Annotated in this window: 107 protein-coding genes, 5 tRNA genes and 1 riboswitch; of the genes, 54 read left to right on the forward strand and 58 right to left on the reverse strand. The window is 59.9% G+C overall.

Annotated elements, in window-relative coordinates:
• Window positions 1–216 precede the first annotated feature (216 nt).
• Window positions 217–1455 (forward strand): multifunctional CCA addition/repair protein, encoded by a 1239-nt coding sequence (locus G5332_RS14990; protein WP_279498752.1) that lies wholly within the window; start codon window positions 217–219, stop codon window positions 1453–1455.
• A gap of 118 nt (window positions 1456–1573) precedes the next feature.
• Here the strand turns inward: G5332_RS14990 and G5332_RS14995 are convergent, their stop codons facing one another.
• Together G5332_RS14995 and G5332_RS15000 are read right to left on the reverse strand one after the other, a co-directional pair.
• The gene (locus tag G5332_RS14995; protein WP_005335834.1) at window positions 1574–3172 is read right to left on the reverse strand and encodes a BCCT family transporter; all 1599 of its coding nucleotides are present in this window, start codon (window positions 3170–3172) and stop codon (window positions 1574–1576) included.
• 9 nt (window positions 3173–3181) lie between these two features.
• On the reverse strand, window positions 3182–3709 hold the full coding sequence (locus G5332_RS15000) for a hypothetical protein (RefSeq protein WP_069526903.1): 528 nt from the start codon (window positions 3707–3709) through the stop codon (window positions 3182–3184).
• Window positions 3710–3872: 163 nt separating this feature from the next.
• Between G5332_RS15000 and G5332_RS15005 the strand changes: the two genes are divergently transcribed.
• Window positions 3873–4352 (forward strand): MarR family winged helix-turn-helix transcriptional regulator, encoded by a 480-nt coding sequence (locus tag G5332_RS15005; protein ID WP_421311315.1) that lies wholly within the window; start codon window positions 3873–3875, stop codon window positions 4350–4352.
• 71 nt (window positions 4353–4423) lie between these two features.
• On the opposite strand, the gene G5332_RS15010 is transcribed toward G5332_RS15005, so the two are convergent.
• Complete coding sequence (locus G5332_RS15010) at window positions 4424–5005, reverse strand: YjaG family protein (RefSeq protein ID WP_421249632.1); 582 nt, start codon at window positions 5003–5005, stop codon at window positions 4424–4426.
• Between the two features lie 162 nt (window positions 5006–5167).
• Between G5332_RS15010 and G5332_RS15015 the strand changes: the two genes are divergently transcribed.
• Window positions 5168–6112 carry a D-2-hydroxyacid dehydrogenase gene (locus tag G5332_RS15015; RefSeq protein ID WP_266135387.1) on the forward strand — a complete coding sequence of 315 codons (945 nt, stop codon included), beginning with the start codon at window positions 5168–5170 and terminating at the stop codon, window positions 6110–6112.
• A 72-nt stretch (window positions 6113–6184) separates the two neighbouring features.
• Here the strand turns inward: G5332_RS15015 and mepM are convergent, their stop codons facing one another.
• Window positions 6185–7522: a murein DD-endopeptidase MepM gene (mepM, locus tag G5332_RS15020; RefSeq protein WP_421249634.1), complete on the reverse strand. Its 1338-nt coding sequence runs from the start codon at window positions 7520–7522 to the stop codon at window positions 6185–6187.
• 260 nt (window positions 7523–7782) lie between these two features.
• Here mepM and G5332_RS15025 point away from each other — a divergent pair, with 260 nt between their 5' ends.
• The gene (locus tag G5332_RS15025) at window positions 7783–9081 is read left to right on the forward strand and encodes a LapD/MoxY N-terminal periplasmic domain-containing protein (RefSeq protein ID WP_421236111.1); all 1299 of its coding nucleotides are present in this window, start codon (window positions 7783–7785) and stop codon (window positions 9079–9081) included.
• Complete coding sequence (locus G5332_RS15030) at window positions 9078–10019, forward strand: TAXI family TRAP transporter solute-binding subunit (RefSeq protein WP_421206171.1); 942 nt, start codon at window positions 9078–9080, stop codon at window positions 10017–10019. The genes G5332_RS15025 and G5332_RS15030 overlap by 4 nt, the downstream gene beginning before the upstream one ends.
• On the opposite strand, the gene G5332_RS15035 is transcribed toward G5332_RS15030, so the two are convergent.
• Together G5332_RS15035 and znuA are read right to left on the reverse strand one after the other, a co-directional pair.
• Window positions 10014–10688, reverse strand: coding sequence for a transglutaminase-like cysteine peptidase (locus G5332_RS15035; protein ID WP_042052461.1), 675 nt, complete (start codon window positions 10686–10688; stop codon window positions 10014–10016). The genes G5332_RS15030 and G5332_RS15035 overlap by 6 nt on opposite strands.
• Window positions 10689–10755: 67 nt before the next feature.
• The gene (gene znuA / locus G5332_RS15040) at window positions 10756–11694 is read right to left on the reverse strand and encodes a zinc ABC transporter substrate-binding protein ZnuA (RefSeq protein ID WP_323896567.1); all 939 of its coding nucleotides are present in this window, start codon (window positions 11692–11694) and stop codon (window positions 10756–10758) included.
• Window positions 11695–11787: 93 nt separating this feature from the next.
• Between znuA and znuC the strand changes: the two genes are divergently transcribed.
• Window positions 11788–12564, forward strand: coding sequence for a zinc ABC transporter ATP-binding protein ZnuC (gene znuC / locus G5332_RS15045; protein WP_005354861.1), 777 nt, complete (start codon window positions 11788–11790; stop codon window positions 12562–12564).
• Window positions 12565–12585: 21 nt separating this feature from the next.
• A complete protein-coding gene (znuB, locus tag G5332_RS15050) occupies window positions 12586–13365 on the forward strand; it encodes a zinc ABC transporter permease subunit ZnuB (protein ID WP_033115078.1) in 780 nt (259 codons plus the stop codon).
• A gap of 7 nt (window positions 13366–13372) precedes the next feature.
• Here the strand turns inward: znuB and G5332_RS15055 are convergent, their stop codons facing one another.
• Complete coding sequence (locus tag G5332_RS15055; protein WP_040067029.1) at window positions 13373–14263, reverse strand: LysR substrate-binding domain-containing protein; 891 nt, start codon at window positions 14261–14263, stop codon at window positions 13373–13375.
• Between the two features lie 91 nt (window positions 14264–14354).
• Between G5332_RS15055 and G5332_RS15060 the strand changes: the two genes are divergently transcribed.
• Window positions 14355–15212 (forward strand): DMT family transporter, encoded by an 858-nt coding sequence (locus G5332_RS15060; RefSeq protein ID WP_040067030.1) that lies wholly within the window; start codon window positions 14355–14357, stop codon window positions 15210–15212.
• Window positions 15213–15215: 3 nt separating this feature from the next.
• Here the strand turns inward: G5332_RS15060 and G5332_RS15065 are convergent, their stop codons facing one another.
• Window positions 15216–15803, reverse strand: coding sequence for a uracil-DNA glycosylase family protein (locus G5332_RS15065; protein ID WP_043826081.1), 588 nt, complete (start codon window positions 15801–15803; stop codon window positions 15216–15218).
• 99 nt (window positions 15804–15902) lie between these two features.
• Here G5332_RS15065 and rarD point away from each other — a divergent pair, with 99 nt between their 5' ends.
• Window positions 15903–16793, forward strand: a complete 891-nt coding sequence (gene rarD / locus G5332_RS15070; protein WP_421311317.1) for an EamA family transporter RarD — start codon at window positions 15903–15905, stop codon at window positions 16791–16793.
• On the opposite strand, the gene G5332_RS15075 is transcribed toward rarD, so the two are convergent.
• Window positions 16775–17509, reverse strand: coding sequence for a substrate-binding periplasmic protein (locus tag G5332_RS15075; protein ID WP_216952096.1), 735 nt, complete (start codon window positions 17507–17509; stop codon window positions 16775–16777). The two genes, rarD and G5332_RS15075, sit on opposite strands and share 19 nt — an antisense overlap.
• Before the next feature lie 45 nt (window positions 17510–17554).
• On the opposite strand from G5332_RS15075, the gene G5332_RS15080 reads away from it, so the two are divergent.
• Window positions 17555–17899, forward strand: a complete 345-nt coding sequence (locus G5332_RS15080; protein ID WP_216952097.1) for a GIY-YIG nuclease family protein — start codon at window positions 17555–17557, stop codon at window positions 17897–17899.
• A 79-nt stretch (window positions 17900–17978) separates the two neighbouring features.
• On the opposite strand, the gene pspG is transcribed toward G5332_RS15080, so the two are convergent.
• From pspG to G5332_RS15100, 4 genes are all read right to left on the reverse strand, one after another.
• Window positions 17979–18197 (reverse strand): envelope stress response protein PspG, encoded by a 219-nt coding sequence (gene pspG / locus G5332_RS15085; RefSeq protein ID WP_216952098.1) that lies wholly within the window; start codon window positions 18195–18197, stop codon window positions 17979–17981.
• A 45-nt stretch (window positions 18198–18242) separates the two neighbouring features.
• A complete protein-coding gene (locus G5332_RS15090; protein WP_124241612.1) occupies window positions 18243–18449 on the reverse strand; it encodes a PspC domain-containing protein in 207 nt (68 codons plus the stop codon).
• Window positions 18450–18451: 2 nt separating this feature from the next.
• Window positions 18452–19114 (reverse strand): phage shock protein PspA, encoded by a 663-nt coding sequence (gene pspA / locus G5332_RS15095; RefSeq protein WP_421263375.1) that lies wholly within the window; start codon window positions 19112–19114, stop codon window positions 18452–18454.
• Between the two features lie 211 nt (window positions 19115–19325).
• Entirely contained in the window at window positions 19326–20054 is a 729-nt protein-coding gene (locus G5332_RS15100; RefSeq protein ID WP_421172394.1) for a 1-acylglycerol-3-phosphate O-acyltransferase, read from the reverse strand.
• Between the two features lie 185 nt (window positions 20055–20239).
• Here G5332_RS15100 and G5332_RS15105 point away from each other — a divergent pair, with 185 nt between their 5' ends.
• The gene (locus G5332_RS15105; protein ID WP_421263374.1) at window positions 20240–20617 is read left to right on the forward strand and encodes a hypothetical protein; all 378 of its coding nucleotides are present in this window, start codon (window positions 20240–20242) and stop codon (window positions 20615–20617) included.
• Window positions 20618–20835: 218 nt separating this feature from the next.
• A complete protein-coding gene (locus G5332_RS15110; protein ID WP_421263373.1) occupies window positions 20836–21579 on the forward strand; it encodes a DsbA family protein in 744 nt (247 codons plus the stop codon).
• Window positions 21580–21715: 136 nt separating this feature from the next.
• On the opposite strand, the gene G5332_RS15115 is transcribed toward G5332_RS15110, so the two are convergent.
• Window positions 21716–22144 carry an EF-hand domain-containing protein gene (locus tag G5332_RS15115; RefSeq protein WP_216952102.1) on the reverse strand — a complete coding sequence of 143 codons (429 nt, stop codon included), beginning with the start codon at window positions 22142–22144 and terminating at the stop codon, window positions 21716–21718.
• 286 nt (window positions 22145–22430) lie between these two features.
• Here G5332_RS15115 and G5332_RS15120 point away from each other — a divergent pair, with 286 nt between their 5' ends.
• The 5 genes from G5332_RS15120 (at window position 22431) to G5332_RS15140 (ending at window position 26986) form a co-directional block, all read left to right on the forward strand.
• Window positions 22431–22715, forward strand: a complete 285-nt coding sequence (locus G5332_RS15120; RefSeq protein ID WP_005343121.1) for a DnaJ domain-containing protein — start codon at window positions 22431–22433, stop codon at window positions 22713–22715.
• A 23-nt stretch (window positions 22716–22738) separates the two neighbouring features.
• Window positions 22739–23281, forward strand: a complete 543-nt coding sequence (gene atcA / locus G5332_RS15125) for a cold adaptation protein AtcA (protein WP_421249639.1) — start codon at window positions 22739–22741, stop codon at window positions 23279–23281.
• A 12-nt stretch (window positions 23282–23293) separates the two neighbouring features.
• Window positions 23294–24061, forward strand: coding sequence for a cold adaptation protein AtcB (gene atcB / locus G5332_RS15130; RefSeq protein WP_005335887.1), 768 nt, complete (start codon window positions 23294–23296; stop codon window positions 24059–24061).
• An 11-nt stretch (window positions 24062–24072) separates the two neighbouring features.
• Window positions 24073–24975, forward strand: a complete 903-nt coding sequence (atcC, locus tag G5332_RS15135; RefSeq protein WP_421311319.1) for a cold adaptation protein AtcC — start codon at window positions 24073–24075, stop codon at window positions 24973–24975.
• 523 nt (window positions 24976–25498) lie between these two features.
• Window positions 25499–26986, forward strand: a complete 1488-nt coding sequence (locus G5332_RS15140; RefSeq protein ID WP_421311320.1) for a peptide MFS transporter — start codon at window positions 25499–25501, stop codon at window positions 26984–26986.
• 197 nt (window positions 26987–27183) lie between these two features.
• Here G5332_RS15140 and G5332_RS15145 read toward each other — a convergent pair whose 3' ends face one another.
• Window positions 27184–28422, reverse strand: coding sequence for an MFS transporter (locus tag G5332_RS15145; RefSeq protein ID WP_421311321.1), 1239 nt, complete (start codon window positions 28420–28422; stop codon window positions 27184–27186).
• Window positions 28423–28527: 105 nt separating this feature from the next.
• On the opposite strand from G5332_RS15145, the gene G5332_RS15150 reads away from it, so the two are divergent.
• Window positions 28528–29436 carry a LysR family transcriptional regulator gene (locus G5332_RS15150; RefSeq protein WP_421311323.1) on the forward strand — a complete coding sequence of 303 codons (909 nt, stop codon included), beginning with the start codon at window positions 28528–28530 and terminating at the stop codon, window positions 29434–29436.
• A gap of 103 nt (window positions 29437–29539) precedes the next feature.
• Here the strand turns inward: G5332_RS15150 and G5332_RS15155 are convergent, their stop codons facing one another.
• From G5332_RS15155 to nudF, 12 genes are all read right to left on the reverse strand, one after another.
• Window positions 29540–30178, reverse strand: coding sequence for a hypothetical protein (locus G5332_RS15155; protein ID WP_219265047.1), 639 nt, complete (start codon window positions 30176–30178; stop codon window positions 29540–29542).
• Window positions 30179–30235: 57 nt separating this feature from the next.
• Window positions 30236–32530, reverse strand: a complete 2295-nt coding sequence (gene parC, locus G5332_RS15160) for a DNA topoisomerase IV subunit A (RefSeq protein WP_421311324.1) — start codon at window positions 32528–32530, stop codon at window positions 30236–30238.
• A gap of 83 nt (window positions 32531–32613) precedes the next feature.
• Window positions 32614–34524 (reverse strand): DNA topoisomerase IV subunit B, encoded by a 1911-nt coding sequence (gene parE / locus G5332_RS15165; RefSeq protein WP_421311325.1) that lies wholly within the window; start codon window positions 34522–34524, stop codon window positions 32614–32616.
• Window positions 34525–34639: 115 nt separating this feature from the next.
• Entirely contained in the window at window positions 34640–36649 is a 2010-nt protein-coding gene (locus tag G5332_RS15170; protein ID WP_421311326.1) for an FUSC family protein, read from the reverse strand.
• A gap of 1 nt (window position 36650) precedes the next feature.
• The gene (locus G5332_RS15175) at window positions 36651–37517 is read right to left on the reverse strand and encodes an HlyD family secretion protein (protein WP_215802040.1); all 867 of its coding nucleotides are present in this window, start codon (window positions 37515–37517) and stop codon (window positions 36651–36653) included.
• Window positions 37510–37752, reverse strand: a complete 243-nt coding sequence (locus G5332_RS15180) for a DUF1656 domain-containing protein (RefSeq protein WP_033113020.1) — start codon at window positions 37750–37752, stop codon at window positions 37510–37512. The genes G5332_RS15175 and G5332_RS15180 overlap by 8 nt, the downstream gene beginning before the upstream one ends.
• A 113-nt stretch (window positions 37753–37865) precedes the next feature.
• The gene (locus G5332_RS15185) at window positions 37866–38267 is read right to left on the reverse strand and encodes a GFA family protein (RefSeq protein WP_421209320.1); all 402 of its coding nucleotides are present in this window, start codon (window positions 38265–38267) and stop codon (window positions 37866–37868) included.
• A gap of 36 nt (window positions 38268–38303) precedes the next feature.
• Window positions 38304–38927 carry an NUDIX hydrolase gene (locus tag G5332_RS15190; RefSeq protein ID WP_421209318.1) on the reverse strand — a complete coding sequence of 208 codons (624 nt, stop codon included), beginning with the start codon at window positions 38925–38927 and terminating at the stop codon, window positions 38304–38306.
• Window positions 38928–38929: 2 nt separating this feature from the next.
• Window positions 38930–39517, reverse strand: a complete 588-nt coding sequence (locus G5332_RS15195) for a YqiA/YcfP family alpha/beta fold hydrolase (RefSeq protein WP_421209317.1) — start codon at window positions 39515–39517, stop codon at window positions 38930–38932.
• Between the two features lie 12 nt (window positions 39518–39529).
• Window positions 39530–40348: a 3',5'-cyclic-AMP phosphodiesterase gene (gene cpdA / locus G5332_RS15200; protein ID WP_041202814.1), complete on the reverse strand. Its 819-nt coding sequence runs from the start codon at window positions 40346–40348 to the stop codon at window positions 39530–39532.
• Window positions 40349–40370: 22 nt separating this feature from the next.
• Entirely contained in the window at window positions 40371–40859 is a 489-nt protein-coding gene (locus tag G5332_RS15205; RefSeq protein ID WP_196783449.1) for a DUF1249 domain-containing protein, read from the reverse strand.
• A complete protein-coding gene (nudF, locus tag G5332_RS15210; protein ID WP_421311329.1) occupies window positions 40822–41463 on the reverse strand; it encodes an ADP-ribose diphosphatase in 642 nt (213 codons plus the stop codon). The genes G5332_RS15205 and nudF overlap by 38 nt, the downstream gene beginning before the upstream one ends.
• A gap of 304 nt (window positions 41464–41767) precedes the next feature.
• Between nudF and tolC the strand changes: the two genes are divergently transcribed.
• Window positions 41768–43090, forward strand: a complete 1323-nt coding sequence (tolC, locus tag G5332_RS15215; RefSeq protein WP_216952108.1) for an outer membrane channel protein TolC — start codon at window positions 41768–41770, stop codon at window positions 43088–43090.
• Between the two features lie 116 nt (window positions 43091–43206).
• Here the strand turns inward: tolC and hldE are convergent, their stop codons facing one another.
• Window positions 43207–44634, reverse strand: coding sequence for a bifunctional D-glycero-beta-D-manno-heptose-7-phosphate kinase/D-glycero-beta-D-manno-heptose 1-phosphate adenylyltransferase HldE (gene hldE, locus G5332_RS15220; protein ID WP_421311331.1), 1428 nt, complete (start codon window positions 44632–44634; stop codon window positions 43207–43209).
• Between the two features lie 204 nt (window positions 44635–44838).
• On the opposite strand from hldE, the gene lpxL reads away from it, so the two are divergent.
• From lpxL to G5332_RS15255, 7 genes are all read left to right on the forward strand, one after another.
• Window positions 44839–45762: an LpxL/LpxP family Kdo(2)-lipid IV(A) lauroyl/palmitoleoyl acyltransferase gene (gene lpxL / locus G5332_RS15225; protein WP_021231687.1), complete on the forward strand. Its 924-nt coding sequence runs from the start codon at window positions 44839–44841 to the stop codon at window positions 45760–45762.
• Between the two features lie 627 nt (window positions 45763–46389).
• On the forward strand, window positions 46390–48312 hold the full coding sequence (locus G5332_RS15230) for a PTS mannitol transporter subunit IICBA (protein WP_421259395.1): 1923 nt from the start codon (window positions 46390–46392) through the stop codon (window positions 48310–48312).
• A 37-nt stretch (window positions 48313–48349) separates the two neighbouring features.
• The gene (locus tag G5332_RS15235) at window positions 48350–49495 is read left to right on the forward strand and encodes a mannitol-1-phosphate 5-dehydrogenase (protein ID WP_421259396.1); all 1146 of its coding nucleotides are present in this window, start codon (window positions 48350–48352) and stop codon (window positions 49493–49495) included.
• 133 nt (window positions 49496–49628) lie between these two features.
• Window positions 49629–50150 (forward strand): MltR family transcriptional regulator, encoded by a 522-nt coding sequence (locus tag G5332_RS15240; protein WP_005335907.1) that lies wholly within the window; start codon window positions 49629–49631, stop codon window positions 50148–50150.
• 190 nt (window positions 50151–50340) lie between these two features.
• Complete coding sequence (locus G5332_RS15245) at window positions 50341–52128, forward strand: cation:proton antiporter (RefSeq protein WP_204420232.1); 1788 nt, start codon at window positions 50341–50343, stop codon at window positions 52126–52128.
• Window positions 52125–52697 carry a DNA-J related domain-containing protein gene (locus G5332_RS15250; RefSeq protein ID WP_204420230.1) on the forward strand — a complete coding sequence of 191 codons (573 nt, stop codon included), beginning with the start codon at window positions 52125–52127 and terminating at the stop codon, window positions 52695–52697. Before G5332_RS15245 ends, G5332_RS15250 begins: the two co-directional genes overlap by 4 nt.
• Window positions 52698–52763: 66 nt before the next feature.
• A complete protein-coding gene (locus G5332_RS15255) occupies window positions 52764–53012 on the forward strand; it encodes a hypothetical protein (protein ID WP_005343091.1) in 249 nt (82 codons plus the stop codon).
• A 160-nt stretch (window positions 53013–53172) separates the two neighbouring features.
• Here the strand turns inward: G5332_RS15255 and dmeF are convergent, their stop codons facing one another.
• Window positions 53173–54132: a CDF family Co(II)/Ni(II) efflux transporter DmeF gene (gene dmeF, locus G5332_RS15260; protein ID WP_227341451.1), complete on the reverse strand. Its 960-nt coding sequence runs from the start codon at window positions 54130–54132 to the stop codon at window positions 53173–53175.
• A gap of 71 nt (window positions 54133–54203) precedes the next feature.
• Between dmeF and G5332_RS15265 the strand changes: the two genes are divergently transcribed.
• The 3 genes from G5332_RS15265 (at window position 54204) to G5332_RS15275 (ending at window position 56845) form a co-directional block, all read left to right on the forward strand.
• A complete protein-coding gene (locus G5332_RS15265; RefSeq protein WP_421311332.1) occupies window positions 54204–54479 on the forward strand; it encodes a metal/formaldehyde-sensitive transcriptional repressor in 276 nt (91 codons plus the stop codon).
• A 170-nt stretch (window positions 54480–54649) separates the two neighbouring features.
• On the forward strand, window positions 54650–55846 hold the full coding sequence (locus G5332_RS15270) for an aromatic amino acid transaminase (RefSeq protein WP_421311334.1): 1197 nt from the start codon (window positions 54650–54652) through the stop codon (window positions 55844–55846).
• 66 nt (window positions 55847–55912) lie between these two features.
• Window positions 55913–56845 carry a LysR family transcriptional regulator gene (locus G5332_RS15275; RefSeq protein ID WP_216952117.1) on the forward strand — a complete coding sequence of 311 codons (933 nt, stop codon included), beginning with the start codon at window positions 55913–55915 and terminating at the stop codon, window positions 56843–56845.
• Between the two features lie 63 nt (window positions 56846–56908).
• Here the strand turns inward: G5332_RS15275 and G5332_RS15280 are convergent, their stop codons facing one another.
• The 4 genes from G5332_RS15280 to G5332_RS15295 form a co-directional block, all read right to left on the reverse strand.
• Window positions 56909–57232 (reverse strand): DUF1820 family protein, encoded by a 324-nt coding sequence (locus G5332_RS15280; RefSeq protein WP_376889282.1) that lies wholly within the window; start codon window positions 57230–57232, stop codon window positions 56909–56911.
• Window positions 57233–57356: 124 nt separating this feature from the next.
• Window positions 57357–58256: a YjjW family glycine radical enzyme activase gene (locus G5332_RS15285; RefSeq protein WP_376889284.1), complete on the reverse strand. Its 900-nt coding sequence runs from the start codon at window positions 58254–58256 to the stop codon at window positions 57357–57359.
• Window positions 58257–58266: 10 nt separating this feature from the next.
• Window positions 58267–59793, reverse strand: coding sequence for a YjjI family glycine radical enzyme (locus G5332_RS15290; protein WP_421311335.1), 1527 nt, complete (start codon window positions 59791–59793; stop codon window positions 58267–58269).
• Between the two features lie 164 nt (window positions 59794–59957).
• A complete protein-coding gene (locus G5332_RS15295; protein ID WP_227341454.1) occupies window positions 59958–60437 on the reverse strand; it encodes a L,D-transpeptidase family protein in 480 nt (159 codons plus the stop codon).
• A 281-nt stretch (window positions 60438–60718) separates the two neighbouring features.
• Here G5332_RS15295 and G5332_RS15300 point away from each other — a divergent pair, with 281 nt between their 5' ends.
• A complete protein-coding gene (locus G5332_RS15300; protein WP_421311336.1) occupies window positions 60719–63898 on the forward strand; it encodes a S41 family peptidase in 3180 nt (1059 codons plus the stop codon).
• A gap of 6 nt (window positions 63899–63904) precedes the next feature.
• Here G5332_RS15300 and G5332_RS15305 read toward each other — a convergent pair whose 3' ends face one another.
• On the reverse strand, window positions 63905–65203 hold the full coding sequence (locus G5332_RS15305) for a ferric reductase-like transmembrane domain-containing protein (RefSeq protein WP_421311337.1): 1299 nt from the start codon (window positions 65201–65203) through the stop codon (window positions 63905–63907).
• Between the two features lie 149 nt (window positions 65204–65352).
• Between G5332_RS15305 and G5332_RS15310 the strand changes: the two genes are divergently transcribed.
• Window positions 65353–65742 (forward strand): hypothetical protein, encoded by a 390-nt coding sequence (locus G5332_RS15310; RefSeq protein ID WP_421311338.1) that lies wholly within the window; start codon window positions 65353–65355, stop codon window positions 65740–65742.
• Between the two features lie 99 nt (window positions 65743–65841).
• On the opposite strand, the gene G5332_RS15315 is transcribed toward G5332_RS15310, so the two are convergent.
• The 4 genes from G5332_RS15315 to G5332_RS15330 form a co-directional block, all read right to left on the reverse strand.
• Window positions 65842–66891: an HlyD family secretion protein gene (locus G5332_RS15315; RefSeq protein ID WP_421249660.1), complete on the reverse strand. Its 1050-nt coding sequence runs from the start codon at window positions 66889–66891 to the stop codon at window positions 65842–65844.
• On the reverse strand, window positions 66891–68231 hold the full coding sequence (locus G5332_RS15320) for a glycosyltransferase family 2 protein (RefSeq protein WP_421311339.1): 1341 nt from the start codon (window positions 68229–68231) through the stop codon (window positions 66891–66893). Before G5332_RS15320 ends, G5332_RS15315 begins: the two co-directional genes overlap by 1 nt.
• Window positions 68224–69567 (reverse strand): diguanylate cyclase domain-containing protein, encoded by a 1344-nt coding sequence (locus G5332_RS15325; RefSeq protein WP_227341458.1) that lies wholly within the window; start codon window positions 69565–69567, stop codon window positions 68224–68226. Before G5332_RS15325 ends, G5332_RS15320 begins: the two co-directional genes overlap by 8 nt.
• Window positions 69568–70187: 620 nt before the next feature.
• Complete coding sequence (locus G5332_RS15330; protein ID WP_227341459.1) at window positions 70188–72032, reverse strand: M3 family metallopeptidase; 1845 nt, start codon at window positions 72030–72032, stop codon at window positions 70188–70190.
• Window positions 72033–72305: 273 nt separating this feature from the next.
• Here G5332_RS15330 and G5332_RS15335 point away from each other — a divergent pair, with 273 nt between their 5' ends.
• Together G5332_RS15335 and gbpA are read left to right on the forward strand one after the other, a co-directional pair.
• The gene (locus G5332_RS15335; protein WP_421249663.1) at window positions 72306–73988 is read left to right on the forward strand and encodes a methyl-accepting chemotaxis protein; all 1683 of its coding nucleotides are present in this window, start codon (window positions 72306–72308) and stop codon (window positions 73986–73988) included.
• Between the two features lie 264 nt (window positions 73989–74252).
• Window positions 74253–74338: riboswitch (cyclic di-GMP riboswitch) on the forward strand.
• 65 nt (window positions 74339–74403) lie between these two features.
• Entirely contained in the window at window positions 74404–75825 is a 1422-nt protein-coding gene (gene gbpA / locus G5332_RS15340; protein WP_421249664.1) for an N-acetylglucosamine-binding protein GbpA, read from the forward strand.
• A gap of 150 nt (window positions 75826–75975) precedes the next feature.
• On the opposite strand, the gene G5332_RS15345 is transcribed toward gbpA, so the two are convergent.
• The 11 genes from G5332_RS15345 to G5332_RS15395 form a co-directional block, all read right to left on the reverse strand.
• Entirely contained in the window at window positions 75976–76812 is an 837-nt protein-coding gene (locus G5332_RS15345) for a transporter substrate-binding domain-containing protein (protein WP_040067363.1), read from the reverse strand.
• Window positions 76809–77570: an amino acid ABC transporter ATP-binding protein gene (locus G5332_RS15350; RefSeq protein ID WP_421304273.1), complete on the reverse strand. Its 762-nt coding sequence runs from the start codon at window positions 77568–77570 to the stop codon at window positions 76809–76811. Before G5332_RS15350 ends, G5332_RS15345 begins: the two co-directional genes overlap by 4 nt.
• Complete coding sequence (locus G5332_RS15355; protein ID WP_159142968.1) at window positions 77567–78229, reverse strand: amino acid ABC transporter permease; 663 nt, start codon at window positions 78227–78229, stop codon at window positions 77567–77569. The genes G5332_RS15350 and G5332_RS15355 overlap by 4 nt, the downstream gene beginning before the upstream one ends.
• 92 nt (window positions 78230–78321) lie before the next feature.
• On the reverse strand, window positions 78322–78987 hold the full coding sequence (locus G5332_RS15360; RefSeq protein WP_043850026.1) for an amino acid ABC transporter permease: 666 nt from the start codon (window positions 78985–78987) through the stop codon (window positions 78322–78324).
• Window positions 78984–80195 (reverse strand): threonine synthase, encoded by a 1212-nt coding sequence (locus G5332_RS15365; protein ID WP_421311341.1) that lies wholly within the window; start codon window positions 80193–80195, stop codon window positions 78984–78986. The genes G5332_RS15360 and G5332_RS15365 overlap by 4 nt, the downstream gene beginning before the upstream one ends.
• Window positions 80196–80390: 195 nt before the next feature.
• Window positions 80391–81338: an HTH-type transcriptional regulator Cbl gene (cbl, locus tag G5332_RS15370; RefSeq protein WP_040067353.1), complete on the reverse strand. Its 948-nt coding sequence runs from the start codon at window positions 81336–81338 to the stop codon at window positions 80391–80393.
• 123 nt (window positions 81339–81461) lie between these two features.
• Window positions 81462–82529 (reverse strand): sulfate/molybdate ABC transporter ATP-binding protein, encoded by a 1068-nt coding sequence (locus G5332_RS15375; RefSeq protein WP_421255264.1) that lies wholly within the window; start codon window positions 82527–82529, stop codon window positions 81462–81464.
• A 22-nt stretch (window positions 82530–82551) separates the two neighbouring features.
• Entirely contained in the window at window positions 82552–83442 is an 891-nt protein-coding gene (cysW, locus tag G5332_RS15380) for a sulfate ABC transporter permease subunit CysW (protein WP_040067350.1), read from the reverse strand.
• Complete coding sequence (gene cysT, locus G5332_RS15385; RefSeq protein WP_040067348.1) at window positions 83439–84278, reverse strand: sulfate ABC transporter permease subunit CysT; 840 nt, start codon at window positions 84276–84278, stop codon at window positions 83439–83441. Before cysT ends, cysW begins: the two co-directional genes overlap by 4 nt.
• 271 nt (window positions 84279–84549) lie before the next feature.
• The gene (locus tag G5332_RS15390; protein WP_040067346.1) at window positions 84550–85125 is read right to left on the reverse strand and encodes an RBBP9/YdeN family alpha/beta hydrolase; all 576 of its coding nucleotides are present in this window, start codon (window positions 85123–85125) and stop codon (window positions 84550–84552) included.
• A gap of 56 nt (window positions 85126–85181) precedes the next feature.
• Window positions 85182–86183, reverse strand: a complete 1002-nt coding sequence (locus G5332_RS15395; RefSeq protein WP_040067344.1) for a sulfate ABC transporter substrate-binding protein — start codon at window positions 86181–86183, stop codon at window positions 85182–85184.
• Window positions 86184–86400: 217 nt separating this feature from the next.
• Here G5332_RS15395 and G5332_RS15400 point away from each other — a divergent pair, with 217 nt between their 5' ends.
• The 4 genes from G5332_RS15400 (at window position 86401) to G5332_RS15415 (ending at window position 89002) form a co-directional block, all read left to right on the forward strand.
• Window positions 86401–87663: an MgtC/SapB family protein gene (locus G5332_RS15400; protein WP_421311345.1), complete on the forward strand. Its 1263-nt coding sequence runs from the start codon at window positions 86401–86403 to the stop codon at window positions 87661–87663.
• A gap of 86 nt (window positions 87664–87749) precedes the next feature.
• Window positions 87750–88340 carry a sugar O-acetyltransferase gene (locus tag G5332_RS15405; protein ID WP_421311346.1) on the forward strand — a complete coding sequence of 197 codons (591 nt, stop codon included), beginning with the start codon at window positions 87750–87752 and terminating at the stop codon, window positions 88338–88340.
• The gene (locus tag G5332_RS15410; protein ID WP_202002874.1) at window positions 88337–88675 is read left to right on the forward strand and encodes a DUF1294 domain-containing protein; all 339 of its coding nucleotides are present in this window, start codon (window positions 88337–88339) and stop codon (window positions 88673–88675) included. Before G5332_RS15405 ends, G5332_RS15410 begins: the two co-directional genes overlap by 4 nt.
• A 114-nt stretch (window positions 88676–88789) precedes the next feature.
• Window positions 88790–89002: a hypothetical protein gene (locus tag G5332_RS15415; protein WP_005340264.1), complete on the forward strand. Its 213-nt coding sequence runs from the start codon at window positions 88790–88792 to the stop codon at window positions 89000–89002.
• An 85-nt stretch (window positions 89003–89087) separates the two neighbouring features.
• Here the strand turns inward: G5332_RS15415 and yrfG are convergent, their stop codons facing one another.
• On the reverse strand, window positions 89088–89768 hold the full coding sequence (gene yrfG / locus G5332_RS15420; protein WP_421311348.1) for a GMP/IMP nucleotidase: 681 nt from the start codon (window positions 89766–89768) through the stop codon (window positions 89088–89090).
• Between the two features lie 147 nt (window positions 89769–89915).
• Here yrfG and nudE point away from each other — a divergent pair, with 147 nt between their 5' ends.
• From nudE to G5332_RS15435, 3 genes are all read left to right on the forward strand, one after another.
• Window positions 89916–90524 carry an ADP compounds hydrolase NudE gene (gene nudE, locus G5332_RS15425; protein ID WP_257696371.1) on the forward strand — a complete coding sequence of 203 codons (609 nt, stop codon included), beginning with the start codon at window positions 89916–89918 and terminating at the stop codon, window positions 90522–90524.
• A 37-nt stretch (window positions 90525–90561) separates the two neighbouring features.
• Entirely contained in the window at window positions 90562–91374 is an 813-nt protein-coding gene (gene cysQ / locus G5332_RS15430; protein ID WP_042053272.1) for a 3'(2'),5'-bisphosphate nucleotidase CysQ, read from the forward strand.
• Window positions 91375–91811: 437 nt separating this feature from the next.
• On the forward strand, window positions 91812–93083 hold the full coding sequence (locus tag G5332_RS15435; protein ID WP_139478336.1) for an aromatic amino acid transport family protein: 1272 nt from the start codon (window positions 91812–91814) through the stop codon (window positions 93081–93083).
• A gap of 75 nt (window positions 93084–93158) precedes the next feature.
• Here G5332_RS15435 and metJ read toward each other — a convergent pair whose 3' ends face one another.
• Window positions 93159–93482 carry a met regulon transcriptional regulator MetJ gene (metJ, locus tag G5332_RS15440; RefSeq protein WP_005340251.1) on the reverse strand — a complete coding sequence of 108 codons (324 nt, stop codon included), beginning with the start codon at window positions 93480–93482 and terminating at the stop codon, window positions 93159–93161.
• A 205-nt stretch (window positions 93483–93687) separates the two neighbouring features.
• Between metJ and metB the strand changes: the two genes are divergently transcribed.
• Window positions 93688–94860: a cystathionine gamma-synthase gene (gene metB, locus G5332_RS15445; protein ID WP_421311351.1), complete on the forward strand. Its 1173-nt coding sequence runs from the start codon at window positions 93688–93690 to the stop codon at window positions 94858–94860.
• Complete coding sequence (locus G5332_RS15450) at window positions 94860–97316, forward strand: bifunctional aspartate kinase/homoserine dehydrogenase II (protein WP_421311353.1); 2457 nt, start codon at window positions 94860–94862, stop codon at window positions 97314–97316. Before metB ends, G5332_RS15450 begins: the two co-directional genes overlap by 1 nt.
• Window positions 97317–97409: 93 nt before the next feature.
• Here the strand turns inward: G5332_RS15450 and G5332_RS15455 are convergent, their stop codons facing one another.
• Both G5332_RS15455 and G5332_RS15460 read right to left on the reverse strand, forming a co-directional pair.
• Window positions 97410–98675 (reverse strand): inorganic phosphate transporter, encoded by a 1266-nt coding sequence (locus G5332_RS15455; RefSeq protein WP_005343043.1) that lies wholly within the window; start codon window positions 98673–98675, stop codon window positions 97410–97412.
• Between the two features lie 25 nt (window positions 98676–98700).
• Complete coding sequence (locus G5332_RS15460) at window positions 98701–99381, reverse strand: TIGR00153 family protein (RefSeq protein ID WP_005340244.1); 681 nt, start codon at window positions 99379–99381, stop codon at window positions 98701–98703.
• 169 nt (window positions 99382–99550) lie between these two features.
• Between G5332_RS15460 and G5332_RS15465 the strand changes: the two genes are divergently transcribed.
• Complete coding sequence (locus G5332_RS15465; protein WP_421230947.1) at window positions 99551–100519, forward strand: inorganic triphosphatase; 969 nt, start codon at window positions 99551–99553, stop codon at window positions 100517–100519.
• A gap of 78 nt (window positions 100520–100597) precedes the next feature.
• On the opposite strand, the gene dapA is transcribed toward G5332_RS15465, so the two are convergent.
• Window positions 100598–101470 carry a 4-hydroxy-tetrahydrodipicolinate synthase gene (gene dapA / locus G5332_RS15470; RefSeq protein ID WP_421249675.1) on the reverse strand — a complete coding sequence of 291 codons (873 nt, stop codon included), beginning with the start codon at window positions 101468–101470 and terminating at the stop codon, window positions 100598–100600.
• Between the two features lie 280 nt (window positions 101471–101750).
• Between dapA and rsmC the strand changes: the two genes are divergently transcribed.
• From rsmC to G5332_RS15515, 9 genes are all read left to right on the forward strand, one after another.
• On the forward strand, window positions 101751–102779 hold the full coding sequence (gene rsmC, locus G5332_RS15475; RefSeq protein ID WP_421249676.1) for a 16S rRNA (guanine(1207)-N(2))-methyltransferase RsmC: 1029 nt from the start codon (window positions 101751–101753) through the stop codon (window positions 102777–102779).
• A gap of 151 nt (window positions 102780–102930) precedes the next feature.
• Entirely contained in the window at window positions 102931–104148 is a 1218-nt protein-coding gene (glgC, locus tag G5332_RS15480; protein ID WP_421230944.1) for a glucose-1-phosphate adenylyltransferase, read from the forward strand.
• Window positions 104138–105598 (forward strand): glycogen synthase GlgA, encoded by a 1461-nt coding sequence (gene glgA, locus G5332_RS15485; RefSeq protein WP_005343039.1) that lies wholly within the window; start codon window positions 104138–104140, stop codon window positions 105596–105598. Before glgC ends, glgA begins: the two co-directional genes overlap by 11 nt.
• Window positions 105599–105726: 128 nt before the next feature.
• Window positions 105727–105812: transfer RNA gene (locus G5332_RS15490), tRNA-Leu, on the forward strand.
• A gap of 53 nt (window positions 105813–105865) precedes the next feature.
• A tRNA-Leu gene (locus G5332_RS15495) sits at window positions 105866–105951 on the forward strand.
• Window positions 105952–105995: 44 nt separating this feature from the next.
• A tRNA-Leu gene (locus tag G5332_RS15500) sits at window positions 105996–106081 on the forward strand.
• A gap of 46 nt (window positions 106082–106127) precedes the next feature.
• Window positions 106128–106213: transfer RNA gene (locus G5332_RS15505), tRNA-Leu, on the forward strand.
• A 71-nt stretch (window positions 106214–106284) separates the two neighbouring features.
• Window positions 106285–106370, forward strand: a tRNA-Leu gene (locus tag G5332_RS15510).
• Between the two features lie 109 nt (window positions 106371–106479).
• Window positions 106480–106752 carry a late competence development ComFB family protein gene (locus G5332_RS15515; protein WP_005343036.1) on the forward strand — a complete coding sequence of 91 codons (273 nt, stop codon included), beginning with the start codon at window positions 106480–106482 and terminating at the stop codon, window positions 106750–106752.
• On the opposite strand, the gene G5332_RS15520 is transcribed toward G5332_RS15515, so the two are convergent.
• Window positions 106747–106956 carry a hypothetical protein gene (locus tag G5332_RS15520; RefSeq protein ID WP_005357820.1) on the reverse strand — a complete coding sequence of 70 codons (210 nt, stop codon included), beginning with the start codon at window positions 106954–106956 and terminating at the stop codon, window positions 106747–106749. The two genes, G5332_RS15515 and G5332_RS15520, sit on opposite strands and share 6 nt — an antisense overlap.
• 301 nt (window positions 106957–107257) lie before the next feature.
• Between G5332_RS15520 and nhaC the strand changes: the two genes are divergently transcribed.
• Window positions 107258–108667, forward strand: a complete 1410-nt coding sequence (nhaC, locus tag G5332_RS15525) for a Na+/H+ antiporter NhaC (RefSeq protein ID WP_421250037.1) — start codon at window positions 107258–107260, stop codon at window positions 108665–108667.
• A 138-nt stretch (window positions 108668–108805) separates the two neighbouring features.
• On the opposite strand, the gene erpA is transcribed toward nhaC, so the two are convergent.
• The 3 genes from erpA to clcA form a co-directional block, all read right to left on the reverse strand.
• Window positions 108806–109156, reverse strand: coding sequence for an iron-sulfur cluster insertion protein ErpA (gene erpA / locus G5332_RS15530; RefSeq protein WP_005340225.1), 351 nt, complete (start codon window positions 109154–109156; stop codon window positions 108806–108808).
• Between the two features lie 87 nt (window positions 109157–109243).
• A complete protein-coding gene (locus G5332_RS15535; protein ID WP_005343032.1) occupies window positions 109244–109939 on the reverse strand; it encodes a DUF6776 family protein in 696 nt (231 codons plus the stop codon).
• A 91-nt stretch (window positions 109940–110030) separates the two neighbouring features.
• Window positions 110031–111419 carry a H(+)/Cl(-) exchange transporter ClcA gene (clcA, locus tag G5332_RS15540; protein WP_040067313.1) on the reverse strand — a complete coding sequence of 463 codons (1389 nt, stop codon included), beginning with the start codon at window positions 111417–111419 and terminating at the stop codon, window positions 110031–110033.
• A gap of 244 nt (window positions 111420–111663) precedes the next feature.
• Here clcA and hemL point away from each other — a divergent pair, with 244 nt between their 5' ends.
• Window positions 111664–112950 (forward strand): glutamate-1-semialdehyde 2,1-aminomutase, encoded by a 1287-nt coding sequence (gene hemL, locus G5332_RS15545; protein ID WP_227341475.1) that lies wholly within the window; start codon window positions 111664–111666, stop codon window positions 112948–112950.
• Window positions 112951–113131 lie beyond the last annotated feature (181 nt).

A 113131-nucleotide genomic window follows, 5' to 3' on the forward strand; every position in this document is an offset into this window, starting at 1 on the left:
TCTGGTGTCTGGTGTCTGGTGTCTGGTGTCTGGTGTCTGGTGTCTGGTGTCTGGTGTCTGGTGTCTGGTGTCTGGTGTCTGGTGCGGCAGCGTAAGGCCTCGTCACGCCCAAGTCAAAGCCGCGCTGACTGGCGCTGCGGGCAGGTGGTGCTCAGGCAGCAAAGCGGTAACAAAGACGATATACTCGGCCCCACGATTGATGACGGGAGAGACGGTTTGCAGACTTATCTGGTTGGGGGCGCAGTGCGGGATCGCCTGCTGGGATTGCCGCAGGGCGACAGGGATCATCTGGTGGTCGGCGCCACCGTGGAGCAGATGCTGGCGCTGGGTTTTACCCAGGTCGGTCGCGACTTTCCCGTGTTTCTTCACCCCAAAACCCAGCAGGAATATGCCCTCGCCCGTACCGAACGCAAACAGGGTCAGGGTTACACCGGCTTTGTCTGCCACGCCGCCCCCGATGTGACCCTGGAGCAGGATCTGCTGCGCCGGGACCTCACCATCAACGCCATCGCCGAGGATGATCAGGGCCAGCTCCACGATCCCTACGGAGGCATCAAGGATTTGGAAAAACGGCTGCTGCGCCACGTCTCTCCCGCCTTTGCCGAAGATCCGCTGCGCATCTTGCGGGTCGCCCGCTTCGCCGCCCGCTTCCACGCTCAGGGCTTTACCATAGCGCCGGAGACCCTCACCCTGATGAGCGAGATGACGGCCGCTGGCGAGCTGGCCCACCTCACGCCGGAGCGAGTCTGGAAGGAGCTGGAAAAAGTGCTGCTGGGGCCAACCCCGCAGATCTTTATCGAGGTGCTGCGCCAGTGCGGCGCCCTGAAGGCGCTGTTCCCAGAGATTGATGCGCTGTTTGGCGTCCCCGCCCCGGCCAAGTGGCACCCGGAGATCGACACCGGCATCCACACCCTGATGGTGCTGGAGCAGGCGTGCCGGATCTCCCCGGAATTGACCGTCCGCTTTGCTGCCCTCTGCCACGACCTTGGCAAGGGAGTAACCCCCAAGGAGTTCTGGCCCAGCCATCATGGTCACGGCCAGAAAGGGCTGCCGCTTATTCGCGCTCTGTGCGAGCGGTTCCGGGTACCCAATGAGTGCCGGGATCTGGCGCTGCTGGTGAGCGATCTGCACACCCACATCCATATTGCCTTTGAGCTCAAGCCCGCCACCCTGCTCAAAGTGTTCGACAAGGCTGATGCCTGGCGTCGCCCCGAGCGCTTTGCCCAGTTGCTGGATGCCTGCCGCGCCGACTTCCACGGCCGCACCGGTTTCGAGGAGCGGGTCTACGCCGAGCCGGACTATGTGGCCGAAGCGCTGGCTGCCGCCCAGGCAGTGCCGGTGAAAGAGATAGTGGCGGCCGGTTACAAGGGAGAAGAGATCAAGGAGCAGCTCGCCAAAAAGCGCACTGATGCCATTAGCCGCATCAAGGATGAGTGGACCTTTATCGAGGAGTAACCTCGGCCCCATAACAGACGGCCGCCCTGATGATGAGCTCCGCAAGGAGAGCATCGCCAGGGCGGCCGTTTTGCATCCAAGTTTATATGTAAGGGGGCGCTAACCCCTGCTGGTGCTGTTATGCCGGACCAATTCGCTCCATCAGGCTCATATGGGATGAGCCATCGTGGCGCTTGAGATTCTGGCGATACTCGAACTGGCGCTGGCTCTCCTGCTTGAGCCCCAGCATCAGCGAATAGCACATCGCCAGCATGATCACCGAGAAGGGCAGCGCCGCTATGATGCTGGCCGCCTGCAAGGCTGCCAGGCCGCCAGAGACCAGCAGGATAGCAGCAACCAGCCCCTGCCCCAGACCCCATACGGCGCGGTGCAGTACCGGCGGCTCCTGATCACCGATGGAGAGCAGAGTGGTGATGACCAGCGTGCCCGAGTCACTGGAGGTGATGAAGTAGGTGCAGATGAGCAGGGTCAGCACGGCCTTGGCGATCCAGCCGAAGGTATCCCAGTGCAGCAGTTCGACCGTCTTGTAGAGCGCCAGCGTCACATCCTGATTGACCGCAGCGACCACGCCGCCACCGCCAAACAGCTCCAGATTCATCGCCGTACCGCCAAACACGGTGAGCCAGAACATGCCGAGCAGCGAGGGTACCAGCAGCACACCGAGCACAAACTCGCGAATGGTACGCCCCTTGGAAATACGGGCGATAAACATGCCGACAAACGGCGCCCAGGCAATCCACCAGCCCCAGTAAAACGCCGTCCAGCTCGACTGCCAGGCCGAGGTGCCGTTGGCCTCGGTGTTGGTCCAGAAGCTCAGTTTGACGATGTTCTGCAGGTAATCACCGATGTTCTGTACATAGGCGTTGAGGATATAGGTGGTCGGCCCCAGCACCAGAAAGAGTGCGAGTACGAAGACGCTCAGCCAGATATTGAGCTCGGAGAGGATCTTCACTCCGCGCCCGACCCCGGAGACCGCCGAGAGGGTGGCGATCAGGCTGATGCCACCAATCAGCCAGAGCTGGTTGGACTGCGACACCGCCATACCAAACATCTGGTTGAGGCCGGTATTCATCTGGGAGACCCCCAGACCAAGGGAGGTCGCCACCCCGAAGACGGTGCCGAACACGGCCAGCACATCGGCCGCATGGCCCCAAAAACCGTAAATCCGCTCGCCAAGGATGGGGTAGAGCACGGAGCGGATCGCCAGCGGCAACTTGCGCCGGTAGCTGAAAAAGGCAAGTGACAGGCCGACGATCACATAGATGGCCCAGGGGTGCAGGCCCCAATGGAAAAAGGTGAGGCGCATGGCGATCTGGGCCGCTTCCGGGGTCATCCCTTCGGTAATGAATGGATTGCCCTGCAGATGGTTCATCGGCTCGGCGATGCTCCAGAACACCAGACCGATCCCCATGCCTGCGCTAAAGAGCATGGAGAACCAGGCGAAGTAGCCGAACTCCGGTACCTGGTCGTCGTCACCCAGCCGGATGCTGCCAAAACGGCTGAACATCAGGTAGACAGCGAAGAACAGGAACAGGGCGACCACCAGAATGTAGTACCACTTGAACCCGGCAATAATCTGATCCTTGGCACCGACAAACCAGGCGGCCGCGGTATCGGGAACAAATACGCCAAACAGCAAAAACAGGGTGATCACGGTGAGGGCCGTCATGGCCATGGTCGGGTTGAGGCCTTTCAATAGCCCTTTGCTTGCTCGCATCCAGCCTCCTTAGTCGTTGTTGAAAAAGTCTTCGCCCACATGATCACCGGCACCGCCGATGGCGCGATAGACCAGTTTGCCAGCCGCCTGTTCGCGGTGATCTACCAGCGAAACCGAGGGCTGGCCGTTCACGGCGTGACGCTTGCCGAGGAAGATGGCCATGGGGACACCCAGATTGGAGACACCGCTGGTGATCCAAAGGCGGTTGAAGTCGTAAGAGCCACCGATGAACTCCAGCTGGGCCAGGCCGGTATCGAGGCCGGTCAGATAGAAGTTCATGGCACTTTCGTCAGGAAAGAGGTGCACCAGCACATAGGCGTAGCGCAATTCATTCACCAACTCCTTTAGGTTGAAAGTACCTGTCTCACTGCAAGAGAGGGGTAACTCACCATCATAGTGGTGTACTTTGAGGTTGTTGGGGTCTTCATCATAGGCAGGCTGATAGCGCACAAAAGCCGAGGTATCAGGCAGTTCATAGCGCACTCTGACCACACGTAACTCGGCCACCAGAGACTTGATATCCAGCTCGTCATTCATCATTTAGCTCCTCAAATGTCAGGGTGAATTCCGTGAAATGTCCGTCAACCTAACACAAAATTGATTAGAGCAGAAATTATTACAACAAAAACCATATTGACCTTGTGACGAATTAGGCGGAAAATTTTGCCCCTCTCCATAGCCTTCCAATGATGCACACCCCATGGAAAAACATGATGAAGTACTGGTCGCCCTGCGCCAGATTATTCGTGCCATCGACATGCACTCCAGGCGCTTGATCAAAGAAGCCGGGCTCACTTCCCCGCAACTATTGCTGCTAAAAGGGATCGACGAGCTGGGACAGATCTCCATGCGTCAGCTGGCCGATCACACCAACATGAGCCAGGCCACCGCCACTACCATCATGGACCGATTGGAGAGCCGTCAACTGGTGCAGCGCGTTCGCAGCAATACCGACAAGCGCAAGGTTCACGCGACACTGACTGACGCAGGCCGCGCCCTGCTGGCCCAGGCCCCGACCCCGCTGCAAGAGCGCTTCATCCAGCGTTTTCAGGCGCTGGATGCGTGGGAACAGACCCTGCTGCTCTCCTCCCTGCAACGCATCTCCACCATGATGAATGCAGACGAAATCGACGCTGCCCCGGTGCTGAGCGTCAGACCCCTGACCGAAGAGCAAGCTTAAACAGCCACAGAATGACAGACATAAAAAAAGCTCCCGACCGGGAGCTTTTGTCTATCAGGCACCGGAGATAATTACTCTTCCAGGCTGATACCGATATTGGAGACGCCATCCTGAGAGGCGAATGCTCTGATAGCCAGGATACGATCGCTGTCGCGCTCATGGGCAACCCGCTTGAGCAACTCGACCTGAAACTCCAGCTCGGCCTCCATGTACTCGTGCTCGTAGAGCTCCTCTTCTGTCAGCTCCCGCTCCTCCAGCAGCTCGATAAAACCGGCCACAGTGCCAACGGAGGCATGGCTGGCATCGTTGGCCTCTTCGCCAACCCGGCAGATCACCGAGTTGTAGGCGCAGCCCAGTGCCACACAGGCATCCAGCGCCGGATAGGCGCCGTAGGATTCAAACTTGCGGGGATCCGGGATATGGGCTTCTAACTCTTCGAGAATGGCTCCCAGATTGACACGTGAGCCCTTGACGGTCAGATAGTTCCACATCTGATCCAGCGCGTGCCGGAAGGCATCTGCATTGCCAAAACCGGAAGCCTGGCTGAACAGGGCATAGTTGGGGTACATGCGCTCTGCCAGCGCCAGGGTGTAGACGGTCTGTTGCCAAGGCTGTAGCTCGGCCAGTCGCTTATAAAACTTGTCACCAAACACTGGAGTCGGATCCTTTGCAAAATGTGGGGCAGATTGTAGCCCACGAGGGGCGTGGCGAAAACGAAAAAGCGCCCTGGTCGGCTATGTTGCGCTGGCAACTCGGGTAAGATGGGACGAGAGCGGCATCTTGTCGCGCCGCAAATTCTGATAAGGAACAAGAGTATGAGCCAACGTACCCTTCTTTTGCTCAGCCAGGATAATGCTCACTACGAACGTCTGCTCAAGGCGGCCAACCTCCCTCATCTGCGCATTCTGCGGGCCGACAACCCGAGCGATGCCGAACAACTTATCGGCGAGGCCCATATTCTGCTGGCAGAGCCAGCCCGCGCCAAGCCACTGCTGCCCAAAGCCAACAAGCTGAGCTGGTTCCAGTCCACCTATGCCGGGGTCGACGTGCTGCTCGATCCGGACAGTCGTCGCAACTATCAGCTCACCAACGTGCGCGGCATCTTCGGCCCGCTGATGAGCGAGTATGTCTTTGGTCATCTGCTCAGTCTGACACGCCAACTTCCTCTCTATCGGGAACAACAAAGACAACGACTCTGGCAGAGTCACCCCTATCAGGGGCTCAAAGGGAAAACCATGCTGATCCTGGGTACCGGCAGCATTGGCCAGCATATCGCCCACACCGGCAAACATTTTGGTATGAAGGTGCTGGGCATCAGCCGCAGTGGTCGGGAGCGTGCCGGGTTTGACCAGGTTTATCAGCTGCCTGCGCTCAACAAGATGCTGGCGCAGGCCGATGTCATCGTCAGCGTGCTGCCTGCCACCCGCGATACCCGTCATCTCTTCAATGCCGCCCGCTTCGAACACTGCAAACCGGGCGCCATCCTGTTCAACGTCGGTCGTGGCAGCGCTGTACACTCGGGCGATTTGCTCACCGCACTGCGTACCGGCAAGCTGGCAATGGCGGTGCTGGATGTATTCGAGCAGGAGCCGCTGCCCGCCGACAGTCCACTGTGGGGACAACCCAACCTCATCGTCACCCCCCACAACAGCGCCTACAGCTTTCCAGAGGATGTGGCCCAGATATTTGTACGCAACTACATTCGCTTTATCGATGGCCAGCCACTGGATGGCAAGATTGACTTCGACAAGGGTTACTGACCAACACTGCGCATGCAAAAAAGCCCCGCCAGTCTGGCGGGGCTTTTTCATTTCAGCTAGTGGCTACAGCGATTAACCGGCGGCCAGCTCCTTGCGGTAGCTCTTCACCTTGGCCAGGAACTGGCGACGCTCCTTGCCACTGAGCGGTTCAGCCATCGGCAGCTTGGCGGTCATGGCATTAACCGGACGGTTGTTGATCCGCAGCTCGTAATGCAAGTGAGCACCAGTCGAGCGACCGGTATTGCCGGAGAGGCCGATCTTGTCGCCCATCTTCACCCGCTGACCGGTTTTGACCAGCAACTTGCTCAGGTGCAGATAACGGGTAGAGAGGGTTCGACCGTGCTTGATGACGATATAGGTACCCGCCAGCGGGTGGCTGGTCGCCTTCTGGACCACACCGTCACCCGTGGCCAGTACCGGGGTACCCACCGGAACGGCAAAGTCGGTCCCCTCGTGGGGACGGATAGCACCAGTCACAGGATGCTTGCGCGCGGGGTTGAAGTTTGAGCTGATCCGGTAACGACTGTGGGTCGGATAACGGCGGAAACCACGCTCCAGGCTGTTGCCCTGACCATCGTAATAGTTGCCATCATCGGAGAGCCAGGCCGACACCGTCTTGCCCTGACTGATCATTTCCACACCCAGCAGCTGGCTGTTACCGGTGCTCTTGCCCTCGACTGTCTCCTGGCGTACCAACACCTTGAATTTATCGCCCTTTTTCAGATCCTGGGCAAAGTTCAACCGCCACTGGAACAGGTTGGCAATCTTCTGGATATGATTGGCAGGAATGCCAGCATTGCGGGCACTGACATAGAAACTGCCGTTGATCACGCCACTGTAACGCTGCGGCTGCCACTCGACCTTCTCGTTGATCATGGAGGCAGTATAAGCATCGTCACTGCGCGCCATCACCAGCGTCTGCTTGATGTTCAAGCGGATCTTGAGTTGTTGCAGAATGTTGTCCTGATCGATCAGCAGCTCTATGGTCTGGCCCGGTTTCAATCTGGCCAGATAGTTCTTGCTGTCCGCATCAAGTACCTTGTAGAGAGTAGTGGTAGAGAGTCCCAGATTGTTAAAAATGGCGGTCAGGTTCTCACCATTACGCACCCGGTAATCCTGCCACTGCGGTGCGGTATCAACAGGGATATCGTCCTCTGCCGCACTCTGATCAACCAGTTCGTGGTCGGGGATTTCGTTAAAATCGGTGTTGTTTTCGTTGGTTGCTGTACCGGCGGTATCAATGGGCAACTCAAGACGCAGCGGCCGCTCGAGGATGTCACCCGGAGCTGGCAATAATGCCACTGCTGACAGGGTCATGGCCGTCAGCATCAGCATGGCGTAAAAGTGTTTGCGGGGAACCGGTGGTTCCCAATTGGCAGCCTGTACTACCAAGGGACGGAGACGTTTCATCCGCTATCCTGTATTTAGATCTAAAGAGTGTGAGTTGCGATGTCAGTTGTGACAAAACCGTATAAAACTGTTTGTTGGACACAAATAGTTACAAATAGTTCATCACAATCTGCATGAACCTCACATTTTATGCATAACCCGCCCGGATGGGCAGAAATGATCGTCTTTTTTAACCATTTTTTCCTATTTTTAAGAACCGGGTCGGATTCGATACTGAATAGAAACCCAAAATGTTGCGATAACTTTTCCATGGAGTGGATATGTCGTTAGCAAAACTGTTAATCAGAATAATTGTCGTCCTGTTCCTGATCGGTGCAGCGCTGCTGTTTGCACTGGAAGTCACGACAGTCCGCCAGTCAATCCTTGATCAGATGTCGGCCAATCTGGAGACCGCCATCACAGCCCTTGGACTGGTACTGCAAGGCACCCTGCTCAATGATGATCAGGTGCTGGCCGAAACCATCGTCAATGCCATGTTCGATGGCGGTTTCGTCAGCTCGGTCATGCTGGTGGATCCGGATGGTCAGGTGCTGTTTCAGAAGGTATTCCACTCTACCCAGCAGAATGTTCCCGGCTGGCTTCCCTCGGTTATCGGCATGCCCCCTGTCAAGATTGAGCAAGAGTTGACCGATGGCTGGCGCATGCTGGGCACTCTGACCCTTGAGGGACATAGCGGCTACGCCTATCAGCATCTGTGGAATGCCATCAGTCGCACCGGTCTGGCTCTGCTGGCGGGCCTCGTCGTATTTACCCTGATCATCTCTTTGGTGTGCAAACGCCTGCTGCATCCCCTGGAGCAGATCAACCTGCAGCTGATCCGTATCCGCAAACACCAGTTCAACAGCACCCTGCCCACCCCCTGGTTGCAAGACCTCAAAGAAGTGGCACTTTCCATCAACCAATTGGTTTCCGAACGCAAACGGGATCTGCTGCAACAACGACTCAAAATCACCCAGCTGGGAAAACAGCTGCCACTGACGCCCCCACAGCCGCTGCAAGGAGTGAGTCCACTGCCGGAAGGCGGGCAACTGCAAAAATTTGTCTCCACACAAGGGGAAATCGCCCTCTATCAGCGTTTCTTGCCCAGTCAGCCCCTCGGAGCCGACAGCGATCTCGCGACCATCCATAGCACCCTGGAGTTATGGCAGCGCTCCCATATAGAGGGGATCTTGCTACCCCTCTCCCTGCTCAATCATCCGCAATGGTCAGAAATCGCCCCTCTGCTAAGCCAGGGCCGCGGCAAAACACTGGATTGGCGCTGGGATGTGGCCACATTCCCTGCCCATGGCCAAGTCACATTGGCTGCGTTGCAGGAAAAGGGGTGTGAGCTCGCCTTCAGCGCCATTCCCCTCAATGCGGATACCTTCAATCAACTTGACCCGCTCAATCCCATCTTTATCAGCTGTCAGCTGACCGATGAACCGCTCTACTGGAATCTGCTCTCCCAAACCATGCATGCTGCTGGCTATACCCTGCTGGCAGAATCGGGAGAGTGTCGCGACATCGACAAACTGCGGACCTGGGGTATCGATGGTTATGCCAAGGAGACGCAATCATGAAGAAGCTCGCCATGCTGTTGCCCCTGCTGTGGCAACCCTGCCTGATGGCTGAAACCGTCACTATAACCACCGGGGGTGAGCAGGGGATTTATCACCAGATAACCAAAGAATTTTGCCGTCTGGCTCATGAGGTCGACGAGCAACTTGCGTGCAAGCTGCAGAGCTCATCGGGTTCAATAGAAAACCTGAAGCGACTGAAGAGTGGCGAGTCCTCCTACGCCATGGTGCAGTCAGACTGGCTGTATCAGGCAAGCAAGGGCTTGGGCCCTTTTGCCACGCAGCCGCAACCTGAGCTGCGCGCACTATTTGCCACCCATGCAGAGCCCTTCACCATAGTGATACGTGCCGATGGAGATATCACGTCACTGGAACAGCTCAAGCTCGCCCCCATCGATATGGGGTTGAAGAACTCGGGTACCCGCCAGACGGCGCTGGCCCTGTTCAACATCTTGGGAGCGAAAGAACAGGATCTCGATCTGAAGAGCATGGCCAACCTGCCGGATGCGCTCTGTAGCAAGCAGATCGATGCATTTGCACTGGTGATGGGACACCCTAACCGGATTGTGCTCGACACCGCCAAACGTTGCGCGGTCACTTTCCTCCCCATCGATGGGGCCACCCGGGATCAGCTACTCAAGGGTGTCAAATATTACCAACGCAGTCAGGTGCCTGCCCGCATCTACCCCGGCAATCTGAAGGCGACGCCCACCTTTGCTATTGCCGCCACCCTGGTTACCAATGCCACCATGCCGGAAGAGTCTGTCTATCGCCTGACCAAGGCCATGCTGACCCAGCAAACCAAATTCAATGAGCAAACTTATGGCTACGCCAATATGTTTCACCGGGCACGCAATAAAACCGGCCCTGTGCTGAGCATTGAACAGCATCCGGGCGCGGCGAAATATTTCGATGAGTTGAAGGCGGCGGGCAAGCTATAGCTGACGACGAGGAGAGCGCAGTTGCTCGCTGGAGAAACGGGTCTTCATCGATGTCCACTGCGCCAGCCGATCGGCACTCCCCGCCAGCGTCCCTTCCCGCCGTGACTTCATGATCCAGATGCTTTTGGCATCGAAACTGTAAACGGGAATGAGATCGGTACGCTTGCTACCCGGCAGGATCCGGCTGTTGATGTTGTCGAGCACCAGTGGATCAGCCTTGGGTGTCGGGAAGTAGAGCGTCACCATGTGGAACTGGTTGTAACGCACCGCCTTGACGTAGGCCAACCGCAGCTTCTTCTCATCCACCCCCAGCTCCATCAGGGTGTAGTACTTGGAGATGCTGTAATCCTCGCAATCCCCACCCCGGGCACCGATGAACTCCAGCGGATTGGCCCAGTAATCCTCATCTCCCCACAGCTTGGGGTCTTCACTGTAGGTGAGATTGTTGAAGTAGTTGTTCACCAGCTCGATCTTCTGCTGATCCGTGGTTCCCGCTCTGGGAGTGAGCAGACGAGAGAATGCCTCGGCCCGCTGGATGGCGCGGCCACCGTACACCTCCTGCAGTTTGGCCCGCAGATCGGGGCTGGCAATATATTCGGAAAGGCGCGAAGCCTGCACACTGGCGCAACATAGCGCCAGTGTGCAGGCCGGGATCAACAACCATTTCATACCGGACACTCCATGTCAGATGCTGGAGGTCAGTATAGTCCGTCCGGATGAGAGACTCAGCCGCTAATCAGCGACATTGGGCAAATGCGTCTGCCAGTTGTTGCATGAATTGGGGATAACCATCCGGGCCGAGCGGCACCTGTTCACCCACCTCATCAAGCAACAGCACCTTGGCGCCAGTATTGCGTGCCACCGATTCGATCACTGCCGGTGAAAATTGCGGCTCGGCATAAATGCAGCTCGCCTGCTTCTCTTCCAGTGCCTTGCGGATATCCACCAGGGTCTTGGCGCCCGGGCGACGCTCAGGGCTCACGGTAAAGTGACCTTTTGAACTCATGCCGTAATGGCGCTCCCAGTAGCCATACGCCTCGTGGAAGACAAAGTACCCCTTCTCATTCACTGCCTTCATCTGGCCGGCAATCACCTTGTCCTTGGCATCCACCTTGGCATCAAATGCCGCGAGGTTGGCGTCATAGCGAGCCTGATTGGCCGGATCCAGCTTGCCCAATTCACTTGCGATCGCCTTGGCAATCACCTTGGCCTGCGTCGGGCCAAGCCAGATATGGGGATCGACCCCTTCGTGATGATGTCCCTCATGCCCTTCATCATGATCATGGTTACCGTGCTCGTGGGCGGCATGATCGTGATCATCATGGTCATGGGAGTCATGACTATCCTGAGTCGCGTAGTTGAACAGCGGCATTCCCTCAACCTGAGTCAGGGCCAAAGCATGGGGATGATTGGCCAGCGGCTTGGCCATAAACCCTTCCAGCTCGGGGCCAACCCACACCACCAGCCCAGCACTGTTGATGCTGCGAATATCGGAGGGACGCAGGGAGAAATCGTGGGGAGAGGCGCCGGTCGGCAACAATACCTTGGGCTCACTCACGCCGTCAGTGATCGCTGCTGCGATGAAGCCAAGGGGCTTGATGGTGGTCAGTACCTCAATGGCACGAACAGGCAAACTCACCGCCAGCAGGGCAGTGAAAAGCGCAATAATTCTCATTGGTGAATCTCGTCAGGGGGTGAGTATGTGATAATATAACAGCCGCTTTTTGTTATATTATAACTCTCACTGGCTGTAAACCCCGGAGTTGTCATGAGCCAACTGGTAGAGCTGAAAGAGGTCTCTCTCTCGTTTGATGGACGCTCTGTGCTCGACAAGGTCTCCTTTACCCTCAATAAAGGCAAAATCACCACACTAGTCGGCCCCAACGGGGCGGGCAAGAGCACCCTGAGCAAGCTGGTGCTGGGCCTGCTCACGCCGGATTCGGGCAAGATCACCCGCAGCCGCGATCTGAGAGTCGGCTATGTGCCACAGCGCCTCTATCTGGATCCCACCCTGCCGCTGACGGTGCGACGCTTCCTGCAACTGGGCAAAAACAGCCGTCTCTCCATCGAGGAAGCTCTGGCCCGGGTGGGCGCAGAGGGATTGCTGGAAAACCGGATGCAAAAACTCTCCGGTGGCGAGATGCAGCGGGTACTGCTGGCTCGCGCCCTGCTGGTCAAGCCCGAGCTGCTGGTGCTGGATGAACCGGTGCAGGGTGTGGATATCACCGGCCAGATTGAACTCTATGCTCTCATCGGCCAGCTCGCCGCCGAGTTCAATTGCGCCGTGCTGATGGTCTCCCACGACCTGCATCTGGTGATGGCCAGCACCCACGAGGTGATCTGCCTCAATCGCCACGTCTGCTGTCATGGCGAGCCGGAAAGCGTGGCGCGCCACCCCGAATTTGCCCGTCTGTTCGGGCGACCGGAGCAGGAGGTGCTGGCTGTCTATACCCACCATCACCACTGCGACGGCGAACACCATCATCATGAACCGCAGGCCCCCGTCATCCGCCTGCCTTCTCGCAACAACGCTCACAGCAAATAGCGCAAGCAACAGGACATTCAAGTGGACAGCTTTCTGTTATACGCCCTCGCGGCCGGTCTCGGCATCGCCCTGCTGGCCGGCCCCCTCGGCAGCTTCGTGGTATGGCGCAAGATGGCCTATTTTGGCGACACCCTCTCCCATGCCTGTCTGTTCGGCATCGCGCTGGGCATCCTGCTGCAGGTCGATCTCACCCTGGCGGTGGTGGTCTGCTGCCTCGCCATGGCGATGCTGCTGGTGATCATGAGTCGCAACCAGCAGGTGGCGACCGATACCCTGCTCGGCATTCTGGCCCACAGCGCCCTGTCGCTCGGTCTGGTTACCTTGAGTTTTATGGATAACGTCCGGGTGGATCTGATGGCCTACCTGTTTGGCGACCTGCTCTCGGTACAACCGATGGACCTGCTCTGGATCTACGGCGGTGGCGCACTGGTGCTGCTCACCCTGTGGCGACTGTGGGATCCCCTGCTCTCCATGACCATCTCGGAAGAGCTGGCACGGGTAGAGGGGATCCGGGTCGATGTGCTGCGCTGCGTATTGATGCTGCTGATCGGGCTGGTGATTGCCGTGGCGATGAAGTTTGTCGGGGCGCTGATCATCACCTCCCTGCTGATCATCCCTGCCGCCACCGCCCGCCGCTTTAGCCAGACACCGGAGCAGATGGCCGGCTTTGCCGCGCTGATTGGCTGTCTCGCCGTGCTGGGTGGATTGACCCTCTCCTGGTATCAAGATACTCCGGCAGGCCCCTCTGTCGTCGTCTGCGCCACCAGCCTGTTTGTCCTAAGCCAGTTCAAGAAAGCTTGATGCAGCGCTAGAGCGGCATGCTCTGGCGTGTCTCCATCATCAGCCACTGGCGCAACCGGCTGATGGCGGGCTCATGGGCCCGCGAGCGCTTGCAGGTAAAGTAGAAGGCATCCCCCGTCTCCAGCTGGTGTACCGGCAAGGCCACCAGCTGGGGATCATCGGGCCGCAGCATGTAATCATTCACGAATGCCACCCCCTGATCCCAGGCCGCCGCCTCCATCGCCAACAGCACATGGCTGAAGTGGTGCATCCGTGCCTCGTCCGGAATAACCAGCCCGCCGGCCTTGGCCCAGCGCTGCCAATCCTCCCCCCGCGCCTTGTAGATGGACTGCACCGACAGCAGCGGCAACTGCCAGATGGCCTCAGGCCACTCCCCGCTGATCTGCTGCAACAGGCGGCGACTACAGACCGGAAAGAGCCGCTCCTGATAGATAAGATCGTGGCAGTAGCCCCGTCCGTGGGGTGAGACTGTGATAAAGCAATCCGCCACCCTATCAGATAGCTCAGGATCTTCCGCCACCATCTCCAGACTCAAATCCAGCTCGGGGTAGAGCTGGCGCAATCCAGCCAACCGCGGGATCAGCCACTTAACCGCAAACGAGCTGTAGACCGCGAGGCGCAACCGCATCTCGCCGCCACCGCGCAGCTGTTCGCTGCTCTGGGCAATCTGGCTAAGCCCGGCAGCAATCCCTTCGAAGTAGCTCTCCCCCTGGGTTGTCAGCGAGAGCAACCGCCCCTGACGCAGCAGCAAGCGCTCACCCAGAAAATCCTCCAGCAGACGGATCTGGTGGCTGACCGCACTCTGGCTGACGTTCAGTTCCAGAGCGGCGCGGGAGAAGCTGAGCAGCCGGGCCACCACCTCGAAATATTGCACCGCACGCAGGGGAGGAAGCTTCATTATCTAAATATCTCATGAATGGTCATTTTTTATCATTTTACTGGATATCAACCGGCACGCTACCCTCCCCTCATCTGAAGTGGGAGGTGGTATGAATGCAGTAGGGATCGGCATCCTTTATCTGGTGCTGGGCAATATGGTGGCGGTTTTTTCCGATGCGCTGGTCAAGGTACTGGAGCCGGATCAGCCCATCTTCCAGTTTGTCTTTTTCCGCCAGCTCTCGGCCGCCATTCTGCTGATGCCCTGGCTGCTCTGGTCATGGCGCCGCAATCCACCGGTGGCCATCAAGTGGCACCTGCTGCGGGCCCATATCTGGGCGGTCGGCGTCTGTCTGATGGTAGTGGCCCTCACCCGCTTGCCGCTCGCCACTGCCAACGCCCTCTTCTATGCCGCGCCGCTGATGATGGTACCGCTGGCGGTGTGGATGGCGGGGGAAGCGATCTCGCGCCAGAAGGTGCTGACCGCAGTCATCGGATTTATCGGGGTACTGATCGTGCTGCGCCCGACCGAAGTGAACTGGGCCGCACTGGCGGCGCTCGGGGTAGCGCTGTCGATGGCGCTCAACAATCTGCTGATCAAGCGGATCCCGCTTAAGCAGCCCATCGCCCAGACCCTGTTTTTCACCAACGTGCTGAGCATGCCCTTCATTCTCGCGCTGGCCTTGTGGGAAGGGGGCGACTGGCAGTGGCAGATGTGGTGGCCCGCCTTCGGCTCCTCGGCGCTGATCATGGTCTATGCGGGATTGTGCGTGGTGGCCTATCGCAAGGCGGAAGCGAGCAAGATCGCCTCGGCGGAGTACACCGGTCTGCTGATGGCGGTAGCCATCGGGGTATGGCTGTTTGACGAGCAGCCGGGTCTGCCGCTGCTGCTGGGCTGTATCTGTATCGTCCTGCCGCTTATCGCCATGGCGCGCAGCAAGCCAAAGCCGCTGGCCGAGCCAGCGGTCTAATACTCAGGGTCGTTTCAGCAAAGGGGCGACCCTTTGCTGCAGATGAGGGATGACCTCCTGCTCGAACCAGGGATTCTTTTTGAGCCAGAGGGTGTTGCGCGGTGAAGGGTGAGGCAACGGCAGCCAGCCTGGGCCATAGTCAGCCCAGCTGCGCACCGTGTCGGTGAGCGATCCCTTGGCAGCTCCCCGCAGGTAATGGGCTTGTGCATACTGGCCGATCAGCAGGGTCAGTTCGATATTGGGCAACAGCATCAATACCTTGTCGTGCCAGGTGGGCGCACATTCTGGGCGCGGCGGCAGATCGCCGGATTTTCCCCTGCCGGGATAACAGAGCCCCATCGGCATGATGGCGATGCGGGATTCGTCGTAAAAGGTGGCCTTATCGACCCCGAGCCACTGACGCAGCCTGTCACCGGAGGGGTCATCCCACGGGATACCGCTGGCATGCACCCGGGTGCCGGGCGCCTGACCGATGATCAGCAAGCGGGCACTCTCGGCCCCGCGGATCACCGGACGAGGCCCCAGCGGCAGATGAGCCTCACACAGACGGCAGGCCCTGATTTGCTCAAACAACTTATCGATTCGCTGCATGACGTTGATAGTACCAGCATTTCCCTGTTTTCCCTCTTGTGGAAACAGGGCGCGCCCCATACTATCGCCATGAGTGTTTAATTTAATAAACGGACAATAATGAAAAACTGGCTAGGTACCGGCACCGCGACCCTCTCCTTCATCCTGTGGGGGATGCTGCCGCTCTATTATCAATTCATGCCTGAGGTCAACATGTGGGAGCTGATCTCCCACCGGGTGCTCTGGTCTGTGGTGCTGCTGGATGCCCTGTTTTTGCTGCTTGGCCACAAGGTGCCCTGGGCACAACTGCGCAGCGAGCCGCGCCAGCTCGGCCTCATTCTGCTGGCGGGCCCCGTGATGTCCATCAGCTGGTGCATGTTCACCTGGTGCCTCACTACCGGGCAAGTGCTGACCACCAGCCTCGCCTTCTTTATGACCCCGCTGTTCAATATCGTATTCGCCGTCATCTTCCTCAAAGAGCGACTCACCCCGCAAAAGCATCTGGCGGTCGCCCTGGCACTAGCGGGGCTCGCCTACATGCTCTTCTGCTACGGCCAACTCCCCTGGTTCTCCCTCATCATGGGGGCCAACTTCGCCTGCTATGGCCTTATCAAGAAGAAGATCCACTACGACACCGGCACCAGCCTCTATCTGGAAGCCATGGTGCAACTGCCCGTCGCGCTGATCATCATCGGCACACTGGCGTGGCACGGGGAAGGGGCATTCGTGAACGGGGATTTGGCCGACAAGCTGCTGCTGATGGGCAGTGCGCCCGCTACTCTGCTGCCGGTGGGGCTCTTCTGCTATGCGGTGGCGAGAACCCGGATGAGCACGGTGGGGCTGCTGCAATATATCGAGCCCAGCCTCGCCTTCCTGCTTGCCATCTACTGGTTTGGTGAGGCGCCGGACCCCATCAAGGCGGTCGGTTTCGCCTTTGTCTGGGCAGGTCTGCTGGTGAGCCTGTTGCCGCTGCACCGACTCAAGCGCCGCCCTCAGGGCTTACCGCGATAGGACTCCAGCACCTTGTGCCAGCGGGGATCCTTGTCCATCTGCTCGGCGATGTCGTTGAGGGTGGCATGCAGCTCTGGGCGAGATTTGGGCAGCAGGATATGGCGGGTATAGCTGGATTGGGGGAATGGCGAGATAAACAGCTTGCCCTGATAGTGGTTTGAGTCGATGAAAAAGCCCAGCGCGGAGCCAGGCACCATGGTCACATCGATGCGGCCGCGCACCAGCAGCTCAAGATTGGTCTTCACCTTCTTGGCATCGTGACGCTCCAGCTCTCCCCTTGCTGCCGCATCGTCGATCCCCTGATAGCGGTAGCCCTCCACCCCGCCGAACACCAATCCCTTGAGGGAGTCGGGTCCGCGATAGGTGATCGGCTTGTCGATGTTCGAGATTAGCTCGTTGGTGTCGCGCATCACCGGAAAGGTCCAGAGATAACGCTCGCGATGGGGATCCCCTACCCAGGCGGGATTGACCCAGACCACCAGGCCATCAAAGTCGGGATCCGCCATCTCCAGCGCCAGCCGGGCGCGATTAACCAGCCAGAGCTCGATTCTGGGTTCCCCCCCCAACTTTTCATTGAGATACTTGACCAGCTCGCGGCTCAGTCCGGCATCCACTCCGGTATTGAAGGGCGGATGCTGATGGTAATCGTAGAGACGGATCGTCTCCCCCAGAGCCGGAACCGACAACAGTAACCACAACCAGAACCAGACTCTCATCGCACCTCCTTGCACTGCTTTTGAGTTTGGCACAGAGAAGTACAAATGATAAAACCTCCTGACGGGATATCCCCGCACGCCTCTCCCCCCTCTTCTCGCTGGTTTATCTATATGGTGCGCACCGCCACCGGCCTGCTCTATACCGGGGTCAGCACGGATCCTCAACGTCGTCTGCGTCAGCACCAGAGCGGCAAGGGGGCTCGCGCCCTGCGCGGCAAGGGCCCCTTGACGCTGGCTTGGCAGCAGGAGGTCGGCGAGAAGGGGGCAGCCCTGCGCCTCGAATATCGCCTCAAGCAGCAGCCAAAATCCTTCAAGGAGCAGCTGATCCACAGCCCGGCACTCTGGCAGAGCTGGAGCCCGCAGTGGTTACCCGAAACGACCCGACCTTAAGGGTTACAGCTAAAAAAAGGCCACTCGATGAGTGGCCGAAAAGGGGAAATCAGGGAGCATTTCATAACTTGTTGCACAACTACAGATAGGTATTGTTGCGCTGACGACGGTGGCTGATGAGCCAACAGACTGCCAGCGCGACCAGCAGCCAGGGGGCCAACTTGACGATCAGGGCAAGCATGCCGCTCAGCAGCCCCAGTAGTACAAACACGCCGCTGACCAGCAGCATGGCCACCAGGGTAAAGCCGGTCAGCGCCATGACCAGCAACACTCCCAGCAAGATGAAAAATTCCAGCATAACTTGCTCCTTACGGGCTCTCTGTGCCGCGGGGCTGCCTTGCGGTCAATCCAGCCAGCGTTTCAATTCATAACGGGGCGGCATCACCAGCACCGCCAGCAGATAGGCAGCCAGTGCCAGCGGTGGCACCAGGATCAGGGCGAGCAGGGCTACCACTCGCACCGTCACTCTGGAGATCCCCAGCCGTTGGGCAATGCCGGCGCAAACGCCAGTCAGCTTGCGATGGACAAGATCCTTGGGCCAGGGAGTCATGGTTATACCTCCACCTTCTGCCCCTTGAGACGGGCCAGCTCGCGCTCTATCTCGTCATTGAGCTCCAGCTCGCGGAACTGGGCCTCCAGCGAGGGATTCTGCCCCAAAATGGCCGCCTCCAGCTGGGCTTCCAGCTGATCGACCCGGCCTTGAAAACCGTCAAAGCGCGCCATCAGCTCATGCATGCGCTGGTTGTCCACCTGAGCGCGAGCACGAATGCGGCTGTGGGCCGTCTGCTCGCGCAGGGTCAGCAGTTTCTGCTTCTCCCGCGCCTCGGTCAGCTTGGCTGCCAGTCGCTCGCTGTCGGCGGTAAGCTGGGCCAGCACCTCGGCCACCCGGGCCTTGTCCTGTTCCAGCTGTTCACATTTCCTGGCCTCCGCCAGCTTCTCGGTGAGGGCGGCACGGGCCAGCTCCTCACGGCCTTTCTGGATGGCGAGCTCGGCCTTGGCCGACCACTCCAGGATCTGCGCCTGCAACCCCTGCTGGTGACGCTCCAGCTGTTTCTGTTCAGCAATCACGCGGGCGGCCTGGGTACGCATCTCGACCTGCACCTGCTCCATCTCTTCGATCATCAGGCGCAGCATCTTCTCCGGCTCTTCACTCTTGTCGAGCAGGCTGTGCAGGTTGGCATTTATCACGTCGGTCAGGCGGCTGAATACACTCATGGTCTGGCTCCTTGTTGATGGGATTGCTATCTCTTCCCATTGCATTACAAGAGCCGTGCCAAGAAAAATTATTGTTGTTTTACATATAGATGGGAATTTATCGAGGAAATTCAAGAAGGGTTTGTTGGTGAAAATAGCCAACCAGGTGGTGATTTTTACCAATAAAAAAGGGAGCCTGAGGCTCCCTTGTCGATTCATCTGCGATATCTAGTCAAGCTGCGTGGCTGTGGCCCAGCTTGCTGTCCAATTCGGCCAGCTTGGCCTCCATCCTGGCACGGCACACTTCGGAGAGCTCGCGAATGCCAGCGGCACCGTGCTCCTTGCTGCAGACCGGTGCCATCACTTCCACCAGCACTTCGCCGTTGTCCCAACGATTGAGGTCGATCTGACCGAAGTAGCTGGAGCAGACGATGGGCACCACGGGCACTTCAGCCTGTACCGCAGTGTGGAAAGCGCCCGCCTTGAATGGCAGCAGGCCACGCCCCTTGGAGCGGGTCCCTTCCGGGAACATCCAGATGGAGGTGCCGCGATTCTTGATGCGATCCACCACCTGACCTATGGTGCCGATGGCACGGGAGCGGTTGGAGCGGTCGATCAGCACGTTGCCGGATAGCCAGAAGATAAGGCCGAAGAAGGGGAGCCACAGCAGGCTCTTCTTGCCCACCGCCACCACACCGGGCTGCACCGCACCGGTCACGGTGAAGATGTCGAAGTTGCTCTGGTGGTTGCAGACGTAGACCGCCGGGCCGACCGATTTCACCTCGTCGGCCACCGTCACCTTGACTCGCAACCCGATCAGCGGGCAGACCGCGTGATACATGCGAGCGAAGACATAGACGTTGTTGGGATGGCGCGGACGAACCAGACAGAGCAGCAGGCCGAACAGGAACCAGAAAATGAGCAGCAGACCAAGCAGCAGCACACGGGCAATTTTGAGCATCGAACACCTCGAGTTTTAACTCGGCGCAGTATACTGATCCCCCTTTTAGCGAACAAGCGTTCGCCAAACAGAACCGACCACCCTCCCCGTCACGCCACCCACAGTGCTGCTCATCAATACGCCGCCGACTTGCCCCACCCGCCATTGGTCGTTAGGATGGCCCCATCTTGATGGACGGGGCGAACATGATGTTGCAACAACGGGTAGCGAAACATCTCCTGCTGCTGGTCTGCCTGCTGGTGCTCAATTGTGCGGCCCAGCCGCTGGCCCGGCTTGCCCTGCTCGATCACGCTCTCAGCTGTCAGGCACTGCCCGTTCCAGGCTCGGCAACGGATCAAGAGGATGCCAAACCGGCCAGCCCGCAGCTAGGCAGTTGCCAGCTCAACAGCAAGTGGCTGAGCGCCGCCACCCTGCTCTGCGTCGAACAGCTCTTCTTTGCCGTGGCGGTGCTGATCGCCCTGCTGGCTCCCCTTTGGCGCTACACACCGCCACTGCCCCCTCCCAGAGTCATCTCGCCGCCCGAGCGGCGTCTGCACCTCACCCTCTGCATCTGGCGGGAATGATTCCGGCTCTTTGCCATTGGTCATGACTCATGTTTGCGAGACCATCGCCGCCTTCTTGCACCAACGGGGCACGACTGCGGCGTACTGAAAACAGATTTACGGCATGGCGTTGTTGCAGGGGAATACCTTGCTGCCCCGACGCAACCACGACGACTGCCGACTAGCTTGCACAAGGCTGGCCACTTCAGGCTGGCACTACCCGATTTTAAGGAGTATCCATGAAACCGACTCTGAGCGCCCTGCCCCTGCTGGCCTCTCTCTGCGCAACCCTGCTGGCTCCGACCCTGCACGCGGCCCCCTTCACCCCTGAACAGGAAGCACGCATCAAGGAGCTGATCCGCGAGACTCTCATCGCCAACCCCAAGATCCTCGACGAGGCGGCCGAGTCCTGGGAGAAGCAGAATGCCGCAGCCCAGGAGGCCCAGCTTGGCAACTTCATCAAGGGCAACAAGAATGTGCTGTTCAACAGCGCTACCAGCCCGCGCCTGGGTGCTAAAAACCCCAAGCTGACGCTGGTGCTGTTTACCGACTACAACTGCCCCTACTGCAAGCAGTTCGATCCCCAGCTGACCAGGCTGCTCAAGGCCTATCCGAATGATTTGGGGCTGGTGATCAAATTGCTGCCGTTCAAGGGGCAGAGCTCCGCCAAGGCAGCCCAGTACAGCCTGACCCTGTGGCAACAGGATCCCGCCCGCTTCTTCGCCCTGCACGACAAGCTGATGAGCAAGCAGGGGATGCTGACCGAGGCGGACATCAACAAGGCGCTGGCGGCCACCGGCAATGTGGCACTCAAACCGGAGGGTAAAGCCACCGAGGAGCTGCGCAACAGCCTGCGCATTGGCACCCTGCTGGGTGTACAGGGCACACCGGCGACCCTGATCGGCAACCAGCTGGTGTCGGGCGCCATCCCCTATGAGGAGCTGGAGCAGCTGGTGAAGGCAGAGCTGGCCAGGCAGAGCTAAGGTCGGGGTCGCCCGCAGGGGCAGGAAGCGCTCGCACTGCGGCAATGGTGAGCCCTCAGGTCACCCCGTCTCCATGCAAAGAGCCCGGTATCACTACCGGGCTCTTTTTTCAGGAAGGAAAGGTGACAAACCAGCTCTATTGGGCGGGCGCCATCATCCCCTGCCCGAGCCGCCCTCTGGCACTGGTACGCTCGGCTTCGTCAAGCACACCATCTCCGTTCTTGTCCATTTGGGTAAAGAGGGCCTCATGATGCGCCATGAACTGTTCCCTGGTCGTGTCCTGCATCGGCCTCATGTTGCCCATGTTCCCCATCTTGCCAGGCATGGCCTTGCCTGACTGCTGCATTGCCTCGTGCATCTTGGCCATGGCTGCCTCTCTCTCGGCAATCGAGAGGGTGCCATCCTTGTCACTGTCCTGCCGGGTGAAACGCTGCTCGGCTCTTTCCATAAACTGTGCCTTGGTAATGTCCCCCTTGATGAACATCAAGGGCTCATCGATGCTCTCATCGGCAGCGATGGCGAAACCGCCAAGCAGCACCATAGGCAGAAGATAAAATTTGAGCATGGCTGTCCATTCCTTAGTAAGGGTCTCGGTACGGCCGAGGCCAACTGACGATCGCCAAGATAATCCCCGGCGCCTCCTGTAGTGTAGTCCCTGGACTATTCCCGACAGGGAGACAGATCCCAAGGTGCCCCGTCACGCTTTTCTGCCAGTGACCTTGCGTCCTATTCATGGCGATGGCAGGAGGTTTCCGTTAAAATGACGGGTTTTTGCCGTGCCTGATTTGCCAATCCCCACCATCAGGCACTCGCAGCGTGAATCCTATGATGCCAGTGATGCAGGATCTGCCATGAACAACTACTTTCGGGTGCTGGGCGTCAAGTCCAACGCCAGCGAAAACGACATCAAGAAAGCCTATCGTCGGCTGTCGAACCAGTACCACCCCGACAAGCTGCACGGGGCCAGTGAAGAAGAGAAAGAGCAGGCAGCCATCAAGCTGCACCAGGTAAAGCAGGCCTATGAAGTGCTGTCCGATCCGAAACAGCGGGCCGCCTTTATCAAGGATTTCAACAACGTCATCGTGACCGACCCCGCCTCCGCCATGCAGGAGATGTGGGATCAGTTCTACCCCTGAAACAGCAGGCAGAAAGAGCAACTATGCAAAAGAGATGGGACCAGGCGCGGCTCAAGTCGCTGCAAAGCGATGCCAGCGAAAACATCGAATCCTACCGGGATCAGGACGACCCCAAGGGGCTGGAACAGTTCACCGACCAGATGAAGAGCCTGCTGCTGGCCGATATGAGCATGCTGGAGTTTATGCCCGAGTATCTGCCGCTGGCCCTCTATGGCCGGGTGCAGTTCCCGGCTAAGGCCAAGTCGCAGTGGAACAAGTGGCTCGCCAGCGGCGAGCAGCCGAGCTGGGACGAGTTCAAGGTGAGCGTCGGCTTCAACAACGCCGCCCTGCCGCTGGTCAAGGCGGTGCGGGCCCAGAGCGAAGATCAGCTGATGGAAGCCTGCGCCGTGCTGTTCCTGCTCGACAACCCGCTGCCGCGCGGCAGCCACCGCAGTGATGACGACTATGAACTGCGCGACGAAGAAGAGGAAGACGGGGAAGATGCCGACGCCGACTACCATGGCGGCAGTGACCGCTATGGTGATGACGACGGCGATCAGGATATGTACGACGAAGTCCGTTTCTAATTGGGGCAAGGCATGAGCAACAGTCTGATAGAAATTACCGCCATCGAGATCAAAGAGCTGGCCGTTATCGAGCCGAAGCAGGCCAGCGAGAAGTTCGAGCTGATCGCCAAGACCATGTCTGACGACCAGCTGGCAGAAGTGATTGAAAACATTGATATCGTTACCCTGACCCAGATTAACGGCCAGCACGACATCTCCTTCCCCTCCATCATCTCCGAGCTGATGACCCCGGAGCGGATCCGCGACATCGTCTGCCAGCAGCCGCTCTACTGGGAAGAGGCGATCAAGAACAACGCTGACGAGCTGCAACAGCACACCTTCGACTTCCTCAACTACCTGATCCGCACCCAGGATAGCGAGGCCAAACAGCGCGAGATCCTCGAGTGCGTGGCCGAAGACCCGGCCGGTCTCTTCTACCTCGCCATCCCCTTTATCGAGTTCTATCGCGGCGATCGCTATGAAGAGGACGAAGGCTATCGCGACGTGCTGCATGCCGAAGAGGAAGATCTCGAAGAGTCCCTGCGCTACAGCGAGCGCCAGCAGAGCGAGGATGTCCACGACTACGCGCTGGACGACCCGCGCAGCCTCTTGATGCTCATTCGCGAGCTGGCCCCAGAGGTGGAGAAAGCCATCAAGGCGCTGCTGCGCAACGAGCACTCCACTTGGGACGGCATCATCAACAAGTTTGCCGCCGAGCTGGTGATGCAGGCCAAAGAGAAGAACAAGGTCGAGGAAGACGAGTACGGCGACGTCGACGACATGTTCAGCTTTCTGGATTAAGGAGCCCATTCATGCAGTTAGTCATTCGCGATGCCAACCAGGGCCCCTTTCTGAGCCAGGTGCTGCGCTTTGGCCGCGACAACGAACTCTTGAGTCAGAAACAGCTCGCCGCCATCAAGGGCAAGGCGGTGCTGATGAGCCTCAAATTCGCCGACAAGTACTACAACAAGTACAAGATGCACCTGCTGGAGCAGGCCGCCCACGACGTCATCGGCGTGGTGAGCCTCGGCCTGCAGGAGCTCTCGGCACGGGATCCGGCCAAGGCGCTGGCGCTGCTGCAGGCGCCGGAAGGCCCCATCAAGCCGTTCCAGAAGGGCTGGTCGATGCTCATTACCGTCAGCCCCAAGCAGGCTGGCAACAGCCTCTACGGTGATGTGGATGCCCGCCTGCTGGACAAGATCTCGAGCCCGCCCGATGTGGAGGAGTGGCAAGGGTGGCAGGAGTACGAGAAGGCGCTGACCGAGCACAACAAGAGCCGCCTGATGGAGCTCATCGACCAGCACTTCTTCGCCTGCGAGAGCGACCACCCCACCATGGAGGACAAGCTGGCCGAAGCGCTGCTCTACCGCATCCTCTGCGGCAAGGGCAGTGGCGCCGCCCCGCTCAAGGTGAAGCAGGATCTCAAGCGCAAACTGGCGCGGGAGATTGAGCTCGACGAGGGCTGGTACGACACCGACTATCTCGCCGCCCAACTCGCTCTGATGCTGAGCGCACTGCCCGCCGACATGGCCACCGCACTGCGCCAGGAGTTGAGCCCGGGCTTTGTGCCCAACCTGCTCCACACCCTCGGCTTTGTGCGCCAGTACCAGCTGCTGCAAAAAGAGAACGCCTCGCCGGAGAAGCTCGACAACGTCGAGATGCGCGCCGGGCTCAAGCACCCGCTGCTCGGCTGGCCGCTCTACCACGACTTCTAAGGCCGCTTTCACCGCCCATCAGTCGCACCAACGCCCGGCCTGCCGGGCGTTGTTCTATCCTCCCCTCACCCTCTCCCAAGCAAAGAGAGAACACACGCAAGTCACCCTGAGGCAACCCCTTCTCTTCCCGATATTTATTCACTCAATGCCCAAGGATGAATAAACAACCTGCAATACAACAACTTGGCGCCAGCTGCGTTTCGGGACAACAAAGCGGGATGCAGATCCCGCTACAGCGCCATAATCGGCACCAAATAGCCGACTAGCTCACATCAACCGTGTCGCAACCGCGTGGTAAGTCGAGCTAAAACCACGACTCAATCACGCATAAAAAGGCGGAATAGATCAATAAAAAGCAATTAATCGCACCGGATTAAATTTCAGGTATGGCTATTTGCACCGCTTGGCCGCTAAATGACAGACCGGCCTTCAGACCAGCATGGAAGCGCACAAGGCTAGCCGGCAGCAGACCGGTACGCTCTCAGGACGAGTTATGACTTTCTTCTCTCACAGGAGACAGACCGTGAGCGCTTCGAATCAACACCCCACCATTCCCCCCGGCTCCGGGGCGCTGTTCTTTATCCAGACCTTCTCGACCCTGGGGTTTGCCGTGCTCTACTCCACGCTGGTGCTCTACGCCACCAAGCGGCTCGGCTTCAGTGAATCCCAGGCCAACGCCATGATGGGGGTCTTCGGGGCCTTCAACTATGGCCTGCACCTGTTTGGCGGCTATCTCGGCGGGCGCTACCTCAGCAACCGCAACCTGTTCGTGATGGGGATGGTGCTGCAGGTGATCGGCTGCTACTTCATCGCCGAGATGGGGATCACCGGCCTCTACTGGGGGCTCGCCATGTTCCTCACCGGCAGCGGCCTCAACGTCACCTGCCTCAACATGATGCTGACCCAGCGCTTCGCCCCGGATGATCACCGCCGCGAGAGCGCCTTCCTGTGGAACTACGCCGGGATGAATCTGGGCTTCTTTATCGGCTTCACGGTAGCGGGCTACTTCCAGCTCACCGAGGATTACCGCACCCTGTTCCTGTTTGCGACGCTGGGCAACATCATCGCCATCATCGCCACCTTCGCCTGCTGGCCCATTCTGGCGGATATCAGCACCCCGCTGCGCCATGTCAAAGGGAGCGGCTTCTACCGCCGCATGCTGGCCGGGATCGCCATTCTGGCCATGCTGGTGCCGGCGCTGCGCCTGCTGCTGACCCACGCCAGTTTCAGCGGCAGCTTCGTGCTGATCCTGGGCGCCGTGGTGCTGGTGCTGCTCTGCGTGATGACCGCCCGTCACCCGGACGCCGCCGAGCGCAGCCGCATGGTGGCTTACCTGATCCTCGCCCTTGGCTCCCTTATCTTCTGGTCGCTCTACCAGCTGGCGCCCATGGGGCTGATGCTCTTCTCCGAGCACAACATCAACCTCAACGTGTTCGGGCTGCGGGTCGCCCCCCAGTGGATCCAGAACATCAACACCCTCGTCATCGTCATCGGTGGCCCCCTGATGGCGCTGCTGTTCAAGCGGCTGCGCGAACAGGGCTGGAATATCGATATCCCCTCCCAGTTTGCCGCCTCCCTGTTTTGCATGGGGCTCGGCATGCTGGTGCTGCCGATCGGCATCCATCTGGCGGGGGCCGACGGGCTGGTCGCCTTCAAGTGGATCGCCATCAGCTATGTGCTGCAGAGTTTTGGCGAGCTGCTGATCTCCCCCATCGGCTACGCCATGATTGGCAAGCTGGCCCCCGCCAGCCTGCAAGGCTTGATGATGGGTTGCTGGATGATGGTGACTGGCATCGCCTCGGTGCTGGCGGGCTATGTCTCCAGCGCCATGCCGCAGAATATCGGCAGCTCTCCGGTGGCCACCAACCCGGGCTACAGCTCGGTGTTCAATATGCTCGGCTGGGGCTCGATGGCGGGCGGCGTGGTGTTGCTCCTGCTGGTGCCCCGCCTGCGCCTGCTGATCGCCTCGAAAATCACCCCGCCACCGGCGGCGACAGCCATTCCTGTCTAATTGGATTCGGGCCAACCATTTCAGTAGCCCCTGCCAGCGCGAACGGTTGAATCGGCAATGCAGCTGATAATGCGAAGGGCCCCGCCATCATGGATGGCGGGGCCCTCTTTTTTGGCGGGATGGATGACCCTCATCTGGCTGGCGAGCCCCAGTTTAGGCTTCGTCAATCAAGCCTATGTCCCCACAGGTCTCGTTTCTCAAACATCCGATTTTGGGGTTCCCAAACGCAGCAGCTTGAGCAATCGATATAGAAAAAGTGGCTGAATAATCGTCAACACTATGGTTAGCCAAGCCAATAGAGTTATGTTGCCAAGGTGACCATCGACATTTGTTAAAATCATCGAAGAGACGACGGCAGCCGAGCCACTGAATATATGTTGAAAAACATTTTGCAATGACATGAATCCCGCCCTTTCCCAAGGCGCTGCCACTTGACTATTAACAGCAGCAACGGTGATCGTTCGGGTCGATGTAACCACCATGAATAACGTGAAAATCACTATGGTCGGCAACCAAGGCTCATGCAAAAAACCATCCCAAACAACCGCTATCGTCAATGCCCCTATCAAAATCGTCACTTTCATTGCGCCAAAACGGTCAATAAACAATCCGCCAAGCTGCATTGAAAACAGGCTAAATATACCACCCATGACATAGTAATAACTCATATCACCACGAGGGACATCAAGGTTAAATTGAAAATAAGCAGCTATGTTGGGAACAATAAGGAAGGTGCTGAAAATTGCCAACCCAATTGCCATAAACGCATTCAACACCACAGGTCGCTTCAACATTTCAATGGATGAAAAAGCCTTCTGACTCAATCCCAAGTGGGCCGTCATCCCGGGCAGCCTTGTATATACCGCCACGCAGACACATAATCCCAAGCCACCTAAAACATAGAAAGGTGCACTCCATCCTTTTGACATTGCCAGCTCCAATCCCAACGGCACACCGGCAATCGCTGACAACGAAAACGCCCCCATCACGATGGCCATCGCTCGGCCACGTTGCTGTACAGGCGTAGCATCCGCAACGATCGCCAGAGCAATGGATGTTGCAGGACCGGCAAACATACCGGCCAGCAAGCGGATAAAGAATAAACTTTCCATATCCCATGCCAAAGCGCAGGCCCAAGTGGATAGCGAGATCCCCAACAATGTGATCAGTGCAACATGCTTTCTATCAAATAGGTCGAGATATCTGGCACATAACAACGATGATAGTGCGGCTGCCAGTGCATACCCGCCTCCTAAATATCCTATATAGGTTGGACTTATATTTAGTGCGCGAGATAAATCAGGCCCGAGAGGCATAATCATCATGAAATCAAGCGCACTGACCAATTGAATCAATGCCGCCAACCAGACAACGTTAAAATCCATAACCGAACAATTACTGTGAGTTTTTTCACCCACATTATTTTTATCTAGCATAATAATGTTTACTCTCAATCTTTAGAGATAGAAAGTATACCCACTATCACATTTTAATTTTATTCGTTAAAATGGCATGAATTGTTATCAGATTAGGGATAATCAATGCGTACCGGCATGGAATTGAATGCGCTGAAAATTTTCATTGCAGTGGTTGAAAACAGCAGTTTTGTCGGTGCATCTAAAGCCCTTCAAATCCCCACCTCAAATGTGAGTCGCAGTATTTCTCAATTGGAAGAAGCCTTGAATCTTCAAGTGATTGAACGCTCAACCCGCCATATGAAGCTCACACAGTCAGGGCAACTGCTCTATACCCGAGTAAAACCACTGCTGGAATCACTGGAGCAAACCGAGGCTGAATTGACATCACAGCAGATTCAGCTGAAAGGGCCATTACGCATCTGTATCCCCAATGAGGCTGGGCCAAAACTGCTCGGTACTGCCATTGCCGACTTTGCCTGCCAACATCCTGAAATAACGATCAGCTGCATTACCAATCTCTCCGGACTTGAATCATTAAGAGAGGATTTGGACATGGCAATCATCATTCACAGAGGCAAGATGGATGATTGCGATTACATAGCCAGCCATTTGACCACCATTCCCTGTACTGTTGTTGGCTCCCCGTCATTGATTCAGAAGTGGGGGCTTCCCAACCACACATCACAACTCAAAACTCTCCCCTGCATAACAACGGTGAGCGCTCTGAAAGGGATGCCTTGGCAATTTACTCGCACGAGCAGTGAATTTTCCACCATTCAGGTGAATGAACACTACCGGGTCAATAGTGGCGAACTGGCGTTAAAAGCAGCAATAGCCGGTGTAGGTTTTGCCATTCTTGCCAAGGTATCTTGCCAGGAGTTTATTGATGATGGCAGCTTGGTTGAAATTGAACTTGAGCTACCCGCTGCCCCATTACAGTTGTTTGCTGTTTATGCAAACCGCCAATATCTTCCTGCTAAAACACGTGTATTTATTGAGTTCATTCGACAAAACATCATTAGTTATCAGTAGCTAAAGTCCAAAACTAAATGGCCTACGCTAGCGTTTATCGTTTGCGTAGGCCTGATTACGCTTCGTTAATCAGACCTACAGCCTTATAAAGGCCTGTGCAAAACTAACTCACTTTCAACACTTCTTTACCATAGTGAGTTTCACATTGTACATATTCTAATAGCGCATACAGTTTATCAGGTTCATTTCTTATAACCTTCAAACTATCCATTGTCGTTTCCCTTGGTGAAACCTTTGTTAAAAATAGCTCGCCATAAATCTCATTTTGCAAACATGATATGAGATCTCTGGTGAAACACGATATTTCTCTAGATACCCATTCTAACTTACTAAAAAAGTCATTTTTTTCAAGATATGGTTGTTCCCTAGAAAGCTCGTATAATTTTGCTTGAATCATGAAACGAGTTGTTCTAAATAACAAAGGATTTAAAATTTCGTGGCATTCCAATTCTTTGCAAAACAAATACGTGACATGCTCAAGCTGCATTGCGTAATCCATTCTTTTAGGGAGGTCAACCTCATGTCCATCCGCTTTATTAACACGCCATATCAACGCTTTTAAAGATAGTTCATCACAAGTAGATGTCAGTGCATTGGAAACAGAGAGCAATTGTTCAAATATTTTAATTTGATGTTCTTTTTTAAAGTTAGCTCTTCTTTCCCGTTGAGCTTGATAAATTGGGACAAACAATCCAAAAAAAGCTAAAAAGACAGGTGAAAAGTCCTTTATAAAATCGTACATGAAATCACCAAAAAAATTTTATAATAAAAAAGGCGCTTTCGCGCCCTTCTATATTAATTACCCTTCCTGATTTTCCCCGGCTACCGGTTCGGTTCCCGCGGCAGGTTCAATCTCAATACGATCCACCCGCTGCAAACCGCGGGGCAGCTTGGCGCCGCGGCGGCCGCGCTCGCCGCGGTAGTAGTCGAGATCCGAGGGTTTGAGGGTGAGCTTGCGCTTGCCGGCAAACAGGGTGACCGACTGGCCCTGCGGGATCACGGCGGCCATCACCACAAACTCCTCCCGCGCCTTGACCCGAGCCGACGGAATGCTGATCAGCTTGTTACCCTTGCCCTTGCCGAGTACCGGCAGGGTGTTGAGCGGGAACAGCAGCATGCGCCCCTCGTTGGAGATGGCCATGCAGAGATCGGTCTCTGGCGAGACGATCTTCTGGGGTGCCATCACCTGACCCCCTTCCGGCACGGTGAGCAGCGCCTTGCCGTTCTTGTTCTTGCCGATCAGGTCGTCATAGGTGCAGACAAAACCGTAACCGGCGTCGCTGGCGATCAGGTAGGGCTCGCCTTCGTTGCCCATCACCAGATGACGCACCTCTTCCCCAGCCCCCAGCGCAAAGCGGCCGGTGAGCGGTTCGCCCTGACTGCGCGCGGATGGCAAGGTGTGAGATTCGAGAGCGTAAGTTCTTCCCAACGTGGAGAGGAACACCGCCTGCTGGTTGCTGCGGCCGCAGGCGTGGGCCAGATAGCTGTCCCCAGCCTTGTAGGAGAGCCCCTCGACATCCACGTCGTGGCCCTTGGCGGCGCGCACCCACCCCTTGTCGGAGAGGATGACGGTGACCGGTTCGCTGGGAATCAGCTCTTTCTCGGTCAGCGCTACGGCGGTAGCACGCTCCACCAGCGGGGTGCGGCGATCGTCGCCGTACTTCTCGGCATCGGCCAGCAGCTCTTTCTTGAGCAGGGTGTTGAGGCGACGCTCGGAGCCCAGGATCAGCTCCAGCTTGTCGCGCTCTTCGGCCAGTTCGCTCTGTTCGGCGCGCAGCTTGAACTCTTCCAGCTTGGCCAGATGGCGCAGTTTCAGCTCGAGGATCGCTTCGGCCTGGGTCTCGGTAATGTTGAAGCGCTCCACCATCACCTTGCCCGGCTCATCCTCGGTACGGATGATCTCGATCACCTCGTCGATGTTGAGGTAGGCGATCAGCAAGCCTTCGAGGATGTGCAGGCGAGCCAGCACCTTGTCGAGGCGGAATTGCAGACGGCGACGCACAGTCTCGCGGCGGAACTGGATCCACTCGCTGAGGATGGTCTTGAGGCACTTCACCTGCGGCCGGTTGTCGAGGCCGAGGATGTTGAGGTTGACCCGGTAGTTCTTCTCCAGATCCGTGGTGGCGAACAGGTGGGCCATCAGCCCCTCTACATCCACCCGGTTGGAGCGCGGCACGATCACCAGACGGGTCGGGTTCTCGTGGTCCGATTCATCGCGCAGATCGGTGACCATCGGCAGCTTTTTCGCCACCATCTGGGCGGCGATCTGCTCCATGATCTTGGCGCCGGAGGCCTGATGAGGCAGCGCGGTGATGACGATGTCGCCATCCTCCTCGCTCCAGACCGCCCGCTGCTTGATGGAGCCCTTGCCGGTCTCGTAGATTTTGCGGATATCGTCGCGCGGGGTGATGATCTCGGCGTTGGTCGGGTAGTCCGGCCCCTGAATGTGCTGCATCAACACATCCAGCCCCGCATTGGGGTTGTCGAGCAGCTCGGCACAGGCGTAGGCCACTTCCCGCGCGTTGTGGGGCGGGATGTCGGTCGCCATGCCCACCGCGATACCGGTCACCCCGTTGAGCAGGATGTGCGGCAGACGGGCAGGCAGCACCACCGGCTCTTTCATGGTGCCGTCGAAGTTCGGCGTCCACTCCACCGTGCCTTGCCCCAGCTCGGAGAGCAGCAGCTCGGAGAAGCGCGACAGCCGCGCCTCGGTATAACGCATGGCGGCGAAGGATTTGGGATCGTCCGGCGCACCCCAGTTACCCTGACCATCCACCAGCGGGTAGCGGTAGGAGAAGGGCTGGGCCATCAACACCATGGCTTCGTAACAGGCGCTGTCGCCGTGGGGGTGGTACTTACCCAGCACGTCACCCACGGTACGGGCGGACTTCTTGTGCTTGGAGAGCGCCGACAACCCCAGCTCGCTCATGGCGTAGATGATGCGCCGCTGCACCGGTTTGAGGCCGTCGCCGATATGCGGCAGGGCCCGATCCATGATGACGTACATGGAGTAGTTCAAGTAAGCCTGTTCGGTAAAGGTGCGCATTGGCTGGCGCTCTACCCCGTCCAGACTGAGCTCGATAGCATCACTCATGTGATTTTCTCTTTCGGTTCGGGAGCCGCCACAGGGCGACTCCGGCTAAATGCTTGCCGGCCCCGAGAGGGCCGGCCTACGGCTTAGATGATGGCGAGGTTGCCCTTCTCTTCCAGCCATTCGCGGCGATCGCTCGCCCGCTTCTTGGCCAGCAGCATGTCCATCAGCTGCAGGGTCTCGTCAGCCGCATCCCCTTCACTCTCCCCTGCCGGATCCATGGTGAGCTGCACCAGACGGCGGGTGTTGGGATCCATGGTGGTTTCCCGCAGCTGTTTCGGGTTCATTTCGCCCAAGCCCTTGAATCGGGTCACCATCACCTTGCCCTTCTTCTTCTCGGCTTCGACCCGCTGCAACACGCCGTTCTTCTCGTCCTCGTCGAGGGCGTAGTAGACCTCCTTGCCGATATCGATCCGGTAAAGCGGCGGCATGGCAACGTAGACGTGGCCCTTCTCCACCAGCGCACGGAAGTGCTTCACAAACAGGGCGCAGAGCAGGGTGGCGATATGCAGACCGTCCGAGTCCGCATCCGCGAGGATGCATACCTTGCCGTAGCGCAGGCCACTGAGATCCTCGGAGTCGGGGTCGAGCCCGATGGCGACCGAGATGTCGTGCACCTCCTGCGAGGCGAGCACCTGACCGGCCTCCACCTCCCAGGTGTTCAGGATCTTGCCGCGCAGCGGCATGATGGCTTGAAACTCGCGATCCCGCGCCTGCTTGGCACTGCCGCCCGCAGAGTCACCCTCCACCAGGAACAGTTCGCCCTGCATGGGGTCGGCGCAGTTACAGTCGGTCAGCTTGCCGGGCAGCGCCGGGCCTTGGGTAATCTTCTTGCGCACCACCGTCTTGGCGGCGCGCATTCGGCGCTGGGCGCTGCTGATGCAGATCTCGGCGATCTGCTCAGCCAGCTCGGTGTTACTGTTCAGATAGAGGCTGAAGGCATCCTTCACCACGCCGGAGACGAACGCCGAGCTCTGGCGGGAGGAGAGGCGTTCCTTGGTCTGACCGGCGAACTGCGGATCCTGCATCTTGATGGAGAGGATGTAGGCGCAGCGATCCCAGATATCTTCCGGGGTCAGCTTGACCCCGCGCGGCAGCAGATTGCGGAACTCGCAGAACTCGCGCATGGCGTCGAGCAGGCCCTGACGCAGACCGTTGACGTGAGTACCGCCCTGCGCAGTGGGAATGAGGTTCACATAGGATTCGGCGAGGCATTCGCCCCCTTCCGGCAACCAGCAGAGCGCCCAGTCCACCGCCGACTGTTCGGAGCTGAACGAGCCGATAAAGGGCTGCTCCGGCAGGCAGGTGAACTGCTTGACCGCGTCGATCAGGTAATCTTTGAGGCCATCTTCGTAGCACCACTCCAGCTTGATGCCGGTGTTCTTGTCGAGGAACTTGATGGTGAGGCCCGGACAGAGCACGGCCTTAGCTTTGAGCAGGTGCTCCAGCTTGGTGACCGAGAACTTGGGCGAATCGAAGTAGCTCGCCTGCGGCCAGAAGCGCACCCGGGTGCCGGTGTTGCGACGACCGCAGGTGCCGGTGATGGTCAGCTCCTGCACCTTCTCGCCGCGCTCGAAGGCGATGTCGTAGACCTGACCGTCGCGACGCACCGTCACCTCGACCCGATCGGAGAGGGCGTTTACTACCGAAATACCCACCCCGTGCAGACCGCCGGAGAACTGGTAGTTCTTGTTGGAGAATTTGCCGCCCGCGTGCAGCTTGCAGAGGATCAGCTCCACCCCGCTGACCCCCTCTTCCGGGTGGATATCGACCGGCATGCCGCGGCCATCGTCGATCACTTCGAGGGACTGGTCTTCATGCAGGATCACCTCCAGATTGCGGGCGTGACCTGCCAGCGCTTCATCGACGCTGTTGTCGATGACCTCCTGGCCGAGGTGATTGGGCCGGGTGGTGTCGGTATACATGCCGGGGCGGCGACGCACCGGTTCAAGGCCATTGAGGACCTCAATGGCATCCGCATTGTATTGAGTAGACATGGAGGGCCTTGCGAATTGACGTTTGGGGAGAATCTTACTCGTTGGGAGGGTATTGGACAAACTTGGCTGCGGGAAAGGGTGATCCGGAGGGGATTGTGCCCCTCCCAAGGCTGTTTCAGCTCCCCTCGGCGGGGCCCGGCAGCGCCTGTTGCAGCTGGGAGAGCGAACTTTGCAGCCGCCACACCATGCCTGCCAGCTCTCGCGCCGTGCCATCGCCATGGTTGGCCAGCCCCTGACTGATCCGCTGCAGCTCGGCCAGCGTGCGATCCAAGGAGGCGTGCTGCACCCCCTGCTCGGTGAGGATCCCCTTCAGGCTGCGGATACAGTTGTCGCGCACCAGATAGAGGGGGTGCTCGTCACCGCGCCACTGGCGCAGCTGCCAGACGATATGGCTGCAGTTGAGCAGCACCACGCCCCAGCGCAATACCCAGAGGCGGGCGGTCTGATCCTGACTCTGGCCGAGCTGGCTGATGCAGTGGTAGATGAGCGACTCGAACTGGCTCTCGCTCTGGCGCGGGGCGGGCTCCAGTTGCTCCATGAAGTGGCGGCGCAGGGAGCGGATGAGGCGGCGGCTCTTGCGCCGATCCGAGCTGGGTCGCAGCAGCTGAAACGCCAGCGCGGCGCTCATCACCCCCAGCATCTGGGCAAGGCTGCTGTTGATGAACTGCTGATAGTCGTAGCTGGGCGGATTGGTGATGGCGAGAAACGAGCCGAGCAGCACGATCATCTGGCCCCAGAGGCCCGCCTGCCGCACCTGCTGTTGTTTGCAGAGCTGCATGGTGAGCAGCGCCGGAAAGAGCAAGAGGCAGAAGATCCAGAAATCGTCGATGCGGATCATCAGGCCAAACTTGACCGTAAAGCAGATGAGGCTGAGCAGCAGGATCGCCCTGAGCATGGTGTTGGCCCCCTGAGCCGGCGCCGGGGTCGCCGAGTAGAGCACGCAGCAGATGGAGAGCATGGTGAGCGCCGAGCTGCCCGCATCCCACTGACTGTTGATCCAGAAAGTGCAGCCGAGCAGCACGCAGAGGAAGGTGCGCCCGCCGTTGTAGGCGGCCTCCAGCGTGTCGGTATGGCTGGTGAGGGAGGTGTGACGGGGCGGCGCCGGCCACTCCTGATCGTCGTAGCGGGTCAACCGGTCGAGCCAGCGCTGGCACTCCAGATAGCTCCAGCAGAAATGGCGCAGCCGCAGCAAAAAGGTGCGCAGCCGGTAATCATGCTCGCTGGTCGGCATCAGGGGAGCCAGCAACCTCGCGACCCGATACTTGTCGCACTCCGGCTTGCCAAGCTCGGCCAGCAGGGTGGCGAGCAGCGCCTGAATGCCTTCCGGTTGTTCTGGCCAGTTGTGCAGCATGCGGCGCTGGCTGGAGATAAGGCTGATCAGGCGCAGCTGGCGATGGAGCAGGAAGTTGAGCAGCCGGTTCTGGCGCCGCAGCCGGTGATGGCTCCAGACCGCCTGAATGCGTAGTACGTTCATGGTGAGGATCTGGCCGATCAACCCCTCGTGGGAGCTGCGTACCTCGTGCGTCATCTCCCCCAGCCAGAGCAGCTGGGCATGCTCCAGCAGGCGGGCTTGGCTCTTGCGCAGGGATTCCAGCAGGGTTTCGCTGTCGGAGGTGCTGGGCAGGATCATCATCATCAGACCGCCGCAGAGGATGCCGATGATCACCTCGCTCACCCGCGCCTGGGCAATATCGAAGATATGGTGGGGATCCGCCACATTGACGCAGGAGAAGGCGATGATGGCGGCAGTGTAACCGCCGAGGGCGAAGGCGTAGGAGACGTTGTTCTGATAGTGGTTGGAGATGTAGGTGCACAAGCCCAGCCAGAGGGCGATGAGAAAGCTGAACAGCCAGGGATCGCTGATGCCAAGACCGGTGATCATCACCGCCGCCATCGCCCCCATCAGGCTGCCAACCACCCGCCCCAGACTCTTGCTGATCACCCCGCCCACAGTGGGAAAACTCACCACCGCGGCCGAGCTCATCGCCCAGTAGGGGGAGTCGAGCTGCAGCACGAAGGCCAGCCAGAGCGACAGGCACATGGCCAGCGCATTGCGCAGGGCATAGCGCCACTGCCCCCCTGTCGCCTTCCCCCAGGGGGTACGCAGCCAGAATGACTCGCTCACCCTACTCGCCAATGGTGATGGTGCAGGTGGTGCCGGCGATCAGCGTCACGTCCGCCGGCACATCCAGCAGCCTGATCCGCACCGGCACCCGCTGGGCCAGCCGCACCCAGGGCACGTTGGGTTTGACGTCGATCAGCAGGCCGTTGCCGCCATCGACGCTCTGATCGTGGATGGCGCGCCCTATGCTCTCCACCTCGCCGCGCAACCGCTGTTCACCGCTGTAGAGCACCACTTCAGCCGGTTTGCCCGGTGCTATGTGGCCGAGCTTGGTCTCTTCAAAGTAACCCTGCACATAGAAGGAGTGAGTATCCACCAGCGCCACCAGCGGCACGCCGGCGCTGGCATAGTTGCCGACCCGGGTCTGCAGGTTGGTGATGTAGCCATCGCTCGCGGCATGCACCCGGGTCTTGGCCAGCGACCACTCCGCCTTCTCCAGATTGGCCTGTGCCACCTGATAGGCCGCCTGCATCGCCTGGGCATTGAGGCGCGCTTCGTCCATCGTCTCGGCGGAGATGACGCTACGCGACAGGCCGCTGCGGCGATTCGCCTCATGCTCGGCCTTGTCGAGATCCGATTTCGCCTTGGCCAGCGCCGCCCGGGCATTATCGAGGGCGATCCGGTAGGGCTCGGGGTCGAGCGTAAAGATCTCCTCCCCCGCCTTCACCAGCTGGTTGTCCTTCACCGCTATCTTGATGATCTTGCCCGACACCTCGGGGGTAATGCTGACCAGCTCGGCGCGCACCTTGCCATCCCGGGTCCAGGGCCCCTGCATGTAGTAGTTCCACAGCCACCAGCCCGCCGCCAGCGCCAGCGCGCAGACCAGCAGGGTGGAGAAGTATTTGAGGGTCGCGAGAGGTGATTTAGCCATGTAACAGCATCCATAGAGCGCCGCTGACGGCGAGGATAAAGAGGGAGAGATCCATCAGCAAGGGGTGCCAGACATCCCCGCCATAGAGCCAGTCACGCAGCAGATGGTGCACCGGCAGCCAGCAGAGCAGGCCGAGCAGCACCGCCTTGAACAGCGGCGGAAAGTAGAGAGAGGCGCCCAGTACCAGATCCGGCAGCGCAGAAGGAGTTGTCACAAACGTGCTCCCTGTTGGCAGTGAAGTTCAGAAGAGTTCGGCCATTCCCTGCCCCGGGCGAGGCAAAGTAAACAGGCCGCTAAAGATTAACACTGCCCCGCAGGGTGCAACAGGTACATATGAGCCCCTTTTGTTCAGACCTGTCGATCCGCTGGATGATGCACGCCATCGCGCGTCGGCACCGCCCCCAGCTCGAACGGGTTGACCCCTTCGAGACAAGCGAGGTTGTAGCCATACTCGGCCGGGTTGGAGCGGCGCTGATGGTGGGTATAGATGCCGCAGATACTGCAGAAGTAGTGTTTGGCGGTGCGGGTATTGAACTGGTAGCAGCGCAGCACCTCCTCCCCTTGCAGAATGCGGATGCCGGACAGCGGCACCGAGGCGACGATAGCGCCCCGACGTCGGCATAACGAGCAGTCACAGCGGCGCGGATCAACCACCCCATCCGGCAGGGTGAGCTCCAGCACCACGGCGCCGCAGTGGCAGCTGGCCTTGTGTTTCTCTTGAATCGGGGTATTGCCGATGCGCTTGATCATCCAGCCTCCTTGCAGACGGGTTCACTTCCTCAGATGTCAATCAAACAGGGTATCGCGCCGCCCCTGCTGCAAGTGCTCATGGAGGGTGCGCAACTGGGAGGCCACCACCCGATGGCGGGAGAGCGGGGGCAAGTCGTCGATGGGGAAGTAACCCGCCCCTTTGGTTTCATCGGTTTCGCCCAGCAGCTGGCCGCCGGCCACCTCGCACAGAAAGAAAGCCTTGTGGGCGTGAGGCAGCTGGGGCGGATGAGGATGTTTTAGCTTGTCGAACAGGGCCAGCAGTTGCACCGCACGGCACTCAAGGCCGGTCTCCTCCACCACTTCACGCACCACGGCATCCGCCGGCGAGTCACCGATATCGCACCAGCCACCGGGCAGAGTCCAGCAGTCGTCGCTGCGCTCCTGTACCAGCAGGATATGGCCCGCATCGTTCTGAATGAAGGCCCGCACATCGAGCTTGGGGGTGGGATAACCACTGTCGAGGGCAATCCAGTCGCTGATGGCTTCCGGCGCCAGCTCGCCCTGGCTGGCGATAAGGGCCACGGTGGCCGCTCGCAGCGCCTCGAAACGGCCGATATCGAAGGGGTCTTTGGAGTAGGTGAGGCCCGCTTGCGCCGTGACCAGTACCTGTTCCAGAAAGGCGGCCAACGGCGGTTGCATGATTAAAGCCCGAGGAAACGGATGATCTGGGCGGGGTAGCGCTCGAACGCCACGAAGGCGTGGTCGCCGCCGCACTCCAGCGAGAGGCGGGCAAAGCGGTATTCGTCCAGCGCCTTACGGTAGTCGAGCACCTCATCCCCCTGCTGTTGCAGCACCCAGAGTCGCTCCGGCGCCGTCACCGGTACCGCCAGTGCCCGCAGCTCGTCCATATGTTGAGGCAGCAGTTCGTACTGCTCACCCGTATAGGGATTGGTCTGGGGGCCAAGGTAGTCGCAAAGCAGCTCGTGCGGGCACACCGCCGGATTGATCAGCGCCGCGCGGCAGCCGTACTGCTCGCTGACCCGGGTCGCCATAAAGCCGCCGAGGGAGCTACCCACGGCGCCGAGCTTGTAGTCACTACCATAACGACGCTGCAGATCAGCAATGGTCTGCTCGATAGCCGCCCAGGCCGTCGCTGGCGTATTGGGCTGGGCCGGAATGATCACCTCGATGTCGGGCCGGTTGGCGGCCACCCAGGCAGCCATCTGCTGCGCCTTGGCGGAGCCCGGTGAGGAGTTGAAACCGTGCAGATAAAGGAGAACCGACTTCATGCAATGCTCTCCTCAATAACCGGTGGCGTTGGGGTCGGGCACAAACTGTCCCACCGGCAGGCGCCACACCTCGCTGGCCACCCGCCCATCCGGATAGAGGGTGAGATAGCGCCAGCCCGGGCCGGATTCATCCAGCGCAAAGCCATCAGAGAGAGGTTTGAACTGGATGCAGGTCGATGGGCTGGCAATCAGCCGCACCCCGCGGTGCACCTCGTCAAACTCCTGATGGACGTGGCCAAACAGGATGGTCTTCTGCTGCGGATGACGGGCCAGTACGGCGAACAGGTCATCGGCATTCTTGAGATTGTGTTGATCCAGCCAGGCACAGCCCACCGGCACTGCCTGATGGTGCAGGGTGATAAGAGCGTGGCGATCAGGATATTGACGCAGGGCACGGTCGAGGGCGGCCAGCTGGTGATCGCCAATCATGCCGTGGGGTTTGCCGCGCACCTGGGTGTCGAGCAGGATCACCTGCCAGTGGTCGCCCACCAGCTGTTTGGATTCACTGATCCCGGCGGCATGGAGATATTCGGTCATCAGCGGGCTGTCATCGTGATTACCCGGCAGCCAGTAGATGGGGCGGCCCAGGGGCGCCATCATGGAGGCGAAGCGCTGATAGGATTCCGGGCTGTGATCCTGCGACAGATCGCCGGTCGCCAGAATCACCTCGTAGGGGTGTTCATTGGCCTGCACCTGTTCCAGCACGGCGGCCAGACTCTCTGCGGTGCGCACAGCCAACAGCCGCCCTTCGGCACTCGCGAAGAGGTGGGTGTCGGTAATTTGCAACAGGCGCACACTGCCGTCCTGCGCCTGGGGGAGCTCTGTTTCCAAAATCACGCTTCTTTTTATTTGTTCAACTGGAGATATTGATCGGGCTGGTACCATGTCTGAGACAAAATTTTAGCCATTCGGCCAGAAACAGATTTACCTGCTCCTTTTCGTCCCGCTGGTGCATCTTTTTATTGGGATAATCATAACGTGGTTGCAAACGGGAAATCTGTTGCGCTGCACACACTTCCGCCATCCGCACATCATGATACAAACGAATCTCTATCTGAGCTTGTAAATATTCGGGCAATTCGGGGTTGTGCTGGCTCAGGATCACCTGATTGGTGAAGCGACTCTCGCCAATGATGGTGAGCTGGAACTGCAGATCGTTGCCGACCCGATAGCGGCGCTCGGCGCCGACTTCCCCATCTGGCGGCAGCAGTTTCATCAACGCCATGTAATTGACCTCGCAGGTACGCTGCAAGGACATCAGATCAGGCACATAGCGCCTGCTCTGTTGCAGGGTCAGCGCCACCTCAGCGATCCGCCAGCCAGCGGGCGCGCAGCTCGCCATGGTTGAGGGCCAACCACTGCAGGGCAATGACCGAGGCCGCATTGTCGATACGTCCCTCTTTGAGCCAGGCGTAGGCCTGTTCGCGGCTCACCACGTGCACCCGGATATCCTCGCCCTCATCCGCCAGCCCGTGCAGTCCCTCGGCCTTGCTGGCATCCACCTCGCCCACAAAGACCTCGATCCGCTCGGTGCTGCCGCCCGGGCTCACCAGATAGCTGATGGCATGCTCGCAGCGGGTCACCTCGATACCGGCCTCTTCCACCGCTTCGCGACGCACCACCGCCTCGGCGGTTTCCCCTTCGTCGATGATGCCGGCTACCAGCTCCAGCAGCCAGGGGGTCGGGCTGGTCTCCATGGCGCCGATACGGAACTGCTCCACCAGCACGATCTGGTCGCGCACTGGATCATAGGGCAGCAGTGCGGCAGCATGGCCCCGCTCGAACAGCTCGCGCACGATGGGCTGATTCCAGCCGCCAGCAAATAACCGATGCTGCAAACGATAGACATTCACCTTGAAGAAGCCGTTATATCCAGCTGATTTTTCAATGATTTTCACATCATCGGCGGCGTAATGCCGATCTTGCGGCAAGGGTTGCTGCGACATCCGGGGCTCCCGTCAGCTTGACTTGTATCAGTTTGACCATAAAATCCGAGGAACATGAATGAACGTTCATTCACTCGGCGTGCCATGGTAATGAGGGGTGGATTTTAGCAGCCACAGACCATTTGGCTAGGCGCGCGGGGAGAAAACTGCGTCCGGTTCTTGACGTTCCCGTCACCGGACCTGAGACTCTTAGCATTAAATTTTGCTTATAGTAGAGTGATTAAGCTGCAATCAAGCTTGGTCGGTGACAATATTTGCCTCTCCAGCAACCAGTTTGGGTTACTACATAAGGTTAAAACGATCTATGAAAAGAACACTTTTGTCAGTCATGGTGTTGCTGGGCGTCAGTGCCGGTGCCCATGCCGAAAACCTGCTCGACATCTACCAGCAAGCCCAGATCAAAGACCCGCAGTTGCTGCAGTCCAAAGCCGTTCGCGACCAGGCCTTCGAGAAGATCAACGAATCCCGTGCCCCTCTGCTGCCCCAGATCGATCTGGGTGCCGGGCTCAATTATCTGCAAAACAAGAACGATACCCAGAGCAATACCAACGCCAAGGGTGAGGTGACGCTGTCGCAATCCCTCTATCGTCGCAGTAACTGGGTCAATCTGGATATCAGCGAGAAGCAGGCCACTCAGTCAGATGTCGCCTACAACCTCGAAATCCAGAACCTGATGGTGCGCACCGCCAAAGCCTACTTTGATGTGCTCAAGGCGATGGATACCCTGGAGTTCGTCCGTGCCAACAAGGTTGCGGTAGAGCGTCAGCTGGAGCAAACCCAGCAGCGTTTCGAAGTGGGCCTGACCGCCATCACCGACGTCCATGAAGCAGAAGCCTCTCGCGACCAGGCGCTGGCTGACGAGATCAATGCAGAAAACTCGCTGGACAACAGCTACGAGACCCTGCGCGAGCTGACCGGTGTTGATCACCGCAACCTGGACATCCTCAACACCGATCGCTTCAGCCCGCAAAAGACTGCCTTCGGTTCCGACAAGTGGCTGGAGCTGGCGCTGGACAAGAACCTGCAACTGCACAGTGCCCGCATCAGCAAGGACATTGCCAAGGAGCAGATCGATCTGGCCAAAACCGGCCATGAGCCGACTCTGGATCTGGGTGCCGGACTGCAAACCAGCAATACCGATTACAAGCTGGATAGTATTCAGAGCGGCGGCAATGACAATCAGGCCAATATCGGTCTGACCTTCAAGCTGCCCATCTACAGTGGTGGCGCCACCAGCTCCAAGGTAAAACAGGCTCAATACAACTACGTTGCGGCCAGTGAACTGCTGGAGAAGAACTTCCGCTCGGTGCAGAGCACAGTGCGCTCCTCCTACAACAACGTGAACGCCAGCATCGGCTCGGTTCGCGCCTACAGCCAGTCTGTGGTCTCCGCCGACAGCGCCCTGAAGGCAACCGAAGCCGGTTACGAAGTGGGTACCCGTACCATCGTCGACGTGCTGGACTCTACTCGCAAGCTGTACGAGGCCAAGCAGAAGCTCTCCGAAGCCCGTTACAACTACATTCTCAATATCCTGAGCCTGAAACAGGCTGCCGGTATTCTGGAAGCGCAGGATCTGGTGGAAGTGAACCAGGGTCTGATGCCTGCCACGGCAAAAGCCAAAGGCTGATAGCCGCTATCGGACATGAAAAAGGCGACCGCAAGGTCGCCTTTTTGTTATCCGTATTTCTGCCGTTTTGCTACCGCCGATAGTGAGCCCCGCCAGATTGCGGGGCTAGCAGAACGTTAGCCGCGCTCGCGGATCGTCTTGATGATGTCGGTGGTGGAGCAGCCATCCTCGAAGTTGAGGACGCGCACCTCACCGCCGTTGGCAGTCACTTCGGCGTAACCGGCGATATCTTCCGGCTTGTAGTCGCCGCCCTTGACCAGCAGATCCGGCAGGATCTCGGCGATCAGGCGCTGCGGGGTATCCTCGGAGAAGGGCACCACCCAGTCCACCGCGCCCAGCGCAGCCAGTACAGCCATGCGGCGCTCGGTCGGGTTGACCGGACGACCCGGCCCTTTCAGGCGACGAACCGACTCGTCGGTATTGACCGCCACGATCAGGCGATCCCCCAGCTTGCCCGCATTGGCCAGATAGGAGACATGGCCGGCGTGCAGGATGTCGAAGCAGCCGTTGGTCATCACCACCTTCTCGCCACGCAGACGGGCGGCACGAACCGCCACTTTCAGCTGGGCTTCGGACATGACGCCGAAGCCGGTCTCCTGCTCGGTGTAGAGGGCATTGGCCAGCTCGACCGGACTCACGGTAGAGGTACCCAGCTTGCCGACCACGATACCGGCAGCGGTATTGGCCAGCGCACAAGCTTCGTCCAGGCTCTTGCCTGCCGCCAGCGAGGTAGCCAGGGTCGAAATCACGGTATCACCGGCACCGGTCACATCGTAAACCTCGTGGGCCTGAGCCGGCAGATGCAGCTCCGCCTGACCTTCGCGGATCAGGGTCATGCCGTTCTCGGAACGGGTGACCAGCAAGGCATCCAGCTCGAAACGCTTGACCAGATCCAGCCCCTTGGCGACCAGCTCCTCTTCGCTCTTCACCTTGCCCACCACGGCCTCGAATTCGGACATGTTGGGGGTCAGCAGAGTGGCACCGCGGTACTTCTCGAAGTCGGTCCCCTTGGGGTCGACCAGCACCGGAATACCGGCGGCTCGGGCGCGCAGGATCATGCCGGGCACGTCGTTGAGAGCACCCTTGCCGTAGTCGGAGAGGATCATCACGTCGCTGTTTGGCAGCGCCTGCTCGACCTTGCTCATCAGCAGGGTGGCATCGACGGAGTGGAAGGGCTCTTCAAAGTCCAGACGCAGCAGCTGCTGGTTGCGGGACAGCACCCGCAGCTTGGTGATAGTCGGGAAGTCGGCCAGACGAACGAAATCACAGGCCACCTTGACGCCAGCCATTTGGCCAGCCAAGGCATCGGCAGCCTCGTCCTGACCGGTCAGGCCAAGCAGCACGGCGTGGGCGCCAAGGGCAGCGGAGTTGAGGGCCACGTTGGCCGCGCCACCGGGACGCTCCTCAATGTGTTCAACCTTGACCACGGGCACCGGCGCCTCGGGGGAGATCCGACCGGTAGGGCCATGCCAGTAACGGTCCAACATGACATCGCCAACGACCAGAACGCGGGCTTTTTCAAAATCGGGCAGGGTGATCTTCATCTGTATCGACTCTCAAAACCTGAAAAATCAGCGGGCGATTTTATCACACTCTTTTATCCGGTGTAGAAAAAGCCGACCGCAGTTGCCGCCGCTGTCACGCTAACCGGACGCAGGCTACCCCTCTGACCAGCACACAGCCATTCGCCCCCGCCCCCCCTTTTCGGCTAGAATCCCCCGATTGTGTTTGCGAACAAGAGATTAGCCATGGCCCATGACAACGCTCCCCGCCTGGAGCCCCGCCTGTTTCATCCCCGTTACTGGGCCAGCTGGTTCGGCCTCGGCCTGCTCTGGCTGCTGACCCTGCTGCCGTGGCGCAGCCAGATGTGGCTGGGCCGTCAGCTCGGTCGCCTCGCCGCCAGGATTTTGAAGTCCCGGGTCAAGATTGCCCGTCGCAATCTGGAGCTGGCGATGCCCGAGCTGACCCGGGATGAGCGGGAGAAACTGCTAAAAGCAAACTTCGAGAGCGTGGGCTGCGCCGTGTTCGAGGTGGGGATCGCCTGGTTCTGGCCAGACTGGCGGATGCGCAACCTGATGAAGGTGGAAGGGGAAGAGCACGTCATCGCCGCCATGGAAAAAGGTCAGGGCATGCTGCTGCTCTCCTGCCACTTCCTGACGCTGGAACTCAACGCCCGCTGTTTCGGGCTGGTGCGGCCCGGGGTGGGGGTCTATCGCCCCAACACCAATCCGGTGCTGGAGTATGCCCAGTACCACGGGCGCTGTGCCTCCAACAAATATCTGGTAGACCGGATGGATGTGAAGGGGATGATCAAGGCGCTGCGCAACGGCGACGCCCTCTGGTATGCACCGGATCATGACTACGGCAGCCACGCCAGCGTGTTCGTGCCCTACTTCGCGGTAGAGCAGGCCGCCACCATCACCGGCACCGCCACCTTGGCGCGGGTGAAGAATACCGTCACCCTGCCTTGCTACAACATCCGCACCAGCGAGGGTTACACCCTGCATATCGGGGCGCCGCTCGCCGACTACCCCAGCGGGGATGACATGGTTGATGCCGCCCGCGCCAACCGCGAGATTGAAGCCGCCGTGCGCAAGGCGCCGGAGCAGTACATGTGGCTCCATCGCCGCTTCAAGACCCGCCCCTCCCCCGAGGATGCCGGTTTCTACTAAACCGCAGCCCCCGACATGGGATAGCTCGTAAAAACCGACAAACCGCCTGCTGGCGGTTTGTTTTTATCTGCTATCAGCCCTGCGCGGCAAGCAAGCGCCCCGAACATCTGCCGCTCGATAACATCCTGCATGTTGGCGCCCATTCCCACCAGCCAGCAGCAAAAGAGACCTCATCGCCGACCGTAAAAACTGAAAGCGGGTTACAAATTTATTGATTCATTGGTAAGCAATGGAGTGTTTCGATAGATCCATCGTCACAACCCGCTGATGAGTGACTGAGTGATTTGTCCCATTCGAATACAAAAATTGAATTTGTGACATGAATCACCTTTACATAATGGGGCCACCAAGAAACTTTGGTGATTTAAGTCACATAAAATGACCATGCAAAACAGAAAAGAGCGAAATGTAGCCGAATTACAGCATAGGAATGTGATGTGGGTCACTGTTTATGGAGGGGGTATCGCTGGGTATCTGAGAGCTAGATCACAAGACACCCCGTTTTCAGCCTAATTTGATATCAAGCTGGTAGATTGAAGTTGCTTAGACGACCGGGATGGCGGTTCGGCAAAACCGGCCATCCCGACTACCACTTTTAATCAAACAGGCTTAAAACGGGGTCCCGACATGTTATCACCGGATACCAAAGTCAAGATACAGAATTTTGGACGCTTCCTGTCCAATATGGTCATGCCCAACATAGGCGCCTTTATCGCCTGGGGCTTTATCACCGCCCTCTTCATCCCCACCGGCTGGCTGCCCAATGAAACCTTGGCCAAGCTGGTCGGCCCCATGATCACCTACCTGCTGCCGCTGCTGATTGGCTACACCGGCGGCAAACTGATGGGCGGTGAGCGCGGCGGCGTGGTCGGTGCCATCACCACCATGGGTGTCATCGTGGGAACTGATATCCCCATGTTCATGGGCGCCATGATGGTCGGCCCGCTCGGTGGCTGGGCCATCAAGCGCTTCGACAAGGCGATGGACGGTCGCGTCAAGAGCGGCTTCGAGATGCTGGTCAACAACTTCTCCGCCGGGCTTATCGGCATGCTGCTGGCGATCCTCGCCTTCTTCGTGATTGGCCCCTTCGTCAAGGTGCTCTCCGGCCTGCTTGCCGGTGGCGTCGGCTTCCTGGTGGATAACCACATGCTGCCGCTCACCTCCATCTTCGTCGAACCGGCCAAGATCCTGTTCCTCAACAACGCCATCAACCACGGCATCTTCTCGCCGCTGGGGATCCAGCAGGCGACCGAGCACGGCAGCTCCATCTTCTTCCTGATTGAAGCGAACCCGGGCCCGGGCATGGGCGTGCTGCTGGCCTACATGGTGTTCGGTCGTGGTGCGGCCAAGCAGTCCGCGGCTGGCGCCTCCATCATTCACTTCTTCGGTGGCATCCATGAGATCTACTTCCCGTACGTGCTGATGAACCCACGCCTCATTCTGGCGGTGATTGCCGGTGGCATGACCGGGGTCTTTACCCTGACCCTGTTCAATGCCGGTCTGGTCTCCCCTGCCTCACCGGGCTCCATCTTCGCCGTGCTATTGATGACGCCGAAAGCCTCCCTGATCGGGGTCGCCCTCTCCATCATCAGCGCCACTCTGGTCTCCTTCCTGGTCGCCGCCGTGTTCGTCCGCGCCCAGCAGCCGGAAGCCGATGAGGCAGATGCCCTAGGTGAAGCCACCCGCAAGATGAAAGCCATGAAGGGCGGCAAGCCCGAAACCGCAGCGGCCAAGAAGCCGGGCGGTGAACTGATGGCGGTGCGCAATATCGTGGTCGCCTGCGATGCGGGCATGGGTTCCAGCGCCATGGGCGCCGGCATGCTGCGCAAGCGGGTACAGGCCGCTGGCCTCGATATCAGCGTCACCAACCGCGCCATCGATCAGCTCGACGATCAGGTGGACTGGGTTATCACCCACAAGGATTTGACCGAGCGGGCCCGTCGCCATGCGCCGAACGCTCACCATATTTCCCTGACCAACTTCCTCGACAACGGCCTCTATCAGGAGCTGGTACAGAGTCTGACTCAAGCCGCCAACGACGATGTCGCCAACCCGCAGCTGCTGGTGGCCGCCAACGACGACAGCTACGAACCGCAAGCGGCCGAAGTGTTCACCCTGAGCCGTCATGACGTACATCTGGGACTGAAAGCGGACAGCAAGGAGGCCGCCATCCTGACCGCAGGCAGACTGCTGGCAGAGCGCGGCTACGTGGCGCCCGACTACGTCAACGCCATGCTGGAGCGTGAACAGCTGGTCTCCACCTACCTCGGCGAATCCATCGCCGTGCCCCACGGCACCATCGCCGCCAAGGAGTTTGTGAAGCGTACCGGTATCGTCATCTGCCAGTACCCGGCCGGGGTCGCCTTTGGCGAAGCCGCCGATGAGGTGGCGCGGCTGGTGATCGGTATCGCCGCCCGCAACGACGAACATATGCAGGTGATAACCCGCCTGACCAATGCACTGGATGAACCCGGTCTCATCGACCGGCTGGCCAGCACCACGGATCCCCAGGCCTTCCTGGATCTGCTGGGTGCCGAACAGGCTGCGTAATCATCTTTCATCGTCTTTGGTTCAAGAGGTTAATATCATGAAAACATTGCATTTTGGTGCTGGTAACATCGGTCGCGGCTTTATCGGCAAAGTGCTGGCGGATGCCAGCCATCAGGTCACCTTCGCCGACGTCAACGACATCCTGATCGACCAGCTCAACCACCGTCAGGAGTACAAGGTTCATGTGGTGGGTGCGGATCAGAAGCTGGACGTGGTACGCAACGTGGCGGCGGTGAGCTCCGCCGGTCACGAGGTGATCGCCCGCATCATCACCGCCGATCTGGTCACCACCGCAGTCGGCCCCAACATTCTGGACAAGATTGCCAGCACCCTGGCCAAGGGGCTGCAGGCCCGCTTCGATGCCGGCAACCTGACACCGCTCAACGTCATCGCCTGCGAAAACATGGTGCGCGGCACCAGCCACCTCAAGCAGGAGGTACTCAAGTACCTGCCGGTCGCGTATCATGCCACGCTCGAATCCTGCATCGGCTTCGTCGACTCGGCGGTGGATCGCATCGTGCCGCCCGCCGCGGCAGCCAACGATGACCCGCTGGAAGTGACGGTCGAGAGCTTCAGCGAGTGGATCGTCGACCAGACCCAGTTCAAGGGGGAGTTACCACAGGTGGCGGGCATGGAACCCACCGACAACCTGATGGCCTTCGTCGAGCGCAAGCTGTTCACCCTCAACACCGGCCACATCGTCACCGCATACCTCGGCAAGCTGCGGGGCTATCGCACAGTGCGCGAGGCGATCGAAGATCCGGTGATCCGCAGCAAGGTGCGCCGCGCCATGGAGGAGAGCGGTGCCGTGCTGGTGAAACGCTACGGCTTCGACCCGCGTCTGCACGCCGCCTACATCGAGAAGATCCTGGCCCGCTTCGCCAACCCCTATCTGGTGGACGAGATTGACCGGGTCGGTCGTCAGCCACTGCGCAAGCTGGCGGCGGGGGATCGACTGGTGAAGCCGCTGCTGGGCACCCTGGAGTACGGCCTGCCGAGCGATCAGTTGCAGGAAGGGATCGCCGCGGCGCTCCACTATCGCAATGCCGATGACCCGCAGGCAGTGGAGTTGCAAGCCCTGCTGGCGGAGCTTGGCCCGGCCAAAGCGCTGGCCCGCGTTACCGGACTGGATGAAGAGAGCGAGGTGGTTCGCGCCATCGTCGCCCGTTACGAAACCCTGTAATGACCCTGCTTGCGGCGCATTCAGCCATCACTGATAGCGCGCCAAGCGCTTGAATGGCAAGGGAATGTGCCCCATATGATAAAAACCGGGAGAGAGGCTGACTCTCTCCCTGTCAGCTGGACCCAATGCACCTATGACCACACACCAGGAAGATGAAGTACTGGAACGACTGAACGAGCAGGATGGCCCCCGCGGCTTCTTTCTCGAAGCCGTGACCATCCTGGAAGAGGCGGTCGACTCCCTGATGCGACGCGCGTTCCGTCAGGAGGAGTATGCCGTCAAATACGCCATCGAACCCCTGCTCAACCAGAGCGGCCCCCTCGGCCAGCTGGAGGTGCGCCTCAAGCTCATCTTCGCCCTCGGCCTCATCTCCCTTGAGCGCTATCAGGATATCGAAGCCTATATCAAGATCCGCGACTTTCTGGTGCGCGACCCCAAGGATTACCGCTTCAGCGACAAGCCGATCCGCGATCTGCTCGACCGCCTGCACGGGGTCAATCAGGGCGGCATGATGAAGCTGGAGCCCCCCGCCAGCGAAGAGGATTGGGCCTTCTACCAGATGCAGCTCAACCGGCTCGATCAGATGGTGCGCTCCGCACTGGTACTGGCGCTGGCCGATTGTGTCGGCGAGCTCCACAAGGAGAGCCCCATCTAATCCGGCCCCAAGGCCACCCCATCACCACGGTTGGCGTCTGGCTGGCGCCCTGCACACCACCGCCAGCCACCATGACGCCGACTGTCGCACATCTCCCCATCCCGGCCATGATGCTCGCTCCTTCGGGTGTCAATCTGACCAACTTAGCCACTACACTAGCTCCATACTCACTGCCTGAATCGAGGTCTGCATGATTGCCCTCTCTCTGGCCGGGATCGCCCTGGTCTCCGTACTGGCCCAATGGCTCGCCTGGTCGCTGCGGGTGCCCGCCATCTTGTTTCTGCTGCTCACCGGCCTGACTCTGGGCCCGGTCAGCGGACTGCTCGACCCCGATGCCCTGCTCGGGGATCTGCTGTTTCCGCTGGTCTCCCTGTCGGTGGCCATCATCCTGTTCGAGGGGGCGCTGACCCTCCATCTGGCCGAGCTCAAGGGGATCGGCAAGGTGGTGCGCAATCTCTGCTCCACCGGCATGCTGGTCAGCTTCGCCGTCATCGGCAGCGCCGGTTACTTCCTGCTGGGGCTGGACTGGCGGGTCGCCACCATGCTCGGCGCGGTACTGGTGGTAACGGGCCCGACGGTGATCGCCCCCATGCTCAACGTGATCCGCCCCACCCGGGAGGTGGACCGCATCCTGCGCTGGGAGGGGATCGTCATCGACCCTATCGGCGCCCTGTTTGCGGTGCTGGTGTTCGAGGCGGTCCGCCTCGGCAGTCAGGGAGATCTCATCAGCCATACCCTGCTGGCGCTGGGCAAGACAGTGCTGGTCGGTTCCCTGATCGGGGTGGCAGCAGGCTGGCTCACCACCCTGCTCATTCGCAAGGACTGGCTACCGGTCAGCCTGCACAAGTTCGGCGTGCTGGCGCTGGTGCTGCTCACCTTCAGCCTCTCCAACTGGCTGAGCCACGAGTCCGGTCTGCTGGCGGTGACCGTGTTCGGCATCTGGCTCGCCAATCAGGAGGGGCTGGATCTGGAGGAGGTGCTGGCGTTCAAGGAGGATCTCGCGGTCATCCTTATCTCCAGCCTGTTTATCCTGCTGGCAGCGCGCCTCGATCTGGCCCAGCTCTGGCAACTCGGCCCCATGGTGCTGGCGCTGCTCTGCGTGGTGCAATTCGTGGCGCGTCCGCTCTGTATTCTGGTCTCGACCTGGGGCTCGGATCTCTCCTGGCGAGCTCGCGCCCTGCTGAGCTGGATCGCCCCGCGTGGCATAGTCGCGGCGGCAGTCAGTGCCTCGTTTGCCATCAGCCTGCATCAGGCCGAGATCCCCGATGCCGACAAGCTGGTACCGCTGGTATTTGCGGTGATCATCTCCACCGTGGTGTTGCAGAGCCTCACCTCGGCACCGCTGGCCAGCCTGCTCAAGATGCGCCAGAGCGCCCCCAACACCTGGCTCATCATAGGGGCCAACTCGGTGGCGCGGGCCATTGGCAAGGCGCTGGCGGATCAGGGGGTGCCGGTACAGCTCTGCGATCCCGCCTGGGAGTTCTGCAAACAGGCGCGGATGAGCAACCTCCCCTGCTACTTCGGCAACCCCCAGTCGGAACATGCCGAGCTGCACCTGCCGCTTACCAGCATCAGTACCGTGCTGGCACTCTCCCCCAACCGCCACAACAACGCCCTCGGGGTGCTGCACTTTGCCCACCTCTACGGCGAGGAGCAGGTCTACTCCCTGCGATCCAGCGAGCAGCACGGCAAGGCCAACCGGGAGAGCGCCACCTTTCGCGCTCGCCAGAACCTGTTCGGCCCCGACATCAACTATGCCAAGCTGAGCAGCCTGCTGAGCCGGGGCGGCCAGATCAAGGCGACCCGCCTGAGCGAGACGTTCGACTGGGCCCAGTATCAGACCGCCAATCCCGGCGCCATCCCGCTGTTCATCATGGATGGCAAGGGCAAGCCCCAGATCGTTACCGGCCCTGTCACCCCGCAGGCGGGTGAGCTGCTGATCGCCCTGCAGCCACCCAGAGAGCAGGGTGCCGAATGAGCGAAGCCAACCACAATCCGCTGATCGCCCCTCTGCTGGTGCTATTGCAACAGGCGGCGGGAAGCTACAAGGTGCATGAACTGATGGCCGCTCTGCGCCAGCAGGGGGAGATCCCCCGGCTGGCCGACGATGAGCAACTACAGCTGTTTCGGGTCAACTTCCTGATCATGAACGCCCTCTACCAGTTGCAGGCCGAGCTCTGGCAAGAGGGATGGTGGCTGGTAATCAGCACCCTGGATATCCGGCTCGAACCGCTGGCCGGGAATCAGGAGGCCAACCACGGCTTTGCCCTTGGCGAAAATCTGCGTAGCTACTATCTCGACTGGCAGGTGTTCTGGCAGACCGACCGTGCCGAAGTTGAAGCCCTGCTCAACCGCTTCTGGCGCGCTTATGACGGTGAGGGGCACAAAGCCGAGGCGCTGGCCCTGTTCGGGTTGAATGAGGGGGCGAGTCAGGAGGCGATCCGCCGCCGCTGGCGGGAGCTGGCACTGCAGCACCATCCGGATCGGGGTGGCAATGCCGAGACCTTTATCCGCATCCGCTGGGCCTGGGAGGTCCTGCGGGGATGATCCGGTTGCCGTCCGCACAAAGAGAGGCATAGACTGGAGCTGAATCCCCCTTCACAGGAGAGCATCATGACAGTCAGTGAACTTCGCAAGCTCTATCAACAACAGATCCTGCAAGAGGCCGAAATACTCCACGACGTGGCCATCCCCGGCTGGATCATCGAATTCAGAGGCAATGATGGCGCCCTCTACGAGCTGACCGATACCCTCGGCTGCCCGGTCAGTTTCGATACGGTCGAACAGGCCCGCGATCATGTGCATCTGGTAGCTGACTGCCCGATGCAGGTAGAACACCTCTATCGCTTCTTCGAACGTTAACTCAAACCGTCACATCTCACCCCTAGCCCCGGTGAGGCTTGTACCAGGCACATAATCAGCACGTGCCTGCCACAGGCCTCCCCAGAAAAAACTGCTTCGATTTACTCGTGTTGCAGAGTACAAGTTGCACGCTATCTGGCATAGACAGCCATAAATCTGGCTATGGAGTGGCTATCTCTATGGTCACATGGACCAGCTCTTCATGTATCGCCAACCGCGCGCGGATCTCGCTGGCGGAGACAGGCGCAGTCATCAGCAGGGAGAGCACGCAGGCATACTGCTGCTGGCCCACCCGCCAGACGTGCAGATCGCGGATCTCGGCATCCGGCAGGTCGGCAATCACCTCACGGATCTCACCCACCAACGGGGTATCCATCTCGGCATCCAGCAGCACCCGACCGGAGTCGCGCAGCAGACCCCATGCCCACACCGCCACCAGTACGGCCCCCACTATGCCCATCAGGGGATCCAGCCAGTCGGCCCCCCACAGCATGCCCCCCACCAGTGCCAGGATCGCCAGCACGGAAGTGGCCGCATCCGCCAGCACGTGGATATAGGCGGCACGCAGGTTGAGATCCTGATGGCCGTGGTGATCGTCATGGTCATGATGATCGTGGTCGTGATGCCCATGATGGTGGTCATGCCCATGGCCGTGGTGATGATGGCCGTGATCATCCTTGAGCAGCCAGGCACAGGCCAGATTCACCAGCAGCCCCACCAGCGCGATGGCGATCGCCTGTTGATAGTGGATCGGGCTGGGATCGAGCAGCCTGAACACCGACTCGAACAGCATCAGCCCGGCCACCCCCACCAGCAGGAGAGCGCTGGTGAAGCCACCCAGCACCTCGATCTTCCAGGTGCCGAAGCTGAATCTGTGGTCGCGGGCAAAGTGGCGGGCGGCGCGGTAGGCCAGCACCGAGAGGCCGAGCGCCAGCGCGTGGGAACTCATGTGCCAGCCATCGGCCAGCAGCGCCATGGAGTTGTAGAACCAGCCGCCGCCGATCTCCGCCACCATCATGATGACGGTCAGCAGCACGGCCCAGCGAGTCTTCTGTTCGGCCAGCGGATTCCCTTCGTGGACGACGGGTTGGTGGCAGTGGGATGAGGCAAGGGATGACATGGATTTCTCCTGAGGACGACAATGCAATATACTATACCCCAGTATAGTTTTATTGATCGAGAGGATCCTGCATGTCACACACCATTCACGGTAAAAAGAAGCTGCTGGCACGGGTACGTCGCATCAAGGGACAGGCCGGTGCGCTGGAGCACGCGCTGGAGCAGGAGAGCGACTGCGCCGCCATTTTGCAGCAGATCGCGGCCATTCGCGGTGCCGTCAACGGCCTGATGCTGGAGGTGCTGGAAGGGCACATGCGTGAGCATCTGGGTGCCGAAGAGGCGACCCCGGCCGAGCGGCTGGAAGATCTGAATCAAGTAGTGCGGGTATTGCGATCCTATCTGAAGTAGGACCGGTGAATGAGGCTGCGGGCGACCCCGCATCATTCCGTTTACGGCTGTGTGGCGTCTGCCCGCCAGCCCCCGTCCCTTTCGGGCTTGAGCCACCGCCAGCTTTGCGCCATGATGTCCAGCCCGGCTGACCGCCGGTTTTACTGGACAGTCAATTTCAAGGATCCCCCATGTTTGAACACGTCGATGCCTATGCTGGCGACCCCATCCTGACGCTAGTCGAGACCTTCCACAAAGACACCCGCGAGCAGAAGGTGAACCTGGGGATCGGCCTCTATTACGACGAGCAGGGGCGCATTCCGCTGCTGTCGTCGGTGCAGCAGGCCGAAGCCCAGCGCGCGGCCGCCCCTGCCCCGCGCCCCTACCAGCCGATGGAAGGCGCCGCCAACTACCGCACCGCAGTGCAACACCTGCTGTTTGGTGCCGACCATGAAGCGGTCAAGGCGGGACGTATCGCCACCATCCAGACCATCGGCGGCTCCGGCGCGCTGAAGATCGGCGCCGATCTGCTCAAGCGCTACTTCCCGACCTCCGAGGTGTGGGTCAGCAATCCCACTTGGGACAACCACAAGGCGATGTTCGAGGGAGCTGGCATCAAGGTGCACGACTACCCCTACTACGATGCGGCCACCGGCGGCGTGCAGTTCGATGCGATGGTCGACTGCCTGAGCACTCTGCCGGCCAAGAGCATCGTGCTGCTGCACCCCTGCTGCCAAAACCCGACCGGGGTGGATCTCTCCCGCGCCCAGTGGGATCGGGTGATCGCGCTGGTGGTCGAGAAGAACCTGATCCCCTTTATGGATATCGCCTATCAGGGTTTCGGTGACGGACTGGAAGAGGATGCCTACGCCATTCGCGCCATGGTGGCCGCAGGGGTCAGCTTCTTCGTCAGCAACTCGTTTTCCAAGAACCTCTCCTTCTACGGCGAGCGCTGCGGCGGTCTGTCGGTCATCTGTCAGGATGCCGAAGAGGCGAGCCGCGTACTGGGCCAGATGAAGGCCACCGTACGTCGCAACTACTCAAGCCCTCCCACCCACGGTGGCCAGATCACTGCGGCGGTGATGAGCCAGCCGGAGCTGCACGCCCTGTGGGTCGGCGAGGTGACCGAGATGCGCACCCGCATCAAGGCCATGCGCCAGAAGCTGTTCGAGGTGCTGAGCGCCAAGGTGCCGGGCCGCGACTTCAGCTACTTCATCAACCAGCGCGGCATGTTCAGCTACACCGGCTTCACCCCGGAGCAGGTGGACAGGCTGCGCGAGGAGTTCGCCGTCTATCTGGTGCGATCCGGTCGCATGTGCGTGGCGGGCCTCAACAGTCGCAACGTCGACTACGTAGCCGACGCCATGGCCGCGGTGCTCAAGGGCTAATCCGCACCAGCCCCGCTTTGGCGGGGCTTTTTTGTCTTGTCTCTTCCCTTCGCTTGTGGAGTACTTATGGATCTGATCGCACTCTCTCGGCTGGGAGGTCGCCATCTGGTCACCCTGCATCTGCTGCTCGACAACCAGAGCGTCACCCGCACCGCCGAGCGGCTATGCACCACGCCTTCCACCGTTAGCAAGACCCTCAACCAGCTGCGGGGTCTGCTGGGGGATCAACTGCTCTACCGCCAGGGCAACCAGCTGCTGCTCACCCCCATGGCCGAGCGACTGGCTCCCACCCTGCACCGGTTGTTGGGGGAGCTGAACGGCCTCACTCGCCAGAATGCCTTCAACCCCCAGCAGTGGCAGGGCTGCTTGCGGCTGGGATTGCGCGAGAGCGTGATGACCTGGCCGGTGGGCCCCATTCTGGGTCAGCTGATGAAAGAAGTCCCGGGCATGGTGCCGGAGATCTGGAACAAGGATGAGCAGGGGCTGGAGGCGCTGGCAGCGGGCAAACTCGACTTCGTGATCCTGCCCCATGACCAGAGCCAGCCGTTACCGCGCCAGCCTGGGCTGGTGTGGGAGACCCTGCGGGAAGAGAAACTGGTCTGTCTGCTGCGCAAAGACCACCCGGCGCTGGCCAAGCCCTGGGATCTCGATGCCTACCTGAGCTGGCGCCATATCGCCATCCGGGATCAGGAGCTGGCCAACCCCTTCTTCGAGCAGAGCCTTGCCCAGCAACAGGTGCGTCGCCAGATTGGCGCCACCCTGCCCGATTTTGCCAGCGCAGCTGCCCTGCTGCCCCAGACCGATCTGATCCTCACCGCCATCGGTGGCTGGGCGGCATGCATCGCCAGCCAGCCGGATCTGGAGCTACGTCCGGCACCGTTCGATTACGGCAAAGTGAGTCACAGTCTGGTCTGGTATGGCCCGGCCGGTGATGGCTCGGCCCGCCACTGGTTCCGCCAGCGGATCCTGCAACTGGGTCGCGAGCTGGTCGAGCCCTGAGCCAGGTGACAGCGAGAAGAGATGGATGTTTCGCCACGGCGAAACATCCATGGCAATGAGGGATCAGGGACGTTTGGTATAAATGGGACTGGGGAAAGAGGCGACATTGCTACCCAGATCCGTGATGCGGGCAGCCCCCTGCTTTTTCACCTGATCGATGCGCAACACCTGATGCATGGGGATAAGGGTGTGACGCACATCGGCAAATTCGCTCTTGAGCTTTTCATGGCTGGGATCGACGATAAGCGCCGTGTGGTTGTCCCAGACAAAATCGGCGATCTCGATAAATCCAAACAGTTGGCCCTGATTCACCTCGCGCACATAAACCTCATAGCGCTCGTTGTGGCAAATAAACTGAACCCGATATAACGCATTGCTTTCACTCATGATTTATCTGTGATGGAGGAGGGACGGATGGGCAATATCATAACGAGCCCCAAGGCCCCCTCCAATAGACAGAAGTCACAGTTGTGTGCTTTTACTACACAGCAAGGGAATCGATCAGACCTCTTTAGATCAGCGGTGGCAAGGTCACCGCCCCCACTCCCGCAGCACGCAACCGACTCGCCAGCCACTCCAGCTCGCTGCGGGTCGCCTCTGGCCAAAACCTCGCCTCCCCCCGTACCCCGTGGTGGCGAAAGCCATTGAGGCGAATGGGCACAGGCCCCAGCTGCTGCAAGAAGGCGGCGAGATCCGCGTCCAGCTCACCATTCGCATCCAGAAAATCGCTCTTGCCCGGCACGTGGAGCAGCCGCAGTTCGGTCAGCTTGCTGTGACTTGCCAGCAGTTGCAGCGATGCCAGCACCCGTTCGCGGCTGTAACCGGTCAGCGAGAGGTGTACCGAGTCACGCCACCCCTTGAGATCGAGCATGGCACCATCGAGCACCGGCAATAGCCGCAGCCAACCGCTCTCGGCCAGCGAGCCGTTGCTGTCTAGCAGGCAAGTGAGATGGGCCAGATCCGGCGCGGCCTTGATGGCGGTAAAGAGCGCAACCACGAAGGGGAGCTGAGTAGTCGCCTCACCGCCTGAGACGGTAATCCCGCTCAGCAATGGGCCGTAGCGGCGCAGCAGGGCCAGCACCTCGGCCACCGTCATGCTGGCGGTCTTGGGATTGGCACTGCGCGGGCAGACATCCAGACAGGCGTCGCAGTCGGTACAGAGCGCCGCCTGCCAGCGCACTCTGTGCTCGCCAGAGTGACCCTCATCCAGAGAGAGGGCACCGCTCGGGCAGACCGCAAGGCAGTCGCCGCAATCGTCGCACAGCCCTATGGTGTGCGGGTTATGGCAGCCGGGGCAGCGAAAGTTGCACCCCTGCAGAAACAACACCAGCCGGTTGCCCGGCCCGTCGACACAGGAGAACGACAGCACCCTGCTCACCAGAGCGCTGCGTGTTGGCAAGACATCAGCCATCGGTGCGAACTCAATACTCGCCGATGGTCGATTCGTGGGCGACTACCCGCGGAGCCCGCTGACGAATGGCGGTCACTTCACTCGCCTCGGCACCGAGACAGGTGGTCTGCAAGCGCGATCCCTCCTCTGCGAAGCGAGCCACGTCGCTCTTGCGGATCATGTAGCCGGTCACCCGCACCAGATCGCTGTCGGCCACGTTGGCGGTGAACTCGCGCATGCCGATGGCAAGCGCTCCCTTGCAGAGCTGCAGCAGTGCCTGCGGGTTCTGGCGGATGGTGGGATCCAGCGTGAGGATCTCGCTGATCCCCGAATGGTAATAAGTGTGGTGCGGCGCCAGCGCCAGCACATGGCTGGCCGGATCCGGCTCCTGCCCGTAGGGGATGCGCACCCCGGGGGTGACTGCCACATCGATGCTGAGGCCACCTTGCGAGTGCAGCAGGGCGCGACCACCCCAGGCATGGGTTTGCGGCGTCGCAGTGACATATTCCGAGAGCTGGGCCGAGATGCGATAGCCAAGCTGGTTCGCCTCCTCGCCGTGACCATAGCGATCCGGCAGATTCTCTTTATCCATCAGGATATTGACCGCTTCCGCCATGCCGTAGATGCCGAACATGGGGACGAAGCGATCCTCATCCAGCAGCCCCTCTTTCACCAGGAAGCTGTTGAAGAAGCCGGACTCCTGATGCAAGAAAGCGGCCCGCGCTTCGATCAACTGGGAGGCCAGACGGCAGTAGTGGGGCAGCAGGCAGCCGAGGAAGTCATCGATCCCCTGGCACTGCTCGGCGACCCGCTTGAGGGAGATGCGCACCAGGGTATTGGCGCCACCGGCCTGCGGCAAGGCGTTGTAACAGCTGACGATGCCAAAACCACGCTGGTCAAAGGTATCGCGATGGATCGGGTAGTTGGCGATGTGCGGCTTGCTGCACTCGGCGATGTTCTTCACCGCCTGCAGCAGCAGGCTGTCCGGGGTCTGCTCCGGATCGTGGAAGAAGGTGAGGTTCGGCGCCACCTGCTTGAGCTCGTTGTCGATGCGCAGGATCAGGCGGCAGATGCGGTTGTCATCAGGCCCGATGTTGACGTGCATGAAGGCGTCCGGCAGCACCCGATCCAGATAGACCCAGAACCCCTTCAGCTTGCGATAGAGGCTCTCGTCATCCAGTTCGCCGACAAACGGCAACAGCAGATGGTCGAGCCGTCCCAGCCAGACCGGCATGCCGGTGACGGAGGGGACATGGTGATAGAGGATGCGCAGGGCGTTGAGCGCCTCGTCGAAATCCTGCGGCGCCGTCAGCTCCAGCCAGGCAGAGCCCTGAGTCAGGAATTTTTCATAGTCCGGCAGCACATAACGCGGCTTGTAGGGGGCATGCCCTTCGAACATGTCGCAGATAAATCCCTGCTCCATCGCCTCGGCGACTGCGGCAGGCTGGTCGGGGTAGGGCAACGCATTCTCGGCGGCCAGCGCCAGTGCGTGGCTCTTCTGGGCAGCGGAGAGATGGGGATCGCGCACGATGCGCTGACAGGTTTCGATCAAAGACATGGGACACTCCTTCACGGATAGAACCCATATCCTTACCATTTACAGGCTTTTTTTGAAGTGACATTCACAACAATGCGAATGTCTCAAAAAGACATCCGTTAAAGGGGATCACAACCAGAACAGAACGGGGGCCTTGTCTGCCGACAAGGCCCCCGTTCTGCGGATCAGGGCTCGATGATGATGGGCGTACCCGGGTCAATGGCATTCCAGAGCTCATCCATCTCGTGGTTAAGTACCGCAATACAACCGTTGGTCCAGTTGGAGGGCTGTACCCGACGGTTACCCATCCGGTTAAGCTGACCATGGATCATGATCATGCCACCCGGGTTCACCCCCAACTCATTGGCGCGCTTGATATCGTCCAGATTCGGGTAGTTGATATGTATCGCTTTATAAAAGCCGGAGTTGCTCTTCTTGTAATCCAGGGTGTAGCGCCCCTCCGGGGTACGTTGATCCCCTTCCCGCTGCTTGTGCCCCTTGGGAGCCGGGCCCAGTGCAACCCAGTAGCGCTTCAGTTCCTTGCCATCCTTCATCAGGGTGAGGCTGTAGGTAGACTTCTTGACCACCACCAAATCGGCTTTTTCGGTAAAGGCAAAACTCAGCGCGGGCCACAGCCCCAGCACACACAACAATACGGCTCTCATTCCATCCCTCGACAAGCCTCTGGCAGGGCTTTTTATGGTTGTCACATCATCTGAATAGGCTCGCCCGTTGGCGAGCGAGCGCCATGATATTGGATCGCCATCAATACTCAATAGACCCAATAAAACATATCTTGGCTGCGAACGGTGAATGGTCCATGAACGACCTGCGCAAACATGACTAATTGACAATAAAAACAAAAACATAGATTACATTTTCTGGCTAGCCATGATGCCGCAGATCGGTAAATATGTAACAATTGAACCTGATTCAGGATGACATCATGCCTCTGCACTTCTTGCCGAACTCTTCGCTGACCCGCCTGCTGCTGGTCAGCGCACTGCTCTGGCTACCCGCCAGTGTCGCCGCCGATGCGCTCTGGCTGCGCGAGCCCGCCCTCTCCCCCGATGGCAAGCAGCTTGCTTTCACCTGGCAGGGCCGCATTTTTGTCGCCAGTGCCGAGGGTGGCCCCGCTACGGCGCTCACCGGCAGCGACTACCTGAGCCAGCGGCCAATCTGGTCGCCGGATGGCAAACAGCTCGCCTTTGCCGCCAATCTCTACGGCAACGAAGATGTGTTCGTGGTGCCTGCCAGCGGCGGCGAGATGGTGCGCCTCACCCGCGATTCGCGCACCGATCTGCCGCAAGCCTTCAGCGCCGATGGCAAACGACTGCTGCTGAGCAGCCAGCGCCTGGGTGCGCCCGATGCCGACCATTTTATCGCGGAAGGCTACCAATGGGGCGAGCTCTACTGGACCCCGATCACCGGCGGCACCTTGCAGGCCGATCTGCCGCTGCCTGCAACTCTCGCCCGCCCCCACGGGGAGCGGCTCGCCTATCAGATGCCCGCGGCGGATCAACCCTTTCGCAAGCATCAGCACTCGTTTGCGGTGCCCCGTCTCTGGTTGTTTGATGGCAAGCAGCACAAGCAGCTGACCGAAGATCGGGTGGCGGCCACCGATCCGGTCTGGAGCGACAAGGGAGATACCCTCTTTTACCTGAGCGAGCGCAGCGGCGATTTCAACGTCTGGCGCCGGGATCTCGCCAGCGGCAAGGAGCAACAGCTGACCCACTATCAGGGCCATCCGGTGCGGGGGCTCAGCGCCTCTCGCAGTGGCGATCTGGTCTGGTCATGGCTGGGTGAACTCTATCGCCTCGATGCCGGTAGCAGCGAGCCACGCAAGCTGACCCTCACCCCGCAAGTGGCGAGCACGCCGGATGAGGCGAGCGAGGCCCTGACCCTGGCAGATGAAGCGCTGGCCAGCGAAGAGGCGGACGAGCTGATCCTGGTGAGCGAGGGCAACCTGTTTGCCGTCGACCCCGAGCGGGAGCGGGTGCGCCAGCTGACCCGCGATCCGAGCGAGCAGTCCAGCCCCCTCTTTGCCGAACAGGGGCGCGCCCTCATCTATCTGTCGGAGCAACAGGGGCACGCCGCCCTCTATCGCCTGCGCAAGGGTGATCCGGATCTGCTGTTCAGCGATCCCGGCACCCTGACCGAGAGTCTGCTGCTGGCGATTCCCGGCAAGGGGATCAGCCGTCCGGTGCTCTCCCCCGACGGCAAGCAGCTCGCCTTCGTGGTGGATGGCCAGGCCATCCACCAGCTCGATCTGGCGAACAACAAGCAGCGGGAGCTGGTGCCTGCCAGCTTCAACCCCTCGCGCCACGAGGTACATCTCGCCTTTGCCCCCGACTCCCGCCATCTGGCGCTCACTTTCCGCCCCGATGCGGCAGAGCAGGAGATCGCGGTGATCGATACGGCCAATCCCAAGGCCAAACCGGTCAATGTCAGCCTCAACGGCTATCAGGATGGACAACCGGGCTGGAGTCAGGATGGCGCCATTCTCTACTGGCTATCGACCCGGTTTGGCGCACTGGGGCCCGATGGCGAACCCCTCGTCACCAACCTGCTCGGCATTTACAGCAGCCGCGCCGCCAGAGCCGATGCCATTGCCGAACTGGAGCCGCCGAAAGGGGGATACGGCTTTGAGAGCGATCGTCTCAACCATCGCGAAGCACTGCTGCTGCAACCCACCGGCACCCTGCTCGCCAGCCGCATCATCGGCGACCAGCTGATCTATCTGGTGGAGGAGATGGGGGTCAACAGCGAGAGCGAGATCAAGGGCTACAGCCAGGATCTGCGCAAGGGCAAAACCAGCGAACTGTTTGGCGAGCAGCCCGGCCCTGCGCTGGCAAGCCTCAACCAGCAGGGCACCCTGGCTACCCTGGTGCGGGATGGTGAGATCACCCGGATCCACCTCGACTCCGGCGAAGCCACCAGCGCCCCCTTCGCCTTGCAGCCCACCAGCCGCTGGCAGGAACGCATGACCGCCGCCTTCGATCAGATCGCCCGGCTCACCCGGGACGAGTTCTATCTGGACGATATGAACGGGGTAGATTGGGAGAGCTATGTCGCCGCTTACCGCCGCCTGCTGCCGGGCATCGGCAACCCGCGGGACTTTGGCAACCTGCTGGCGGAGCTGGCTGGCGAGCTCAATGTCTCCCACACCTGGGGCAGCGGCCCCGCCCCCTTCCCGCGCATGGCGGACGAGACCGCCAGCCTGGGCGGCTACTGGCAGGATGGCGAGCAAGGGGTGATGCTCACCGCCCTGCTCTCTGGCGGCCCGCTGGATCAGGAGAGCGATATCTCCTCGGGCGCCCGCCTGCTCGCCATCAATGGCATCCCGATTGCCAATCTGGCCGAGCAGGATCGGGCCCTCAACCATCAGGCTGGCGCCCGGCTTGCCCTCACCTTCCAGCAGGAGGGCAACAAGCAAACTGACGAGGTGGTGCTCACCGCCATCGACAAGCAGCAGGAGTACCAGCTGCAACAGGATCGCTGGATTGATAAACGTCGGGAGCTGGTGGCCAGGCTGAGCGGAGGACGGGTCGGCTATGTCTATCTGCCAGCAATGAATAGCGAGGTCTACGATGCGGTGGTGGCGGATGCCCTCGGCAGACAGCGCAATCGCGAGGCGCTGATCGTCGATGTCCGCTTCAACAGCGGTGGCTATCTCGCCAATACCCTGGTGGAGTTTCTGACCGGCAGCGGCAGCGCCAAGGGGATGGCCAGCAGTTGGCCCCGTCAGGGCAAGGGTGAAACCGACGCCGCCACTCGCCAGTGGACCAAGCCTTCGGTGGTGCTGGTGAACGCTGGCAGCTACTCGGAAGGCTCCGCCTTCCCCGAGTACTACCGCACCCTCAAGGTCGGCCCCATCGTCGGCGATCCGGTGCCCGGCACCGGCACTATGGTCTACAGTCACGACTCCCGGCTGATCCCGGGCCTCTCCTACGGCATTCCGACCCTGGGGCTGCGCAAACCGGACGGTGCCTTCTACGAGAATCAGGAGCTGATCCCGGATCTGCAGGTGCCCCTCACTCCCGCCGACATGGTGGCCGGGCGCGACCCGCAACTGGAGGCGGCAGTACAGGCCGCCCTCAAGCAGTTGCCAGCCAGCACCAAATAACTGCGCTCAACGAAAGCGAAACAGCTCGCGATGCAGATGCCCGTCCGGCAACAGCCGGGTCAGGGCATCTGCCATCCCCTCCGGCCCGCAAAACCACACCTGCTCAGGCGCATCCTGCGCGATGCGAGCCAGATCCAGTCGCCCGGCCGCCTTGTCCAGATGCAACTGATAGCGCACGCCGGTACGATGACAGAGCTCCGCCAACCGTCGGTGGTAGACAGCCCCCGCCAGATCCGGCGCACACTGGATCAGGGTGATCCCCTCGCCCCGCTCGCCACGGGCAGCCAGCCCCTCCAGCCAGGCGACGAACGGCGTGATACCTATCCCGGCCCCCAGCCAGAGGGCTCGTCCTCCCCCTTGCGGGGCGACAAAAGCGCCATAGGGGCCGGTCACCACCACCTCATCCCCGACGCGTGCCTCTGCCACCAGCTGACGGGTATGATCCCCGAGCGCCCGTACCGCGATCACCAGCTGGCGCCGATCCGCCGACACCCGCACCAGGGTAAAGGGGTGCGGCCCCTCCTTGGCGTCAAATTCGAAAAAGGCAAACTGACCCGGGCGGTAATGGGCGAGCGGCCGCTCCAGCAGCATGGTCAGCTCGCAGGTCTGATCCGCCAGCGTCCGCACCGCAACGACCCGGCCGGGATGGCGCTTGCGCGCCCCCACTTGCCCCAGCAGGGAGTAGAGGGCCCCGATAGCGCCGATCCCGCCGATCAACCAGATCGCTACCCCAACCGGCGTCATGGCTCCCACCTGAGGCAGCAGGCAGAGCCCGTGCCCCCAACCCGCCAGATAGATGAGCGGCGCCAGTCGGTGGATCAGCCGAAAACGGCCATAACTCACCAGCGCCAGCAAGCTCACCACCACCAGTGCGATCAGCAGATAGAAACTCCACTCCCCCAGGGTATTGCCAAGGGCATGGAGCGAGATGCCATTGCCGGCGCCAGCACCAGCTGCGGCAGCACTGGCCCCACGCCGGGCGGGGCGGCTCAGCCAACCCGCCGAGACCGCCCACTTGGGCGCCTCTACCAGCAGCCAGTGAGCGGTCAGTGCCAATGCGCCGCCGATGGCCGTCTGGCGGTGCCATCGCAACATCCGGTCCAGACCGCCACACCACACCTCCAGCTGCGGCAGACGCAACGCCAGCAACAGCGAAATGGCCATATAGGCCATCCCCAACAGGCCCGTCAGCAGCAACATCTCATGGCGCCAGGGCCACACCCCGTTGGCGTCCCCCGCATAACCCAGCCACCAGACCCCGACCGCCAGCAGCGGCAACAGCCACCACACCCATTTGTTCGTCATAACATGCTCCCTGGTTCCATCGCGGCAGGGACTCGTCCCTGCTCATGGTTCCATTACAACCCCGTCCGGTCACAAGACTTTGCCAGAGGGGGAAGCTTGTGTGGCAATGTGTGACAAACGGGAACAAAAGAGGGGCCGACTGGCCCCTCATGATCACCCTTGTTGGCTCGCCCCTTTTCACAGGAGATGGCGCACAATCCACCTCCGCTGTGATTGACGACCTGCCAGCAGAAGGAATCAAATGGGGATGTTACATATCTGCGGCGGAAAACCTGCCGCCCACTCCCCCGGACAAGGAGCCCCCCTTGCTTTCATCCACCGAACAACGCGTCTGCCCGAGTTGTCAGCGCGAGACCAACCATGTCGTGGTGCTGGTCGACAAATCCTTTGGTCAGCAGCTGACACCGGAACAAAAGCACACAGCATTTATCAAAGACTTCATTACCGGCTGGGCCTCCGGCCCCTTTCTGGCCAACATGGATCGCTTTGAACGACATGCCATCTGCGAGCATTGCGGAAATAAAGTCATTGATGAATGAAAAAGGGAGGGGCAATTGCGGGCTTCCATACACCAGCCACCTTTTATGGCCGAAACCCAAAAGAAGGCGTTGCGATTCAGGATCACAACGCCATAGACGTCAATCAAACAACACTGTCACCGGCAACCCTTCCACTTGCAGGTTCGGGGGTAATTTTTCATCCAGCGAGAGTGCGACCTTGAGGGTTGCTTTCTCCCCTTCAAACGGTGCGGCTAACTGAGCCGGCAACTTGTCCGCCAGCTCGACCTGTCTGGCGACCCTGGCAGCCAGACGCTCCCCGCTGGGCAGCTTGACGACAGCCTTGTGTCCAGGAGCCATTGAAGAGAGATATTTGGGCTGCACATAGGCTATCACCAGCGGGTCTTCTCGCTTCGAGATAAGTGCCAGAGGAGCCCCCGAGAATACCCAGTCCCCCTCCTGTACCAGCACATCTGAAACCTTGCCAGTCGCCGGAGCTCTTGGCTGTTGATGGTACGCCATCGCTTCCATCTCGGTCAGCTCCTGATCGAGCAAGTGACGAGCACTGGCTAGCGGTCCGGTCAGTTGGTCCTCACTGATTTGCAGTTCCTGCGCTATCTTCTCTGCCCTTGCCTTCTGCAGAGCTATGCGTGACTGAGTCCAATTCAGCAGGGCCGTTGCGTACTCTGCACTGGATACCAGCTTCTCTTTTTTATAACCGGCATACTCCTGATAGATGACCTCCTGCTCCCGGCTCCCCCGTTCGGCAATACCAATCTGTTCGTCCAGATTGTGCAAGATAGCCTGTTCAGCCTCAGCCTTGCTCAATTCGATGGCCGCTCTGCGCGCTTTTCGTTCCGCCATGTTGGCCTTGAGGGTTGGAGATTCGAACTGCATCAGGGCATCGCCTTGTGACACCCCCTGGCCGGGAGCCGTGTAGATGTGTCGAATAAAGCCATCCCCATTGGCAACAACCAGTTGCGGCTCGGTGGTAATGATGGCTGGCGCCTGGGTCAGCCACCACTCGCGCCCCAGATACCACAGCAGAATAATAACGGGACTGAATGCCAGTAACAGGATGAGATACCAGCGAGCCTTGAAGGCGACACGCTTGGCGGGGGCATACAATACCCGGATCCCTTCATCCGACGTGGCATCCTGCTTCTTGGGGGGATTGAATGTGACTTTCATCAGAATTTATTTCCTCGTTTTAATACCCACCAGGGGGCCATGCTGCTCTCTTCATGACCGCGCCGGAACATCTCATTCAACAGTGCGATGGCGCACCACAAGCGCATCAGCAAGGTGTACACCGGGTAAAGACACAACCATGGCAGCAGACGTAGATCTGCCTTCGGGCGTTCAGATATAGCCAGCAAAAACACAGCGAAATTAACCAGGGTAAGAAACAGGTAAACCAGATAGAGACAGATCATCAACGCAGCGACAAACTGCCCCGGATAGCTAAGCACCAACCACCAGCTATAACCCATGACCAGCAGGGGCAGCACCACGTTTTGCGCCACCCCGTAGATCAAGGTAAACAAAAAGGTCTTCCAGCCCAGAATACGCGGCGTCAGGGAGAGCTTGTGCTTGCGCAGATAGAGAAACAGCAGATCTCCATCCCAGCGTAAACGCTGCTTGGCAAGCGTGATCACGTCTGCGGGCGCATCGGTGTGACCGATGGCACGAGGGGCGAACCCTATCTTTAAAGCCGGATGGCGTTTGAGGTAATGCTTAATACGGACCGTCAGATCCAGATCTTCTGCGGTATGGGTATCCCACCCACCAATCTGGCGCAAAAAATCACGACGAAACGCACCGAAGGCTCCCGAGATATTGTTGATGAGGTTCCACTCGCTCAGTCCCGTCTTGCCCCCCTGCATGGAGATCATGTACTCAATGCTCTGCATCCGGGTCAGTACGCCATCGTTCAGATTTCGCACCCTTAATGCCCCTCCCACAGCAGGCACATCAGGATCATCGAAACAAGCCACGATCTCATCGATCATGTTGTTGTCAAAGGAGGTATCTCCATCCGCGTTCATCACTATCTCGCCAGTCGCAGCGGAGAGACCGGCATTGAGAGTGGAGACCCGGCCTCCCCTCTGCCATTTCGGTAGCAGGACCAAACTTCTGTTCTCGCACCCCTCGAATTCACGAACACAATTGAGCGCAGCCTGATAGGTATGCGCGTTGGCCTTGGCGCCATCAATCACAGCCATGATTTCCATTTGACCGCGATAAAGCTGTTCCTTGAGCGTCAATATGGTGGAGCGGATCGCCTCACCTTCCCCATAACAGGTGATGATGCAAGACACTTTGGGACAGCGCCGAGCGCGCGGCAGTTCAGATGCCCTGGGAAGCTGGCGCGCATACCATTTCAGGATCCCGGTCAACGTCAGCGCCATCAGTGGCACCTCCATCAACAGCAACATGGGCAACAGCAACAGAATCATCCGGGGAGAAAACTGGAGGCTACCCAGTATCTCTATCAGGATGTAGTGCACCGTATTCATCCACTCATGCATCCGGGCTATCTCCATCCAGCCACTGGCCGAGCCATACCGCTGTATCGTCGCCCAACAGGGCGGGCAAAGGTTGTACTTTCACCGCCAGCGTCAGAGCATCCAGTCCCTCGATGAGATTCAATGCCTGAATGCGCTCCTGCAGAATGCGCCAGTCGTCGGCATCCGTATGCGGCAACAGCAATAACAATCGGTCATCGGCATACTGGCAAACGACATCGGTATCACGGAATAGAGCTTGCAAACGGCTGAGCAGAGCGGCCAGTCGCTGCTGAGTCTTTAGCATGCCCAACTCGGCACGCAACTCAGCCAGATGCTCAACCCGAATAGCCAGCAAGGTATGGCAGCCACCATGGCGTTGCAGCAAGCTATTGTTCCATTGCAGCAACCAGGGGAAGTGCTCCATGGCCATAGGGGTACCCCAGGTCAACGGCAGATGCAGTTGTTGAGTTCCTTCCCGTGCGATGTGGCGGGCCAGCTTGCCGATGCGATATTCATAGATGGGCGCAACCACCAGATCATCGGGTTTGTGCGCCTGGCCACATTCATGGCAACGCGCCTGGACGGCAGCCTCCATAAAACGGGCATGGCATGACAAACAACGGAATTTCTCAAGGGGCCTGTCATAGTCAACACCGATGTGACGCAGAGTCGTGACGCACTTGGGACAACGCAGCACACCCTGTCGCATGAATGCATCCTGATCATCCACGTGCCCGCAGGTGAAGCAGTGCACAGCTGGCTTGGCCTGGATGGCGATATGAGCGCATTCGGGACACACATCGACAAAATTGAGATGTGCCGAGTTGCAACTGTGACAAAGACGTACCCGGTCCACCAGCTGCTCACTCTGCAATAAACGCTCTGCAACCAGCTGCGGGAGGGCATCCCCTGCTTCGCTGCCCAGCAGGCAATCCAGCAGGGGATAGCTGTACCCCTGACGGCAACCAGCCTGCCAACGTGGCAACAAGCGAAAATGGGAGCGAGGCCAGCTGTACCAAGCCAGCTTTTCCATGTCATCCGGATGCTCTCGAGGGGTCAACAACGCCAACCGTTCAAGCATGTCAGAGGCCCGTTCATCCAGCTGTGTCAGGAGACCGTCGGCCAACATGGGAGAGAGCGGGCTCTTCACAACACAAAATACCGGCTGCAAATAACGTATCGGGTCACGCCGCACAGCCTGCAATACCCTGTCCTGCTCATCTGCAGGCAGGTTGAGCAGTAATACCGGCTGCTGCAATGGATCCCAGCAGGACAGATCGAGAAGTGGCAAGGCAACACGATCCACCGAGCCTCCCAGCAGCGCAATCTGACCGGGGTGTTCACTCGTGCTCATCATGGGGAAATAACCTCTTTCCATTCACTGACAAATAGATACCAAGCCAATAAAACGGACCCGCCTGTTGCCATGCATCGGCAGACTCAGGCAATGTCGCGAGATGCGCATTGCCCTGCACGGACAGCACAACAGCAGTGTCAACGTTATCGACGGATAGCATGAAGCAGGCGAACGCGCAGAAAGAGTTGAGAGCTGACGCCATTTTCATGTGCGGCTCAGCCATCTCGGGGGAAGAGATCTGAAGCTTTCCGAGCCCGACTCACATCGGGGGTGGCAAGGTGGGCGATTTTGCAGTTGTGGACAATTTAGTCAACCCGGAAAGATGAGAATAACTAGCAGATAGTTGAATGGATCAATCTTTATGCACAAAGATGACTACAAAAAGCACTATTAACAGAAAAGACAAAAGAGCGTAACTCAGTGAATCTACTATCTTGCAGCCTACAATTCCTATTCATGTTCATATGAATACATATCTGATGGCAAAATGCGGACCCAATCGGCAAGGCGACAAACTGTGTCGCGCACCTGCCAATAATATGGCAGCGTCTGCCACGGTTACGACAACGAATAACCATGAAAAGCACAGCTCCCGGCCTGATCACCGGGAGCTGTGCGGATTATTCGGCTGAAACCGGTTGGTAATGGTTGACGATCCACGCCTCGAAGTCGGCCAGCATGCGGGTTTCCGACTCGTTGTTGTCGGCGATAAGCTCGGCGCCGTGGACCACCCGGATATGGGCATCGAGCGGGCTTCCCTCGCCAGCCGCGGGGCGCTGCTGGGCTGCGGCCATGCAGGCTTGCGCCTGTTGCCACGCCTCAGCGGCGCTCAGGTTGCACGCCTCGGCCAGCGGCACGGCACTGAAGCCTTCACCAGTCAGGCTGCGCAGGGTCTCATCATGAGTCATGCCGTTGCCCGGCCCCCAGTAGTGGGCGGCCAGATCCGGCCCGATGCGCGGGTTGTCGGTGAGGTAGCCATCGCGCTTGAGGAAGTAAGCGCGGGTCTGTTCCACCGCCATCAGCGCCAGCAGGTAGCCGTGATAGGCGCAGGCCGACTCCTGATTAAGGAGGTGCGGAATGGCCAGCAGCGGGCGCGGGCTCTCGACACCGAGGATCTTGCGCTCCCACTTGCGGGCCAGCGCCAGCACAGCCTCGGGAGTACGTTCAGCCTCATCCATGGCGTAGAGATCCCGCTCGAAGTAGGCCACCAGCGCGATCTGACGTTCGTTAAAAGCGCGAAACGGCTGACGGGCGGCGATCATCTCCTTGATAAGCGCATCGGGGATCGCCTCTCCTGCCGCATTTCTGGCGTAGCGTTTGAGCCAGTCGGCATCGTCCAGCAGGCTGTCGCAGAACATCGACTGGGTCTCGGCATAAGCCATAGAGGTGGGCGGAAACTCCTGTGAGAAGCAGGGGGCATTGCCGGTGACATTGGCAAAATGCGCGGCGTGGCCCCCCTCGTGGAACAGGGTGTTGAGCCCGCTCCAGCCGCTGCCCACCTGCGCCGGATCGGCCAGGCTGGTGAAATTGACCACCGCAGGTATCCACTCCCCCTGCTGGAAGAAGCTCGGCACCGGGCCGTGGCAGAAGCCGTTCTCGTATTTCCCCTCCCGGGTCAGCAAGTCCAGGGTGAGGGTCGCCCCGCGATACTGGATGCCGAGACGACGGAAGCTCTCGACCCAATCCTTCAGCGCCCGCGAGAAGGGCACATAAGGATCGAGCTGGCGGGTTACATCACCACTGATGGCGTAGCGCAGGTTATGGGGCATCAGGGCCGCCTCCCCCTTGGCCGCTTTCAGCTCGGCAAGGCTTTGCTGCAGCCGGGCGTCGGTGCGGGAAATGAAGTCGTCGAGGATGGCGAACAACTGCTCCGGGCTCATCTGCTCGTTCTTGCGCACCTTGTAATCGAAGTAGTCGCGATAGCCCATGGCGCTGGCAAAGCGGTTGCGCAGCGCCACCACCTCGAGAAAGCCGTTGCCGACCACCCACTGCTCCAGGGTGTGGAACATGGCGAGCGCGCTCTGGCGCACCGCCTCGCTCGGGCTGGCGGCAAGGGAGGTACTGGCGGCGGGTAGGCTACCAGCCACCTGCTGGCCATGCTCATCCAGCAGGGTCAGTTTCAGCCCCTTGCGGCGGGCGAACAGCGCCGCCTCGGCAGCCACCAGCTCATCCATCAGGGCGGCAGCGGCGGGATCTTCAATCACATTGCACTCGAAGAAGGCGATCCAGCCTTGCAGACCGCGCTTGATATCATCCTCGTCGGCCTGCGCCAGCATCTCCCGCAATTCGGGCAGACGGGCCGGATTGGCGCAAAAAGCCTTGTAGGCCTGCTCGGCCGCGGTAAAACCGGCCTGATCGTCGCTGGTACCCATATAGGTGGACCAGAAGAGATCCTCCTTGCGCCTGTGTACCTGCAGATAGTCGGCGTTGAGCTGGTTGAAGTAATTCCTGGCAATGGAACTCATAAATTCCCTCTTGTTATGGGGTCACCCGCAGCGGGGCCCACTCCTTTTTTAGTGAAATGCCAAATGATTCACACTCTTTGGCAAAAATTGCGCAGGGATGCGCCTGAACACGCTACCAAAAAATGGGGAGTGCTGTCTGCTGGCTATACTGTTGTCAAAACGCTCATTTAAGGGCGCGCGACCACTGGTTAATAGTAAATAAGTTGTTACATCAAGCAATTGGCTGCCGCAGTAACGAGCCATAGAAAATCAACAGGGAATGAGGGTTTCGTCATGTTCAAGCTCGGTGATATCACCGTGAGCCGCAAATTGTTTTTGCTGCTCACGTTGGCGTTTGTCGGTTTTGTCTCGCTGCTGTTCATCTCGGCCAACGCGCTCCAGCGCAATCTGATGAGTGAGCGAGAGGCGCGGCTCAATGCGGTATTAAGCCAGGCCATGAGCCAGATCCAGTTTCTGGCCAGCACCCTGCCTATGGAGCAGGCGCAGCAAGAGGCACGCAAGCTGCTGACCAATATGCGCTTTGACGACAACAACTATCTGTTCGTGATCAATGAGAACCGCCAGATGCTGGTGCACCCCATCCGGCCGGAGCTGGTCGGCCAGACCATGGGGGAAGGAACAGGTGCCACCGCCGGGCAGTTCTGGTATCAGATGGTGGATATCGCCAAAGGGGGCAAACAGGGCACCCTGCAATATGTCTGGACAGGCCCATCGGGTGAAACCGCCGACAAGCTCTCCATGGTATCCGGCTATCAGCCCTGGGGCTGGATCCTCGGTTCCGGCATGCTGCTGCAGGATATTCAGCAGACCATCTGGGCCCAGTACATGAAGATGGGGACCGCCACCGCCATCGTGATCCTGCTGATGGGGTTGCTGGGCTGGCGCATCACCCACTCCATCGTCTCCCCCCTCAGTCAGATCAACCACGCCATGCAACGGGTCGCCAAGGGGGATCTGGTGGTGAGCATCCCGGTACAGGGCAAGGATGAGCTGGGAGTGGTCGCCCGCTGCACCAACCAGAGTCTCGATGCCATCCGTCACGCCCTGCTGGAAGCCAGTCAGGGGGCTCGCAACGTGGCGGATGCCGCCCTGCGCATCGCCGCCTCTGCCGAGCAGACCAATCAGGCGGTGACCAGCCAGCGGGATCAGCTGGCCCAGCTCGCTACCGCCATGAACGAGATGAGCGCCACCATCTCCGATGTGGCCGGACACGCCGAAAATACCGCGCGGGATACCCAGGAAGCGACCGGAGAAGCCGGGCTCGGCAACCGCGACGTTCACGCCAGCGTGCACGGCATCAAGGCGCTGGCCACCGAGGTGGAGCAGGCCACCCAGCAGGTCAACCAGCTCAAGGAGGGGGTGATGCAGATCAGCGAAGTGACCGCCGTCATCAGCGCCATTTCGGAGCAGACCAACCTGCTGGCCCTCAACGCCGCCATCGAAGCAGCACGGGCTGGCGAGCAGGGCCGCGGCTTTGCCGTGGTGGCCGACGAGGTGCGCCAGCTGGCCAGCCGCACTCGCCAATCCACCGAAGAGATCCAGAGTACCATTGCCCAGCTGCAGCAACGGGCCGTCACCGCCGCCAACGCTATGGATACCAGCCGCAAACTGGCAGAGAGCAGCGTCAACCAGTCCCAGCAGGCGGGGCAGGATCTCACCCTGATCGTCAACCACATCCAGCATGTAAGCGACATGGCGACCCAGATCGCTACCGCCGCCGAGCAGCAGAGCATGGTGGCCGAGGATATGAACCGCAACGTCAGCGGCATCAACGACTCGGCGCTGGAGATGTCCCAGTCCGCCTCGCAACTGGCGCAGGAGAGCGAGCTGCTGGCCGGTCTCTCCCGCAGCCTGGATGAGCGGCTTGCGGTGTTCAAACTGGGCAAGGAGTCCTCCACTGCGCCAATGATGGCTCCTGTGTCTCCCCCCTCCGGAGAGCAGCGCGCCCGTCATTGATGGCGTCAACCCGTGTCGCTTTGTCACCCGACCTGCCAGCCAAGCTGGCAGGTTTTTTTACGCCGCCAACACGCAATCGGCATGCACCTTATCGGCATATTCAACGGTATTCGACGCCATTCACAAATTAGAGAACAATTTAAAAACAGTCAGTTAGAATGATTTGCGCGTCGCTGAACGATGTATTTAAACATTCAACTTCAAATAATTAATCAATGCGGTGCACAATGGTGATGGCCGAACATTTGGCCCATCACTAACCATCTAGTCATTTGGCAAACTGACCGAAAGGTCGGGACGCAAAGCCTCCGGTCTACAGACGTTTTGTCCAGGATAGCGGGGTTGCCACACGCAAGTGTGCATCGGGGAACTCCCCGGCCAACTGACTGCCCACATCTATCGAACAGAGGAATGTATGGCAGCAAAAATCCAACTCAATCACATCGCGGCGATGCTGGCCCTGCTGGCCAGCGGTAGCGCCCTGGCCCACGGCTACATCAGCCAGCCCGAGAGCCGCAACTACCTGTGCAAAACCGGTGGCAACAGCCAGTGTGGCGGCGTGCAGTGGGAGCCCCAGAGCGTGGAGGGCCCCTCAGGCTTCCCGCAAACCGGCCCGCAGGATGGTCAAATCGCCTCGGCGGGCAGCCCGCGCTGGAGCGAGCTGAACATCCAGACCAGCGACCGCTGGACCAAGCGTGAAGTACAGCCCGGCCCCTTCGCCATCAGCTGGACCTTTACCGCCAACCATGTCACCCGCAACTGGCGCTACTACCTCACCAAGCAGGACTGGAACCCCAACCAGCCGCTCACCCGCGCCTCGTTTGATCTGACTCCCTTCTGCGTCATCGACGGCAACATGGTGCAGCCACCCAAGGAGATGACCCATCAGTGCGTGCTGCCGGAGCGCACCGGTTATCAGGTGATCCTCGGCGTGTGGGAAGTGGGCGACACCAGCAACAGCTTCTACAACATCATCGATGCCAAGTTCAAAGATGGCAGCCAGCCGCCGCTGGAGTGGAGCCAGGCAGGCACCATCTACCCCTCCATCGACCTCGCGGTGGGTGACAAGGCGATGACCCGGGTATTCGATGCCAACGGCGAGCGCCCCGATCTGCAGACCGTACTGACCATCACCACCGCCGAGCAGGGCCAGAAGAACAGCTGGGCCCATGCCCTCGCCAGCAAGATCAACGCCGAGCAGAGCCTGATCCGCGCCGGTCAGCAAGGAGCCGATAGCCAGTTCAATCCGGTCTACGGTATGAACCCCGTCTATCTGCATCGAGACAGCAAACTGGATCGAGTCGAGATTGATCTGCAACAGCTGCAGCCGCCGGTAGTGGACAGCATCAACGTCAGCGGTCTGGCCAGCGACTATGTGCTGGACAACGGCAAGGCCACCCTCGATTTCACCGTCACCGCACAGGGAGATCTGGCCGTCACCAACACCCTCTATGACCACGGCGGCGTCGCCAAGGGTGAAAGCAGTGCCGACATCAAGGACAGCAGCCACACCTTTACCATGGCGCTGGAAGGGCTCAAGGCAGGTCACCACCAGCTGGTGATCAAGGCCACCCCGAAAGCGGGCGGCGAGACCATTCAGCAGACCATGGATCTGATGTTCAAGGAGCAGAGCAGCGGCGAATACGACTTCGTCTTCCCGAACTCGATCAAATCCTATGCCGCCGGCACCAAGGTGCAGCAGCCGAAAAATGGCAAGGTCTATCAGTGCAAGCCCTTCCCCTACAGCGGCTACTGCCAGCAGTGGACCACCACAGCAACCCAGTACGAGCCGGGCATAGGCTCCCACTGGCAGATGGCGTGGGATGAAGTGCACTAACCCACGCTTGGCCACATAAAAAAGGGCGTCCTCTCTAGCAGGGGACGCCCGGAAAAATCAAACCTTGCGGTTTGCATACCAACGGAACCAAGACCTCACTCTTCACTTACTTCACACACTCAACACACTCTTCAAAACAGGGTTTGTCCATTAACCCTGCCATTTTCCTCCTTCGACAATCACATCATTCGGATCGGTATCAGGGCTCAGCTTGTCACGCACATACTGGTCATAGAGTTTCAGCAGGTACTTCTCCTCACCCAGCTTGGCGAGACGGTCGTTGACCCAGTCACGCAGCTCGATATTGCCCTTCTTCACCGCCGGGGCAATGGGATCTTCCGAGCCCAGTTTTTCGGGCAATACCCGATAGCCCGGGTTCTCCTTGGCCCAGCTGAACAGCACCAGGTTGTCCTGGGCGTAGGCATCGCCGCGCCCCTGGGCCAGCGCCTGCAGGGATTCGGTGTTCTTCTCGAACTTGAGTACCTTCCACTCCGGGTGGTTGCGGGTCAGCCAGATGTCGGCCGTGGTGCCGGTGGTCACGATCAGGGTCTTGCTAGCCAGATCATCGAGCTTCTTGGCCGGGCTCCCTTCCGGCACCAGCACCTGTACCGCCACTCGCAGGTTCGGGTTGGTGAAATCCACCACCTCGCGCCGCTCCGGCGTCACCGTCATATTGGCGAGGATCAGATCCACCTTGTCGCTCTGCAGGAAGGGGATGCGGCTGGCTGGCTCCACCGCCACGAACTCGATCTTGTTCTCGTCCCCCAGCAGATCCTTGGCGAAGCGGCGACCCAGATCCGTGTCAAAACCGACGTAGTTGCCCTTCTCGTCCACGTAGCCAAACGGCGGCTTGTCGGTGAATACGCCGACGATGAGCTTGTCCCGCGCCTTGATCTTGTCGAGGGAACCGTCCGCCGCATGGGCAGCGCCGCTGGCGATACCCAGTCCCAATAAGGCACTAAGCAGAACCGAGGTGATTTTTTTCATGCTGACTCCTTTCGTTTGATGACATTTGTATAAGAAAACTTGGCGAGGAACTGGCGCGCACGCTGGCTCCTGGGATTGTCGAAAAATTGGTGGGGGACGGCCTGCTCCAGAATGTGGCCGCCATCCATGAAGACGATGCGATCCGCCACCGCCCGGGCGAAGGCCAGCTCGTGGGTGACGATAAGCAGGGTCATGCCGCTGCCGGCGAGATCGCGGATCACCTCCAGCACCTCCTGCACCATCTCGGGGTCGAGGGCGGCGGTTACCTCGTCAAACAGCATCACCTGCGGGTTCATGCACAGCGCCCGCACGATGGCGATGCGCTGCTGCTGACCGCCGGAGAGCTGGCGCGGATAGTCATGGCGCCGCTCCCACAGGCCGATGCGGGTCAGCAGCTGCTCGGCTTGCAGCAGCGCCTCTGCCCGCTCCCGCTTTTGCACCTGCAGGGGGCCAAGCAGCACGTTTTCCAGCACCGTCAGGTTGGGGAAGAGGTGATAGCTCTGGAACACCATGCCGATCCGCTGGCGCACCCGCTGCCAGTCGGTAGCGCCGTCCAGCAACACACCATCGAAGCGGATCTCGCCCCCCTGAATGGGCTCGAGCCCGTTGAGAGTGCGCAGCAAGGTGCTCTTGCCACAACCACTTGGCCCCAGGATGACGATCACCTCCCCGGCGCGCACGCTGAGGCTGATCCGATCCAGCACCAGATTCGGGCCGAACTGTTTACTGACAGAACCGAGTTCAAGCAGAGGTGTCATACCGCATTACCCCATTGTTGCTCCAGCCGGCGCGAGGCGAGCGAGAGCGGATAGCAGACCAGAAAAAAGAACAGAAACAGCAGACCGTAAATAAGCAGCGAGCCATAGGTGCGCTCGATGATCTGCTGGCCCACCTTGATCACCTCCACCACCCCGATCAGCACCGCCAGCGAACTGGTCTTGATGATGCGGGTGTAGATGTTGATGGTCGGCGGTGTCAGCCGCTGCAACGCCTGCGGCAGCAACACATGGCGATAGAGCTGCCAGGTCGAGAGCCCGAGCGCCAACCCGGCCTCCTGCTGACCACGGGCGAGGGAGTTGAGGCCACCGCGCACCACCTCTCCCACCTCGCTGGCGCCCCAGAGGGCGAGTACCAGCACGGCGCACCAGAAGGCCGGAATATCGAGGCCGAAAAAGATCGGCAACCCGAAGAAAAAGAGATAGAGCCACACCAGCACCGGCACTACCCGAAACAGCTCGAGATAAAGCCGCAGCAGACCCCGCACCAACCGGCCGCCCTGTTGTGCCAACACGCCGTAAGCGATACCGCCGAGGGTGGCAAACAGGATGGCCAGCAGCGAGATGGCGAGGGTCTGGCCTGCGCCCACCGCCAGCAGTGGCAACGCCTGCGTCAGCTGCTCAGTAACGGAATTGACCATATTGAGCCCTCCTTTCCTGCGCCTCGGTGGCGAATGACTGCGGCAGCTGGAAGATAAGTGCCCACATCGGGATCCTCGCCTGCATTAGCGATTCAGTGACCGAACTGACCATGTTGCAGCCTCCTTTCAACGACGCGCAGAGCGAGGGAGAGCGGCAAAAAGATCAGCACGCACATCAAGGTCAGCACCGCCAGCATCTCGTAGGTCTTGTAGTAGAGGGCGATGTAATTCTTGGTGGTGTAGAGCAGCTCTGGCACCGCCACCGCCGAAGCCACCGTCGTCTCCTTGAGCAGGAAGATGAAGTTGGCAAACAGCGCCGGCAGGCTGGCGAGCCAGGCCTGGGGCAACTGCACGTGGCGCAGCAGTTGCCAGCGAGAAAGCCCGATAGCCCTGCCAGCCTCCAGCTGACTGGCGGGCACCGCCTGAATGCCTGCACGCAGAGCCTCGGTCAGATAACCACCGCCGAGGAAGGTCATCGCAATCACCGCGGTGGTAAACCCGGAGAGCGACAAGCCGAGCGCAGGCAGCCCGAAATAGAGGAAGAAGAGCTGGATCAGCAGCGGCGTGTTGCGAGCCAGCTCGACATATCCGCGGATCAGGGCGCTGAGCGGCCGCTTGTGCAGGCTCAACAGGGCGACGTTGAGCAAGGCGACCGCCAGCGAAGTGAGGATCACTATGGTTCCCAGCTGCAAGGTGACCCAGACCGCCTTGCCGAAGGCGGGCAGCGTTGTGACGATAAAGGGCAGATCCAGATTCATGCCGGGATCCTCCCGTCACGCTGCAGACGCTGGGGCAGCACAGTGATCGCATCCGGGTACTTGATGCCGGCACCGGTATTGAGCACCACGACCTGCTCTCCCCCACGGATCCAGCCAGCCTCGCGCAGTTGACGAGCAGCAGCAAACGCGGCAGCCCCCTCAGGGCAGACAAAACTGCCCTCGCGAGAGGCAAGCTGGCGGATCTCGCTCTGGATGGCCTTGTCATCCACCGCGATGGCGCAACCCTCGGTGCGATAAAGGGCGTCCAGCACCAGAAAATCCCCCAGCGCCTTGGGTACATTGATGCCGAACGCCAGCGTTTGGGAGTCGGGCCAGAAGCTCGATTCGGTGGCTCTCTGTTGCCACGCCTCTACGATGGGCGCGCAGCCACTCGCCTGTACCGCGACCAGTCTGGGCAACGCGCCCTTGACCCAGCCCAGCTCCTGCAGCTCGCGCAGCGCCTTGTAGATACCGATGAGGCCGACCCCGCCACCGGTCGGATAGATGATCACATCCGGCAGGGTCCAGCCCAGCTGTTCGGCAATCTCCAGCCCCATGGTCTTCTTGCCCTCAATCCGGTAGGGCTCCTTCAGGGTTGAGGCGTCAAACAGGGAGTGCTCCGCCACCGCCTGCGCCACCTGACGACCGGCGTCGCTGATAAGGCCATCCACCAGATATAGACGGGAACCGGCGAGAGAGGTCTCCAGTCGGGTGATGGCGGGGGCTGCCTGCGGCATAACGATGGTGCTGCGCAGTCCGGCACGGGCACCGTAGAGCGCCCATGCAGCGCCTGCGTTGCCGTTGGTCGGCATGGCGAAGTGAGTGACGCCGAGTTCACGCGCGCGGGAGATGCCCACCGCTGCACCACGAGCCTTGAAAGAGCCGGTGGGGATGACGCTCTCATCCTTCATCCAGAGATCCGGAATACCGATCTGCTTGCCCAGCGTAGGCAGCCGTAGCAGTGGGGTGAATCCCTCCCCCAGCGTCACAACGTGGGCGGGATCCCGTACCGGCAGCAACTCGTGATAACGCCACAGGCTGGCCGGGCGCCCCAGCAATGCCGCCGGGTGCCATGCTCGCTTCAGCGCATCGAGATCGTAGCTGGCCAGCAGTGGCGCACCTGCCCGGCTCAGTTGCCAGGGCTGGTCAGCCTCATGGATCTCGCCACTCTTGCTGCAACGCAGATGTGATAGGTAGCTATACGGCATGCTTTATCCTGAATGGATCGACTTTGGTCAGTCACTTATTCCATCCTGCAACCCAAGTACCGGATAACAAACAAAATTAACTGGCAAACCTAAGTGAAAAAATTCATATGAAGCCGTCTGTTTTCGCTGGCAATCTCATCTGCCAGCAATAAGGAAGGGGAGCCATTGGCTCCCCTTCTGGGCTTCTCTTCCGATTCAAATCTGGAAGTCGAGGGCAGGCTCGCTGCCCATGGCGCGGGCCTGAATATCCGCCAGCGCCAGCTCGGGGTTGCAGAGCTGGATAAACTGCCAGGCAAAGTTGTGCTGGAACTGCCCCTGCTTGAGGCCAATCCAGGCGGTATGGGGGGCAAACAGATGGCTGCCGTCGAGCTGTACCAGCCCCTGATCGCGCTGCGCGTCGAACGCCATGTCGGCCAGTATGCCGACCCCCATCTCCAGCTCGACATAGGTCTTGATGACATCGGAGTCCTGCGCCGTCAGCAGGATCTGCGGTTCAATGCCAGCCGCAGCAAAGGCTTCATCCACCCGCACCCGCCCGGTCAACCCGGCTTGATAGGTGACGATAGGCCAGTTGGCCAGCGCCGCCAGCGTCAGATCCCGCTCGCCTGCCAGCGGATGTTGCTCGGGCACCACGATGTTGTGGTGCCAGCGGTAGTAGGGGAATGCCACCACCCCTTCGCTCTTGTCGAGCTGCTCGCTGCTGATGCCGATATCCACCTCGCCGGTCTGCACCAGCCGCACTATCTCCTCCGGGCTGCCCTGACGAAGCTCCAGCTGCACCAGCGGGAACTGCTCGCGAAACGCCTTCACCACCCGCGGCAGGGCATAGCGGGCCTGAGTATGGGTGGTCGCCACCAGCAAGCGGCCCGAGTCGCGGTTGGCAAAGGTGCTGGCCAGTTTGCGGATGTTGTTGGCGTCATTGAGAATGCGCTCGGCAATCACCAGCAGCTCCTTGCCAGGCTCGGTCATACCGAGCAGCCGCTTGCCGTAGCGTATAAATAGTTCGATCCCCAGCTCCTCTTCCAGCTCGCGGATATGGCGACTCACCCCGGATTGCGAGGTAAAAAGGGCGTTGGCCACCTCGGTCAGGTTGTAATCCCGCCGCGCTGCCTCCCGGATAATTCGTAACTGCTGAAAATTCACCTTGTCGCCTCCTGCGAAGAGTGGGCGACACAATCTGCTCGCCCCTCTCATTTTTGTTATTTGGCCGGATCATGCCCCGGCAGAGCGCCTGAACCGGGCGGCCACACCGCCCGCAACACAGCATCAAATCTGATAATCGGGATAGAACTGCGCCTGTCTGGCCACCAGCTTGACCCCCTGACCCGGAACAAACTGCTTGGCCGCCTCCTTGGTCAGCTCCGCCTCGTAGTGGGCCCCTTTGGTTTCGCCATCGCCACGCAGCTCCACCCTAATGCGTGGTCCCATGGGCAGCAGACGGGTAATGGTGGCGCGGATCCCGCCCGGCGCATCGGCTGGCAAGATCTCCAGTTCATGGGGGCGGACATAGGCGATGGCGGCACTGCCGTGAGCCAGATGGGAAGCCGACGGCCCGCCGAGCAGCTGCTCGCCGACACCGAATCCCTGCTCCGCCACCCGACCGCGGAACTGGTTCACACTGCCGAGGAAGCTGTGGACGAAGGAGCTGGCGGGCTGGTCGTAGACCTCGGCCGGGGTGCCGATCTGCTCGACCCGTCCGGCATTCATCAGCACCACCCGATCCGCTACCTCCAGCGCCTCCTCCTGATCGTGGGTGACGAACAGGCTGGTGACGTGCAGCTCGTCGTGCAGCTCGCGCAGCCAGCGGCGCAGCTCCTTGCGCACCTGCGCATCGAGGGCGCCGAAGGGCTCGTCCAAGAGCAGTACCTTGGGCTGCACCGCCAGCGCGCGGGCCAACGCAACCCGCTGGCGCTGACCGCCTGAGAGCTGGGTCGGATAGCGCTCGGCCACGTGGCTGAGCTGCACCAGATCCAGCAGCTCTTTGACCCGGGCACGAATGGCCGCCTCGGCCGGGCGCTCGCTGCGCGGTTTGACCCGCAGGCCAAACGCCACGTTTTCGAATACCGTCATGTGGCGAAACAGGGCGTAGTGCTGGAACACGAAGCCGACGTTGCGCTCACGCACATGGAGATCCGAGGCATCCTCGCCACGGATGATGACGTGGCCAGAGTCGGCCTGCTCCAGCCCGGCGATGATCCGCAGCAGGGTAGTCTTGCCACAGCCGGAGGGGCCAAGCAGGGCCACCAGCTCACCGTCGTGAAAGTCGAGGTTGATGTCTGCCAGCGCCGCGTACTGATTGAAATGCTTGTTGAGTTGTTGAACCTGAATGCTCATGGCTGCCTCTTTAAAACGGTGATCAGTGAGATTTGGTGGGCTGGGCACGCAGCCGGGCCAACAGGGTTTCACCCAGCAGGGTGAAGATCCCGAACAGAGCCAAGAGGCTTGCCACCGCGAAGGCGGCGCCGGTCTGGTACTCGTTGTAGAGGATCTCGATATGCAGCGGCAGGGTATTGGTCTGGCCGCGAATATGGCCGGAGACCACCGACACCGCGCCAAACTCCCCGACCGCGCGGGCGGTACAGAGCAGCAGGCCATACATCAGGCTCCAGCGAATGCCGGGCAGGGTGACGCGCCAGAACATCTGCAGGCCGCTCGCCCCCAACATGATGGCCGCCTCTTCCTCTTCCGGGCCGCGCGCCTCCATCTGGGGCAGCAGCTCGCGCACCACGAAGGGCACGGTAATGAAGGTGGTGGCCAAGATGATCCCCGGGGTGGCGAAGATGATCTTGATGTCGTGTTCGCTCAGCCAGTCACCGAACCAGCCACGGCTGCCGAACATCAACACCAGCATCAGACCGGCGATCACTGGCGACACCGAGAAGGGCAGATCGATGATGGTGATGAGCAGCTGCCGACCGGGGAAGCGGAAACGGGCGATGGCCCAGGCCGCCGCAATCCCGAACAGCAGGTTGAGAGGAACCGCACAGAGCGTCACCAGCGCGGTGAGACCGAGGGCACTCAGAGCGTCCGGCTCGCTGATGGCGTGCCAGAAAAAAGCCAGCCCCGGCGTCAGCGCCTGAATAAAGACGGTTGCCAACGGCAGCAGCAACAGGGCGGCAAACCAGCCGAGACCCACCGTGATGAGCAGCCACTTGACCCACTGGGGTTCACGGATCACGACCGGCGCCTTGCGAGCGGGGGTCACCTCCACCGGGGCCACCTCAATGGCGATAGCAGATGAACTCATATCCGGCTCCCTCCGATGCGAGACCAGCTCCAGGCCTGCAACTTGTTGATTAGCAGTAACAAAATGAATGAGATCAGCAGCATCACCACGGCAATGGCAGAGGCACCGGCGTAGTCATACTCTTCCAGGTGGCTCATGATCATCAGCGGCGCGATTTCCGAGACCATCGGCAGGTTGCCGGCGATGAAGATGACGGAGCCGTACTCCCCCACCCCGCGGGCAAACGCCAGCGCAAAACCGGTGAGCAGGGCAGGCACCAGGGTCGGCCAGAGCACCCGCAGAAAGGTCTGCCAGCGATCGGCGCCGAGGCTGGCGGCCGCCTCCTCTTGCTCGGTTTCAGCCTCCCGCAGCACCGGCTGCAGGGTACGCACCACAAACGGCAATCCGATAAAGGTGAGTGCGATGACCACCCCGATAGGGTTGTAGGCGAGCTGGATGCCGAGCGGCGCCAGCAACTGGCCGATCCAGCCGTTGGGGGCGAAGATGGCGCACAGGGCGATGCCGGAAACGGCGGTCGGCATGGCAAATGGCAGGTCGATCAGCGCATCCACCAGACGACGACCGGGGAAGGTGTAGCGCACCAGGATCCAGGCCAGGATCAGGCCAAACAGGCTGTTGAGCAGCGCCGCGACAAAGGCCGCACCGAAGCTCAGGCGAAAGGAGGCGAGCACCCGGGGTGAACCTATCACCTGCCAGAACTCGGCGGCGGTCAGGTTGTTGATCGCAAACAGCACCAGGGCCGAGAGCGGCAACAGCACCAGCAGGCCCAGATAGAGCAGGCTGAACCCCAAGGTGGGGCCAAAACCGGGCAGGACAGAATAAGAACCAAATCGCATAACACATCCATCTGTTATGAAGAATTTTCGATATGGTGATTCTGCTCACTCCCCTCATCGGCAACAAACACCATTTGCGACTTTGCTAATTACTTTTTTATCTAACAACGGTGGGACAAGGCTTTTAGAGCGATCCAAATAAAAAAAGGTCTTTTATATAAATAAAAGACCTAAGAAATGGAGCAATACGGAGCGGAGCATTCAAAGAACGGGGGCATGGAGTAGCCAGCGAACAGCGCGCTCGCCAACCCTCCAACCACTTCACAGATACCTAGCGAAAGCCCAATACGACCGGCCGGGGCGATGCGGCCTTGACCGGTGCCACTACCAGCTCACCACGGCGGTAGAGTGCCCCCAGCAAATGCAGCCCCTGATGCCAGTCCCCATGACCTGACTGGGCATTGATATGGCCCGCCTCACCGGCATCGAACAGCGGCACCTGCCACTGACGGCTCCAGTATTCGGCCCGTTCAAAGCTCATCCAGGGATCATTGCGGCTGGCCACCAGCTGGGCCGACACCTGCAGCGGCCCGGCCAAGGCCTCATCCGCAATGCCAAAACGGGCGGGATCGGCGGGCGCCACCAGAAAGATCGAGGCCACCTTCTCCGGCTGCAAGCGGGCCGCCGCAATGGCGGTCAGCGCGCCAAAAGAGTGAGCCACCAGATGAACTCGGCTGCGTCGACGTTTCAGCTTGCTCGCCAGCTTGGCACTCCAGACCCTGAGGTCCGGCTTGTCCCACGGCAACCCGGTCATCCGCTGCCATTGGGGAAAATGATCGTGCCAGCGGCTCTGCCAGTGATCCGGCCCACTGTTGTGCAGACCGGGAACCAGGAGGATCTTGTTCATCTTGGTGCTCCTATCGGCTGGCACAGGGGCCAGTTCAGTGATGGATAACGAAGCTATCAACGACCCGGCTGATAGATCTGGTCAAACAAACCACCCTGGGCGAAGTGTTTCTTCTGGGCTTTCTCCCAATCCCCTTCCAGATCCTTGACGGTAAAGAAGGCAAGCTGCGGGAACTGGGCTGCCGTCTCCTTCAGGATCGCCGGGTTGCTGGGGCGATAGTGATGTTTGGCGACGATATGCTGCCCCTCGTCAGAGTAGAGATAATCGAGATAGGCCTTGGCCACCGCTTCGGTACCGTGCTTCTTGGCCACCTTGTCCACCACCGCGACCGGCGGCTCCGCCAGAATGGAGACTGAAGGCACCACCAGCTCGAACTTGTCGCTGGCACCCGCCTGACCAAGCACCAGCAGGGCTTCGTTCTCCCACGCCAGCAGCACGTCACCGAGACCGCGCTCGGTAAAGCTGGTGGTGGCACCGCGGGCGCCGGAGTCCAGCACCTTCACGTTCTTGAATAGATCGCCAACAAACTGCTTGGCCCCCTCTTCACTGCCGCTCTTCTTCAGGGCATAGCCCCAGGCGGCCAGATAGTTCCAGCGGGCCCCGCCGGAGGTCTTGGGGTTGGGAGTCACGATGGCGACATCCTTGCGCACCAGATCATCCCAATCCTTGATCTGCTTGGGATTGCCCTTGCGCACCAGGAAGACAATGGTGGAGGTATAGGGCGAGGCGTTGTTGCCGAGGCGACTCTGCCAGTCGGCAGCGGTCAGCCCCGCCTTGGCGATGGCGTTGACATCGTAGGCGAGCGCCAGCGATACCACGTCGGCTTCCAGCCCATCCACCACGGCGCGAGCCTGCTTGCCGGAGCCACCGTGAGACTGGCTCACCACCACGTCGTCACCGGTCTTCGCCTTCCACTCCTTGGCAAAGGCGGCGTTGTACTCCTGAAACAGCTCGCGGGTCGGATCGTAAGAGACGTTGAGCAGGCGGATCTCGGCGGCATTGGCCTGACCAAATGCCAGCAGAGAGAGCAGGGTCAGGGCGGTCATTCGCAGTTTCATGGTGATTCTCCATATCTTGTTGGGTTGAGAACAGCATGCCGTGGAGTTGTTATGCCCAGAAGAAAGAAATAACTCTTTGCTTATCTCTTTTGCTCATATCAACTCAGCCACCCGCACCGGAAGCCGGACGCAGACTCTGTGAGCCATGCCCCTCTGCCTGCTTACGTCCTGTGCCATCATGGGAACAAGGCAGGCAGATGACGAAAAGGAAGTCGTTATGTGGATCAATGCAGAACCGGTCAACGGAGCCCTGGTCTCGCTGGCCATCGGCCTTATCATCGGGCTGGAGCGGGGCTGGCAGGTGCGCCAGCTGGGGGATAACCAGCGCATCGCCGGGATGCGGACCTACGGCCTCATCGGCCTGCTCGGCGGGGTGTGCGGTTTGCTGCTGCCCACCCTGGGCCCCTGGCTGCCGCTGCTCGGCCTGCTGGCGGTGGTGATCGGCTGCGGCCTCTCGGTCTGGCTGGCCCAGCGCTGGCAGGGGGAGTTCGGCCTCACCAGCTCGGTAGCCATGCTGCTCACCTATTTGCTGGGACTGATGTCGGTGCTGCTGAGCCCGAGCGAAGCGGTGGCCTGCGCCGTGCTGGCCGCCCTGCTGATGGGCTTGAAGGGACAGATCCAGCAGGGGATGCTGTTTCTCAGCGAGACCGAATTCCACGCTACCCTGCGCTTTCTGCTTATCTCGCTGGTGCTGCTGCCGGTGCTGCCCAACGAGGAGATGGGCCCTCTCGATGCCTTCAACCCCTTCAAGATCTGGCTGATGGTGGTGGTGATCGCCGGCATCTCGTTTTGTGGCCACTTCGCGGTACGCCTGCTCGGCACTCGCGCCGGGCTGGTGCTCACCAGCATACTGGCGGGATTGGCCTCCTCCACCGCTCTCACCCTGCAGTTCGCTCGCCTCAACAAGGAGCAGGGCGGGCTGGAGCGGCTGCTGGCTACCGGCATCCTGCTGGCGGGGGCCACCATGTGGCTGCGGCTGCTGGTGCTGGTGCTGCTCATTCACAGCGGGCTGGCGATGCGCCTCGTCGCCCCCCTGCTGCTGCTGTCCACCACAGTCTACGGCTTCGCCTTCTGGTTCTGGCGCCAGCGCGAGGAGCTGACAGACGGCCCGGTACAGCCGGAAACCAGCAACCCGCTCGATCTGGCCACCGCCATCAAGTTCGGCCTGCTGCTGGCGTTGATCGGCTTTATGGCAACGCTGCTGCAAGACAAGGTAGGCAACTCGGGGGTCTATCTGCTGTCGCTGGTGTCGGGGATCACCGACGTGGACGCCATCACGCTGTCGCTCTCCCAGCTCTCCCACAAGGAGCTGGCGCTGGAGGTGGCTGCCCGCGGCATCCTGCTCGCAGGGCTGGTCAACTCGCTGGTGAAGGGGTTGCTGGCACTCGGCATCGGTGGTCGCAGTCTGGGGCTGCGGGTGCTGCTCCCCTACTTCGTCTCGGCCCTGCTGATCCTGCCCCTCGTCTGGCCCGCAGGTTGACGGGGATCACCTGCAACAAGTGACAGACTGACGGCGCCCCTGACAGTCACGTATACTGCCTGTTCTTGCAGCATGAGGAGGTAGCAATGGCGAGCGACTGGGACAAGGTACTGGCTGGCGGGGCACTGAATAGCCAGAGCGAGGAGATAGCCAACGACCGGATCCGCGGTCAGGCGTTGCTGGCCCGGCTCAATGGTTCATCGGCGGGAGATGGCCCTCTGCGCCAGCAGATCTGCCGCGAGCTCTTTGGCCACTGCCCCGACTCCTGCTGGATCAGCACTCCCTTCACCTGCGAGTTTGGCCGCAACATTCATATCGGCGAGAAGACCTTCTTCAACTTCAACGTCACCATTCTCGACGTGGGCGAAGTGCACATCGGCAGCCATGTGCTGCTGGCCCCCAACGTGCAGATCTACACCGCCACCCACACCATGAACTATCTGGAGCGACGCAACTGGACCGCCTACAACAAGCCGGTGCGGATCGGTGACGACTGCTGGATTGGCGGCGGCGCCATCATCTGCCCCGGCGTCACCATAGGGCCGCGCTCCATCATAGGTGCCGGCGCCGTGGTCACCCGCGACATCCCGGCCGACTCGGTGGCGGTGGGCAATCCGGCCAGGGTGATCCGCCCCCTCAAGCAGGACGAGGAGCGCTGCTGGGAGCTGGCCCAGTGATGGCGCTGGCGCTGCTGCCACTGGGCGCCGCCCTCTGGCTCGGCCTCGGCGAACAGCAGTGGTGGCCGCTGGTCGCACTGCTGACCATGAGTCTGCTGACAGTGGCAGCCTACGCCTGGGACAAGCGGCAGGCGGTACGGGGTGAATGGCGCATTCCCGAATCTAGGCTCCATCTGCTGGAGCTGTGCGGCGGCTGGCCGGGCGCTCTGGTGGCCCGCCAGTGGCTGCGTCACAAGACCCAGAAGCGCAGCTACCGGCTGGTCTTCTGGTTTATCGTGCTGTTGCACCTCACCCTGTGGGCGCTCTGGGTCGGTCGGCCACTCTGGCAGCAATAGCTGTCTGCGTCACAAAGGGACAATGGGCCCCATTGCGGCCAATTGGCGGCTATGAGAAAACAGAACGGATCCCATCAGCGTTTTCGCCGTTTATAGACGACAAGGAGTCGTGACATGACCATGTGGACAGGCATCGTCCTGATCGTATTTATCAGCGTATTGTTCGGATATCTCGGCAAGCGGGCTCGCTATCAGATGGGGGATGCCCGCATCACCGACCGCCTCGGCAAGCAGGATATGATCATCAGAGAATTGCAGGAGCGGATCGCCAATCTGGAGGCGATCGTCATTGAGGAAGAAAAACGGCGCCCGTTCCGGGAGCTGTGATTTTTCGCCATCAGGCGTCAGATAACCAAAATTCAAATCAAAGAAAGAGGGCTGCATGATGCAGCCCTCTCTCGTTTCAGCAAATTCAGATTGCCAGCGGCAGCAACTCCGCATAATCGCGGATCGCCGGAAAAGCGGTGATGTTCTGCTCCGGCTTGCAGCTGTCCGGATTCTGGATCGCCAGCTGATAGCCGATGCCATAGTCGGCGGCGGCCCGCAGGATCCGCTCGCTGTCATCCACAAACAGGGTGCGGGCCGGATCGAACACCAGCCGCTGTGCCAGCGCCTGCCAGCAATGCTGGCTCTCCTTCGACCAGCCCAGCTCATGGGTACTCACCATCAGATCCAGATGCTCGCTCAGCCCCAACTGCGCATCCTTCACCGACAGGCTGGCGGGGTGGGCGTTGGTGAAAAGCACCAGCTGCTTGCCCGCGGCGCGCAGCTCGGCCAGAAAGGGGATGGCGTGGGGACGCCACTGGATCTTCGCCAGCAGCTCCTGCTTGAGGGCACGAATATCGAGCCCCAGGGTCTCGCTCCAGTAATCCACGCAGTACCAGTTGAGGGTGCCGTTGACGGCGTGATAGTGGACGTCGATCTGCGCTTTGGCTTCATCCAGCGGCAGACCGAGCCGCTCGGCGTAACGCTCCGGCACCAGCTGCTGCCAGAGGTGGTTGTCAAAATGCAGATCGATCAGGGTGCCATCCATATCGAGCAAGACGGTATCTATCTGGTGCCAGGGCAAGGTGGTGGAGCGGGAGTGTGGCATCGGGTCTCTTGATCTCGGTGTCGCGAAAGAAATGGAGCGGCAGTATAGCGGATTTTTCCTCCCCCTTTACCATCCCTGGCCCGTGGTGTTCGGTGTGAGAGTCGTTTACTCTTGAAGCACGATTTTTTAACGAGCAGCCAGCGTCCGATGAGCGACCCCCACAAGAGCAAACCCGAGCACATCTCAGCCGACCAACTGGATCACCCCAAGAGCAAGCCGGAGATCCTCAAGGCCGATATCGTAGCCGAGAGCCGACTGTTCAAGGTGGAATCGCTACACCTAAAATTCTCCAACGGCGAAGAGCGGGTCTACGAGCGGATGCGCGGCGGCAACCGGGGCGCCGTCATGGTGGTACCGCTGTTCGATGCCCACACCCTGCTGCTGGTGCGCGAATATGCCGCGGGCACCCACTCCTACGAGCTGGGCTTTCCCAAGGGGCTGATCGACCCCGGTGAAGATGCCTTCGAGGCGGGCAACCGGGAGCTGATGGAGGAGGCGGGCTTTGGCTCCAGCAGCCTAACCCTGCTCAAACAGGTGTCGCTGGCCCCCGGTTACTTCTCCAGCCGGATGGACATTTTACTGGCGCGGGATCTCTTCCCAGAGCAGCGGATCGGCGATGAACCCGAACCGCTGGAGGTGATCCCCTGGCCGCTAAACCGGATCGACGAATTGCTGGCGCGACCCGACTTCACCGAGTCGCGCAGCATCAGTGCCCTGCTCTTGGCCCAAAAGTGGCTGGCGGAGCAGGCAGAGTAGCCCGCAGACGGGCAGTTAACAGACAGAGGATAACGAGATGCAGGAGTTGTTGGCCTGGGTGCCGGGGGTCAAGGAGATTGCCCGCGAAGCCGGAAGGATCCTTCACGACATCTATCATGGCGGTCAGTTCGAGCGTCAGCTGAAGGAGGATGCGACCCCGGTCACCAGTGCCGATCTTGCTGCCGATGCCTACCTCAAACAGGCGCTCTCGGCGCTCACTCCCCACGTTCCCGTGCTGACCGAAGAGGCGGCCGATATCCCCTTCAGCCAGCGATCCAACTGGCGGCAGTACTGGCTGGTGGACCCCCTCGACGGCACCGGCGAATTTATCGCGGGCAGCGGCGACTTCGCCACCCTGATCGCCCTGGTGCGGGACAATGTGCCGGTGCTCGGGGTCATCTATGCTCCCGAGTCCAACGTGCTCTACTGGGCGGTGCGCGGCTACGGCGCCTTCAAGGAGGTGAATGGCGAGGTGTTGCCCATCAGCGCCATGCACCACGAGCATGACCAGCCCGACTCGCTGGTAGTAGCCATCAGCCGCCGCCAGAAGCTGGAAAACCTCACCCGCCGTCTCAACCCGGCCATCAACTACGAGCTGATCCCGCTCGGCTCCAGCTCCCTCAAATCCTGTCTGGTGGCGGAAGGAGCGGCCGATTGCTACGTGCGGCTCGGCCCCACCGGCGAGTGGGACACCGCCGCCGCCCAGTGCATCGTCGAGGCAGCCGGTGGCCGTATCCTCAGCCTGGCGTTGCAGCCACTCAGTTACAACGAAACCGAGTCGCTGGAGAACCCTGACTTTATCGTGATGGGGGATCCGGATCTCGCCTGGGGCAGCATTCTGGCCCACTAGACGAGTAGCGATATCATCACACCAGACAAGCAGGCGGCCCGATGGCCGCCTGCTTTTTCAGAGTCGTTGTCCGGGGTGATGGCCGGTGTGATCCGCTGGTCAAGGCGCTCTTGAACAGCGTGATACGCTGGCAAAGCGGCAAAATGATAGTGAAACATCACAATCGGTCGGCGAGAAATGGTACGATTTTTCACGTAATTCTGAAAACACCTGATTAGCCAAAATAAAAAAATGACAGTAGATCAAATTTTGGTTTTATATTTCACATAAATTACAAATATCAGTTTTGTTTCATTCTGCGATCCAGATTCCATTCCCAATCTCGCTGGCTAAACCCCGCAATGGCAGTGATATGTTTCAGTCTCGCTTTTTGAGAATTAAATCCCGATAAACCACAATGAACTCAGATTAAAACACTAACAAAAAGTGAATTAGTAATGAGTTTATCTGTAGAGGCTACCAAGGAGCTATCCGGTTCCGGCTCCACCACGTCCAGCACCACCCGCTGGCGCCGTCACGACACCCACTGGGTCATCAGTCTGTTTGGCACCGCCGTTGGCGCCGGTATCCTGTTCCTGCCCATCAATCTGGGTCTGGGCGGGATCTGGCCTCTCGTCATCGTCGCGGTACTGGCAGGCCCCATGACCTTCCTGGCCCACCGCGGGCTGGCGCGCTTCGTGCTCTCATCGTCACGCCCCCACGCCGACTTCACTGAAGTGGCGGAGGAGCATTTCGGCAAGATGGCCGGTCGCCTCATCTCGGCGCTCTACTTCCTCTCCATCTTCCCGATCCTGCTCATCTACGGGGTCGGGCTGACCAATACGGTAGAGAGCTTTATGGTCAACCAGCTCGGCATGGCGGCTCCGGATCGGGTGATGCTCTCCGGCGTACTGGTATTCGCCATGATCGCAGTGATGCTGGCGGGTGAGAAAGCGATGCTGCGCGCCTTCGCCTTTATGGTCTATCCGCTGGCGGCCATTCTGGCGGCCCTCTCCTGCTACCTGATCCCTCAGTGGCAGTGGCCGGAAGTGACCGCGTTTGAAGGAGTCAGCTTCCTCAACACCGTCTGGCTGGCGCTGCCAGTGACCGTGTTCGCCTTCAGCCACGCCGCCGCCATCTCCGGCTTTGCCAACGTGCAGCGTCGGGAATATGGCGAGCAGGCAGAAGCCAAGAGCGGCCTGATCCTGCGCAACACCACAGTAATGCTGGTGGGCTTCGTGCTGTTCTTCGTCTTCTCCTGCGTGCTGAGCCTCTCGCCAGCCCAGCTGGCTGAAGCCAAGGCCCAGAACGTCTCTGTGCTCTCCTATCTCGCCAACATCACCGACAACCCGGTGATCGTGACTCTAGGGCCGCTCATCGCCTTTATCGCTATCAGCTCCTCCTTCCTCGGCCACTTCCTCGGTGCCCGCGAAAGCCTGAAAAGCCTGATCGCCAAGCCCACCGGCCTGCCGCTGGCCAAGGCGGACAAGCTGGGCATCGCCCTGATGTTCTTCGCCATCTGGGGCGCCGCCGTCATCAACCCGGGTATTCTGGGGCTGATGGAGACCCTCTCCGGCCCGGTCATCGCCATGATCCTGTTTATCATGCCGGTGATTGCCATCTACAAGGTGGAGGCGCTGGCCCGCTTCCGTCACGGCTGGACCAACGGTTTTATCCTGCTGACCGGCTCGCTGGCGGTATCGGCGCTGATCTTCAGCCTGTTGAAATAACAACAGCCCCGTAAACGGGGCGGCTGAAACGACAAGAGGCGACCCACGGGTCGCCTCTTGTTCATTGCAAATCGCTTACTCTTTGTCGAAATCTTCGATCTCTTTGCCCAGCGCTTCCATGATGGCGCGCGCTTCGGCCGGGACACTGTCCGGTTGATCCTTGCGCAAATCTTCGTCGCAAGGGAGCGGCTGGCCGGTGAAAGCGTGCAGGAAGGCTTCACAGAGCAGCTCGCTGTTGGTCGCATGACGCAGGTTGTTCACCTGACGGCGGGTGCGCTCATCGGTCAACACTTTCAACACCTTGAGCGGGATCGAGACGGTAATCTTCTTGACCTGTTCGCTCTTCTTACCGTGTTCCGCGTAGGGGCTGACGTAGTCGCCGTTCCACTCTGTTCCCATGACTCACCTGTTCTCATTTAGCCGTGAGCGCGGATTTTAACCCTTAAGGAAATTAATGGCAATCCAACAGCAAAGCCATTTAGACGTCTGGAAGTGTTGACGGCTTTTTTAAGCTGGCGTAGTGTGGTTGTCCATGAGCCCGCAATGGCGGGATGGCGCGTGGCAGCAAGATGCCGGCGTGTGAAGAGACATCAAGGAGAGTGATATGACCCACAAGGCCACCCTGGCGGTTCGCACCGGGATTGAGACAGACACACAGCACGGTGCCGTGGTGCCCCCCATCTACCTCTCCAGCAACTACACCTTTGCCGACTTTGGCGAGCCCCGTCAATACGATTATGCCCGCTCCGGCAATCCGACCCGCACCAATCTGGCGGACGCGCTGGCGGCGCTGGAAGGGGGCGCTGGCGCCGTGGTCACCGGCACCGGCATGGGGGCCGTCCATCTGGTCACCACTGCACTGCTCAAGGCTGGGGATCTGCTGATTGCCCCCCACGACTGTTACGGCGGCACCTGGCGCCTGTTCGAGTATCTGGCGGCCAAGGGCCACTACCGGGTGCAGTTTGTCGATCTGGGGGATGAGGCCGCTCTGGCCGCCGCACTGGCCCAGAAGCCTGCGCTGGTATGGGTCGAGACCCCCTCCAACCCGCTGCTGCGGGTGGTGGATATCAGCGCCATTGCCAGCGCCGCCCACGAGGTGGGTGCGCAGGTGGTGGTGGACAACACCTTCCTCTCCCCCCTGCTGCAACAGCCGCTCGCTCTTGGTGCCGACGTGGTGGTGCACTCCACCACCAAGTACATCAACGGTCACTCCGATGTGGTGGGCGGAGTGGCGATTGCCAAGGAGGCGGCACTGGCCGAGTCGCTGGTGTGGTGGGCCAACTGTCTGGGGCTCACCTCCGGGGCGTTCGACTCCTACCTCACCCTGCGCGGCCTGCGCACTCTGGCCCCCAGATTGCGCACCCATCAGGAGAACACCGACCGCATCCTCGCCTTCCTGCAACAGCAGCCGCTGGTGAAACGCATCTATCACCCCAGCCTGCCGAGCCATCCGGGCCACGACATTGCGCGCCGTCAACAGTCCGGCTTCGGCGCCATGCTAAGTTTTGAACTCGATTGCAACGAGGCAGGCATTCGCGCCTTCCTCGCGGCCCTCACCCTCTTCTCGGTGGCCGAGTCCCTCGGCGGGGTAGAGAGTCTGGTGGCCCATCCGGCCAGCATGACCCACAGGGCCATGACCCCGGCGGCGCAGCAGGCAGCAGGCATCAGCGCCCAACTGCTGCGGTTGTCGGTCGGTATTGAACACGGTGAAGACCTGGTGGCCGATCTGGCTCAGGCTTTTGAACAGGCGCAGCAGGCAGAACAGGTAGCGAAGTAATGGAACAGCAGCAACAAGGAGAGATCGCGGTGGCAGCAGAAGCAGGATTGAAACGACGTCACGTCCACAAATTTGGTGGCAGCAGTCTGGCGGATCCGGTCTGTTATCGCCGGGTCGCCAGCATCGTTGAACAACAGGTGGGTGGCGACGAGCTGATCGTGGTCTCCGCCGCCGGCAAGACCACCAACCGGCTGATCCAGCTGGTGGAGCTGGCCGAAGCGGGGGACGAAGCCGCCGGTGAAGCCATCTCTGCCCTGCAGGCCTATCAGCAGAGCCTAATCGACGGCTTGCTGGAGGGTGAACTGCAGCTCGATCTGAGCAAGCAGCTGGCCGACGACATGCAACTGATCGCCAAAACGCTTGAAGGGCAGTTTGATCGCTTCGCCCGCAACGGCCTGCTCGCTTTTGGCGAAGTGTGGTCGGCGCGCCTGCTGGCGGCCCTGCTCACCAGCCGCAGCGACAAGGCTATCTGGCTCGATGCCCGCAGTTTCCTGCGCGCCGAGGATGGCGCTCTGGTCAAGGTAGATACTGCGCTCTCCAGCGAACTGCTCAAGGCGCGACTGGCGGAGCATGCCGGTCGCATCGTGGTAACCGGCTTTATCGCCGCCGACATGGAGGGGCGCTCCCTGCTGCTCGGTCGCAATGGATCCGACTACAGCGCCAGCCTGTTGGCGCTGCTGGCGGACGGCGAATCCACCACCATCTGGAGCGATGTGGCCGGGGTCTATAGCGCCGACCCGCGCCGGGTGAAAGAAGCGCGTCTGCTGGAGCGCCTGAGCCTCGCCGAAGCCAACGAGCTGGCCCGCCTTGGCTCCTCGGTGCTGCACTCGCGCACCCTGCAACCGGTGGCCGACAGCCGCCAGCGCCTCACTTTGCGCTGCAGCTACAACCCGGACGAGGGCTGCACCCATATCCTGCGCCGCGCCCCCCGCTCCGGTGGCGCCCGCATCGTCTCCTCGGTGGATCAGATCGCCCTCATCGAGCTGAAGGTGCTGCCGCAAACCAACTACGAGCAGACGGTGGCCACCATCGAGGCCCATCTGGCTCGTCACCGTCTCAACCCGCTCACCCTGCAGCGCCAGCCGGATCGCCGGATCCTGCGTCTCGCCTATACCCTTGAGGTAGCACAGGGCGCCTTCGAGCTGCTGCGGGACTTTCAGTTGCAAGGGAACTTCACCGGCCTCATCCAGAAAGAGGGGTACAGTCTGGTGGCGCTGGTCGGCGCCGGTGTCACCGACAACGCGGAGCAGTGCCACCGCTTCTATCAGCTACTGGCAGATCAGCCGCTGGAGTTCGTACAGGTGGCCAGAGATGGCCTGAGTCTGGTGGCCGTGTTGCGTCAGGTAGTGCTGGAGCCGCTGCTCATCGCCCTGCACAGCGCCCTGTTCAGCCGCCCGACCCGGGTCGGACTGGTGGTGTTCGGCAAGGGCAATATCGGCGGCCACTGGCTGAGCCTCTACGCCCGTGAAAAGGCACGGCTGGAACATGAGCTCAATCTGGCGCTCACCCTCTACGGGGTGTTCAGCTCGGAAGGGGGCCTGCTGGATGAAGAGGGACTCAACCCCCTCAAGGTACAGGACAACTTCAACCCAAAACCGCTGATCTGGCCGGAGTTGCTCTCCCAGCTTGAGCAGCACGGCTTCGACGCGCTGATTGCGCTGGACATGACCGCCAGCGAAACGGTGAGCCGCTACTATCCGGATTTTGCCCAGCTCGGCATTCACATCATCGCCGCCAACAAGTTTGCTGGCGCCGCCGACAGCGAGTTCTACCAGCGCATCAAACAGACCTGCCGTGACCATCAGGTACAGTGGCGCTACAACGCCACCGTGGGTGCCGGGTTGCCAATCCAGTCCAGCATCCAGATGCTGCGCCAGAGCGGCGACCGCATTCAGGGGGTCTCCGGCATCTTCTCCGGCACCCTCTCCTGGCTGTTCCAGCAGTATGACGGCACCCGCCCCTTCTCCGAGCTGGTGGATGAGGCGTGGCAGCACGGCCTGACCGAACCGGATCCCCGCGAAGATCTCTCCGGCCAGGATGTGCGGCGCAAGCTGCTTATTCTGGCGCGGGAAGCAGGCTTCGAGCTCGACTCCGCCGATATCGAGCTGGAGAATCTGGTGCCCGTCACGCTGCGCAAGGTGACCGCCGATCAGTTCATGGACAGACTGAAAGAGCTGGATGGCCCGATCCAGACCGCCTTCGAGGGAGCCAAGCGCCTGGGCAAGGTGCTGCGCTACGTGGCCCGCTTCGAGCATGACGGCAAGGCGCGGGTCGGACTGGAGGCGCTGGAGCCCCACCACCCGTTTGCCAACCTGTTGCCATGCGACAACATCTTCGCCATCGAGAGCGACAGCTACCGCACCAACCCACTGGTGATCCAGGGACCGGGGGCGGGTCGGGAAGTGACCGCCGCCGCTATCCAGTACGATCTGTGGCAGATCTGCGCCAGCCTCTAAGGGAAATATGCAAAGGGAGCAACACCTCAGCTCCCGCACACAATAAAAAAGCCCGAGTCGATGACTCGGGCTTTTTGCTGAATGCCGCTTCGATTAGGAGAAGCAGGCCTGCAGCACGTAGAAGATGGCGATAGCCAGAATGGCACCGGCAGGCAGGGTGATGATCCAGGAGACCACGATGTTGCGCAGTACCCCCAGGTTCAGCGCCGCAATGCCGCGCGCCAGACCAACACCCATCACAGCACCGACCAGGGTTTGGGTGGTGGAGATGGGCAGACCGGTACCGGAGGCAATCACTACGGTCGCGGCAGTCGCCAGCTGGGCAGCAAAACCACGGCTCGGGGTCAGGTGAGTGATGCCGGTACCGACCGTCGCCATAACCTTCTCGCCCATGGTCGCCAGACCGATCACGATACCGATACCGCCGAGGGGCAGGATCCACCAGGCAATGGCTGCCTGACTGGAAATCTCGCCACCGGAAGCCACGATAGAGGCCACCGCAGAGAGCGGGCCGATGGCGTTGGCCACATCGTTGGAGCCGTGGGCAAAGGCCATGGCACAGGCGGTGATCACCATCAGGATGCCGAACACCTTCTCCACGTTGGCGAAGTGCATCTTGCTGTCATCCTGCGGGTTGTACTTCTGGCCGCGAATGTAGATCCAGCCGGCAAACGCCACTGCGATGGAGATGGCGATGGAAAGCAGAATGCCCTCGCCATCGCTCAAGTGCAGACCGACGTGGGTCAGCCCCTTCTTGATGGTCACCAGACAGATCACCAGCGCAGTCAGGAACATGTAGAACGGCACATAGCGCTTGGCGTTGTTCAGGGGATCATCGGTGTTGAAGATAAGCTTCTGCACGCTGATGAACATGAAGTAGGCGATGACACCTGAGATGGCCGGGGTGATGACCCAGGAGCCGACGATGCCGCCAAACTTGCTCCACTGCACCGCTTCCGGGCCAATGCTCACCACCGCAAAACCGACGATGGCGCCGATGATGGAGTGAGTGGTGGAGACAGGCCAGCCGAAGTAGGAGGCGAGGATCAACCAGGCGCCTGCCGCCAGCAGGGAGGCGATCATGCCGAGCACCAGCAGGTCCGGGCTATCGACAAACGCATTGCTGTCGATGATGCCGTTACGGATGGTGGCCGTCACTTCGCCACCGGCCAGATAGGCACCGGCAAATTCGAAGATCATGGCAATGATGATCGCCTGACGGATGGTCAGGGATTTGGTGCCGACCGATGTCCCCATGGCGTTGGCCACGTCATTCGCGCCAATGCCCCAAGCCATCAAAAAGCCGAACAAGGCCGCCACGAGCACCAGAGTGGTGCCGTAATTCGCGATAATGTCCATTAATAGTGTTTACCCAGTCAGTCGATTACGAACGAGCCAGCATCAGTTCCAGACGGGCGCCTACGCGCTCGGCCTGATCTGCCAGGTCACCTACCCATTCGAGGATCTTGTAAAGGAACATCACATCGATCGGATTGTAATTGTGCTCAACCGCTTGCAGCTGTTGGCGCAGTCCGATCTGCATGGTGTCTGTATCGTCCTCGATCAGATCCAGCTGATGGATCATCTCGGCAACCATTTCCACTTCCCGTCCTTTGAAGCCGGTCTCGAGCAGCTCGTCGAGCTCCCCGATCGCTTTCTCGGCCTGAGCGGTCGCATCAATACAACGTTTGAGGTAAGCCATGAAATCCGTCCGCATTTCGGCGGGGAACTCCATGCGACGGCCAAGCATGCGGCCGGAGATATCCTTGGCACGGTTGGCAATCTTGTCTTGCTGGGTCAACAGCTCCAGCAGGTCGGTACGTGCAACCGGCAGGAACAGGCCGCGAGGCAGTTTCAGACGGATTTCACGCTTGAGGGTATCTGCCTCTTTTTCCAGTTGGGCGATCTGCTGCCGGATCTTCTCGGCATCTTCCCAACGGTCTTCGGCAACGGCGTCAAAGAAGGGAACCAACTGCTGGGAGCACTGGTGAACCTTGACGATATGCTTCTGCAGCGGCTTGATGGGGGACTTGGCAAAAAGCCCCAAAATAGTATTTACTGGCATGGCCAAACCTGTGTCGGTGAAAAAACACTCGATACGATTTTATGAGGCGCGCATGGTAACCGAACTGCGCCCTCAATTAAACCGCGAATTAATCTAGTCGTCTCGCGGGCATTATATCCCCGCGACCCGAATCCTGCCCCCCAAAGTTGCCTGCCAGCCCGGAATGACTATGCAAACTGAGATCGAGATAAAGTTTTTTGTCGCCCGCGACATTCAAGCCGAGTTATCCAACCTGCTGAATTCTCTTGAGATTAAAGAATCATCACAACAGCAGCTCGGCAACGTCTATTTCGACACGCCGACCCTTGCCCTGCGTCGTCTGGACATGGGGCTGCGCATTCGCCGCTGCGATGCCTTCGCCGAGCAGACCATCAAATGCCGTGGCCAGGTGGTGGGCGGCCTGCATGCCAGACCCGAGTACAACGCTCCCGTGAGCGGCGATCTGCCGACCCTCTCGGCCTTTCCCGATGAGATTTGGCCGACCCTGACCGAGCGCGACCACATTCAGCAGCAGCTGGTCGCCCAGTTTCGCACCGACTTCCTGCGCCGCCACTGGCTGATCGCCTTCGAGGGGGCCGAGATTGAGCTGGCCTGGGATCAGGGAGAGATAGTCGGCAGTCAGGGCAGCACCACCATCAACGAGCTGGAACTGGAGCTCAAATCCGGTGCCACCGTGGCGCTGTTTGCACTGGCCCAACGCCTCGCCAGGAGCGGCGGGCTGCGCCTTGGCGCCCAATCCAAGGCCCAGCGCGGCTATCGACTGGCTGGTCTTGGCAAACCGCTGGCCCTGCAGGCGCTGGTCGAACATGAAGGTATGGATGGCATAACGGGGGTAAGCGAGGGGCTGCGCCACTGGCAGCATCACGAGCAGCTCAGGCTGGAGCATCCTCAGGATAAAGGCATTCAACAGCAGGCACTCGCAGCCCTGTGCCAGGGGATCGATCTGGTCGCCCGCAGTGCGGCCGCGCTGCCACAACCCGCACCTTGGCTGCCAGCTCTGACCAGCCTGCACGCCCATCTGCAAGCCCAATCGGACGAGCAAAACGAGTGGCCTGCCGAACTGGCCGATCTCTTCCTCTATCCGGCGTATGTCGAGTTGCAGCTGGCCATCGCCGCCTGGCTGCATCACGCAGCCTGAGTGGGGCGATGTCGTAAATAAAGGCCAGAAACAAAAGCCAAAAACAAAACGGGTGAGCCTTGGCTCACCCGTTTTGCATTACAGCAGGTTGAGCTGCTGCATGGCGCTGCGAATGCGCTCGCGGGTCGCTTCCGACAGCGGCATCACCGGCAGGCGGCACTCCTCGCTGCAGAATCCGAGCAGAGAAGCGGCATATTTGGCACCAGCCGGGCTCGGCTCGGCAAACATCGCCTGATGGAGCGGAATCAGCCGGTCTTGCAGCTTACGCGCTTCTTGCCACTTGCCCGCCAGCGTGAGGTTCTGCACCTCGGCTACCAGCTTGGGCGCCACGTTAGCGGTCACCGAGATACAACCCTGACCACCGCCGATGTTGTAAGCAACCGCAGTGGCATCTTCACCGGAGAGCCAGGCGAAAGGCTTTTTGATCAGCTGGCGCTCGGTCCAGGGGCGGGCCAAGTCGCCGGTGGCATCTTTCACCCCGGCAATCCGTGGCAGCTCGGCCAGACGGGCCAGAGTGGCGGGCTGCACGTCAACGATGGCGCGCGGCGGAATGTTGTAGACGATGATGGGTTTGCTGGTTGCGTCGTGCACTGCCTTGAAGTGGTGGTAGAGCCCCTCCTGATTGGGGCGGTTGTAGTAACCGGCCACATGCAGGGTGGCATCTGCACCGACCCGCTCGGCATACTGGGTATATTCGATCGCCTCGACCGGATTGTTGGAGCCCGCTCCGGCAATCACCGGAATACGGCCAGCGACCTGTTTGACCACCAGCTCCACCACCCGGCAGTGCTCGTCGTGGGTCAGGGTCGGGCTCTCACCCGTGGTACCGACCGGCACAATGCCGTGAGTACCCTGCTCGATATGCCACTCCACCAGACGCAGCAGCGCCTCTTCATCCAGCTTTCCCTGTCGAAACGGGGTGATCAACGCAACGATTGAACCTTGAAACATGGGATCTCCTTCTCCTAAATGACGCGCATATGGCAATAAAAAACCCCGGTACGATGTGCGCAACCGGGGTTTGAAGCTTCTCAGGGATGAGAGGTTACGCGCGAACGTCGGCAGGCCCGAATTTCAGGCTTTTTTTGTGCTTTCGTTTCAACCCGTTGAACCGCATTTCGTCATCTCTGGTCAAAAAATGGTGTCTGGGCATATTTCGGGAACACGGCATAAATGTCAAGGTGAAAGGGGCTATGTATAATGGCCGCCCAAAATTGCGTGGAGAGACCCGATGAGCAGCCCAATCAGTGCCGTCAGCCAGATGCTGGAACGAAACCAAGCCCTCTTTGTCGGCAAGCGGCTACTTGTCTGCGGCGCACTGGAGGATGACTACCCCCGCCAGCTGGCGAGCCTGGCCCAGACCCTGACCGTCTTTACCACCGATTACTGCTACTACCGCAGCCAGCAGGCCGCCCTCGGCGAGGCTATCCTGTTCGACCACCAGCTCGGTGGCGCCCCCCGCTTCGATGCCCTGTTGCTGCTGATGCCCAAGGCCAAGGCCGAGGCACAATATCTGCTGGCCATGATGACCCCCTTGCTGGAAGCGGGTGCCGACCTGTTCCTCGCCGGTGAAAACCGCGGCGGCATCAATGGCGCCGACAAGCTGCTGGCCCCCTATGGTGAAAAGCCGATCAAGCGCGATTCCGCCCGCCGCTGCTCCCTCTATCACGGTGAGCTGAGCAAACCGGTCGCCCCGTTCGATCTGGATAGCTGGTTTGGCCGCTACCAGTGCAAGGCGGGTGATACCGAGCTGACCGTGCTTGCACTGCCCGGCGTCTTCAGCGCCGCCGAGCTGGACCTCGGCACCCAGATGCTGCTGGCCGCCGTGCCTCCGATGCAGGGCGAGCTGCTCGATTTCGGTTGTGGCGCCGGAGTGATTGGGTCTGTGCTGGCCAAGCGCAATCCGGATCTACAGGTCAACATGGTCGATATCAGCGCGCTGGCGCTCGAATCGAGCCGCCGCACCCTGGCGATCAACGGTCTGAAGGGCAAAGTCACCGCTTCCGATGTCTATTCGGATCTCTCCACCCGTTTCCAGCACATCGTCTCCAACCCGCCATTCCATGCGGGTCTCAAAACCTTCTATGCGGCAACCGAGCAGTTCCTGGCCAAGGCGCCGGAATTTTTGCTGCCAAATGGTTCGCTGACCATTGTTGCCAACGCCTTCTTGCGCTACCAGCCTATACTGGAGACACACTTCAAACGGACTGAAGTGATCAGCAGTGATGCCAAATTCAAGGTCTATCTGAGCAAAATGTAAATAAGTGTAAGCAGCACAATAAAACAGCTAGAGAGCGCCATCCGGCATCTGATAAGGTATTAAGCACACGATAAAAACCACCCCTTTAGGGGTGTTTTTATACCGAACATTGAAAACCTTTTCATGTTGTTAATTCAGGGAGAGAAATACGATGGCAGGCATTTTGACCATGATCCTGGCTGGTGGCGAAGGTACTCGCCTGCAGCCTCTGACCACCACCCGCAGCAAGCCTTCCGTCCCCTTCGGTGGCAGCTACCGGCTGATCGACTTTGTCCTCAACAACTTCGTCAACGCCGACTTTCTGCGCATCTATGTACTGACCCAATTCAAATCTCAGTCCCTCTACCTGCACATGAAGAAGGGGTGGAATATCGTCGGCATCACCGACCGCTTTATCGACCCTATCCCGGCCCAGATGCGGATGGGCAAACGCTGGTATGACGGCACCGCCGATGCTATCTACCAGAACCTCGGTTTTATCGAGCGAGCCGAACCGGATCACGTCTGCATCTTCGGCTCCGACCACATCTACAAGATGGATGTGAGCCAGATGGTCACCTTCCACAAGCAGAAGAACGCCGCCATGACGGTCGCGGCACTTCGCATGCCCATCGAAGAGGCGAGTGCCTTCGGGGTGATCGAGGTGGATACCGAAGGGCGGATGATCGGCTTTCAGGAAAAGCCGAAGCAGCCCAAGCACATTCCCGGCGATCCGACCCAGGCGCTGGTCTCCATGGGCAACTACATCTTCGAGACCGATGCTCTCTGCCGCGAACTGAAGCGGGATGCCGCCGAGGAGAGCTCCAGCCACGATTTTGGCAAGGATGTGATCCCGAGCCTCTACCCGCGTGCCCCCGTCTATGTCTACGACTACAGCACCAACGTCATCCCCGGCGAGAAACCGCACGTCTACTGGCGGGATGTGGGCACCCTCGACTCTTATTGGCAAGCGCACATGGACCTGGTGGCCGACAATCCCCCCTTCTCCCTCTATAACCGCAAGTGGCCCCTGCACACCCACTATCCGGCGCTGCCACCGGCCACCTTCATCGACAGCGACGAGTGCAAGGTGAAGATCGCCAACTCGCTGATCTCCGCCGGTTGCTTCATTCAGGGCAGCCAGATCCAGCGCTCCATCCTCGGTTTCCGCTGCAATATTGGCCCCTGCAGCCACATCAGTGAGTCGGTGTTACTGGGGGATATCAAGATTGGTGAGGGGTGCTCCATCCGGCGCGCGATCATAGATAAAAACGTTGAAATTGCGCCCGGCACCGTTATCGGTGAAAATCTCGACCACGATAGAGAGCGATTTACCGTATCCGAAGGCGGTATCGTGGTGGTACCTAAGGGAGCAAGAGTTGGCTATTAACCCACTGAAAATCCTGTTTGTTGCCTCGGAGGTTGAGGGGCTGGTCAAGACCGGGGGCCTGGCCGATGTCGCCAGAGCCCTGCCGATGTACCTGGCCCAGAAGGGGCATGATGTCAGGATCATGCTCCCCTTCTACAAGACGATAAAGCGACGGGATGAGGCCAGACTGGTCGCTTCTCGCTGGTTGCCAACCCACCCCGGGCTGCCGGATATCGGTTATCGCATCTACCAGATGGAGCTGGATGGCGTCTGCGTCTATCTGCTCGATTGCCCGCAATATTTCGATCGTCCCCAGCTCTACGCCGAGAACAATCAGGCCTATCCGGATAATGGCGAGCGCTTTGCCTTCTTCTCTGCCGCGGCCCTCCATGCCTGCGAGCAGCTCGGCTTTGCCCCGGATATCGCCCACTGCAATGACTGGCACACCGGCCTGCTGCCACTGCTGCTGAAAACCCGTCACGCCCACAACCCCTTCTTCCAGCAGACTCGCAGCGTGATCAGCATTCACAATGCGGCGTTTCAGGGAGTATTCGGGCGGGAGCAGTTCTGGGCCATGCCCGAGATCGCCGACTACGAACGCCGCATCAACTACGACTACGGCCACGTCAATCTGCTCAAATGCGGGGTGCTCTACGCCGACAAGATCAATGCGGTCAGTCCCAACTATGCCCAGGAGCTGTTGACTCACCTCGGCGCCCACGGCATGGCGCATATCTTCCAGCAGCGGGCGGCAGATCTCTGCGGCATCCTCAACGGCTGCGACTACAAGGACTGGGATCCTGAGTTCGACGAATTCCTGCCTGCGACCTACAGCATCGACAACATGGCTGGCAAACAGATCTGCAAAGAGAGCCTGCAGCAGGAGGCGGGGCTGGCCGTGGCGGACTTGCCCATCTACGGCATGGTTTGCCGCCTGACCGAGCAGAAGGGCGTTCCCCTGCTGCTCCCTGCGCTGGAGAAATTCCTCCACCATCAGGTACAAGTGGTGATCGTCGGCTCTGGCGATCCTGCGCTCGCCACGCAACTGCAAACCATGGCCCGGGATTATCCGGGCAAGCTCGCCTTCATCAACACCTATGACGATCGGCTGGCTCATCTGGTCGAAGCCGGTGCCGACTTCTTCCTGATGCCCTCTCTGTTCGAGCCTTGCGGCCTCAACCAGATGTACAGTCTCGCCTATGGCACCCTGCCACTAGTGCGCGCCGTGGGTGGTCTGAAAGATACCGTGGTGGATTGGGATGCCGATCCCGAGCATGCCACCGGCTTCTGCTTTAACGATCCGACTGCCGCCATCCTGCTCGATACCATGCGCCGCAGCCTGCTCTATTTCCTGCAGGACAAGGAGCGTTTTGCCAAGGTGCAGCGCAATGCCATGAGCACCCGTTTCAACTGGCCTGACTCGGTCACCCAGTATGAACGGATGTATCAGAGCGCATTGGGCCGTTACTGAATGCCAAACGTCAGCTAATTGCTGAAGTTTTGTACCCTTGGCTTCACTTTGAGCGTCAACAGCGAAAAAAGTCCCCTTTGGCTGTTGACGCTCCCCCAAAACTCTATAGAATCCCCCTCCGCAGTGATGCGAAGGTGGCGGAATTGGTAGACGCGCTAGCTTCAGGTGTTAGTGTCCCACGGATGTGAGGGTTCGAGTCCCTCTCTTCGCACCAATACTGCCATGCTGATTCAGCAGCATGTAAATCCAACTAGAAAACCCGAATGTGCGAAGGTGGCGGAATTGGTAGACGCGCTAGCTTCAGGTGTTAGTGCCCCCCGGGTGTGAGGGTTCGAGTCCCTCTCTTCGCACCATGCTTCTCCAGACAGCATGTAAATCAAAACTGGTAACACAATGTGCGAAGGTGGCGGAATTGGTAGACGCGCTAGCTTCAGGTGTTAGTGTCCCACGGATGTGAGGGTTCGAGTCCCTCTCTTCGCACCATGCTTTATCCAGACAGCATGTAAATCCAGACTGGAAACCCGAATGTGCGAAGGTGGCGGAATTGGTAGACGCGCTAGCTTCAGGTGTTAGTGCCCCCCGGGTGTGAGGGTTCGAGTCCCTCTCTTCGCACCATGATTCTGACATGTAAACACAGAGCAATGCGCTCCAACCGCATTTAAAAACCAGCTGGAGAAAATCAGTGTGCGAAGGTGGCGGAATTGGTAGACGCGCTAGCTTCAGGTGTTAGTGTCCCACGGATGTGAGGGTTCGAGTCCCTCTCTTCGCACCATTCATTACGCACAAGGCCCATCACGAAAGTGATGGGCCTTTTGTTTTTACTCCTTGTTATGGCTATGCTTTTGACGACTCCCCGCTCATCGTCATGCCAAGGAACGCATATGATACTGGATACCGACATTCACAACTTTTACGAACATCTGGTGCTCAAGGAGATTGAGAAACAGGGGCTGCAGCAGAAACTCAACAGCGATCAGATGGCCGACCTCTGCTGCCTTACCCTCAACCAGCTCCCCGCCCACTATATTCGCCACAATGTCGACATGATCTACTTCCTGACCGACGCCAAGCGTACCGAAATGGAGAAACTGGTGGTCGAATCGCTCAAGGTGGCACAGCAGAAGATCAAGCAGGCTCCCGTCAAAAGCTCATAACCAGGGCTGCTGCCAGAGCAGGGTGACGATACCGGTCAACCCGGCCACTGGCAGCAAGATCAAGGCGGGGCGCAATCCGGGCTCCAGCATCACCCAGGCAGCCAGCAGAAAACCGGCACTCCAGGTGCCGTACTCTTTATCCTGACCCCATGCGAGTACAGCCACCGCCACCAGCAACATCATACCCCGCAATATCCAGCGCATTGTTTTCTCCCCAATCAACAATTGATAATAATTATCATCTTCATCTACTGGGGATGCAAGTGGCGTCACAAGAGGGATTCGTATGTGACCCCTTGTGTCAACAGGCCGCTCAAAAACGGGTTATGAGATCAACTAATTTGTGATTTTTTCAATCAAATGTGCATTTTTGCCAATTTGATGGGGCTTTAACCCGCCGGGTTTGTGGTAGATTGCGGCCTCTTTTTGGGTTGCCTCCTCGGGATCGATGTATCCACAGGACGAGAGGGAGTGACCTTGGCGAGCAAGAGTTTAGGAAGTATCTATGCAAAACCAACAAAACCACATCCGACTACCGGGCATGGCACAGGTGTTTGCCTGTCTGGCCATTTTCCTGGCCCTGGCATTCTCGTTCACCAGCGTGCTCGATCTGCCGATCCAGTTGGCGTTGTTCATCGCCTGGTTCGTCATCATGGGGCTTGGCATCAAACTCGGCCACGATTACAAATCCCTGGAACAGGCAGCCGTTGACGGCGTTGCCAAGGGAATGGGGGCCATCCTGATCCTGGTCTCCGTCGGTGCTCTGGTCGGCACCTGGATTGCCGGTGGCATAGTCCCCAGCATCATCTACTTCGGCCTCAAGGTGATTCACCCGTCCATCTTCCTGCTGGCGACCCTGCTCATCTGCTCCCTGACCTCGCTGGCCACCGGCACCTCCTGGGGCTCTGCCGCCACCGCCGGTATCGCCATGATGGGGATCGGCCACAGCCTCGGCGTGCCTGCGCCGCTGGTAGCCGGTGCCGTGCTCTCCGGCGTCTATTTTGGTGACAAGCTCTCTCCGCTCTCCGACTCAGTAGTGCTGGCTTCGACCATGTCCAACGTCGACGTGGTGGAGCATATCAAGGGGATGCTGCCTATCAGCCTGCTCTCCTATGTCATCACCGCCGTGCTGTTCACCGTGGTGGGCATGCAGTATTCGGGTAATGTCAGCCTGGAGCAGGTCAATCTGGTGATGGAGGCTCTCGACAACCAGTTCAACATCACCCCGCTGGCCATAGTCCCCGTGGTGCTGGTGCTGGGTCTGCTGGCCAACCGCAAGCCCGCCTTCCCGGTGATCAGCTTCGGCGCCCTGCTGGGCCTGATCTGGGCCATCGCCTTCCAGGGCATGGATCCGGTCAAAGCGATGCACTCGGCTTATAGTCCGTTTGCCATCACCTCCGGCATCGATTTTATCGACAACATTCTCGGTCGCGGCGGCATGGAGTCCATGCTGGGCTCGGTCGCGGTCATCATCTTCGGTCTCGGGTTTGGCGGCCTGCTGGAGAAGGTCGGCATTCTGGAAGTGATCGCCAGCGCCTTCGAGAAGCGCATCAATAGCGTCGGCAGCCTGACCAGCCACACCATCGGCACCGCGTTTCTGGCCAACGTGTTCGGCTCAGCCATGTATGTGTCGCTGATCCTGACTCCCAAGATCATGGCCAAGAACTACGACCGACTGGGACTGGCGCGCAAGAACCTCTCTCGCAACGCCGAGTTTGGCGGCACCCTCACCTGCGGCATGGTGCCCTGGAGCGACAACGGCATCTTCATGGCAGGGGTTTTAGGAGTCGCAACCCTCGACTACCTGCCCTACATGTGGCTGAGCTTCACCTGCATCATTGTGACCATCACCCTCGCCTACATGGGCAAGGCAGTGAACCGGACCCCGCTGGTCGCGGCGGCAAGCTCCCGCTAAGCCATCCTGAAACAACAAAGGCGCCACCAAGGCGCCTTTGTTGTTTCAGGGGGGATGCTGTTTTACCGTCATCCCAGAGCCCACAAACAAAAACAGCCCTCGTTGCCGAGAGCCGTGTCATCAGACCGATAATGCCGATCAGATGGAGAAGCTGGAGCCACAGCCACAGGTCGTGGTGGCATTGGGGTTGGTCACGGTGAAGCGCGAACCTTCCAGACCCTCGGTGTAATCCACACTGCCGCCTACCAGATATTGCAGACTCATGGGATCGATCACCATGGTGACGCCATTCTTCTCGACTACGGTGTCTCCGTCGTTGATCTTCTCATCAAAGGTAAAGCCATACTGGAAACCGGAGCAGCCCCCACCCGTGATGTATACCCGCAGCTTCAGCTCGGGATTCTCTTCCTCGGTGATCAGGTTCTTCACCTTGTTGGCCGCCGCATCCGTCATCTGGATGGGCAGCGGGGCTTCTGCTACTGCACTCATTACTGACCTCACAACCATTAGATCCACAAACATGGAAACCGCGAAATTATCCAATACCCGACCATTCAGTTCAAGTATTCACCACGTTTAACCGGCAGCGGGAACCGGAGCAGGCGGTGCGGCGACCAGCGGCTTGATCACCTCGCCCCACTCAACCAGCAGCTCTTGCGCCGGTTGCCTGCCATCCTTGTTGATGGTGACACGGATCCGATCCGGCACAAAGCCTTCCGGCAACTGCCAATTCCCTTCCAGCAGCTGGAAATAACGCAGGGCATAACGCCACTCGCTCACCTTCATCCCGAGATCGCGGCCGGTTAGCGTCTTCGGCTTGTCAGCCAGACTCCCCTCGACCCGGATCTGCACCTGACCACGGAACAGCTCCCGCTTTTTGGCGGGCTGGGTCAGGGCGAGACGGTAGTGGTAACGACCGGGAATGCTGGTCTCCTGCAGGGTCAGGTTGTCGATCACCACCCCCACCTGTTCGCCGGTGGGGCGCATGATCCGCTCGAAAAAGGCCAACTGGCGTTTGAGCTCCTGCACCTGCGCCTCCTGACTCTTCAGGGTGGTCTGCAACTGCTCGAAGGCCGCTTTCTGGGTCGCCAGCTGGGTATCTTTCACCCCCAATTCGGTCTTGAGCTGGCCGATAGCCTTGCCCTGACGATCCAGCGTCTCCTGCTGTACCACCAACAGACTGCTCTGGGCCAGCTCCTGACGGTTACCGACAAAGTAACCAATGAGCCCGCCAACGGCTAACACGACCAATAACTTCAATAGATTGGACATAGCCCCTCATCCCGTTATCACGCCATTTACGGCAGCGCCTCTCCCTTCACTATACCGCCCTGACCGGGGCCAAAGGCGATAAAGGGAAAAATTAACTGGCCGTGGCACTGCCATCACCCCGCTTTTGACGCGCGGCGAGCCGTAAAGTTCGCTCCAGGATCTGGGAATAGATGGGCCGGCCACCCAGCCACTGGGCAACCAGAGTCGCCCCGACTGTGGTAATCATCATCGGCAGGATCAGCTGATAGTTGTCGGTCATCTCGGTGACCAGCACGATACCCGTGATGGGGGCGCGCACGGTGGCAGCAAAGAGAGCCCCCATTCCGGCGATGGCAAAGGCGCCGGGCTCGATGCCAAGCTCCGGAAACGCCGCATGAAACAGATGGCCAAACACCACGCCAAACAAGGTGCCCAACGCCAGGGTCGGCGCAAACACCCCGCCCGGGGCACCGGAGCAGAAGCAGATGAGGGTCGCGACCAGCCGCACCGAGAAGATGAGGAACAGGGTCGCCATCGCATACTCATCCCCCATCAGATGAGGAATAAGCTCTGTGCCGCCGCCCGTCACCGAAGGAGCAAACAGCGACAGCACGCCAAACGTTCCGGCGACCAGCATGCCGATGGCCACGAAACGGTGGCGCTTGTTCTGATGCAGCGCCAGATAGCCATCCTGACAGGCCAGCACCAGCTTGTTGAAGACAAAACCGAGCACCCCGAAGGTGGCCCCCATAAAGAGGAACAGCCAGAGCGCCTTGAGGGCTGGCGCATCGTAGTGGGGTAGAGTGATCACCGCCCCCTGCCCTTTCATGTTCTGCAACATCAAGGTCGCCATGATGGCGGAGATCCCCACCGCCTTGATGGCCAGAAAGGAGTAGCGAAACTGCGGCCGCATCTCCTCCATCACGAACAGGATGCCCGCCAGCGGCGCATTGAAGGCAGCAGCCAGACCGCCCGCCGCACCGGCGGCCAACAGGGCATGGCCATGTTCCTTGGGCAGTCGGAAGATATCCGCCACCATCTTGCCGAGGTTGCCGCCGATCTGTACCGAAGGTCCCTCCCGCCCCAGCACCATACCGGAGCTCAGGGTACAGATGCCGCCGAAGAACTTGACCGGCAACACTCGCCACCACCGCACCGGGCGCAGATCGTCCATCGCCCCCTCGATCTCGGGAATGCCGGAACCACCCGCTTCCGGGGCAAAGGTATGAGTGAGGAAGTAACCGACAAATCCCAGCAAGGCGCTGAAGCCAAAGCCAAGCAGACCGAGCTGCCACCAGGGACGGTCTGCCAGCAAGGCGATACGTTGTTCTGCCAGCCAGTGGACACCAGATTCGAACAGGCCGCACACCAGTCCGGCCAGGGTGCCGACCAGCGCCGCCAGCAGCAGCACCAGCAAGGGCATCTTGTCTTGCCGGATAATGCGGGAAAGCGGCCCCCGCGAAGAGGTATCGGCTTCAGAGGAGAGAGCTTGTTGCGCCATCTTGTTACACCAACTTGGAAAAACCATATCGTCAGCTAGCTGAGATCAGGATCACCCGGCGCGTTGCTCGGCTGCCCAGGGCTGGGGCTTTCTGCTATAGTCGGCCCGTTAAATTTTTGTCACGGGAGCAGACCGAGAGTCCGGGTGGCGAGAGCGCAAAGCATACTCCTGATGCTCCGGCCTGCCGAGTCTCAATCGGCTGCAATCCCTTGTGTGACGACCAAAATCCCATTAAGGATGATCCATGTCAAAATCAGATCAGCTGTTTGAACAGGCCCGCCAGACCATTCCGGGTGGCGTCAACTCACCGGTCCGCGCCTTCAATGGGGTCGGCGGCACGCCCCGCTTCATCGATCACGCCGATGGCGCCTATCTCTATGATGTGGATGGTCAGGCCTACGTGGATTACATCGGCTCCTGGGGCCCCATGCTGCTGGGTCACAACCACCCGGCCATCAAAACCGCCGTCATCAAGGCCGTTGAGAAGGGGCTGAGCTACGGTGCGCCGACCGAGATCGAAGTGCTGATGGCCGAGAAAGTCCGCCAGATTGTCCCCTCCATGGAGCAGGTGCGGATGGTCAACTCCGGCACCGAAGCCACCATGAGTGCCATCCGTCTGGCCCGTGGCTACACCGGCCGCGACAAGATCGTCAAATTCGAGGGCTGCTACCACGGCCACGCCGACTCCCTGCTGGTCAAGGCCGGTTCCGGCGCCCTGACCCTGGGTCAACCCAACAGCCCGGGCGTTCCGGCCGATTTCGCCAAGCACACCCTGACCAGCGTCTTCAACGATCTGGATTCGGTGCGTGAAGCCTTCACTCAGTACGGCAGCGAGATCGCCTGTATCATCGTCGAGCCGGTCGCAGGCAACATGAACTGCATCCCGCCGGTCCCCGGCTTCCTGGAAGGGCTGCGCGCCATCTGTGACGAGTTCGGTGCCCTGCTGATCCTGGACGAAGTGATGACTGGCTTCCGCGTCTCCTTGCGTGGTGCCCAGGGTCACTACAACATCGATCCGGATCTCACCACCCTTGGCAAGATCATCGGTGCCGGCATGCCTGTTGGCGCCTTCGGCGGCAAGAAGAAGGTGATGCAGCACATCGCCCCGACCGGCCCTGTCTATCAAGCGGGTACTCTCTCCGGCAACCCGGTGGCCATGGCGGCCGGTCTCACCATGCTGGATCTGCTGCTGGAGCCGGGTCTCTATGAGCAGCTGAGCGCCAAGACAGCGCGGGTTGCAGAAGGGCTGAAAGCGGCCGCCTCCAAACACGGTATCCCGCTCGCCATCAACTATGTGGGCGGCATGTTCGGCTTCTTCTTCACCGACGAGCCCGAAATCACCCGCTACGAGCAGGTCACTCGCTGCGATATGGAACGCTTCAAGCGCTTCTACCATCTGATGCTGGAAGAGGGCGTCTATCTGGCGCCGAGCGCCTACGAGGCGGGCTTCCTGTCGCTGGCTCACGGCGACAAGGAGATCGAACATACCCTGGCTGCCGCTGAGCGCAGCTTCGCCAAGCTGGCTGGCTAAATCGCCGCAGGTTGTCGCAGAAGGGCCCGTCACGGGCCCTTTTCTATTGCAGTGCCTTCATCACCACACAGCTCTTCGATACGCCCATTTCTGGTGCATCCCCTCTTCGTCACTCACCAATTTGTCATCCTCTGGTGCAACTTGCCCCGCCATCCCTGTCATAAAGCAGGCCCACTATTTG

The sequence above is a fragment of the Aeromonas sp. 603757 genome (genome assembly GCF_049171255.1).
Classification (GTDB): Bacteria; Pseudomonadota; Gammaproteobacteria; order Enterobacterales; family Aeromonadaceae; genus Aeromonas; species Aeromonas veronii_A.

Bases quoted from the DNA above. Each gene is read 5' to 3' on its own strand.
- G5332_RS15405 (WP_421311346.1), top strand. From the start codon at position 87,750: ATGGCGAGCGACTGGGACAAGGTACTGGCTGGCGGGGCACTGAATAGC.
- G5332_RS15365 (WP_421311341.1), bottom strand. From the start codon at position 80,195: ATGCCGTATAGCTACCTATCACATCTGCGTTGCAGCAAGAGTGGCGAG.
- mepM (WP_421249634.1), bottom strand. From the start codon at position 7,522: ATGAAACGTCTCCGTCCCTTGGTAGTACAGGCTGCCAATTGGGAACCA.
- G5332_RS15250 (WP_204420230.1), top strand. From the start codon at position 52,125: ATGAGCGAAGCCAACCACAATCCGCTGATCGCCCCTCTGCTGGTGCTA.
- G5332_RS15150 (WP_421311323.1), top strand. From the start codon at position 28,528: ATGCGTACCGGCATGGAATTGAATGCGCTGAAAATTTTCATTGCAGTG.
- G5332_RS15100 (WP_421172394.1), bottom strand. From the start codon at position 20,054: ATGCTCAAAATTGCCCGTGTGCTGCTGCTTGGTCTGCTGCTCATTTTC.
- G5332_RS15075 (WP_216952096.1), bottom strand. From the start codon at position 17,509: ATGAGAGTCTGGTTCTGGTTGTGGTTACTGTTGTCGGTTCCGGCTCTG.
- pspA (WP_421263375.1), bottom strand. From the start codon at position 19,114: ATGAGTGTATTCAGCCGCCTGACCGACGTGATAAATGCCAACCTGCAC.
- nudF (WP_421311329.1), bottom strand. From the start codon at position 41,463: ATGTCGCAGCAACCCTTGCCGCAAGATCGGCATTACGCCGCCGATGAT.
- rsmC (WP_421249676.1), top strand. From the start codon at position 101,751: ATGAGCAGCCCAATCAGTGCCGTCAGCCAGATGCTGGAACGAAACCAA.
- atcB (WP_005335887.1), top strand. From the start codon at position 23,294: ATGAGCAACAGTCTGATAGAAATTACCGCCATCGAGATCAAAGAGCTG.
- G5332_RS15395 (WP_040067344.1), bottom strand. From the start codon at position 86,183: ATGAAACTGCGAATGACCGCCCTGACCCTGCTCTCTCTGCTGGCATTT.
- G5332_RS15055 (WP_040067029.1), bottom strand. From the start codon at position 14,263: ATGAAGCTTCCTCCCCTGCGTGCGGTGCAATATTTCGAGGTGGTGGCC.
- G5332_RS15415 (WP_005340264.1), top strand. From the start codon at position 88,790: ATGACCATGTGGACAGGCATCGTCCTGATCGTATTTATCAGCGTATTG.
- parE (WP_421311325.1), bottom strand. From the start codon at position 34,524: ATGTCTACTCAATACAATGCGGATGCCATTGAGGTCCTCAATGGCCTT.
- nhaC (WP_421250037.1), top strand. From the start codon at position 107,258: ATGCAAAACCAACAAAACCACATCCGACTACCGGGCATGGCACAGGTG.
- G5332_RS15400 (WP_421311345.1), top strand. From the start codon at position 86,401: ATGTGGATCAATGCAGAACCGGTCAACGGAGCCCTGGTCTCGCTGGCC.
- G5332_RS15060 (WP_040067030.1), top strand. From the start codon at position 14,355: ATGAATGCAGTAGGGATCGGCATCCTTTATCTGGTGCTGGGCAATATG.
- G5332_RS15240 (WP_005335907.1), top strand. From the start codon at position 49,629: ATGACCACACACCAGGAAGATGAAGTACTGGAACGACTGAACGAGCAG.
- G5332_RS15175 (WP_215802040.1), bottom strand. From the start codon at position 37,517: ATGGCTAAATCACCTCTCGCGACCCTCAAATACTTCTCCACCCTGCTG.
- G5332_RS15350 (WP_421304273.1), bottom strand. From the start codon at position 77,570: ATGACACCTCTGCTTGAACTCGGTTCTGTCAGTAAACAGTTCGGCCCG.
- G5332_RS15330 (WP_227341459.1), bottom strand. From the start codon at position 72,032: ATGAGTTCCATTGCCAGGAATTACTTCAACCAGCTCAACGCCGACTAT.
- G5332_RS15270 (WP_421311334.1), top strand. From the start codon at position 54,650: ATGTTTGAACACGTCGATGCCTATGCTGGCGACCCCATCCTGACGCTA.
- G5332_RS15110 (WP_421263373.1), top strand. From the start codon at position 20,836: ATGAAACCGACTCTGAGCGCCCTGCCCCTGCTGGCCTCTCTCTGCGCA.
- znuC (WP_005354861.1), top strand. From the start codon at position 11,788: ATGAGCCAACTGGTAGAGCTGAAAGAGGTCTCTCTCTCGTTTGATGGA.
- G5332_RS15195 (WP_421209317.1), bottom strand. From the start codon at position 39,517: ATGAAGTCGGTTCTCCTTTATCTGCACGGTTTCAACTCCTCACCGGGC.
- G5332_RS15280 (WP_376889282.1), bottom strand. From the start codon at position 57,232: ATGAGTGAAAGCAATGCGTTATATCGGGTTCAGTTTATTTGCCACAAC.
- G5332_RS15325 (WP_227341458.1), bottom strand. From the start codon at position 69,567: ATGATGAGCACGAGTGAACACCCCGGTCAGATTGCGCTGCTGGGAGGC.
- G5332_RS15090 (WP_124241612.1), bottom strand. From the start codon at position 18,449: ATGACTCCCTGGCCCAAGGATCTTGTCCATCGCAAGCTGACTGGCGTT.
- G5332_RS15120 (WP_005343121.1), top strand. From the start codon at position 22,431: ATGAACAACTACTTTCGGGTGCTGGGCGTCAAGTCCAACGCCAGCGAA.
- G5332_RS15145 (WP_421311321.1), bottom strand. From the start codon at position 28,422: ATGCTAGATAAAAATAATGTGGGTGAAAAAACTCACAGTAATTGTTCG.
- G5332_RS15465 (WP_421230947.1), top strand. From the start codon at position 99,551: ATGCAAACTGAGATCGAGATAAAGTTTTTTGTCGCCCGCGACATTCAA.
- G5332_RS15515 (WP_005343036.1), top strand. From the start codon at position 106,480: ATGATACTGGATACCGACATTCACAACTTTTACGAACATCTGGTGCTC.
- G5332_RS15290 (WP_421311335.1), bottom strand. From the start codon at position 59,793: ATGTCTTTGATCGAAACCTGTCAGCGCATCGTGCGCGATCCCCATCTC.
- G5332_RS15015 (WP_266135387.1), top strand. From the start codon at position 5,168: ATGAGCCAACGTACCCTTCTTTTGCTCAGCCAGGATAATGCTCACTAC.
- yrfG (WP_421311348.1), bottom strand. From the start codon at position 89,768: ATGCCACACTCCCGCTCCACCACCTTGCCCTGGCACCAGATAGATACC.
- G5332_RS15335 (WP_421249663.1), top strand. From the start codon at position 72,306: ATGTTCAAGCTCGGTGATATCACCGTGAGCCGCAAATTGTTTTTGCTG.
- G5332_RS15320 (WP_421311339.1), bottom strand. From the start codon at position 68,231: ATGCATGAGTGGATGAATACGGTGCACTACATCCTGATAGAGATACTG.
- hemL (WP_227341475.1), top strand. From the start codon at position 111,664: ATGTCAAAATCAGATCAGCTGTTTGAACAGGCCCGCCAGACCATTCCG.
- G5332_RS15265 (WP_421311332.1), top strand. From the start codon at position 54,204: ATGTCACACACCATTCACGGTAAAAAGAAGCTGCTGGCACGGGTACGT.
- parC (WP_421311324.1), bottom strand. From the start codon at position 32,530: ATGAGTGATGCTATCGAGCTCAGTCTGGACGGGGTAGAGCGCCAGCCA.
- G5332_RS15355 (WP_159142968.1), bottom strand. From the start codon at position 78,229: ATGGTCAATTCCGTTACTGAGCAGCTGACGCAGGCGTTGCCACTGCTG.
- G5332_RS15345 (WP_040067363.1), bottom strand. From the start codon at position 76,812: ATGAAAAAAATCACCTCGGTTCTGCTTAGTGCCTTATTGGGACTGGGT.
- erpA (WP_005340225.1), bottom strand. From the start codon at position 109,156: ATGAGTGCAGTAGCAGAAGCCCCGCTGCCCATCCAGATGACGGATGCG.
- cysQ (WP_042053272.1), top strand. From the start codon at position 90,562: ATGCAGGAGTTGTTGGCCTGGGTGCCGGGGGTCAAGGAGATTGCCCGC.
- G5332_RS14995 (WP_005335834.1), bottom strand. From the start codon at position 3,172: ATGCGAGCAAGCAAAGGGCTATTGAAAGGCCTCAACCCGACCATGGCC.
- G5332_RS15205 (WP_196783449.1), bottom strand. From the start codon at position 40,859: ATGGCGAGCTGCGCGCCCGCTGGCTGGCGGATCGCTGAGGTGGCGCTG.
- G5332_RS15065 (WP_043826081.1), bottom strand. From the start codon at position 15,803: ATGCAGCGAATCGATAAGTTGTTTGAGCAAATCAGGGCCTGCCGTCTG.
- G5332_RS15305 (WP_421311337.1), bottom strand. From the start codon at position 65,203: ATGACGAACAAATGGGTGTGGTGGCTGTTGCCGCTGCTGGCGGTCGGG.
- G5332_RS15285 (WP_376889284.1), bottom strand. From the start codon at position 58,256: ATGGCTGATGTCTTGCCAACACGCAGCGCTCTGGTGAGCAGGGTGCTG.
- G5332_RS15450 (WP_421311353.1), top strand. From the start codon at position 94,860: ATGGAACAGCAGCAACAAGGAGAGATCGCGGTGGCAGCAGAAGCAGGA.
- G5332_RS15005 (WP_421311315.1), top strand. From the start codon at position 3,873: ATGGAAAAACATGATGAAGTACTGGTCGCCCTGCGCCAGATTATTCGT.
- hldE (WP_421311331.1), bottom strand. From the start codon at position 44,634: ATGAAGATCACCCTGCCCGATTTTGAAAAAGCCCGCGTTCTGGTCGTT.
- G5332_RS15295 (WP_227341454.1), bottom strand. From the start codon at position 60,437: ATGAGAGCCGTATTGTTGTGTGTGCTGGGGCTGTGGCCCGCGCTGAGT.
- rarD (WP_421311317.1), top strand. From the start codon at position 15,903: ATGAAAAACTGGCTAGGTACCGGCACCGCGACCCTCTCCTTCATCCTG.
- glgC (WP_421230944.1), top strand. From the start codon at position 102,931: ATGGCAGGCATTTTGACCATGATCCTGGCTGGTGGCGAAGGTACTCGC.
- G5332_RS15235 (WP_421259396.1), top strand. From the start codon at position 48,350: ATGAAAACATTGCATTTTGGTGCTGGTAACATCGGTCGCGGCTTTATC.
- G5332_RS15255 (WP_005343091.1), top strand. From the start codon at position 52,764: ATGACAGTCAGTGAACTTCGCAAGCTCTATCAACAACAGATCCTGCAA.
- G5332_RS15455 (WP_005343043.1), bottom strand. From the start codon at position 98,675: ATGGACATTATCGCGAATTACGGCACCACTCTGGTGCTCGTGGCGGCC.
- G5332_RS15535 (WP_005343032.1), bottom strand. From the start codon at position 109,939: ATGTCCAATCTATTGAAGTTATTGGTCGTGTTAGCCGTTGGCGGGCTC.
- G5332_RS15315 (WP_421249660.1), bottom strand. From the start codon at position 66,891: ATGAAAGTCACATTCAATCCCCCCAAGAAGCAGGATGCCACGTCGGAT.
- atcC (WP_421311319.1), top strand. From the start codon at position 24,073: ATGCAGTTAGTCATTCGCGATGCCAACCAGGGCCCCTTTCTGAGCCAG.
- G5332_RS15300 (WP_421311336.1), top strand. From the start codon at position 60,719: ATGCCTCTGCACTTCTTGCCGAACTCTTCGCTGACCCGCCTGCTGCTG.
- metJ (WP_005340251.1), bottom strand. From the start codon at position 93,482: ATGGGAACAGAGTGGAACGGCGACTACGTCAGCCCCTACGCGGAACAC.
- G5332_RS15435 (WP_139478336.1), top strand. From the start codon at position 91,812: ATGAGTTTATCTGTAGAGGCTACCAAGGAGCTATCCGGTTCCGGCTCC.
- G5332_RS15185 (WP_421209320.1), bottom strand. From the start codon at position 38,267: ATGATCAAGCGCATCGGCAATACCCCGATTCAAGAGAAACACAAGGCC.
- metB (WP_421311351.1), top strand. From the start codon at position 93,688: ATGACCCACAAGGCCACCCTGGCGGTTCGCACCGGGATTGAGACAGAC.
- pspG (WP_216952098.1), bottom strand. From the start codon at position 18,197: ATGCTGGAATTTTTCATCTTGCTGGGAGTGTTGCTGGTCATGGCGCTG.
- cysT (WP_040067348.1), bottom strand. From the start codon at position 84,278: ATGCGATTTGGTTCTTATTCTGTCCTGCCCGGTTTTGGCCCCACCTTG.
- G5332_RS15460 (WP_005340244.1), bottom strand. From the start codon at position 99,381: ATGCCAGTAAATACTATTTTGGGGCTTTTTGCCAAGTCCCCCATCAAG.
- G5332_RS15025 (WP_421236111.1), top strand. From the start codon at position 7,783: ATGTCGTTAGCAAAACTGTTAATCAGAATAATTGTCGTCCTGTTCCTG.
- lpxL (WP_021231687.1), top strand. From the start codon at position 44,839: ATGGCCCATGACAACGCTCCCCGCCTGGAGCCCCGCCTGTTTCATCCC.
- G5332_RS15230 (WP_421259395.1), top strand. From the start codon at position 46,390: ATGTTATCACCGGATACCAAAGTCAAGATACAGAATTTTGGACGCTTC.
- G5332_RS15360 (WP_043850026.1), bottom strand. From the start codon at position 78,987: ATGAATCTGGATCTGCCCTTTATCGTCACAACGCTGCCCGCCTTCGGC.
- G5332_RS15035 (WP_042052461.1), bottom strand. From the start codon at position 10,688: ATGAAATGGTTGTTGATCCCGGCCTGCACACTGGCGCTATGTTGCGCC.
- G5332_RS15080 (WP_216952097.1), top strand. From the start codon at position 17,555: ATGATAAAACCTCCTGACGGGATATCCCCGCACGCCTCTCCCCCCTCT.
- G5332_RS15000 (WP_069526903.1), bottom strand. From the start codon at position 3,709: ATGAATGACGAGCTGGATATCAAGTCTCTGGTGGCCGAGTTACGTGTG.
- dapA (WP_421249675.1), bottom strand. From the start codon at position 101,470: ATGTTTCAAGGTTCAATCGTTGCGTTGATCACCCCGTTTCGACAGGGA.
- dmeF (WP_227341451.1), bottom strand. From the start codon at position 54,132: ATGTCATCCCTTGCCTCATCCCACTGCCACCAACCCGTCGTCCACGAA.
- gbpA (WP_421249664.1), top strand. From the start codon at position 74,404: ATGGCAGCAAAAATCCAACTCAATCACATCGCGGCGATGCTGGCCCTG.
- nudE (WP_257696371.1), top strand. From the start codon at position 89,916: ATGAGCGACCCCCACAAGAGCAAACCCGAGCACATCTCAGCCGACCAA.
- G5332_RS15520 (WP_005357820.1), bottom strand. From the start codon at position 106,956: ATGCGCTGGATATTGCGGGGTATGATGTTGCTGGTGGCGGTGGCTGTA.
- G5332_RS15310 (WP_421311338.1), top strand. From the start codon at position 65,353: ATGATCACCCTTGTTGGCTCGCCCCTTTTCACAGGAGATGGCGCACAA.
- tolC (WP_216952108.1), top strand. From the start codon at position 41,768: ATGAAAAGAACACTTTTGTCAGTCATGGTGTTGCTGGGCGTCAGTGCC.
- G5332_RS15275 (WP_216952117.1), top strand. From the start codon at position 55,913: ATGGATCTGATCGCACTCTCTCGGCTGGGAGGTCGCCATCTGGTCACC.
- G5332_RS15155 (WP_219265047.1), bottom strand. From the start codon at position 30,178: ATGTACGATTTTATAAAGGACTTTTCACCTGTCTTTTTAGCTTTTTTT.
- G5332_RS15190 (WP_421209318.1), bottom strand. From the start codon at position 38,927: ATGCAACCGCCGTTGGCCGCCTTTCTGGAACAGGTACTGGTCACGGCG.
- G5332_RS15105 (WP_421263374.1), top strand. From the start codon at position 20,240: ATGATGTTGCAACAACGGGTAGCGAAACATCTCCTGCTGCTGGTCTGC.
- znuA (WP_323896567.1), bottom strand. From the start codon at position 11,694: ATGAGAATTATTGCGCTTTTCACTGCCCTGCTGGCGGTGAGTTTGCCT.
- G5332_RS15030 (WP_421206171.1), top strand. From the start codon at position 9,078: ATGAAGAAGCTCGCCATGCTGTTGCCCCTGCTGTGGCAACCCTGCCTG.
- G5332_RS15245 (WP_204420232.1), top strand. From the start codon at position 50,341: ATGATTGCCCTCTCTCTGGCCGGGATCGCCCTGGTCTCCGTACTGGCC.
- clcA (WP_040067313.1), bottom strand. From the start codon at position 111,419: ATGGCGCAACAAGCTCTCTCCTCTGAAGCCGATACCTCTTCGCGGGGG.
- cysW (WP_040067350.1), bottom strand. From the start codon at position 83,442: ATGAGTTCATCTGCTATCGCCATTGAGGTGGCCCCGGTGGAGGTGACC.
- atcA (WP_421249639.1), top strand. From the start codon at position 22,739: ATGCAAAAGAGATGGGACCAGGCGCGGCTCAAGTCGCTGCAAAGCGAT.
- G5332_RS15375 (WP_421255264.1), bottom strand. From the start codon at position 82,529: ATGAGCATTCAGGTTCAACAACTCAACAAGCATTTCAATCAGTACGCG.
- G5332_RS15115 (WP_216952102.1), bottom strand. From the start codon at position 22,144: ATGCTCAAATTTTATCTTCTGCCTATGGTGCTGCTTGGCGGTTTCGCC.
- G5332_RS15390 (WP_040067346.1), bottom strand. From the start codon at position 85,125: ATGAACAAGATCCTCCTGGTTCCCGGTCTGCACAACAGTGGGCCGGAT.